The sequence below is a fragment of the Psychrobacter alimentarius genome, from assembly GCF_001606025.1.
GTDB lineage: Bacteria > Pseudomonadota > Gammaproteobacteria > Pseudomonadales > Moraxellaceae > Psychrobacter > Psychrobacter alimentarius.
This window is the reverse complement of the sequence record NZ_CP014945.1, coordinates 576713-692055: the sequence shown is the minus strand read 5'-3', so window position 1 is coordinate 692055 and position 115343 is coordinate 576713. Positions and strand designations below refer to the sequence as shown.

The window sequence follows — 115343 nt, the reverse complement described above, 5'->3', positions numbered from 1 at the left end:
CACGTTAGGCTGCGCCATAAAACGCTTAGCTTTTACTTTAGCGATAAAATGCTTGAGCATCTTTTGTGTCACTTCAAAGTCAGCAATCACACCGTCTTTTAGTGGGCGAATCGCCGTAATATTGGCAGGCGTACGACCCAGCATTTGCTTTGCATCGATACCAACAGCAGCAACGGTAGGGTTTTGAGTACGATTACTTCGTAACGCAACCACCGTAGGCTCGTCAAGTACGACGCCTTTATTAGGAATAAAAATGAGGGTGTTCGCAGTACCGAGGTCGATTGCGATATTATTTGATAAAAATCCAAACAGGTTCATGACTAATATATCCAGCGTCTTACGAATGAGGCGAATGAGATTGACTGAGGGGTTACTCGTCAGTGTTGAGCAGGTCGTCGATAGACGTTACTTGTTGCAAAATTTGAGCATCGCAGCAAGTCAAACCTAAGCAATAATGATGAAATGATAAAACTGAGCTAAATTATACCGATTTGGCTCAGAAAAAACACAGATATTTGCATCAGTAAGTCAGGATTTCGGTCTTAGACGCTAAAAGTTGTTACAAAGTTTGAATGAGCAGTCATTGCCATTCAACGTAATGAAACATCATTTAATTCAATAACTAACAAAGTTCTACAGGCAGATGATGGTTTTGCTTGATAGTAGGTGCATACTGTAACGTATTTCAGAATCGAATGGGTGAGCAATTGAGCAACAATCGTGAATTATATGGTCAACTTTGCGAATACTTATATTTTGGTTAATTGTGTCTTGGTTTATATTGTGCATCAATCAAGCGTCCTGCTCTGTAAACTTAGGTCAGATGCTTTATAATAAAGCACCTTTATCAAAGCTTTAGTTTAATACTGACCTATTGTCATACTCATATTTATATACTTTAAGGTTCATTGTCCTCAATGGTAACCTATTACCACACTTAACAAAACTGTCCTTAACTGGAGAAACCATGTCACCACAATCAACGTCACAGCAACCATCAACGTCTGACAGCGCAGTCAGCCGTGAAGAAATCTTAGAAATTGCTACCCTTGCCCGTTTGGGTGTCGATGAGAGTACTGCCAATAGCTATGCCGATGACATCACTAAGATATTAAAGATGATGCAGACCATTAGCAACGTTGATACGACAGACATCAAGCCATTGGCAAACATTCATGAAGCTTGTCAAGAATTGCGCGCTGATGTTGCCAACCACGATATCGACCGCGAACGCAATCAGTCGGTCGCACCTGCTGTTGAAGAAGGCTTATATCTTGTACCACAAGTGATTGAATAGACGATCACCTCTTTTTGGTCTTTTATCTTAATTTTATTTATGTTATTAACAATTTGACGGACGACAACTATGTCTGAGCTTCATTTATTAAGTACCGAGCAGCTGATCACTGGCTTGCAAGACAAAAAATTTAGCAGCCTCGAGCTGACTGATCACTATATCAAACGTATCGACGCCCTCGACAGCAAGATCAATAGCTTTATCACTCATACCTCTGAGACAGCACGCGCACAAGCAAAAGCAGCAGACGAGATGCGTGCACAAGGTGACAACCGCTTGTTATTAGGCGTACCAATGGCGCATAAAGACATCTTTTGTACGCAAGGCGTATTGACGACTTGTGGCTCTAAAATGCTACATAACTTTGTCTCACCTTATAATGCTACGATTGTCTCTAATATTGATAAGGCCGGTATGATTAGCTTAGGTAAGCTCAACATGGATGAGTTTGCGATGGGTTCAGACAATAGTAGCTCTTATTATGGCACGGTGCAAAATCCCTGGAACCTAGAGCGTGTTCCTGGTGGTTCGTCAGGTGGTAGTGCCGCAGCCATCGCCGCAGGCTTCGTTCCTGTTGCAACTGGTAGTGACACGGGTGGCTCTATCCGTCAGCCTGCTTCATTCTGTGGTTTAACCGGTATCAAACCCACTTATGGTCGTGTCTCGCGCTTTGGTATGATTGCTTATGCCTCAAGTCTTGACCAAGCTGGCAGCATGGGACGCAGCGCCAAAGACTGTGCCTATCTACTGCAACCCATGATCGGTCATGATCCACTTGATGGCACCTCCATTAAACATGACATTCCTGACTATATACAGGATATTGAAGATGCAGAAGCAGCCGCTGGCGACAAGCCTTTTGCGCATCTACGTATTGGCGTTGCCAAAGAGTATTTTGCTAATGGTTTAGATAGCGAAGTCGAGCAAGCAGTACGCGCCGCCCTAAAAAAATACGAAGAACTGGGTGCGACCATTGTAGAAGTAAACATCACCAACCCTGATATCACCCTGTCTACTTACTATATGCTAGCGCCGGCAGAAGCTTCTTCTAACTTATCGCGCTTCGATGGTGTACGCTTTGGTTATCGCTGTGAAAACCCAAAAGACTTGATCGATCTATACACACGCTCACGCTCTGAAGGGTTTGGCCCTGAGGTGCAACGCCGTATCTTGACAGGTACTTATGCCCTATCTGCCGGTTACTTCGACGCTTATTATACCAAGGCACAAAAAGTACGCCGCTTGATCGTTAAAGACTTCGACGATGCATTTGCCAACTGTGATGTGATTGCCAGTCCAACCGCACCAACGGCTGCCTACAAGCTTGCTGAAGACCTCGACCCTGCAACCATGTACTTAGGCGATGTGTATACCATCGCGGTGAATTTGGCCGGTTTGCCAGCACTGAGTCAGCCAGTGGGCTTGACGTCAGACGGCTTGCCTATTGGCTTGCAATTGATTGGCAAGCATTGGCACGAAAGTGAGCTGCTGTCTACGGCGCACCTATTCCAGCAACACACCGATTATCATTTACAACACTCTGCCATCGCGAAGGAGACGGTATAATGAGCACAGCAACTACTGATAACAATACCGTTCGTAAAGAGACTGTCCGCAAAGAACTGTTCGTCGATGGATACGAAGTGGTCATCGGCATCGAGATTCACTGCCAACTTAATACGGAAAGTAAAATATTTTCAAGCTCGCCCACAGATTTTGGGCATGAGCCAAACAGCCAAGCCAGTCTTGTCGATTTGGGTCTGCCTGGTGTATTGCCTGTTTTAAATGCTGGCGTGGTCGATCGCGCCTTAAAATTCGGTATTGGCGTCAATGCTGAATTGGGCTTGTACAACACATTTGATCGCAAAAACTACTTTTATCCTGACTTACCAAAAGGCTATCAAATTACTCAGATGGCCAACCCTATCGTAGGTAAAGGGTACATCGATGTGGTGGTCAATGAAGGGGAAAAGAACGAATATCCAAAACGCATGGGCATCACCCGTGCGCATTTAGAAGAAGATGCAGGTAAATCTGTACATGACGCCATCGATGGTATGACTGGTGTCGATTTGAACCGTGCAGGTACGCCGCTGATTGAGATTGTCTCTGAACCAGACATGCGCTCAGCCAATGAAGCCCTCGCTTATATCAAGGCCATCCATCAGCTGGTGACTTGGCTTGGTATATCCGATGCGATTATGGCAGAAGGCTCGTTCCGCTGTGACTGTAACGTTTCTGTGCGCAAACCAGGCGACGAGCTTGGTACGCGTACTGAGCTAAAAAACTTAAACTCTTTCCGCTTCATCGAACGCGCGATCAATCGTGAAATCGAGCGTCAAATTGACATCATCGAAGACGGTGGTCAAGTCATCCAAGCCACGATGTTATATGATCCAGATCGTGACGAGACGCGCACCATGCGTACCAAGGAAGATGCCAACGACTATCGCTACTTCCCTGATCCTGATCTGCTACCTGTCCGCATTGAGCAGCATACTGTTGATGAAATCAAAGCAGCTATGCCTGAATTACCGGTTGCTCGTCGCGCACGCTTTGAGGAAGCACTTGGTCTATCAGAATATGACGCTCGTATCCTAACCGGAAGCCGTCAGCTGGCCGATTACTTCGAAGATGTCGTCGCTGAAGTGGGACAACAAGATGCAAAGATGGCTGCCAACTGGGTCATGGGCGACTTACTGGGCGCGCTGAACAAAGATGATACGGATATCATTGACTCGCCTATCAGCGCCAAGCAATTGGCGGGTATGCTGGCGCGTATCAAAGACGACACTTTATCTGGTAAATTGGCAAAGAAAGTCTTTAGCGCTTTGTATGAGCGCGAAGGCGGCGATGCCGATGATGCAGCAGATAAAATCATCAAAGACAAAGGCCTCAAGCAAGAAACCGATACGGGCGCGATTAAAGCCATCGTGGAAGACGTCATCGCTAAAAATGCAGCCATGGTCGAAGAGTATCGCGGCGGTAAAGAAAAAGCCTTTAATGGTCTGGTTGGACAAGTGATGAAAGCCAGTCGCGGTAGCGCCAACCCGCAGCAAGTCAACCAAATCCTAAAAGAGCTGTTGGGCTAAGGTTGTCTACTCATTGGTGAGACTGACTGTGATAGGCAAAATGCGATGGTAGATGTTGGCTACTATAAATAGCCCTTGCAATATGCATAATTTTGCGTAAAATAGTCAGTCATTCGGGGCGTAGCGCAGTCTGGTAGCGCACTACACTGGGGGTGTAGTGGTCGCAGGTTCAAATCCTGCCGTTCCGACCAAACATAGATAAAGGGTAGACCGTCATTGACCGTCTGCCCTTTATTTTGGGCGTTTTTCAGGTTTTCACTGTTTTATAGGTATATGGCGTTCCATATAGAATGTTAGCAAAATAGAAAATGTGATCTTTGCAGACTTCAAACAATAAGTAGCGAAGTTAGGCCAGTCATTTTGAATAAACCACCTTGCCTAGTCGATATTAAGCAAGTGATTATCGTATCTCTTATCCAAGGCCTGTTTACACGATACTATCTAGATATTACTAGGAGAGAGTAGTAAAGACAAAAATAGACGAAAGCTTTTACAAGACATTGCAATCAGAAAAGCCGCATTTGGACACTATACTCAATGCTAAAGACCAGTGTCTGTATAAACTTATAAGTTACTATATTTTTTAAGGCAAAATCTTTTTTAAGAAATTGGTCGTTTATTAATGCTTGATTACGAATCCAAAAAATAGGCGTTTATCGTCTACCTTCTGTGTATTAATATATATCTTTCGTGACATCAGCCTAAAGAAGTAACTTCAAGACAGGTAATTAGATAGGTTTTTGGACACATGATGGTACGGGTATTCTATCCTTAGGCATATGCTTGAAGCTAAGCTTTGACAAACCAAGCATCACTCATCTTGCCTTTTATAGAATTAAAGCGTACGTATATGCCATTGCTATCTTTTGTGGCATACCAGTGGTCACCATCTTCCGTCTCTATTTCAAAAAATTTTTTGTTTACAATATTACCGACTGTATAAATCTGTCCTTCTATAAAAAAAATATTCCCATTTGTGCACATTAATTGATCCCCAGTATTTATCATACTCTTTCTCTATTTTTATAATAAAAAACAGCCAAATATGCGTATATTTTCGGACAAATACAACAGGAAAAGGTATTAATGGTATTAAATACGATATAAACGGTAATATTTTCATTTTTTAGTGAACAGTTGTTTTAAAAATTTAGTATTTTTGTTATATAATAATGAATGTCGAAAAAAATAAGAATCTAAATTGCCTAACTATTGTATATATTTGAAAAAGTTGCTTACTATATAAATGACGCAACCTTGGTATGGGTGGATGCATATATATACACATCTTACGTATGAATACCCCTTTTTTAAGAACAGTCCATTGCTACATACCATACCCTTAGCATTAATCTTCATGTAACCCGCCGAACCTCATTACGGCATAACATGGAGCTATACAAATGACCTACCCAAACCAGAACTCACAACAGCCACCTAACAACCAATCCCGCAAACCTAAAAGCTGGCAGCGTTTTCTACTTAAAGCAATGCTTGGTATTCTGTTACCCTACCTACTCTCACCGCCCGATATCAGCATTTATATTTATCATATTACTATTGCTCTTCCCTCGTAGCGAAATCACACGCATTGCCCTAGCTGATACTCACGCTCACTAGACTTTTAGTAGGTGAGCCGTTAGGGTAAATGCTTCACGACTATGGTGGTTTATCCTATGCCCGAAACTCTTATCAAGCCTGATCCTGCTCTTACAAATGATGCGCCTTGGAACGCATATCAGCGTCCTTTTGTCCGTGATTTGGCGTATGTGCTGGCATGTCCCAATGTCTTGACGCAATGGATAGACTTTACACCGCATCAAAACACGCATACAGTTGATGTGCATAGCGCCAGCTTTTGGCGAGCACAGTTTGAGGCATACCAGCAGCGTTTGGAAGAGCTGAACACGACCAATTCCTATCAAGACTTAACGCGCTATTTGTTAAAGAGACCCAGTCCGAGCCGCCTAGGGTTTCACTTTGAGGGGCTGTTATCATTTTGGTTAGAAGATGGGTTTGCGCGTCAGCTGCATCCGTATGAGATGCTCGCTAATAACGTGCAGTTATATAACGGTAAGCAAACCACGGGCGAGCTGGATTTGATCTTGTACAACCATGAGGAGAAGCTGGTTGAGCACTGGGAGCTTGCCATTAAGTTTTTTATGGGATCAGCGCCTTTTGCGCCTGAGAACTGGGTTGGGATTAACTCAAAGGATAACTTAGAGCGTAAGATGACACATATGCAGACCAAGCAGTTCCGTAGCGTGTGGGTCGATACCGAGGATCATGGACGACTCAGAATCGATAAGCGTTATGGCATTATCAAAGGGCGGTTCTTTTTACCCATCAATACCAGCAATTTTGGTGATCATGATTGGCCCACTTGGCTGCAACCTAGCTTCCCCATACATGAGTGGTGCGATAAGAATGATCTGACCAATCTTGCGACAATTGATACGACCACCCTACGACGTGCACACTATGTGGAATGGTTTAGTAAACGTGACTTTTATGATAATTATGATGCACGTCTATCACCGCTTAACCTGTCTGAAACGGACACCCTTAGAACCGGATTGTATTTTGAAGGTGATAGACCCATCGTTATTTATTTTGCATACCCTGAAAAACCCTACGATAAGCTTTAAAAAGCGTTAGCCCTTGTTGGTAAGCAAATTTCAACCAGAATTCATGCAACAATAAATACTTACTGGCTTAATAAGTCTCAATCACTTGCATCAACTCATACCTGAGCATATCGGCGCTGGGCATACGCTCTGCGTGAAAGCGAACGATAGCAATACCTGCACTAGCAAGCGCCTTGTCTTTTTTGTCATCAGCCTTTTGACGTGCTTTACTACTGTGCGTCCAGTCATCAAGCTCGATGGCCAGCAGCGTGGTCTGAGCATCCACATCAACAATCACATAATCGACACTTTGACGACAGATACGATTGAACCAAAAGCTACGCTCAGAGGTTTCATCGCTATTGGCTTCAATAATCCGTGATAGCTGCACTTGGACAAAGATATGATATTCGGGCAACGCATTTTTTAGCTTGTTAAAAAAGATAACCTCGGTGTCAGTCATAATAGGCATAGGCGCAAATGGCCAAATCTCTAACTCATCACCGCGTACAGGCTTTGGATCAGGCTCCACGCTTTGACGTCTTGATAACAGCTTTGGTAATGTAATCAGCCCCAAAAAGCCAACTGCCAATATTAAAAATATAACGCCAAATGACATGGTTTTACCTTATACAATATGAAAGTGACTGACGATCTACCATGACCTTGTGAAAGGCGTTTCGTAGTAAACCAGTCACAACTGGTCAGCCTTTATAGGCTGACCAGCGATACGGAGAAAAACAAAGAAATTAATGCTTATCCTAGCTAAGCTTACGCCAAGCAGCAAACACCAACGTAAAAAACACGACAGTAGCTGTCGTGTTCAGTCATAAAAAATAAAAGATAAGCGGCTATAAGAGTATGGTCAAAATACTGTCTGTTGCTTCAAACGATTCTATCGGCGTATAGATTAGCGCCAGTATAAAACCCAAGCTTCCGACGCATTCAGTTTAGGGTCACTATTGATTTTATCTTTTAGTGCCAACGCTGCGACTTTACCGCGCTCCGGCCCAACGATCACTCGAACACCGCGACTGGTAGTACTGGTTTTAACCTGATAACCTGCGGCTTGTAGTTTCTTTGCCAATTCATCCGCTTTGGCTTGATTGTTTGCCAAGGCGACTTGCACGCCAAAACTGCCTTTGGCATCGGTTTCTTTTACTTCTTTACGAGCCTCGGTAAGTTTCTGCTGAGCGTTACGTTTGGCTTCAGCGGACTTCTCAGCTGCTGCCGCTTCACGCTCTAAACGCTGTACTTGGCTACGCGATGGAATCGTTATGTTTTGACCCACTCTTAGTGAAGTCGATGGTGAAAGATCATTTGCCTGCGCCAATACTTCTACCGGCATATTGTATTGCCTTGCCAGCTTAATAAGCCCATCACCTCTTTTAACCTGATAATCAGAAGAAGATTTTGGTGGTTCATTCTTAGCGGCTTCTGCCTTAGCCGTTTCCGCAGCTTCTTTTTTCCTTTCGGCCAGTGCTTGGGCGTCAGCTTGCTTTTTTGCGTCGGCTTGTCGTTTGGCTTCAGCGTCTTTTTTCTCTCTTGCCGCTTTTTCAGCAGCGGCTTGTTCTTTCAAAGCAGCTTGTCTTTGAGCGTCCTGTTTTGCTTGAACAGCTTGTTGCTGATCGCGCGTGCTGGCGCTTGTAGCAGTCTCGTTTGATGTATTGGTACTGTTATCATCAGTGGACTGTGCTGATGCTGATTCAGACGACTCGCTTGAGTCACTCTCTTCTACCTTAGGCGTATTGCTAGCCACATATTGCTGGCTTTCAGCACGCGCCTTGGCCAATGCTTCAGCTTCAGCAGCTTCTTGTTCTGTTAAGAACTGCTGAGCACGCATTTCTTGCTCTGCAACGCGAGCCGCGCGTTCTTTTTGTTTTTGTGCCAAGATACGTTTTTCGGTCTCGATATCAGTCGTTAATGGCTGCGAAGACTCTTGTTCGCTACTTGGCTGATCTATCAGTGCTGAGGGTAGATGTGGTTTGTTACTGTCACTAATCTGTTGCGCCATGGCGTATAGCATCACGCTACCGCCAATAATCATCCCAATGCCCAATAAGGCTTGTCTCGAAAAATTCATCCGTTTACGTCTCTTAGTTGGTAATAAGGTTGATTGAGAGGCGCAGCTATCGTCTCAAAACTATAGGGTAGCTAGATTTAATTCGTAGTGCTTGCCCTCAATTCTATTCATCCGTTCTCAAGATTTCTGTAGACCTTGTCATACCAGTCTTTTAAACCTCTTTGATTATAAAGCATATTTTTCGTGCTGTCTGCAATCTTGCTGATACTAAGATTAACATTAATTAACGGATATTTTAACCAAGATTATGAAATTTTAAGCGCAGACAATGCCTCTCCAATGGTATGAAAAGAGCCGCATACGACAATCAGATCTTGTGGTTGGCTGGCATCCATCACCGCATCAGTTGCTGCTGATAACCGATTGAATTCATGTATTTGAGCGCCATCGACATAACTGGCCAAAATCCCTCGTAACTGCTCGGTACTGGCCGCACGTGGATAATCGATTTCGGCAATAAACCAATCACTGATTGGTAACCCAGATTCGATCAGGCACTGTACAACCTTGTCGATGTCTTTATCCCCTAACATTGAAAACAGGATTTTAATCGTTGCGGGTGTGTGATGGGTTTGACTATCTACCTTTTGCTGCGCCAGATGCTGCTGCCAAAGTGGTAACAGCTGTTTTAATAAAAACGTAACGCCATGCTCATTATGGGCCACATCAAACAACCAATGACGCGCTTTGACCTCACGATAATCGAAGCGACCTGCCAGTTTAACCGTTTGCAACGCTTGCTCAAGTGCAGCCATATCGACATTTAATGGACTTGCCAATACCGCTGACAAAGCATTGGCGGTGTTCATCAATGACAATGCTGGTCGAGGTAGCTGCATCGTAATAGCTGCATTACTATACTGCCATGTTTTTGAGTCAAGTTCGCGATAACTAAAATCTTGACCAACTTGATAACAAGTGGCCTCATGCTTATCAATGGCTTGCTGCACGCTAGCAGGCATCTGGTCACTGCCATAAATTAAAGCAATATCTTTACGTAGAATACCCGCTTTTTCTGCGCCGATATCTTCGATATTGTCACCCAACCAATCGACATGATCGATACCGATATTGGTAATCACCGCCATGTCAGGATCAATAATGTTGACCACGTCTAAACGTCCGCCCAGCCCCACTTCCAACACCCAAACATCACAATCTGCTTCAGCGAATATCAATAATGCTGCCAGCGTCGTCATCTCAAAAAACGACAAGGTCAAATCACACGCTAATCGTGCGGCTTCTACTTTGTTAAAGGCGTCAATCAATGTTTGATCGCTCGCCATCTCACCATTGATGCGCACACGCTCATTAAACACGCTCAGATGTGGTGAATGATACAATGCCGTTTTGTACCCTGCGGCTTGGCAAACTTGTGCGATAACAGCCGTGGTTGAGCCTTTACCATTGGTACCTGCCACAGTGAACACATAGGCATCATCTTTAGCGGATTGTACGACACCAAGCAACTCAGCGACTGGCAATACTCGTGACAAACCCATATCTATTGCAGAGACATGTATCTGCTGCATATAGTCCAACCATTCTGTTAGGCTAGATTGGTCGTTGAGATTGTGCGTCGAAGAAACTAAAGAATCAGACATGGACAAAACCTATATAAAGAATTTTGATAATTACTAAAAAAAGAAAAAATAGTATAACTGGCTTGGTAAAAACAAAAAATAGCATTTACCGTAATATGACGATAAATGCTATTCGTGAGTTCTATATATCTGGCAGATAGTAGCACAACGCTCAATCGTTATGCATATCGCCATGCGCTCATTTACTTATTGAGCATTGAGATTGGGTACATGACATAACTTCGCGAGCAAACGATAAATCGTATCAATCAATTGATGACGATGTACCACTTCATCAACCACACCATGTTCTAAAAGGAACTCTGCACGTTGGAATGGCTCTTCTAATGTCTCACGTACGGTTTGCTCAATCACGCGCTTACCAGCAAAGCCAATCATGGCTTTTGGCTCAGCCAAGTGAATATCACCTAGCATGGCTAAAGAGGCTGTCACCCCACCATAAACAGGGTTGGTCAATACCACAATATAAGGAATGCCAGCGATTCTGAGACGTTCAATGGCGGCAGCCGTTCGTGCCATTTGCATTAAAGACAATAGGCCTTCCTGCATACGAGCGCCACCAGAGGCCGCGAAGCAGATCAAAGGTACTTTGTCTTCAAGCGCTTTTTCGGCCGCTTGGACAAAACGGTCACCAACCACTGACCCCATCGAACCACCCATAAAACGAAAATCAAAGGCACAAGTGACAACATCAAGATTGCGCAATTTACCATACATCACAATCAGCGCTTCACTTTCACCTGTTTTTTCCTGTGCCTCGCTCATACGCGCAGGATATGGCTTGCTATCCACAAAGCTTAGCGGATCTTTGGCAGTAAACTCTTGCCCAAGCTCGCCATTAACTTGATCCAGTAACCAGTTTAGACGCTCACGAGCGCTCATCGGTAAATGATGATCGCAATGCGGGCACACATAACAGTTAAAAATAAGCGCCGTGTTGGTAATCATTGAGTGGCAGCTACTGCACTCTGTTGATGGCTCGGTCTCAACTGCGGTCAATGGTGCCGTCAGTTGTTGCTTAATCCCTGGTATCTCGCGATTAAACCATGATTGCCCAGCCGTATTGCTATTTTGAAGGCTTGGCGCATTATCGTTACTAGCATTGGGTTTTGTTATCGTATCAGTCATATTATTCGCCATTATCAAAGGCTTATCGACAAGTTGGCTCATTTACTTGTCCCTAAGAGTAGATTTAAGAGTTGCACATAGTCATAACATGAGCAGTTATAAAGCACACTTATATGCAACTGTAACAACTCATATGTGAGGTTAGTTTACACACGTAAACTAAGTTTAGCAAAGTCATTTCTTACTGTCTGTATAAACATTCTTACAAAGACCGTAATCATGGATTAGCGCAGTTATTTTTATCTTTAAAGTTTTTAATGCTCACATTCATATGGCATCAATATTGAGCATCTTAGTGGTGAAAATAACTGCTGCTGTTTCACTTGAATAATTGTATCTTATCTATTTGCTTAGGCTTCACTAAGCGCTCAAGCTATCAAGAGCAGCGCGTAGCTCATCCATTTTGGTCATGATTTTTTGCTGGGCATTGGCGACAGCCGTTGCATCATTACCATCTATATCAGCAAAATTCTGTACCAAGGCACTTCCGACGATGACGCCATCTGCATGAGCACCGATCGCTTTGGCTGACGCGGCATCACGAATACCAAAACCGACACATACTGGCAAATCTGTCTCTGCTTTGATTGCTTGAACTTGGGTGGCAACATCGTCTGTATTTAGCGTAGCTGAGCCAGTTACGCCTTTTAGGGAAACATAATAGATATAGCCGCCGCAATGGGTCAGTACTTGCTCACGGCGTTCAGGTAAAGTGGTGGGCGATAGTAAGAAAATCTCATTCATCGCATGCTCAGTCAAATGCAGGGTAAAGCTGCCTGCCTCTGCGGGCGGCAAATCTACCATCAAAATACCATCGACGCCTGACTGCTCACATAGCGCGACAAAATTATCGTAACCGATGATCTCCACAGGATTGAGATAACCCATCAAGATAATTGGAGTCTGAGTGTCTCGCTGACGGAACTCCGCGACCATTTTTAGGGCATCACGCGTACTCGTACCGGCTGCTAGCGCACGCTCACCTGCCAATGCAACCACGGGACCATCTGCCATTGGGTCAGAAAACGGTAAGCCAAGCTCAATCATATCTGCGCCATGCTTAACCAAGTCATGCAGCAAGTCTACAGTGACGGTAGGATTGGGATCACCTGCCATCACATAAGGAATCAGGGCTTTTTTATTTTGTGATTTTAAAGTGTCAAAAGTACTTTCGATTCGAGTCATAAAATTCTCTTAATTTGTATACGGTGGCTCAGCTGGCCCTTTATCAAACAATAAAGGGCGCTAAGCAATTTTTCTTATGAATGATAGTGGCATAGCCTGTTAAAATAATGGCTATTACAACTCAATCCCTTCCGCTTTCATCACTGAATGCAAGTCTTTGTCACCGCGACCTGACATATTGACGATAATGGTCTGGTCAGGCGTCATGGTTTTTGCAAGCTTCAAGGCATAAGCGACCGCATGGGCGGACTCAAGTGCAGGGATGATGCCTTCTTTGCGCGTGGACTCATGGAAGCCTTCTAGAGATTCTTTGTCAGTACAACCAACATACTCAACACGGTTCATGTCTTTTAGGAAGCTGTGCTCAGGACCCACACCTGGGTAATCAAGACCTGCTGAGATAGAATGCGTCTCTTGAATTTGACCATCATCATCTGCCATAAGATACGTACGGTTACCATGTAGCACACCGATACGACCTGCCGCCAATGGCGCAGAATGACGACCTGACTCGATACCGTCACCGGTCGCCTCAACGCCATACATTTTGACTTCAGGATCGTTTAAGAAATCAAAGAACAAACCAATAGCGTTCGAACCACCACCGACACACGCAACTAGTGCATCAGGTAGTTTGCCTGTTTTTTCTAAATGCTGAATACGCGCTTCTTTACCAATAATCGCTTGGAAATCACGCACTAGCAATGGATAAGGATGCGGACCTGCCACCGTACCAATAATATAATAGGTACTATCGACATTGGTGACCCAATCACGCATGGCTTCGTTCATGGCATCTTTGAGCGTACGAGAACCTGACGTGACTGGCACGACGGTCGCACCAAGCAAGCGCATACGATAGACGTTCATCTTTTGACGCTCGACGTCATCAGCGCCCATATAGACGATACACTCTAGTCCTAGGCGTGCCGCAATCGTGGCTGTTGCCACGCCATGTTGCCCTGCCCCTGTCTCAGCGATGATACGTTTTTTGCCACACATTTTGGCAAGCAATGCTTGTCCAATGGTATTATTCACTTTGTGCGCGCCAGTATGGTTCAAATCTTCACGTTTGAAATAAATTTGCGCACCGCCAATCTCATCGCTCAACCGCTTTGCGTGATACAACGGTGTTGGACGACCCACGTAATTCACCAAATCATTGTGATACTCTTCCCAGAATGCTGGATCTGCTTTGACTTTGGTATAAAGCGTCTCTAGCTCTTCTAGGGCAGCCATCAAGGTTTCAGAGACAAAGCGACCACCGTGTACACCAAAATGTCCGCGTGCATCGGGATACTGGTTAAAATCGGGCACGTTTTCAGGATTGGTAAAGGTATTGATGGCCGTTGCAGTGGTAGATAACTCTTTATTAGCGACATGACTCATGATAATTCCTACTGTAATAAGTGGTATTTTTTAGTATAAATATTAGAAAATGCGGTAAGTAGTAGATGCTTGAATAATGCAGAACTAACTACTCAGGTTCGAAGGTTCGCTAAGCGTCGCGTTTTGCCATCGGTCACGCTTGACCGCTTTCATAAAGGCACGCATTTTAGCAGCATCTTTTTTGCCTTTATCTTTCTCAATACCGCCACTGACATCGACCGCATAAATAGGCAAATCTAATGTCGCAGCGACATTTTCGGCATCCAGTCCACCCGCCAAGATAATCGGCAGAGAGCTGTCTTGCGGAATGAGATTCCAATCAAAGCGCTGGCCTGTCCCGCCATAAGCAGCGGGGTGATAAGCATCCAATAAAATACTACTGGCACCTGCTGCTGCAAATTTGTCAATCTGGGCGCGAACGCTATCGGGCGTATGCTGCTCAGCATTGATACGCAGCGCTTTAATCCAGCGCTTATTGATACTGCTTGCCAGCTGCTGGCACTGCTCAGGGGTTTCGTCGCCATGGAACTGAATGATATCAAAAGAGACCGTGTTTACTAATTCAATCAGCTCATCCTGATGCATATTGACCACCAATGCGACTACGCTCATAAACGCTGGCACAGAAGCGCTGAGCGTTTTTGCTTGCACAAGCGTAACAGCACGCGGGCTTGGCGGGTAAAACACCAAACCGACTGCATCAGCACCCAATTGCGCCGCAGTCTGAACATCACTAAGCTGGGTAAAACCGCAAAACTTAACGTGCATGATATGACCTTAAATAGAACTCTCAGAATACTGATTTACAATTGGCTCACGACCAATACGACTCGTTAACGCGCCAGATTAAGTATGATGATGATTTGTTAACCAAATGGCAAATCAATTGCATCCAAAAACTTATCCTAGCATACTTTTATTCCTAATTTTGTTTATGATTGACATAAGGTTATTTGAATGTCTCAGACAGCATCAAAAGCGGCAAGCAAGACCCATAATAATGACAAAAACACGAATGCAACCTCGCCTCATTACTTGATGTGGTTCCGTCGTGATCTAAGGCTCCATGACAATACGGCTTTGACAGCACTGTGTGAAAAAGCAGCCACAGACAACGCTCAAGTCAGTGCCGTGTTTTTTTTGACACCCAAACAGTGGCAAGCACACGATATGTCGCTTGTACAAGTCGATCATATTGCCCGCACCTTGCCGATACTGGCAAAAACGCTACAAGATCAACTGAATATCACCCTTATTGTTCATTCTGCTCCAAGCTTTGCTGACTGTATCGATACTTTGACAACCTTGTGTCAAAAAAATCATATCAGTTGCATCATGGCAAATCATGAATACGAAGGCAATGAGATTGACCGTGATGAGCAATTAACCAAACAGCTGGCAAAAGATGATATCGAGTTTGTGCGCTGGCACGACCAATGTATATTGCCACCGCAAAGCATCACCACTAACGATGACACCATGTATCAAGTATTTACGCCATTCTATAAAAAATGGCGTCATACCTTGGATGTGGACGAAATACAGTTACATGACGCACCAGCTATCAAAGACAATCATGATATTGATTTGCAACTATCAAAAACTAGTGTAAACACTATGAAAGAGATAGAGAGTCTTTGCAAAAACACAGTCGAGGATTATCAAAAGACCTTGCAAGACGCAGAAGCACTACAGCACATAGATAGCGAGGAGCAGCTTAAACACGCTCGCGACGCCTATCCTGCGGGTGAAAAAGCAGCCTGCCAGCAGCTAGAGCGTTTTATTGCTGAGGACATCAATGATTACGACGTGGGACGAGATGTACCTAGCCTGAATGCAACCAGTCAATTATCTGCTTACCTCACGATTGGTACTATTAGTCCACGACTGTGTTATCTACAAGCTCATAAAGCGCAAGAAAAACTGCATGGCAATGATGGCGATAATGAAGACATCAATCGCTGGATAAGTGAGTTGGCCTGGCGTGATTTTTATCGGCATGTATTGGTCGATAAGCCAGAGCTAATCCGTCATCAAGCTTACAAGGATGACACGGATAAACGTATTAACTGGTCTTACGGTGATGATGATTTTCAGGCATGGTGTACAGGTAAAACTGGCGTGCCCTTGGTCGATGCTGCCATGAAAAGTCTCAATACCACCGGCTTTATGCACAATCGCTTGCGAATGGTGACGGCTATGTTTTTGACCAAAGACTTATTGATTGATTGGCGATGGGGCGAGCGCTATTTTATGCAGCAACTTATAGATGGTGACTTTGCTTCCAACAATGGTGGCTGGCAATGGAGCGCTTCGACTGGCACGGATTCTGCGCCCTATTTCCGTATCATGAACCCATTTAGCCAAGGCAAGACTCATGATCCTGACGCAATATTTATCAAGACTTGGCTACCTGAACTCAAAGATATTCCTAATAGCACCCTGCATTCAGAAGAAAAACTCCGCAATTCGCTCAGTAAAGGAGGTAAATTTGCCAGCCTTGATTATCCTCTACCGATGGTTGAACACAAAAAAGCCCGCGAGCTTGCCATTGCTGAGTTTAAAAAATAATAACGTCGTTCAAACAAACCTTCAGTCATGTCAGTAAGCGGTTTAACCGTTTGCTGACGAGGCTACTGGTAATTGGCACGCCCCTGCACCTTGAGTCGTGACAGTCACGACTGCGCCTGTCATAGCAAACAGTTGCTGTAACTGTGTCTGCGCATTTTTTAGTGCCATATTCATCACATCACCGCGGCACGCACGCTCCAAAACCTCTTCTTTAGCCATGCTCTGTGCTTGGGCTAAAATTTTTGGATCGACTTGCATCATGCCAAACGCACCCGTTTGCCAATCATAAATCTCGATGTCATCCAAATAAACCGCAAATATCTCTGACGGTGGCAACGTGATATTGATTGTTGGCATCAGAGAAGCTGCGCTTGTCGCACTGTCTGTCTGCGCGCCTTCCTGATCGGCACTGGAAGGCTCAGGCTGCACTACCTGAACCATCTCAGGCGTCAATGCGCTCAAATCGATCCCTGCTTGTACTCGACCACGCGCGATAAACAGCCCTTTTTGCTCATCTTGCCACAGCTTCATCCAACTTCCTGGGCGCTTACTGGTAATGACGGTATCTACACTAAACGCGACCGTTTGTAAGCGATTGAGCTGCTGTATCTGAGTAACCACGCCCTCACGAGTGATGGTTTCTATCGGTTCTTCTTTTGTTATATTCTGAACACTATAAATCGCAAACACGATCGCGGCCAAACCAATCAGCAATACTATCCATGACATTGGAGCGATTGGTTTTTTTGCTGACGTATTAGGGGCACTATTATTGATAGAAGAGCGATTATCAGGCTTGTTCATATAATCTACCTTAGAATGTGGTGTTTATTTCTATCACATCGTGATAAGTAACAGTCTAAGCAATAAATGCTATGTTTGAGCAATAACTTCAAGTAACAGGTACAAATGCTTTACATAATTACTTATTAAGTACCTCCTTAGAATACGCGATAAATAGGTTTAGAGCTGATAAAAATCGAGTTATAGGCGCTTTATTAGCGTCTTTGAGCCACGTTCGCTTTGAAAAAATAAAAAGTCATTGCGTCTTAGACGAACTTTACCTAACATAGTCAGATTGCGTTGATAAAATGTCGGTATAGATTTATTTAACAGGTTTTGCCCTACAAATGATTTCTATAGCTGCTCAGTATATTGATACATCAATCAGAGTTCGCCACTCTTTCATTAGAGCGGTTTTGTTCATATGCTTTTCTTACAAGCATTTTAGTCGCTAAGACACATCCCAGATTATTACTAAGTGATGACGGTAAGCTTGCGGCGGCAACGAAACAGTTAGCCATACGCTCAACATCCTCTTATTTCTTATTTTTTATCGTTGATAAGGTTACGCTTTATTTATGAAAGCCAGTCAATTTTTATTTGCCACACTAAAAGAAACCCCAAGTGATGCCGATATCGCCTCAAGCCAATTGATGGTACGTGCCGGTCTTATTCGTAAGATTGCTTCTGGGTTATATATTTGGCTGCCCATGGGGCTGCGCGTCTTACAAAAAGTTGAACGTATTGTTCGTGAAGAGATGCAAAACGTGGGTGCGCAAGAAGTACTGATGCCGATGACTCAGCCTGCAGAGCTTTGGCAGATGACAGGGCGCTTCGATGATTACGGCCCTGAGCTATTACGGTTCAAAGATCGCCATGATCGTGACTTTGTACTGGGTCCTACTCATGAAGAAGTCATCACCAACCTTGCTCAAGGCGAGCTGCGCAGCTATAAACAACTGCCAATCAGTTTCTTTCAAATTCAGAGTAAATTCCGTGATGAGATTCGTCCACGTTTTGGCGTAATGCGCGCTCGCGAATTTACCATGAAAGACGCCTATTCATTCCACGTTGATCAAGCATCATTGGCACAAACCTATCACGACATGTATGAAGCTTACACACGCATCTTTACACGTCTGGGTTTAGATTTCCGTGCCGTACAAGCAGACACCGGTTCCATCGGTGGTTTTGCTTCTCATGAGTTCCACGTATTGGCTGATAGCGGTGAAGATGATATCGCTTTCTCAGACGCTTCTGACTACGCAGCCAATGTTGAGCTGGCTGAATCAGTAAGCACTGCTGAGCGTCAAGCGCCTAGCCGAGCACGTGAAGATGTCTTAACAGAGAACATGCCCACCTGTAAGATGGTCGCTGAGCATTTAGACATTCCTTTAGAGCAAACGGTCAAAACCTTGATCGTACACGGTCACACAGAAGACAACGAGCCACAACTGATTGCGATCGTCTTACGCGGTGATCATCAGCTCAATACCATCAAAGCGGAAAAAATCGAAGAGGCCAACGTGCCACTGACATTGGCTTCTGATGAAGAATTGAAGGCTGCTGGTCTGCACAAAGGATATATCGGTGTTGACTTAGATATGCCCGTATTCGTTGATCGCTCAGCTGCAGCTTTGTCAGACTTTGTGGCTGGTGCCAATGAAGAGAATAAGCACACCATTGGTCTGAACTGGGAACGCGATGCCAGTATTACTCGCATTGTTGATGTCCGCAATGTTCAAGAAGGTGATCCTTCTCCTGATGGAAAAGGTAGCCTAAGAATCAAACGCGGTATCGAAGTGGGTCATATCTTCCAATTAGGTGATAAGTACTCACAGGCGCTGAACTGTACGGTGTCAGGTGAAGATGGTAAGCCAGTGACGCTTATGATGGGTTGTTATGGTATCGGTGTTAGCCGTATCATTGCCGCTGCTATCGAGCAGAACAACGATGAAAACGGCATCATGTGGCCAACCACGCCAACCGTTAATGACTCTATCGCGCCTTTTGAAGTGGCTATCATCCCGATGAAGTCAAAAGAAGAAAACGTCATGCAAACGGCAACGGCACTTTATGAAGAGTTAAAAGCGCAAGGTGTCAATGTGCTACTTGATGACCGTAATGAGCGTCCAGGTGTTAAGTTTGCAGATCTAGAACTTATCGGTATTCCACATCGCATCGTTGTCTCTGATCGCAACCTTGCGGAAGATAAGTACGAATATGTCAATCGCCGTGAAACAGAGAAGCAAATGCTCAGCCGTGAAGAAGTGTTGGCAAAGGTAAGCGGTAAATAATTCTATTGCTAAAGCCTTTAACAAAAAAAAGCGCCTATCTCATCGAATGAGGTAGGCGCTTTTTTATTGGCGAGAACAATCTATTGAATGTTGTATCTTTTGGCAATTGTTTTACTACGTTTTTGAGTCTCAGTGGCGGTACAAACATTCGCCCCAATCTGAGCATACACTATAGTATTATTCATTGGACCATCATGTTCAAAGTGACACTTATCATCGCGTTTTTTTAGCCATGTGAGTTGTTCTGTATCCAACTGCTGCCGCTCCACTTTATTCAAACGACGATAAGCGCGATTATAGATTTTATTAAGGCGATTTTTCTCAACTATAATGGCATTGTTAGCGCAATCATAGGCCTTTTCCATATATATATCTTCACAGATGTATTCGTTTTCTACAAATGCCGCTTGTGCTGATATTGCGGTAGAAAGAAGCAAAGCGGCTGACCCCGCCACCATTAAAGCATTAGTCATCAGCTTCATGTCTGCATCCTGATCTTATATAGATAAAGTCTATTGATTATAAGACACACCAGCGAGATTATAAAATCTCTATTTATCTATTGACGAATAAGGCGACTCGGTTTCGGTAACAAACTGGCATCGCTGACACGGCACGGATTGATATCAATACCGCCTCGGCGTGTGTACCAAGCACGTACCATTAGCTCACTTGGCTCATAGTATTTGCTCAAATCAGCAAATATCTGCTCAACGCATTGCTCATGAAAGCCATTGTGCTGGCGGAAGCTCAATATATAGCGCAGCATATTTGCGTTACTGAAAGGCTTATCAGTCGTTATCGAAACAGCTAGCGTACCCCAGTCTGGCTGGTTGGTCACCGGACAATTACTACGCAGTAGGTTAGAGTAAAAAGTATAAGGCTGAGACTCATCTCTTTCTAACTGACTATCATCTGCCCGTGTTTGATCCTGCAACAATGACGCATCTGGATGCTCGCATAGTGTCACTTTTTCTGTGATATCTGACAAGGCATCTAAGGCATTATCAATGCATATACCCTCAGGCTTGGCAATCAATAAACTTGATAAGTCCTCTTCTAAGCCAAACAATTCAACTGTCACATCAGCTTGTACACAGGCTGATAAGTCTTTAGCAATCAGCGTCTCTACCTCTTGCCAGCTAGCAAATTCGGTAAAATTGATACTGTTCAAATACAGTTTGAGCGACTTTGACTCTACGATATATGGTGAGCTGGCAGGAATACTAAAACGCGCGATAGCAACCTGCGAGACACCTTGCGTATTGAGCCAAGACATCTCAAAAGCTTGCCACCAATCGACGCCGATCGTTAACTTGTCAGCATGCCAACCAATGGCATTGCGTCCCATCTCACGCGCGATGGGATAGAGTGTCTCTGGACTGTACTGCGTGGGATAATTGGTGGTTTGTTCCCCTAAAATACCGTGAATACTCATAAACTGCCTTGATTACTAGATAACATGAATTATATTAATGGGTCATTATTTTACCGCAATCGACCTATCTGTGCGCGCCTTTTAATAACCAAACCATACCAACTACCACAATCATTCACTTTCTAAATTAGGCAAAAACCATGCCACGTGCAGTGTTACAATTGCCTCTTTTTTCTTAATACTCCCTATGATAAAAAGATTCCCTTTGGGTTCAGCTTGGATGATTATTGCGGCATTCTTATTTGCCATGATGAGCATTTTGGTCAAAAATGCGTCTACTCACTTGCACATGAATGAATATGAGTTGGCCTTTTGGCGGTCATTATTGCCTGCTCTGGTCATTTTTGGCACGACCCTCGCGCGAAAAAAAACCCTTAAGACGCCATTTTTTTGGGGTCACATGCAGCGTAGCATGGCGGGCACAATGGCATTGTTATTGGCATTCTATGGCTTGGGTCATCTGCCTCTAGCAACATCTGTGACGCTGAACTATACCTCTGTCGTTTTTATTGCCTTGCTATCCATTTTTTGGCTAAAAGACAAGCCATCACTCAAAACGTGGGTCGCTCTGCTGATGGGGTTGGCGGGTATCTGTCTGATGCTAAAACCTGCCTTCGCCTCAGATAGATTATTAGAGACTTTAATTACCTTGAGTGGCGGTATTTTTACGGCTTTTGCGTTGCTGCAAGTGCGAGAACTATCCTTAATGGGAGAACCTGCGTGGCGAATTGTGTTTTACTTTTCGGCAGTAGCGACCATTGTCTCAGGCATAGCGGCAACGTGGTTTGGTTGGAGTCATCTAACAAGCGAGAGTTTACCTTATATCATTGGCATTGGTGTGGCAGGGTTGCTTGCGCAGCTGGCGATGACTCATGCCTATCACGTCGGGCAAAAATTCACGGTCGCGGCATTGTCGTATTTAACGGTCGTGTTTTCTGCGATTTATGGGGTCATTTTTGCAGGCGAACGCATTGGCTGGCTAGAGATTTTAGGCATTACAGCAGTCATTTTGGCAGGCATCGTCAGCAGTGTGCCTGAGCGAAAAGTAGCTAAACGCTAGCTTGCCGCTTACGATACGGATGAATCACTGGTGAGCCTTGATGACTCGTCAAAATCTCAATATCCACATGATACACTTTGCGTAAAATCTCGGATTGTAATACAGCTTTAGGCATACCTTGTGCTTGAATATCACCATCAGCTAATAATATGACTTCATCCGAAAATTGAGCAGCTAGGCTCAAATCATGCAATACCATAATACAAATCAACTGGTGCTGCTGCGTGTAATGCCTGACTTTGTCCAGCAAGTTAATTTGATGTGCCATGTCTAGAGCTGAGACGGGTTCATCCAGCAGTAAAATCTTGGGACGGCGAAGTAACGCTTGTGCAAACATCGCCAACTGTCGCTGTCCGCCGCTCAATGAGCGGATTGAGCGATGCGCCAAATGGGAAATATTCAACTCCGCCAATAACTCGACGGCTTCTCGTAACAACTCATCACTGATATGACGACTCAAGGCATCCATTCGTCCAAGTATTACTACTTCGAGAGTAGTAAGCTCGGCGTCAGTGTGACTGTCTTGCGGCATATATGCAATGGGTTTACGCCACGCGTTAAGCTGGGATTTGGTCTGTACACTGCCCTGATAGGCAACAGTGCCAGAGAATGCCAGCTCACCAAAAATCGCCTTAAGTAAACTGGACTTACCTGCTCCATTGGCTCCCAAAATGGTATAAATATTGCCCGCTTCAAACTGGGCATCAATATCCCTAGCAACGGTGAGCGCGCCATATTGGATCGTTAAACGGTCAAGCTTGAGCATAGCGGACTTCTTCTATCAAATTTTTAAAAACCAATTAAGCAAACAAACCGCTGAACCAATTCATGAGCTTAGTAAACCACGACACATTTTCAGACGTATTGGCAGCAGGATCAGCTTGGCTCGCAGCTGTCGATGATTCTGCATCGTTGTTGGCTTGGTTTTTAGCATTGCCATCACAAACACTTGCGCCACAGCCTAGCTGGATAAAAAATGTACCGTTAGGCTTGACTGGCAAGTATTTTTCATGAAAATCCATGTAGGTTTTTTCAGGGTCGACATCGGTAAAGGCTGTAGGGTACAAGGCTTTTGCCATAAATTGTGCTGCTGCCAAATCAGACAACGAGCGAGAAGCCGTGTGATAAATACCATATACGCGATTATTTTTTACCGCTGGTAGATTCTCCCAACCATTGCGGGTAGTAAAGCCTTTTAGGCGGCGCTGGGCTTCGTCGGCTGGAACATCAATCCCCATTGCCATCGTATTGGGCTGTTTCATGCCCACTTCGGTGCCTGAGATCATAATGACCTCAGGTTTACTCACCAAAACTTGTTCGGGGTTAATAGGTCCCCAATTTTCGACAAACGGTTTACTAATATTGTCACCGCCCACAATATCGGCAATCGCACCCCACATATTTTTGCCAAAGGTGAAGCTGTGCTCTTTTGGTCCTTTATCACCAAATTCGACGTAGATCTTAGGTTTGGCACTTTGAGCAGCATTCACCCGTTTTTGGATATCCGCGATACCATCAGCGTATTCTTGAGCTACTTGGTCGGCACGTTGCTCACTGCCTGCCAATTGCCCAAATATTTGAGTGCTTTTGACATGGTTTTTCACCGTTTGATCGTTGTAATCAACCACCACCACAGGGATATTTGCCGCTTCAAAACGCGGCATTTCGGCTTTTAGCGTATCGTATTGCTGCTTTGCCAATATCACTACATCAGGTTTCATCGCTAAGGTTTTTTCAAATGAAAACGTGCCCCTATCGATATTGCCAATATCGCCAATGCCCTGTAAATTAGGCAATTTTTGGTTGTATAAATTCCAGCTACCAGGATTAAATTTTTCCCAAAACTCTCTTGAAATACCGACCACTTGCTCAAAGTTTTCGGCCCCTGTGGCGGCAATATAGTCAGGATAATAAAACCCCAACACGACTCGCTTGGCAGGTACATCGACTTGTACGTCACGCCCTAACACATCGTTAATGGTTTTGACTTCTGCTTGGGCATTTAATGTTGTTAATATCAAACTTAACGCCAATGTTCCGCGAATCCAGTTTTTCACCGCTTACTCCAAATAATCCAAAATAGAAAAGGCACACCCACAAACGACGTGACAATCCCCACCGGAAACAACGCTCCTGGGATAATCACTTTTGATAACACTGATGAGAATGATAAAAAGGCCGCGCCAGCAAGCATGGTCGCGGGCAAAAAGTAACGTTGGTCTTCACCAACGAGCAGCCGTGCGACATGCGGCGCAACCAAACCAATAAAGCCAATTACTCCGACAAAGCTAATCGCAGTTGCCGTCATCATCGCCACCAAAATCAAGGTTTTGATGCGTAAATGAGTCAGATTAACACCAAGTGCTGACGCTCTCTCTTCACCCAGTCGCAGCGCTGTTAATTTCCAACTGTCGCGCATCAGTAGTAAGATACAAATACTACTTACGACAGCAACCACCGTCACATTTGTCCAAGTGGATTTGGTTAAACTACCAAATAGCCAAAACAAAATCTGCTGCGAGACTTCAGATGATGCGGTAAATTGTACCAATGACAGTAACGACTGAAAAATAAATAAGAGGGCGATACCCACTAAGATGAGCGTAGAAGCGGCAAACTGCTGCAATGATGCAAATAAAAACAGCACCGCAGAGGCGAGCATCGTCATCGAAAATGCCCCAATAGGCACCGCATATTGCAGTGGCAAGCCAAAACTACCAAACGCAATAACCAGTGACGCTCCAAACCCTGCTGCCGCTGCAAGTCCTAGTGTATAAGGGCTTGCCATTGGGTTGTTGAGTAGCGTCTGCATCTCAGCCCCGCCTGCACCAAGCGAAGCTCCCACAAGCAAAGCCATAAACGCAATTGGCAACCGCAGATCATAAACGATGGTATGTGAGGTATCATCCAAACTGCCTATCTGTAGTAAAGACTTAACGACGTCCGCCATCGGTAGCACCGAAGGTCCTGTCATCACATCGAGTACTAGACCCAACAAACACGCTGTCGCCAGTGCCAATAATACCACTCGGCGTTTTGACTCTATGCGACGTTGTTGTCGAATGATTTGTTCGCTGACGGATTGGGTCATCTTATATCTCAATTACCAAGGCAGACTTAAGCTACCTTTTGTCTTAAAAGATGAGAATTATAGTGCTAATGAGGAACATTCGCAATTAATAGTCTTATCTTTCCCCTTATTAAGCCTTTGAATTCACATAATAAGTGCCCTTTCATTTGAAGGGAGATTGATAACAAATTGGGATATAGGAAAGGAAGGGAGCCAAACAACTGAGTATCGGGCCGGGCGTTATTGCTAACGCCCTGCAATACTCATCTATTCTTCAGAAAAAAGTGGGTCACGATAAATGGAATAATGAAAAAAGCAACGCTGCCAGTACTCGGCAGCTTAGATGATAAGGTAAACTACAAACGAATCCGTGAACCGCTATCGAGCAGGCGATAAGCAATCACATAAAATATCACGCAAAATATAAAAATCGCGACCATTGAATACCAAACATTCACATCAGAGTAGCCTAAAATACCGTAACGAAATGCGTTGACCATATAAACGATAGGGTTCAAAAGCGATATGTTCTGCCAAAATGGTGAGAGGTTTTCCATTGAATAAAACACACCGCCCAAATACGTCAGTGGTGTTAATACAAAGCTTGGAATGATGGAGATATCATCAAACGAGCGGGCAAATACCGCATTAATAAAACCACCCAGTGAGAATAGAATGGAGGTGCCAAGGACAGTAAATATTGTCACAAATAAATGCTCAATACCCAAGTCTGTGAAGAATAGTGCCACTATCGAAACAATGACAGCAATGGCAAGTCCGCGGAAAATACCACCGCTAATATAGCCCATTAAAATAGCATGCTTCGAGACTGGCGACACCAAAAGCTCTTCAATACTGGCCGTAAATTTGGCGCTAAAAAAGCTTGAAACGACATTGGAGTAACTGTTGGTAATAATCGACATCATGATTAAACCAGGCACAATAAACTGCATGTAGGGCACGCCGCCCATCTCGCCCACACGTGAGCCAATCATCTTACCGAAGATAACAAAATACAGACTCATGGTGATGACTGGCGGCAATAACGTCTGTGGCCAGATGCGCAAAATTCTACGAATTTCTTTTAAACAAATCGTACGAAAAGCGACTCCTTTTTTGTGCCACGACATCGATTTATTATGATCTACAATTTCCTGACTCATAACCCCGCCTCCTTCATACTGTCTGTACTTTGAATGTTTTTATCCACTAAGCGCATGAATAACTCTTCTAATCGATTGGCTTTGTTACGCATACTGGCTACCGTGATGCCTTGCTCAGATAGCTGATCAAAAACACCATTGAGTGACTCCCCTTCTGTCAAAGTGACTTCAAGCGTCTGACTATCGGGTTGAGAGACATCTGTCACACCTGACAAAGCCAATTTCTGCACAAGTGGCGTACCTAAATCAAAGACAAACGTCTCAACTGATAGCTGTGCCAACAAGTCTTTCATTTCTGTATTGATACGAATCTCACCGTGATCTAAAATTGCAATGCGCTTACAAAGCTGCTCGGCTTCTTCGAGATAATGCGTGGTCAAAATAATGGTGGTGTTTTCTTCAATATTGATCTGCTGCATGAATTCCCACATAGAGCGGCGCAACTCAATATCGACCCCAGCCGTCGGTTCATCCAGAATCAACAGTTTAGGTTTATGAATGAGGGCACGTGCAATCATCAAACGGCGTTTCATACCACCAGATAACTCACGTGATTTACTATTGCGCTTATCCCATAACCCAAGAGCTGTTAGTAATCTTTTGGCTCGTGGTCTGGCTTCTTTTGCAGAAATACCAAAGTAACCGGCCTGCGTGATCAAGATATCTTCAACTTTTTCAAACATATTAAAATTAAATTCTTGCGGTACAACTCCAAGATATTGCTTGGCAACCGAAGGATTCTCTAATAAATCTGTCCCAAAAATATGTACGCTACCTGTCGTGGGTTTAAACAGTGAGCTGATAATACCAATCATGGTGGACTTACCGGCACCATTAGGACCGAGTAGTGCAAAAAACCCACCTTGTGGTACGGTCAAATCCACCCCTTTTAATGCCGAAAACCCATTATCATAAGTTTTGGATAAATCTTTTATCATCAGTGCTGGTGCATCAGACATGAGTACCTCTATATCTATTATGAATGTTTATAGCATATTAGGGCGTGTTGAACATGCGACCATATCACTTTGCAGTGACGGTCTATAAATATTCAACACGCCCTAATATCTAGATAGGACAATGTCATGAAGTGAGGTTATCAGACCCGAATTTCAACTGTCGCTCGTAAGAAGTAACAGATTGATATTACTTATCATCAAAAAAAGCGCCTACTTCATTTAATGAAATAGGCGCTTAACAGAGTATATTGCAAAAATTTAGCGTTGGCTTGAATCAGGATTAGCTTGCTGCTTCAACCATATAATCTACAGCATTTTGAACTTCTTCATCAGGAATATCAGCACCGCCTTTTGCAGGCATGGCATTGAAACCATTGATAGCATGCGTATATAGCGTATCTTTACCTTTTGAAATACGAGGTCCCCAAGCGCCAGCATCACCAAAAATAGGAGAGCCTAGTAGGCCTGCAGTATGACATGTATGGCAGACTGCATTGTATACAGCCTTACCATCACGAGGTCCATCCCCTGGTGCTGGCCCAGCCACACGAGCTGTCACATCACAAACTTCGTCATCTTCAAAACATACTTTGGCTACAGGTTGAATACGAGCAATCAAATTAGGGTATAGCGCGATCAGCTTTTGTACTTGTGGCGTGTCTTGAGGGATAGGCTCTTCTTCGGCAGCAGGTGCCGCAGCAGCGGTTTCTGCAGCAGCGGTTTCTGCAGCAGCTTCGCCATCCACTTGCGCAGCTTCATCAGTAGCAGCTTCGCCATCTGTAGTCACGGCCGCGGCTTTGGTGTCGTCCCCTAGCTTTTCAGGCAGGTTATCTACCACTTCCTGTCCCTCTGCTACGTCAGAAACGGTTACAGTAGAAGTGCCTGCAACGTCTTCAGCTTGGCTCACCGCGATACTAGCGATTCCTAGAATGGCAGCTGCCGATAACATAACTACTTTTCTCATTCGTCACGTTCTCTTATTACAGATACAGTGGCCTACACGACTCGGACATTCTGTCTGTCCTCCTTTGATGAGCAATCGTCATCAATAGCAAACAGCCATCCCGCGTGTCAACGCACTTGTAATCGGTGATTATAAATATGAATTCTCCCTGACATTATAAGGGAAAAGGCAGGTAAATTGCCATGCTTGTTTAATGACTATCCTGTTTTTTCTTAAAAAACATCAATCGCTGCCTTCACTCATTGGCTTTATGGCTTTTATTTGTTAGACTAAGCGGTCTTTATTTTTCGACACTTTATACGGCTTATAACACTCGTTTAAGTATTGTATTGTTCCATATCGTCATTATCATGCGCTCGTAGCTCAGTTGGATAGAGTATCGGTCTCCGAAGCCGAGGGTCGTGGGTTCGATTCCCGCCGAGCGCACCAATCACCGTATTTCATCATTCCCTAGCATTACCAAAAACCTCTAAAGCCCTTTACTATCAACAATTCAAGTCTTTCAATACTACTTGTCATTACCTAGTAGCACCTATAGAATGTTGTTAAATTTGTTGTTAAAAATTTTTAATATTTTTGGGTCTGGTATGAATAATAGAAAAGACTATCTATTGACTGACAATGGCGTGAAGTCCATCGCCAAGCAGTCAGCGCCTGATAAAATTGTCCGTCATAGTGATGGTAATAGCCTATCTCTGATACAACACCCCAACGGCTCATTATTTTGGCAAATGTCATATCGCTACCAATCGGACAAAGATATTAAGCCAAAGCAAAAAACCTATCAAATCGGTATTTATAAATCTTCAAAGCAATTCATTGATGCATCATTCAAACCGCTTGTGTCGCTAAAGCAAGCACGTATCGAGCGTGACAAAGCAAAAGCATTACTTGCTGATGGTATCGATCCCACCGCCCATAAAAGCATCGAGAAAAATAACTTTGAGCAAAAGGACTTATTTAAAGCCATTGCTAAAAGCTATATCGACGAAAAATCTAAGACCACAGTTAAGAACGTACAAAAGCTGCAAGGGTTTTTGGACAATCACATCTTAAAGCACTTAGGCGCATACCCTATTGGCGCTATTACCGCCCAAGATGTGATTAGAACAGGGCTGGCTATTCAAGCCGACTTCGAAAAACAAGGCAAACATACCTCAGAAACCGCGCATAAGTGCATGGGGCTAATTAGCTCTATCTTTGAGTATGCTATCAATACGCTAGGCTATGATATTACTAACATTGCCATTGGACGCAATAAGGCGCTCAGACCGCATAAAGCCGAACGCATGAAAGCAGTAGAACAGCACCAATTCCCCGATCTACTCCGCAACATTGACCAGTATGTTAATAACTACCCAAACGCCCACACACAGACCGTGGCAGGCTTGCAGCTGATGACGCTGTGCTTTGTACGCACTATAGAGCTCAGAAAATTTGAATGGTCAGAGATTGATTATCATAAAAATGTATGGCGTATTCCAAAAGATAAGATGAAGATGCGTCAGGATCACATTATTCCCCTATCACCACAAGCAATGGCTATTATCGAGCGTATGCGCCCACTGACTGAACACACGGGCTATGTTTTCTATAACTTTGAGTCAAACAAGCCCTATAGTGAAGCGTGGTTCAATCAGGCACTACAGCGCATGGGATATACAGGCGACCCCTACCCTAAGATGACAGGACACGGCTTTAGACAGCTTGCCAGCACGGGGCTGTATGAGTTGCAATTTTCTGAAAGTTTGATAGAGATACAACTAGCGCACCTTGAGCAATCCAGCGTAAGAAGACGCTATGACTTGTCAGAACACTTAGCCGAACGGCAAATGATGATGAACCGCTGGGCGAATTATTTAGATGACTTACGCGCTGGTAAGGCGATCAGCTTTGATTTATTGGCCCCTGATGAACTCGCTAAAGAAATGAATAGCAGAAATGAGCAAGCGACTGATATAGCACTACATGATAAAGATGTTTTGATAAAGAGCTTACAGGCTCAAGGCGTATCGCAAGAGGTACTAGCCAAACTCGCCGAGCAGCTTTAACAATACTACTTTATTTATTATCGTCAGCATTGGGCTGGCAAGCCGACATTGATAGCGTCAACCGTTGTCATAACTGATTGCAAGGCTAGGATTAATTACCCGAACGCTGTCCGTTACACACACCTTTAGGGCAGCAGCGCCTTGCACCTTTTTATATTTATCTAAGGGTGTGTTTGAAGGTGTGCATCATGAATTACTATGACTTAGCGCAAACGCTAGAGATATTTCAAAGCAAACTTCCTGAAAAACTCTTACCTTTCGGGATAAAACAACTTGCCGATTTATGTAGAAGAGGAAATATAACACCCGTTTTTTCCCATGATAAAGTTATAATAATGAAAGAAAACCCTAAAGATAAAGGAACTGGATTGACATACCTTATGTCAATAAGTGTTGATTTTAAAGGTTATCTTACCTCACCAAAATTAATTTATTTGTTTCCAAATAATAATCAATTATCGATCGCTACGAGTAGTGCATATATATACGAGATTATAAATAGCAACGAAAAAAATGATAAAGGCAGTTTAATCCATCTTCAAACTGCAAACCAAAATATAACAATTGATGATCTTTTGTTTCCTAATGAGCAGATACAAAGATATATAGAATTAGTATATAACTCCTCCTTAAGTACGCCTGAAGACTCTCGTATATCTGAGCTAGAAACCCAATTAAACAAGGCTAAAGCGCATATTGAAGATCTAAAAAAATCAGATATTAATTATGATGAGGCTATAGATAAAAAAGATATTAATTATGATGCTGGCAATGAGGAACTGAATCCTAAAACACTCGCAGCAGTTACTCGTTTATTAAATGTCTTATTGTATAAAGCGAGTTATGACATTTCCTCTCATTCAGGAACTACTAATACAAATATTGTAGAGTTTTCAAAAAAAATTAGAACGCCCATAACTAAAAACACAGTTAGTAAATGGATTAAAGAAGTCCAACAGCTAAGAATAAACGTTGAAAAGGAAACTAATTAAAAAAAACAGGGGCATATGACCGTCATATGCCCTTTTTTAATCTCATAGCTACATCTACTATTCATATCCAAGCATAAGCCATTACCGGCTATAACTAATCATGCTATGGAGTGATTTCTCATGACACTTATTGATCAATACCTAAGAATGGCAGACCTTGCCAACCAACCTGAGCGTAAAGCCAAGACTTATACTACCCGTTCAGGACAACAGCGCACCGTCACCGCCAAAACAGCCACACGTGGCATTACTGGCTTCTCTGCTAAGCATCTCTACCATCTAATCAATGAGGGCAAATTCCCCGCACCCGTAAAGATCGGACGGGCTAGTCTATGGCGCTTGTCTGAAATTAACAAATGGTTAGATTCTCATAGTGCGAAGTCAGACGACCAACCCAATAAGAATGTGGGTGTTTAATAATGATGCCTACAGAAACCTCAATAGTAAGAATTCAGCCAAAAAAGTTATGGGTAAGGAGGAGTAAGTGATCACTGAAGACAACAAAGCCCATGCTGGTAGCATAGGCTTGTCACAATACATTGCAGACTTTAGACTTGCTACATTTGCAGATGTAGTAGGTCATAACACATTAGAAAGTTTACTAAGCAATGGTGTATTAAACTCAGTCATTTATCTAGGTAGAGATATTACCATATTTACAGGTGCGCTGGCAGGTGAAAAGCAGATCCATACCGCTGGTACTATAGGACTACTAACAGTTAATAATCAAGCTGAGACTGTCACACTTGCCAGCATACCGCTTGAGGATAACGGACACGTTTTTATATCTGATACTGATATACCAAGCGCCTTCGTTATTGGCACAATGAGTGAAGATAGTAAGTGGATAATCATAGCTGACTTAGCTCAGGCAGTGCGATGTTATAACGCTTATCGAAAGCTGTGTATTGATGTGACGGTACTAACATGTCTTGTACCGAGTTTATTCAATCAGACGGTCAAACATTTTGCAGAGGTACAGCAAGTAACCATAATAACCACCTCAGATAAGAAAGCCAAAGTGATAACACCACTTAAAGGTGTGAATGTTGAAGCTATCATTTGTGAGCATACGCTTATTTATGACGCGCTTGAGTTTGACGCTGATTACGATGACTTGATAGCCGATGCTGAAGTTATCGACTTGCAAGCATTAGGCAAACCAAAGCCTAAACCGATTAGTCAAACGCTACCACCAGTTAAGACACTCACAAGCGACATGATGCCCAAACTGCTATGGGATTATGCTTCAAACAGTGCTGAGCGCCTGAGCGTACCGATTGAATATGTGCTCATGCCCTTGATGGTATCGTTAGGTAGCTTGATAGGCTCAAAATTGAGCATTTACCCTAAGATGTACGATAACTGGGAGGTAGTGCCTAACTTTTATGGTGCAATCATTGGCAACCCATCGAGTAAGAAATCACCGTCATTATCTGATGGCCTAAAGCCCTTATCGCATTTAGTCGCCCTTGCCAAAGAAAAATATGATGAAGATAAGCTCGAGCATGACACCCAAAAAGAGCTAAACAAACACATGACAAAGGCAGCTGAGAAGCAGCTCAGCGACCTTGCTAAGAAAATGGCAACCCAAACTGAAGATGACGCTGAAATAAATCAAGATGATCTAAAAGCAAAAGCTCAGGAATTAGCAGAAGCAAAACAGTCTGACGAGCTAATACCTGAGATTAAACGCTACGTTACTGATGACGGTACGATTGAGAGCATCGGAGAGCTTGAGAGCAAACACAAAAACGGTATGCTGGTTAAGCGTGATGAGCTGACAGGCTGGCTTGCCTCATTAGAGAATGAAAGCAACCAACAAGCGCGCTCATTCTATCTTGAGGGCTTTAACGGCTTAGGTAGCTTTCAAGTGGATAGAATAGGCAGAGGCTCAGTGTTTATCGACACTCACTGTTTATCGGTCATTGGTGGCATACAGCCTGACAAGCTCGAGTACTATTTATCTAAGACGATGAAAGGGCTGGGCAATGATGGGCTTATTCAACGCTTTCAGTTGATGGTCTATCCTGACCCACTACCTAATAGTAAAGAGCGTGACTTGCCACCTGACAAGCAAAGCCGTGACGCTATCTATAACTTGTTTGAAACTATCGACAGTATGCAACTAGGTGACTTTATGCGCTACGGTGCAAGCCCCATTGATGAATACCACAAGCGTCCTTACTACCGATTTAATGATGAGGCTTATCAAGAATTTATGAATTGGTATGATGCGCTTAAACTAAGAGCTAGTGAAGCTGAGCATAGCATTATAGCTGAGCACCTCATCAAGTATGCTAAAACAGTGCCGTCACTAGCGCTAGTCTTTCATTTAGCCGATTGTATCGAACACGGCACGTCTTTAGGTGCAGTCAACATGAACGCACTCAAGGCAGCGCTGGCATGGTGTGACGTATTAGAGAGCCACATGATGAGGATATATAGCACTGTCACTGATAGCGCTAATATTAAAGCCTCTTATTTAGCCGATAAAATAATGAAAATGGTCAGAAAGGGAACTGACAAAACCGACAAAACCGATTGGATCAGTCACGGCTTTACGGCTAGGCAACTAATCCGTAAAGGGTGGAAAGGTTTAAATGATACTGATGATGTATTGAACGCGCTTGAAATATTAGTCGAACATGACTGGTTAAACTGGCAGGAAATACCAAGTACAGCGCAAGGAGGCAGACCAACAGAGCGTTACTCCATCAACTCAAGATTAAGTGAGCTTTTATAGGTTTTGTCAGTTATGTCAGTGCAGTTATGGAGCGTTATTGAAAAATAGCGTCCTTTTTTATATTTGAAATAGGGTTTTGTCAGTTTTGTCAGTACAGTTACAGAGCTGATAGTAATAATTTATAGTTAAGCTTGGCGCTACAAGTCCGTCACAGCTTCAGATAATTCTTCCTGTTTTTCATCTTTTGCTTTGCTAATACCGCTGCCACTAGTAATCTGTAAGGTGGCACAGTTTAGAGAAGCAGTGGTTTAATCATCAGCTAAATTAATTAACAACTACACTTCAAGCATATAAAAATCTAAGACCATGTTAGTCATGATCTTAGATTGTCATTCAATTAGCTAAAATGTGTAGAGAAAGTATTGTAGTTATCAGCTTTCACGAATTTAGCTGGGTTTTCTAAATCTACACCATTGCTATCTTTGCTTAAAGCCTTGAAGTGTTCAATACCACAATCAATCTTGGCCTTTTCAGCTGCTCTCAAATCATCAGAAAAAATGCTTGATTTGGTTTCAACCACAAAGTATAGCTGCTCACCCATCTCATCATCTTTATCAATCAGTACAGCCCAGTCAGGGTTATAACTACCTAATGGCGTATCAATCTTAAACCAAGCAGGTAGTTTAGTATAAAGTTTAACTTCTGCTGATTGCTCAAGTTTCTCAGCAAACTCGAACTCAGTATTAGAATCACAAACGATGTAATCATAAACTGACTTGTGTGCTTCAACCATATTTTTTAGATAACCTGTTAGCTCTTCTTCTTGAAACAGTTCTTGAGCATAATAATTATCATCACCAATGCGCTGATATGAGATACCATCAACAATCGCTAAACGCATTTGTTTGCGAATGACTTCCGCACACTGCTGAATAAATAGTTGTGGGTTCTTCTTAAATGCTTCGAGCTTATCGCCCAAACCAAGTAGTATATAAATTATCGTTGAGCGTGTTAGATTCGTTTGAGACTCTAAATAAGTGACAATATCAGGGAGCTTAAAGTTCACCTCTAGCACACCTTGTTTGTCTTGAACCTTATTGCCCTCTAAATCTAAATCAGAGATCAGAAGTCCAGATTCAGCAATTTCAACTCTTCGTTTTTTCGACTCATACTTAACACTAGAGACAACAACAGATGCTCTAATCTCTTTGATACACTTCTCTACAAGCTCACTAACGCTAAAATTCACTCTATAGGTAGTTTTGTACTTGATACGATCCCAAAGGGCTTTAAAATCATCCCCTAGTACGACTTGCTTACCGTCTTTCTCCTTAAGCTTAGCAGTCTTCTTTTCCTCATGCTTCTTGATATTCAAACCTCTTGCAACTTTTGTTAAAGTAGCAAGAATAGCTTCAGTATGCTCTTTTGCATTTTCTGGTAGAACGACCGTATTATCAGCTAAATCGATTTTTAGAGAATCTTGAATTTTACCTTTGTTATTGATATAGCCATGACTTTCAAGATGCTGATAGATCTCTTCTGATTTTTTTGCACCGAGAAATTCTTTATCATTATGCCCATCGGATATTACGATATTGGCAAACTGATGTTTTTCTACCACACCAAACTTAATACCTTCTTCTTCTTCAATTTCTTTCTGGAACTTAGTTACAAACTGATCATAAGATTCGTTTACCATAACTGTTAGTGTATTTACTTCAAAACCGTAAGGGACTCGCTCACCCGACTGATCTACAGCTAGACGCAAACCACGACCAACTTCTTGGCGCTTTTTAGTTTCAGACTTGGTTTCGTTTAAAGTACATATTTGGAATACGTTTGGATTATCCCACCCTTCTTTTAGAGCAGAGTGACTAAAGATAAAGCGCAGTTTCTCATCCATTGAGAGTAACTTCTCTTTATCTTTCATAATGAGGTTATAAGCTGACTCATCAGCAATAGTTTTACCACCTTCACCTTTTGCTGAAAGCTTAGATTCTGCAAATAACGGATTTCCTAGAGCGTCTTTCTTTCTATCTTGCGCAAAGTAACCATTATGAACAGAGCTTGCCAACTCCTTTAGAGCTTGTTCATTGATAATTGACTTTCCAGAATCATCCTTATCCCATACTGAAGGATATAAAACACGATACTTTGGTCTTTTAAGCTGTTTTATAAACTCTTCTTCAAACCAACTGGCAAACTTACCTTGTACAGGCACACCATCTTTAGTGTACCCACGGTAATTGGCTACTTTATCAATAAAGAATAGACTAAGAACTTTAATTCCTTTTTGGCTAAGAACTTTAGAGTGATCCATTGGATCAACTCCAGTGGTAATTTTTCGATAAAACTTTAGTTCTTTTTCTAGATGCTCTTCTACTGTTTTTGATACTTGCAGTCGTTTGTAAGTGTCTTGATCAACTTCACCGATAGCCTGATTGAGTTCTATGATGTCATCACGACTAGTAAAATCAATATACTCACTGCCTTCCTCACAATAAATCTCATTGATCATGTAACCTTCGTAGAGGTCCCGTCCACCAGAGGCTTCGAATAAGTCAGTACCGGCTTTTACTGTAATAGATTTACGAGGCTGCAACTTACCTGTTTTGGTCTGAGCATCGATTTCAATTTTTGCAGTGATTGGTGACTTCTTGTTATCAACACTAAGAAGCTTGATATAGGCTTGATTATGGTTATCTTTAATTTCTAATGAAGCAACTTCAATTTGCTTTACCAATTTACGCTCAAAAGCATCCCTCGAATCCAGCTTATAGAGTTTATTAAAATCCTCATTCAAGGTAGCTGAGTAGCGAAATGTACATAACGGATTTAAGCTAGCAATCGCTTTTTTACGGTTGGCTGTAGAAGCTACTGACTGAGGTTCATCAATGATTACTATTGGATTGGTAGCCCGAATAAACTCAATTGGTTTCATGCCATTAAGTCGATCATCTGTACGGTGAATTAAGTTAGCAGTTGATTCTTTTTCAGGGTCGACAAATGACTTACTGAAAGCGTCAATATTGATTACCATAATCTGAATATAATCATTAGTAGCGAAATTCCTTACCTGATCTCGCTTTGATGAATCATATACGAAGTAATCATACTGGATATTTTTATATTCTTTTCTGAAATGTTCTTCTGTGATTTGCAAAGACTTATAGACACCTTCCTTAATGGCCACCGAAGGAACAACAATAATAAATTTAGTTAAGCCATAACGCTCATATAGCTCAAATACGCTACGCAGGTAAACGTAAGTCTTACCTGTGCCTGTTTCCATATCAATAGTAAAATCGAGACTAGGAAGTGCTTGTTTGGTTGTTTCTGTCTGCGGGAGCCCGTTCAACAGCTGAACATTGCGAGTATTCTCATACAGTTCTTCTGGTAGCAGACTGAGTGCATTAGCGACACCAATATCGTTATTCTTGGCAAATAAGCCTAACTGTTGGTTCGCTAAGGCCCTGCTCGCAACAGAGAAATTTGATTGAAAGGTTTCTTGGCCCTCAAACACACCCACAACAGCGCTAACCGCATCTTTTTGATGAGCAAGGTCAGGATTAAACTTTATTTTCATTTCAGACATGACTTATCCTTTAGATGCTTTTAACATCATCAATACCAGCTTGTTTTAAGATCTGAATGGCATTTGTTTTCACGTTGCTATCAGCAAAACCTGCATCTTTAAATACAACCTGAGTTGTTTCTGGATCTAACTCATCTTTTAACTTGGCAATGCCTTCAACTATTTCACTCGTGATTCCATCGTCTAAACACACAATCAATGCCCCAGCTCCAACAACAAAGACCTGCTTGCCATTAATAACTTCCGTTTCTACTGGGACTGTGAGCTCAATACCGTATTTAAGTAAGATCTCATAAAGAACGTCTTCGTTTGAGCGATCAGATTTGATAGACTCGGTTGCTTGTCTTAGAACACTTTCTAAATTATCAAAGTCTGCATCCCAAGGGCGAATATTGGTTTCGTCTAACTTAAATACTTTAAAGCCAATATCCAAATCAGAAAATGTTCTTCTTAGTCTTTCCTTAGCAACATCAGCGACGGTAATTAAATTTAGTTTTTGTGCAATTTTTCCATGAGGCTTGTTAGTATCAATTACTTCTGGCAATTGAATAGAAATTGTTTTCGCTTGTTGATTTAAAGCAAGTGAGCATGCAGTGCTACCTGAACCTGCAAAAAAATCAAGACAAATATCATCTTGGGTTATGCCTACTAACTCAGCTAAACGGCTAATTAACCTCATAGGCTTAGGTGTATCAAAAGGAGCTTCACCATTAAAAGCGTCTTTTATCTCTTTCGACGCTTCTCTAGTAGTTCCTACGTCTTTTCCAAACCAAATAGTCTCAGGTGTTCTACCATCTAAACTATCTAAATATATCTTCCTCGTAAATTTAGTCTCATCTTCATTGAAATAAATTTCACCAGAATCAATTTTACTTTTTAAAGTTTCTTTACTCCATCTCCAGCCATTTTCAGGAGGTGAAATTTCTTTTCCGCTAGGAGTAATTACAGGATATTTAAGGTTTGGACGATAGAGTGCATTTCTAACATCACCTTTTCTCCAATAGCCTCTCGGATCATCGTCAGGATTTGAATAATTTTTATTATCCTCATCTGTTCTTTCTAATGAGCATAACTCGAAATCTTCTGATTTTTGATAACATAGAATATGATTATGATGTACGGAAAATATACCCGAATAACCTTTTGGTTGTACACTATGCTGCCAAATTATATTCGCTAGAAAATTGTTCTCACCAAATATTTCATCACATAGTTTCCTTAAATTAACTACTTCGTTATCATCAATTGCTATAAAAATAGCACCATCGTTAGAGAGTAAGTTTCTTGCTAGTTTAAGGCGAGGATACATTAAGTCTAGCCACTTTGAATGGTATCTACCTGACTCGTCTCTGTTCGTTGAGAAGCTATTACCATCGGAATCAACTTGATTGGTTAATTTTAAATATGATTTAATTCCATCTGAAAAATCATCATCATATACAAATTCATTACCAGTATTATATGGAGGATCGATAAAAATCATCTTCACTTTTCTATGGTAAGATTTTTGCAGTAGCTTAAGCACTTCAAGGTTATCACCCTCAATAAATAAGTTTTCTGTCGTATCCCAGTTTATGCTTTCTTCCTTGCTAGGCCGTAGTGTGCCTGTTGAAGGTGTTTGAGCAATTTGACGTGCCTTATTCTTACCATTCCATGTGAAGTTGTACCGCTCCTCTGAGTCATCAACCTCTGCTCCTAGAACTGCTTTAAGAGCCTCAAAATCAATTTTATTTTCAGAAAAAACATCAGGAAAGATCTCTTTAAGCTGTTCAATGTTTTGCTGTGTAATATCTAAGCTTTTCGCTTCTGGGCTATCGCCAGTAATTTTTTCCATTTCGCTTCCTATATACTTTTAACATCGTCAACACCAGCTTGCTTTAAGATCTGGATAGCATTTGTTTTCACGTTGCTATCAGCAAAACCTGCGTCCTTAAATACAACCTGAGTTGTTTCTGGATCTAACTCATCTTTAAGCTTCGCAATACCTTCGACTACTTCACTTGTGATGCCATCGTCTAAACACACAATCAATGCCCCAGCTCCAACAACAAAGACTTGCTTTCCATTTACAAATTCAGTCTCTACTGGGACTGTGAGCTCAACACCGTATTTGAGAAGAATCTCGTAAAGTACATCTTCGTTTGAGCGATCTGCTTTTATGGATTCAGTTGCTTCCCTTAGAACACTTTCTAGATTGTCAAAGTCAGCATCCCAAGGACGGATGTTTGAATCACTTAATTTTAAACACTTAAAAGAGCAGCCTGCTTTTCTTAATCTAGCTCTAGTTACGTCAGTTATATTTTCATACCCCAATCTATATGCATTGCTATTTGAGTTAGACTTTTCAGGTAATTGAACCAAAATGAAGTTATAGTCGTTCAAATCATGAGCCGCATGTGCAGTAGTTCCAGATCCAGCAAAAAAATCCATAACAAGGTCACCACTTTTGCAGTGCATCTCTATCAGTTTTTTAACAAGATAAGTTGGTTTAGGAAAATCGAAAGGACTTTGCCCATCAAATAAAGCCTTGAGCTCATTTGTACCGTTCTGATAATTAACTTCTTTTTCATCAAATATAGACTTCGGTTTGGTTCCTTTCTTTTCGCCACTATGAGAATTGAGATAGTCTTTAGTAAATATATCCCAAACGCTCTCTCCATTTCTTTGTACTAATTTAGCTATGATTAAATGAATGTCTTTATTAAACTTAGTCTTCGACCACCTCCAAGTACCATCTTCACCTGTAGAAGGTTTTATGGGATAAATAGCTTGTCCGCCGTTATCTTCTAATGAGACACTACCATCTGTGGTTACGTAAATTGGATAGTAAAGTAAGGGTCTTTGTTCTCTTCTCCAAGAACCTCCCCTGAGTCTTAATCCGAGTAAGCGATATGCTCCTCCTTCATCCTTCAAATTATATTCACTGACCATATCGTCACTGAGAGATACACTAAACGATGAGATGACATCAATATCTTTTGCAAAGCAAAGTATATACTCATGTTGATTTGCAGAAAACTCATTTGACTGGCTGCCACGTGGATTGCTCTTTACAATGAAGTCACCACAAAAGTTATTCTCACCAAATATTTGATCACACAATGCCTTTAAGTTAAAAACTTCGTTACTATCAATAGAAATAAAAATTACACCATCATCACTAAGTAAGTTTCTAGCAAGTTTCAATCTTGGATACATCATATTAAGCCAGTCAGAATGATAACGTCCTGAAGTGTCAGAGTTTGTACTGAACTTATTGCCTTGATCATCAACTTGATTTGTCTGCTCAAGGTAGTTCTGTAGGTTATCTCTGAAATTATCTTTATATACAAAATCTTTACCTGTGTTATAAGGAGGGTCAATATAAATCATCTTCACTTTTTTATGATAAGATTTCTGTAGTAGCTTGAGCACCTCAAGGTTATCGCCTTCAATAAATAGGTTTTCTGTCGTGTCCCAGTTTACGCTTTCTTCTTTGCTAGGCCGTAGTGTACCTGTCGAAGGCGTTTGAGCGAGTTGACGAGCCTTAGTCTTACCATTCCATGTGAAGTTGTACCGCTCTTCTGAGTCATCAACCTCTGCTCCTAGAACTGCTTTAAGAGCCTCAAAATCAATTTTATTTTCAGAAAAAACATCAGGAAAGATCTCTTTAAGCTGTTCAATGTTTTGCTGTGTAATATCTAAGCTTTTCGCTTCTGGGCTATTGCCAGTAATTTTTTCCATTTCACTCATTTCTGTATATACCCTTTAGGCCTGTTTATTAGTCTATAGTTATACTGCCACTGTTCTAATAGAGATAACTAAGCTTGTATTCTTAGGTGACTCACCCTACTTCAACTCATTTCTAATAGCAGCAATTTCTTGTTTTATCTTTTGTGCCTCTACATTAAGACGTAACTTTATATTCATCTGCATTTCTTTTTTTAACTTATTTCTGATACTCGCTAGTTCTGCCTCCAACCCTTCTAATTTCTGAAGTAAAGCTGTTTTATCTTCGTTACTCTTCTCAGAAAAATCCGAGCTAGCTAACTTTGTATTTTGTTCAATATTTAGTTGCGCTTCAGGCTTACGATCACTTTGAGATATTGAAGAGTTCTTTGATTTGTATATCCCAGAAATCCTACTGGTCTTTAACCCTATTAGCATTGAGATAAGATCTTGATAGAGCTCAAAATAATTAAGACTTGAGACGTTCACCAAAGAGAAGTCATTAAGAAAATCGTTTTCGTTAGCACTTAGTTTTTCTGGATGCAACCAATCGCTGTTATAAATATGCTCAATGACCAGCTTGGTTTTATCAGCTTGGTTAATCCGCTTGTCAGCCAAGCTAATTGCTAAATTATCCTGCAGCTCAATCAATAAAACTACTGGATAAGGAATTAAGGTATGCAATAGCTTAGTTATATTTGTGAGTCTGTCTTTGTGCTTCTTACCAGCTTTTAGCACAACACGTATTACCGCTACTTCTAAGTATTCAACTGTATCAGTCACATACATAGAAATATTAACTGTGTCTGGCTTCAGGGTATTGCGCCATTCTATAGATTGAATAACATCCGTGACTAACTTTTTATCATGACTACTAAGCTCATTGTTATCTATGAGCATTTTTTTAGTGATGCGTGTACCGAGTAATGTAGACTCAGGAAGTTTTAAGTGGTCACATACCTTGTCTATCAACCTGCCACGAATTTGAGAATCATCTTTTTCTTCAGCAGCTCGAAAATCTACATATTCCATTACAAGACAACCATATAACTAATCACTTCAAAGTCATTCACGTTTTGAGTGCTAGATGCTGATAAGACTGTTCCGCCTCTATTAAACAAGCTCACAGCACCAATCTCTTCGCTTTTACCAGCAATATTCTCCACTGCTTTCGATAAAAGATTTTGATAATGTTTCATCTGTTTACCATTTTTAGTTCTGCTAGCAAACTCTTGATAAGCTGTACTGGACTGGCTAATCTCGGTTAGCTCTGACCCTAGCTTTTTACATAGATCAAGAATATTCTTGGACTGAGTAAAGGAAAGTAAAACCTCTTCTTCATCAGAGACATAAACAAGATAGTAAGGTGCGAGAGAATAGCTGTCTTCAACTTGCACTTTACCCTTGATATCTTTTAGACAGAAAATAACACCTGGTTCAACCTCATCCTGTAATCCTGCAAACTGGCTTGATTCTGATTCAAATGCTTCTTTAGATATAATCACAGGAGCGAACAAACCAATTGGAGTTTGCTCTAGCAAGCTAGTATTATCTTGCTCATTATTACTAATAAAGCCTGTTAAATCCATTCTGAAGTCATTGAGAGTGAGATCTGTGATTGATACCCCACCAGATATTTCCTCAAGGTCTACGACGGCATTTTGAAGCTGTTCAAGCTGCTTTCTGCGATACTCAAGGTCATTCATCCCTTTGTTTATTTTTGGGTCTTGCTCAATTATATTTTCTTCACCTGTTGCTGAGATATCAAGTAAGACCATTCGACCACTAACTCTAGCTTCAAGATTAATATACTCATCTAATTCCATGTTTGGCCAAAAGTTAACAAGCTGAATGACATCATTGGTTGAACCTAAACGATCAATACGACCAAAACGCTGAATGATGCGAACTGGATTCCAGTGAATATCATAGTTGATGAGATAATCACAGTCCTGAAGATTCTGACCTTCTGAAATACAATCAGTAGCAATTAAAATATCAATCTCTTCTTTAAACTCAGGGAATACTTTGTCACGTTCTTTCGATTTAGGTGAGAAGTGAGTAAGAAGACTGTTCAAGTCTGTTTTGAACTTCTTACCATCAGGTCCACGTAAAGTCGTTTCTGTACGTTGCCCTGTGATAATGGCTGAATGGAGACCTAGCTCTTGCTTGGCCCATGGAGAAATATTTTTATATAGGTACTCCGCTGTATCAGCAAATGCTGTAAAAATGATTACTTTTTTATTATTTCCGTTTATTGGGTTTTTACATTTATCAGAATAATTACTTTTTAGCATTAATAGCTTTGCATCTCGTGCTGCATCTATACTTTTAGATACACGTAGGATCTCTTGAAGAAAAACACTATCTGCTTCTAGATCTTGAGTGAACCTTATTAAATCCATATCTTGGATACGAACTTTTGTTTTATTACCTATTAGGTATGGCGCTAACTCCGGAGATTCAAACTCTAGATCATCGATTTCTTCAATTGATGGAGCTGCAAACTCTTCTGTTTCCTCACTCATCAGATTGGAGTCAAAATGCTCTATTTTTTCTAGCAACACATTCACTTGCGTCAATAATTTTTCTAGTGTTAATGTGAACGAGTGAATGGAGCTTTCCATACGCTTCAATAAGTTAATGCGGATAAGATGGATCAAGCTTTCTTCGCGATCAATCTGTTTAAATACACTTTTTCCGCCTTTAACTTCTTGATCATACCTTCTGGCGTATTCAGCTTTTTTATCGACTCTGACGTACTTTATTGGTGAGTAGAACGCTAATGAGAGCCTACGGATATTTTTATTTACTTCTTCTAAAGGTGGGAACTGATCCTTTAGGTCTATTGAAGCCTTAAGGTTGATTGGTAGCAGACGTGTAGGGAATTTCCCCATGTCTGAGGTGCCATAATACTTTTCAATATGTTTACGAGAACGAGCAATAGTATAAATATCAAGCAACTTAAAATAATCAAAGTTCATTGAATCAAGCAAATCTTTTGAAGTACGCTCATCAGGATCTTGTTCCGCCCATTTTGAAAACCTTGTTTGCGCTTGCCTTAATGTTCCTTCAATACTGCTAATACCATGATCTAGCAAAGCATGGTCATTTGCTTCAGTAATAAAGGCAACTTGGTTTTTCATATCATTCAAGCGGTTATTTACTGGTGTGGCAGAAAGCATCAGTACTTTCGTTTTTACGCCAGCTTGGATGATATCCTCAAGTAACCTTTGATAGCGATTACGCCCATCTTTTTTAGGATTATTATTTCTAAAGTTATGAGACTCATCAATTACGACTAGGTCATAATTACCCCAATTAATAGTTTCAAGGTTTATATCTCCTGAGAACCCAGTGGTACGACTCATGTCCGTATGGTTTAGCACATCATAATTAAAACGGTCACTTGCAAGTAGGTTACGCTTATCGTTCTGTGTATAGATCAACCAATTATCACGCAATTTTTTTGGACAGAGCACTAAGACCTTATCATTACGAAGCTCATAGTACTTAATTACAGCAAGTGCCTCGAATGTTTTACCTAAGCCTACACTATCAGCAATAATACATCCGTTGAAGTGTTCTAGCTTATTGATTGCACCTAACACGCCATCCTTTTGAAACTTATAGAGCTTATTCCAGACGATAGTATCTTTAAAACCTGTTTTTATTTTCAAGATCTTATCTTCTTGTAGCTCACCAATAAAGCCTTTAAAGATACTATACAAAGTAATAAAGTAAATAAATTGGGGTGTTTGGTCCGAAGTTAGCTTTGCTAATTCTGCTTGATAAAGCTCTTTAGCTTCTTTGACTTGTGCTTTACTACTCCAAACTCGATTAAAGAATGCAAGCAACTCTTTAGCTTGGTCAGCATTTGCAAGGGTTATCATATCAAAACCCTTAGATTCAGTTAGACCCAGACCTTGACCGTTAAATTGGGCCCCATTGATAGCAACTGATTCAAATATTGAATCTACATGTATGACATGTTGATGAACGGCACCAATCTGTTGAACCAGTCGAACTGAAACTTTTTTCTCTAACCAACTTGCAAACTCTTGAGCTACTGCCTTTTGTTTTAGCTGATTACGAAACTTGTTTTCTAAAGCCGTACCATTTAACGCACCAAATGGAGACTCATTATCTGATGAGCTTAAATAATCAAACCCTTTAGCTTGAGAGAAGAGCAGCCGAGCTGAATCAACTTTATCAAGTAATTCTTTCAAATATTCATATGCATATATAGAAAAAAGGCCTGTCATTACCGATAGCTTGTCATCATCTTGGATCGAACTAATAAGAGTGTCTGATACTTTTTCTACTACGTTATCTATTAGCATACTGATTAGATACCTTTATCTTTAAATTTCATTTCTTATATTAATTGCGTGTTTATGACACGTTTTAGCTGTTTTTCTATCATCTATTCGGGCAAACTGCCCTCTTTGATAGCCGCATACTTCTCAACAACGGCTTCTTTATGATCACTCAATATGCACTCTAAGCGGTGTAATAAGGTAAAAGGTAATATCACACGCCCAAACTGTGCCCATTTGGAATCACCGCGCAATAGGTCAGCAACTGTTCAGATGAAAGCCGCGGTTTGAGAGTAATTATGAGTGGTCATAGGAGCGTCTTATTGTTTGAGATGGGATAATAAAAATCGTAATCGAAATATAAAAATTAAAGCAAATGAATGTTTGGTAAGATGCTTGGAATTATATCAGTTCTTTGATAGGTGAGTTATAGGGATGTCAGGTAATGAGTATAGAAACTTATTATAGGTAATAGCTCGATTCGCTAATAGATAGGATATGGTTCTCGCTTCACTTTAAATTGTAATTATTGTGCTCGTTTTCGCTCGTTGTTGCGCGCCCTTTACCCCATTTTCGCGCGCAATAAAGGTTTTTTTATAATTTAATAGTCAATAGATACAATGACTTATATTGTTAACCCATTTTTAAAAGGTAAAAACGAGCGAAAATGAGCAATAATATGCGCGAAGCGAGCACATTTGCGCAATAGCGGATATATTCACTTATCATTTTTCAAAATTATATTAGGATTACTTTATGAAAAGAATTGGCTTCACCCTACCTTTAGTGGCCGCCCTCTTATTATCAGCTTGTGATAGTACCAACAATCAAACCGATAAGAGCCGTAACGATCAGGCGCCTGAAAAAAGCGACATTCAAACTAATAATAAGGTGAACACACCAGCTCTTGAAAAAATTGAAAACGCTTCTAAAGAACCAACTGAAACAGTTAGTAATGATAATCATAAAAAAGACATCATTAAATTTTTATATCGCGATGCTGTGCTTTCATTAAAAAATAACCCTAACGCTGAAGACTTAGATACCTTATTTGCTTACGCAGATAAAGACTTACAAAATGCTATTGCTCTTGTTAAAGCGGATTCCATGAATACTTATGATGGCTATGCTGATGAAATTTCAGACTGCAGTGAAGTTCGTTATATCTTGAACTTAAGCGTGGGGAACGGCTATTCAATAGATGAAGCGGCTGATGTAAAATATAAGGTGCTAGATAATGGTAATGTGCGCGCTAGTATCTTGCTTGACGGTGATGAAGATATTGCAGACAGTGATTTTAACAACTACAAGGACTTTTCATTGAAGTGTTCTGATGAAGGCTGTAAGATTACTGATATGCTTGATAGTTATGGAGACTCCGCATTGCAAGCAGTAGAATTAGCTTGCAGATAAAGAATAATAAGTTAGCGAAAATTCTCTACAGAAGACATCATGATAAATACATTTATATATCTAATGAACGCCTACTTCTATCAAAATTGGTGGGCGGAGTATTCTGATACTAAAGTGAATGACGCAGATGTAATCATTCACTTTGCAAGTAAGGAAAATTTAGAGACTTTGAACAGCTTAGTTCAAGATTTTGAATATATAATGGAGAACAATCTCGCAAAAACAACTTTTGAAGCTAACAGCTTTGACTTCAACCCTTTACTATATGGTTATTCTAGTGAGCAAGTATGGGTTGAGTCAGCTTATAAGATATTAATTGCTAAAATCAGATAACTCACTTTCATTAGCATAATTATTTTGTAAACAGCTAAGAGTAAGTTACCACGTTATAAGCCAAGAGTAACAACTACAAAATGTTGTTAAATCCGTTGTTAAAATAATTTAAAATATATTCGAATCCTTTTAAATTAAAGGGTTACAGGTCTATGATTGACTCCCGCCGAGCGCACCAATCACCGTATTTACCCCTTTCCTAGTATTACCCTAATGACTCACTTATACCCAAATCTATTTGTGTATTTTGCCGTGTGTCTATCATTCTAAAATTCCGCTAATATTAATCTATTTCATATCTTGCAAGTTGGCCGTCAGTTGTGCGCGGCTAGGTACACGGTGATAATTAATCACAGGCACGCTGCCAAGACGTCGCTGGCCTATGGCAACCTTCTTATCCATCGTAATCATCGCAACTTTCTGGTCTTGCTGGCTGAGCAATAAATGATTTGCCTTGCGAGTGACTCGATAATTAGGGAAATACTGTTTTAACAAAGCTGACGTCTTTTGTAGACCATCATTAGCAGTGGTTTTAGTCTGTTTTGATTGCCCGCTATAAGATGTCTCGCCTGCTTTGACGCCACGCGACTTTGCCAATAACCACAAGGCTGCGATCACAACGAACAATATGACAAGCCACCAAATTCCGTCTATCATGAGAAAAAATATCCATTATTAGCAAGGGTTGGCTCATGTTAGCAGAATTATCACCAGCGTTAATAGCAGAAGTACAAGATGCAGCCAAACTATTGGTATCAAAACAGCGCATTTGTATTTTAACTGGTGCTGGCATCTCAGCAGAAAGCGGCATTCCTACTTTTCGGGATAAGCAAACTGGCTTATGGGAAAACTATAAGGCAGAAGATTTAGCCACACCAGAGGCATTCTCTCGTGACCCAGCACTGGTCTGGTCATGGTATCAATGGCGCCGAAAATTGGTCGCGAATAAAAAACCCAATCCCGCACACAAGGCCTTAGCATATTGGCAACGACGCGCAAGAGCCAACCATCAGCAACTAACCCTCATCACTCAAAATGTGGATGATTTGCATGAGCAAGCTGGTAGTATCGTGACTCATCTGCATGGCAATCTGGCACTTAATCGTTGCAATCAATGCCAGACACCTTATAAAAGCACATCAGACAATTTACATAGTAGTGAAGTTTTACATAGCAGTGACGTTGATGCGATTGACGCTGAGGCATTGATCACTTGTTCGCACTGTGATGGTTATATCAGACCAGATATTGTTTGGTTTGGAGAATCGTTGCCAGTACAAGCATGGCAGACCGCAGAAGAGGCTGCTGCTGATTGTGAGATGTTTATCAGTATTGGTACATCCAGCCTCGTCTATCCTGCTGCTGGATTGTCACAGTTAGCCAAGCAAAATGGCGCTAAGGTTATCGAGATAAATCCAAACCCAACGCCGAACACCATCGTCGATATCATCATAAAAGAAAAAGCAGGGTTGATAATGCCCTTGCTAGTAAAGCAAATCACTGGCTCATAAGTAGAAAGGTATTTGTAGAAGATGACGCTAGATAAGTGATGGGCAGTTTAAAACAGTAGCACTAAAAAAGGCTTAACGGTTTATATCAGCCATTAAGCCTTTTTTATGTTTACTCAATTAAATGCGACTAAGTCAGAAATCAAACGAAGTTCATTGTAGAGCAAGATCAACTTTTGCTAAATAGACTTCTTTTAACTCGTCACTGATAAATGCTGACTTAAACGAGTTTTTTACCAAGGTCACAATATCATCTTCTGACAGTTCAATATTTTCGTGTAAGTTGATAAAATTTTGATTCATATAGCCTTTGAAATACGCTGGATCATCAGAGTTGACACTGACATTTAAGCCATAATCCAAAAGCTCTTTGATATTGTGCTCTTTATAAGTTTCGAAAACCTTGAGTTCAATGTTCGAATTCGGACAAACGGTGAGCGGCATTTGCTCGTCTTTTAGACGCTGCATTAACGCGGCACTTTTTATAGATTGCACACCATGATCAATTCTGTGAATACTCAATAAATCCAATGCTTCATAGATGTACGAAAAATCGGCTTCTTCGCCTGCATGAGCGACCAATTTAAAGCCTGCTTCTTTTGCCTTCTTGAACACGTCTTTAAATTTTGAAGGTGGATTGCCAAGCTCTGAAGAGTCCAGACCTACACCGATAATATCATCTTGATATTTGAGTGCCGCATCCAACGTTTCAAATGCGTCTTCTTGTGATAAGTGTCTTAAAAAACACATGATAATACAAGAAGTGATGCCATATTTGGCTTTGGCATCCTGTAGCGCTTCTTTAATGCCTGTAATGACTACATCAAAAGGAACGCCTCTGGCGGTATGCGTTTGTGGATCAAAAAATATCTCAGTATGGATGATATTGTTTTCGACACACTTCAAGATATATTCCCACGTTAGGTCATAAAAATCGTCTTTTGTGAGAAGGACATTAGCGCCCGCATAGTAGATATCTAAAAAGGTCTGTAGATTGGTAAAATTATAGGCGTTGCGTACATCTTCTATATCTTTATAAGGAATGTCTACTTGGTTCTTTTTGGACAACCTAAACATCAGCTCAGGCTCTAGAGAACCTTCTATATGTAAATGCAGCTCAGCTTTTGGTAGTTTCTTTATTAAATCAATCATAGTGTTCCAGTACTGGTTTTGTATTAAAGCCTATTGATAGAAAAATTAGATACGCGCAATTTGCATATCCACTTTCTCTATCAATAGAAGCGCTATTATATTTGAATTTGCCTCAAAACCCTATAAACTAAAATCAACCATACCAATCTATATATCTCATCAATGAGAGAATGGACGAAGGTGACAGACAGTACCGTCACCTTTAACACCAATTACTTCAAAAACACCACTGTGTTGGACAACTCATTGCCTGATGGATTGTCTTCTAATTGATAATACTGACGAAGCACCTGCCCCACCTCATCTAGCAATTCGGCCACGCTCTCTTCTGTTTTTTTGTTGGCAATACCTGATACTGCCTTTTCGCACATCGCATGCCAAACGGTGGGACTGACGTGAGCACTGATACCGCGATCCGCCACGATTTCTAACTGGTGCTCGCAAATATTGACATAGACCAAAACACCTGTGTTTTCTTCGGTATCCCAAACCCGATACTCACTGAATAAATCAATCGCTCGTTCACGACAATTTATATAATACGCATCTTGAATGGGTAGGTGATTTTCTACAATTAGAAAAACCTCACCACGATGCCCTTGTTCAGCGCTTTCTACTCTTTTTGTCAGACGTGCTCTTGCGTCCGCTGTCAGCCACTTACTATGTAATAAAGGGACAAACAATACCTGACGCCACCAGCGAGCCAAACTGGAAGTTGAAGCGTTGCTTTCTACCATTGTATTATTTCCTCAAATACGTCATTACTGACGGTTGTTTAGTGAATCAATTACCAAGAACCGCCAGCACCGCCGCCGCCAAAGCCACCGCCACCACCGCCGAAGCCGCCGCCACCGAAACCACCACCGCCAAAGCCGCCACCACTGCCACCGCCCATACCAGGTAGGAAAATTATGCCGCCGCCTCTACGCCCCCCTTTACCACCGCCGCCTTTACCACCACCGCCTCGCGAAATCAAAAACATCCATATAAATATCGCCATGATTAACGTCATGAAAAAGCCGCCACCTAGCGCTAACGAGCCTGCAAAAAAGCCACCTGCGGTCAAGATAGAGCCAAACACACGACCCAATATTTTGGTAATAAAGCTACCAAATATCATCGCCATGATAAATAGGAAAATCGGTGCTGGTACCTCATCTGAGCTTTGTTGTGTGCTTCGTTCAGCGGCTTGGGCGTCAGCACGAGCTAATACTTCAGGATCAGCAGTCAGGCGAGTTTTGAGTGCATCTATACCTGCCAAAATACCGCCGCCATAGTTGTTTTGCTTAAACAACGGGGTGATGTCTTCACGAATGATACGATTGACGGCCGCATCCGGTAGCACACCCTCTAATCCATAACCTGTTAAAACATACATATCACGGTCATTAACAGCCACGACCATCAATAAACCATCGTCTATATCTTTATCACCCAATTGCCATTTTTCGGCTACTTGAAGCGCATAATCAAAAATGGGTGTGCCGTTGGTAGTAGGTACAATGACCACAGCAGCCTGAGCCAAACCTTGCTGGTAGATACCGCGAAGCTGCGCTTCTAGGCGCTGTTTTTCTTGTGGGTTTAGGATATTGGCCTGATCGACGACTGGCTCGTTTAGTATTAGCTTATCTGAATCGATACTGGGTGCACTTGATGTTACATCCGGTCGACTGGCGCTTGATGTAGATACCTCACTGTCAGTCGCATCATTGTTACTTGCATTAGGGTTAATGGCATCATTACCCAGCACTGCATCGTTAATGGCCTCATTGGACTCACCTGCCTTGGCAATAGCAACCAAATCCTCGACACTACGATCTTGCATCGTTGAGGGGTTATCGGTAGCGGCCACACTGGTTCCAACATCGGCATTAGGCGCAGCATAAAGTACTGACGCACCAGTCATGCTGAGTGTAAACAATAATGTTGATAAGATTGCTTTTGAATTATTCATCTAATCTATACCACCTCAAGTGACATCTATACTAAATTAATAGGCATCCACGTCCATCAACACCTTTAAAACACATTTGACCTGTCATCAAACAAATAGAGCGGCAACGACCGCTCTACTGTTGTATTGCTTTGGTTGACCCTAATCCTACTCTGCTGTCGCAGCATCGTCACCACTAAAATCGACACTTGGCGCGGTTGAAATCGCCTCTTCGTTAGCGACACTAAAGTTTGGCTTAGGTTGCATGCCAAAGACTTTTGCGGTCACGTTGGTTGGGAATTGGCGAACCGTTGTATTGTAGCCCTGTACTTCTTGAATATAGCGATTGCGTGCGACGGCGATACGGTTTTCGGTGCCCTCTAGCTGGGCTTGTAAATCTTGAAACAAAGCATCTGATTTTAGTTCAGGATAACGCTCAGATACAGCCATCAAACGCGATAATGCTCCTGTCATCTGCTCTTGCGCAGCAGCATAACGCTCCATTGCTTCTGGATCGTTGAGTACTTCAGGCGTTACGGTAATACCGCCAGCCCGTGAGCGAGCTTCTGCCACTTGCGTGAACACCTCTTGCTCTTGTGTCGCATATTGCTGTACAACTTTTACCAAGTTTGGTACCAAATCAGAGCGACGCTGATATTGGTTAACCACTTCTGACCATGACGCTGTTACTTGCTCGTCTTGCGCTTGAAGATTGTTATACCCACAGCCGCTCAAACCGACAGTAGAAGTCGTCAATAATGCTGCTAACAATACTGGTTTCATAATAGATTTACGCGTCATCGTTGTTTCTCCTAATAATCATAAATAACAAATAGCTGGTAACACGTTTTCTAATAGTTCTTTCATTTTTTTAATGCCAGTCTAGTGACCATATATATACTCTATATGTCATAGGCTTGCACTTTCTTGTAGACAAACTATCGATAGGTAGATACAACCTGAACAATATGTGTCAATTGTACCTGTAAGTCTCACTGCCTATCGAATATCACATTAATAATGGCGTTATCGTAATGGTTTTACAATTGACCGTTACCAAAACACAACCCCAATTGTAAGCTGTTATGGCTTTTATATAACTTTTTTTACAAGTCAAGTATCAGAAACCGTTATATGAGGATATACAGTCACTAATCGGCAAAGCTAAGCACACTGACGCTTCCCATATTTTATGACCAAATTCACCTCACTAAATTCAAATATATCTATCTTTCCATAAAGAAAATTCTAGTAATTAGGATAAAAATATGGCAAATTGCAGTTACGTAGCCGTACGGTTTGAATACATTTGGTAGTGGACTTATATTTTGATACGTATTAGAGAGTTGGTAATTGAGGTATAAAATCCTTATTGAGCCATGAAATATCTTTTAGTACGTTCAATACGCCCTATCAGTAATGTATCCAGCTGACACGGCTCATAGCAAATTGAACACCCTCATGATGATGAGTGTTCAATTATATAAACGCCTATTTTATCCGCTGCTCTACTTATCACGAATCTTATTCATCACGTCATAATAAGATACGAGAGTAATTAATGTAGCAAAAGCGTTTTACATGCAGCTGGTACTAATATTACGAATGATAAGTGCTATGCAAATAGGTATTGTTGCTAGCAAGCCAAGTGGATAAATACGGACAACTACAGTCCATTCTTATTGGCTAAACACGTATGAGACTTAACTATATATAAGTCAATGTAGCTAATTTAACTGCTTAACTTAAATAAGTAAGTTAACCAGTTAGCTTACTCCTAGAGCATACAGAGCCACTTTGAGACAGTACTAGGGATATAAATATGGAAGGTTTAGTTAACTTAGTAAACGGAATTATCTGGAGCCCCGCGCTGATCTATCTGTGTTTAGGCGCAGGCTTGTTTTATTCCATTATGACGCGCTTCGTACAAGTACGTCTATTCGGTGAAATGATCAAGCTACTATTTACTGGTAAATCCAGTGCAGATGGTATTTCTTCATTCCAAGCACTAGCCGTAGCATTAGCTGGGCGTGTGGGTATGGGTAACATCGCTGGGGTAGCAGCTGCTATCGGCTTCGGTGGTCCAGGTGCAGTATTTTGGATGTGGGTTGTTGCCTTCTTAGGGGCATCTACTGCTTATGTTGAATCAACACTCGCACAGATTTATAAAGAAAGAGACGTCATCACTGGCGAATATCGCGGTGGTCCAGCTTACTACTTTGAGCGTGCCCTTGGTCAAAAATGGTACGGCATCCTCTTCGCAATCGCTTCTATCTTAGCTTGTGGTATGTTCTTACCTGGTGTACAGGCAAACGGTGTTCTCAGTGCTTTCACGCAACTTATGGGTGAAGGTACTGTCATGAACGTGGCAGGCCTAGAAGTCGGCTCTATGCGTTTGGTGGGCTTAGCCATCATCTTAGTCGTACTAGGTATCATCATCTTCGGTGGTATCAAACGTATTGCAACCTTCACTGAATTTGCTGTTCCATTTATGGCAGTCGGTTATATTGCCTTAGCTTTAATCATCATGTTCAGTAACTTCAGCTTGATTCCAGATGTATTTGGTTTGATCATCAGCGATGCATTCACGGCACAAGCAGGTTTTGGTGCTGCAATCGGTTGGGGTGTCAAACGTGGTATTTACTCTAACGAAGCAGGTCAAGGTACTGGTCCTCATGCAGCAGCCGCTGCTGAAGTAAAGCATCCATCACAACAGGGTTTAGTACAAGCATTCTCAGTATATGTTGATACACTACTGGTTTGTTCTGCAACTGCATTCATGATTTTGTCTACTGGCATGTACAACATTCAAGGTACATTACCAGATGGTCAATTCATCGTACAGAACGTTGCAGCTACTACTGAAATTAACGCCCCTGCCTTTACGCAAATGGCAATGGAATCAGTATACGGTACTACTGGTAATGTCTTTATTGCAGTTGCTGTATTCTTCTTTGCCTTTACGACAATTTTGGCTTACTACTACATCGCTGAAGTCAACGTGGCTTACTTGACACGCTTTCTTGGGCGCGGTGCCAATAAGACAGGTTTATTCTTAGTTAAAATCTTAATCATGGTGATGGTGGCTTACGGTGCCCTAAACTCAGCTGGTTACATCTGGGCGATTGGTGATATCGGTGTCGGCCTCATGGCTTGGTTAAACATTGTGGGTATTTTGGTCATCTTCTTTGTGGCTCGTCCAACCCTAACCATGCTGAAAGACTACGAAGCACAACTTAAAGCTGGGGTTGACGAATATACCTTTGACCCAGCCAAGTTCGGTATCAAAAACGCACCTTACTGGGAAGAGCGTCATCTAAAACAGCAACAAAGAATGGCAGCTGATCCACTACGTAAAGACATTCGATAGTCGTCTTTATCATAGTTATCAGTTAAATAGTATACAAAAAGGCCCGAGACGATTGTCTCGGGCTTTTTTATATAATTAAAATTCATGAGTCATGTTTGTCTTAAGTAGAGTTAGGTGAAGTATATTAAAACATGACTCTCTATCCATCTATCTTCTTTTCATAGATTACTCTTTTATAAATAGTTAGTACCTGAGCACAAAAAAGCCTAGCTCAGTGGCTAGGCTTCTTTACTACGGAAATATCTTATAAAAAAGGCTTCCAACAGTAGCTTATTCAGGCATTAATACTGCATCGATAGTATGTACAACACCATTGGTTGCCATGATATCAGTACCTGTGATGTTTGCTGTACCACCAGTTGCATCAGTAATCACGTTAGCATCGCTGATAGAAATCGTTGCACCATTAGCAGTTTCGATGTCTGTACCGTAAGGGATATCAGCTGCTTTTACTTCCATCGGTACTACGTGGTAAGGCAATACTTTTTTCAGTAGTTCGGTGTTAGCCAATAACTCTTCTTTAGTCACACCTAACTTCTCTAGTACTGGCGCAAAAGCGTCGTCAGTTGGTGCAAATACAGTGTATTTGGTATCTTCCATTAGCATAGTATCAAGACCAGCGGCTTTAAGCGCTGCTGTCAAGATGGTTAAATTTTCATTACCAGCTGCTACTTCAGCGATGGTCTGTGTTGCCATGCCATCCGTTTCTGCCATTGGATCAGCCATCGGCTCTGCTTCAGCTTCTGGCGCCGTTCCTACCGCTGGCTCTGCTACTACTTCTTCAGTAGTCGTATCAGCTTCTACAGGATCAGTAGCGGCTTCTTTATCATTACAAGCGGCCAGTGACATAGCGGCTGTAACAACTGCGATCGATAATAAATTCTTCTTTAACATAGGTATTTCCTTATAAATAAATAATGGGTTAAATCGTTTGTTAAACAAACCATTCTGCTCAATATGTGCATATAACAGCAGATGACTTATGGACTTGTGCATAGCAAGTAAAACCTGTCACACAGTTCGAGGACATCGATACTGTTATTCCAATGACTATGATTCTAACTGATTCATTTTAAATTGCTGCATACTTAGGTAGCGAGACTGTATCAATCACGTGTACAAAACAAGGAATTATTTGAATAATAGCTAATATAATAGTAAAGGAGCTATTTCCTAGATGACTCATTCGCCTTCTCGCCTTGTTACAACAGAGCATACGGTTACACATATAAGAGGAATCGGTCATCAGATTTTCTTTTCTATAGACTTGAGTCAAAAAAAGCGTTAAGTCCGATAAAGATGTTAAAAACTTCACGCCTATGGTCTGAAGTTTTATTAGAGTGAATCAATAGTAGTAACTATTTAGGAGAGCTTTTTAAGAGAACTTTAGATGATATCTAAAACGACACCTATCTTCTGATTAAATAGTTAGTAAATTTATGAGTGATGAAAGCTAGTATTGATACCAGCTTCATCTTATAGAAAGGACATATAACGTACATTAAGCGATGCTTGTTCAGACACTACTTATTTGTGCCCTACTTATCATTTAGGCATTAATACTCTGTCAATCACGTGAATCACACCGTTGTTGGCAGGGATGTCCGTCTTAACAATATTGGTCGTACGACCCATCTCATCCATCAGCTTACCTTGATTGGTCACCATCAACGTGTCTTTGCTCAATGTCATGACGTTACCTGGCTTCACGTCTTTCTTATACATTGCCATATCGCCACTGATTACATGGTAGCCCAAGATTTTGGTCAATAATGGTTTGTTTGCGAATAACTGTGCTTTGGTCATACCTGTTTCTTTTAACGCTTGCATAAAGGCTTCATTGGTCGGCGCGAACACTGTGTAATGAGCGTTTGGATTGGCTAGAGCACCTGTTAGACCAGCGGCCTGAATGGCTTCTACTAGTACTGAAAAATCAGGATTACTTTGAGCAACTTGTACGACGTTCATTTTTGCCATAGATTGGCTGTGCATTGGCGGTTTCATATCAGCGCTTTTGTTTGGCATCATGTTGTTACAAGCGCTTAGGCCTGCAATTGAGAGTGCCAAAGTACCAAGAGTAGCGATTTTAGTAAGTTTCATAACATTTTCCTTAATGATTCAATTATTTGTTAACCACAAAATTATTGTCTTACAGATCAGATCTTCTTTTCGTAATGCTAACCACTAAGCAAACATTCATGATAAATATTAACATTAAGTCAATGAAATCATGCACATTTACTAGTAAGTATTGCTTACGAAAAACAAATCCTTCTGAAATTAAATTAACATATAAAAAATATTTATAAACTCGAATTTACGCTACTTTTTGTAGTTGTGGTGTAAGTTGCGTCTGTCTTTCATAAGAGAGCGTTTGCTTTGATTTACAAGAGCTACACGTTATGTAATCTTTAATCGAAATGAGAGTCATTTTCACGCTTTTTCTTTATAAGATTGCCTGTGGTACTGCCTCTTGTTACCAATACTTTTTTTACTTTTTATACTGCCAAACAGGAATAAGTACTGTTCCGCTTACCATATGATTTTCATGCTAAAATAATACGGATTTGCCCAATATTTTTATAAAAATTGCATTCTGTTTGTTATTCCTTCCTTTTATAACATTGACGATATAAGCAGCGCTCCTATGACTCAAATGACGACTCAAACGATGACCCCGCAACATTCTTCTGAAACAGAGACCACTTCTAGCTCGTCACACTCTACGGATGGTTTTATTCTAACGCCGCCTGCTGTGTTTCCTTATAAAGCGCAACAACTGACTGTACGTGACCGTATCACTACGCAAATGGCATCAAGGATTTTGATGTTGGACGGGGCAATGGGTACGCACATTCAGAACTATAAGCTGGAAGAATCTGATTATCGTGGTGAGCGCTTTGCAGATATCAGTCAAGATGTGAGAGGCAATAACGATTTATTGGTGCTCACGCAGCCACATATGATCAAAGAGATTCATATGGATCATTTGGCAGCGGGCGCAGACATTATCGAGACCAATAGCTTCAACGGTACGCGTCTGTCAATGGCTGACTATGACATGGAATACTTGGTGCCCGAGCTGAATAAAGCAGCAGCCAAGCTTGCGCGCGCGGCAGCCGATGAATTCACTGCTAAAACGCCTGAAAAGCCACGTTTTGTCGCTGGGGTCATTGGCCCCACGTCACGGACGTGTTCACTCTCGCCTGATGTCAATGATCCTGCGTTTCGCAATATTACCTTTGATGAATTGGTGCTCAATTATCGTGAAGCCACATTGGCATTGATGGAAGGCGGTGTCGATCTGATCTTGATTGAGACGATCTTTGATACGCTAAATGCCAAAGCCGCAATATTTGCGGTGACAGGCGTGTTTGAAGATATTGGTTTTGAATTACCGATTATGATTTCAGGGACGATTACTGATGCTTCAGGCCGGACACTATCTGGTCAAACAGCGGAAGCGTTTTATAACTCGATTCGCCATGCCAAGCCTTTATCCGTTGGCTTTAACTGTGCGCTTGGTGCGGATGCACTTCGTCCGCATATTCAGACCCTATCAAATATTGCCAATACCTATGTGTCTGCGCATCCAAACGCGGGGCTGCCCAATGAGTTTGGAGAATATGACGAGACGGCCGAAGAAACGGCTGCCCTACTCGAAGGCTTTGCCAAAGCGGGTATTCTAAATATCGTGGGCGGCTGCTGTGGTACAACACCTGAGCACATCCGCCAAATCGCCAAGATGGTGGCAAACTATGCGCCGCGTGTTATTCCTGAAATACCGCCCGCCTGCCGCTTATCTGGACTTGAACCTTTTACCATCACGCCTGAGAGTTTGTTTGTCAACGTCGGTGAGCGTACCAACGTCACAGGCTCTAAAAAGTTCTTGCGCTTGATTAAAACCGAAGCCTATACCGAGGCACTCGATGTCGCGCGCGATCAGGTCGAGGGCGGTGCGCAAATCGTCGATATCAATATGGACGAAGGCATGCTGGACTCCAAGCAAGCGATGATACATTTTGTCAACTTGGTGTCTGGTGAGCCTGATATCAGCCGCGTACCATTGATGATTGACTCGTCGAAATGGGACATCATTGAAGAAGGGCTAAAACGTACGCAGGGCAAATCTGTCGTCAACTCCATTTCTTTAAAAGAAGGTCATGCTGAGTTCGTCGAGCGTGCCAAGTTATGTATGCGTTATGGCGCTGCCGTCATCGTAATGGCCTTCGATGAAGACGGTCAGGCCGATACGTACGAGCGTAAAATTCAGATTTGCCAGCGCAGCTACGATGTTTTGGTCAACGAAGTGGGCTTCCCGTCCGAAGACATTATCTTTGACCCAAATATCTTTGCGGTCGCAACGGGTATTCCTGAGCACAACAACTACGGCGCGGATTTCATCAATGCCACACGCTGGATCACTGAAAACCTACCAAATGCGATGGTATCAGGCGGTGTCTCAAACGTTTCATTCAGTTTCCGTGGTAACCCGATTCGTGAAGCAATCAACTCTGTGTTTTTGTTCCATGCCATCAAGAACGGTCTAACGATGGGTATCGTCAACCCTTCCATGCTTGAATTGTACGACGACATCCCCCTTGAGGCGCGTAATGCCATCGAAGATGTGATGCTCAACCGCAATCAAGGCGAAACGGGACAAGATGCCACCGAGCGACTCATGAGCGCCGCTGAAAACTATCAAGACGGCGGTAAGAAAAAAGACAGCACCGTCGATATGAGCTGGCGTGAAGGAACCGTAGAAGAGCGTATTGCTCATGCGCTGGTTAAAGGCATCACGACCTTTATTGAAGCCGATACCAAAGAAGCGTGGGAGAAATATCCCAAACCGCTAGAGGTCATCGAAGGGCCATTGATGGATGGTATGAACATCGTCGGTGACTTATTTGGTGCTGGTAAAATGTTCTTACCGCAGGTCGTTAAATCTGCTCGCGTGATGAAACAGTCCGTCGCGTGGCTTAACCCGTACATCGAAGCGGAAAAGGTCGAAGGTGAAGTTAAAGGTAAAATCCTCATGGCAACCGTTAAAGGTGACGTCCATGATATCGGCAAAAACATCGTCGGTGTGGTACTCGGCTGTAACGGCTATGACATCGTCGATCTGGGCGTGATGGTGCCTTGCGAAACCATACTTGATACTGCTATTAAAGAGAAAGTAGACATCATCGGTCTGTCTGGTTTGATTACTCCAAGCCTTGATGAAATGGTTTATGTCGCCAAGCAAATGCAAGAGCGCGGCATGAATCTCCCCTTGATGATTGGCGGTGCCACTACATCAAAAGCGCATACAGCGGTCAAAGTCGAGCCGCAATATCAAAACGATGGCGTCATCTATGTGGCGGATGCCTCTCGCTCCGTGGGCGTGGTCACCAAGCTCCTCTCAAAAGAACACCGCCAAGCGCTGATCGATGAGACGCGCGAAGAGTATGTCAAAGTGCGTGAGCGTCTCGCCAAACGTCAACCAAAAGCCGCTAAGATTACGTATGCGGAGTCGGTCAAGATTGGCTTTAAGTATGACTGGGAAAACTACGTCCCGCCTGTACCCAATAAGTTGGGACAAGTGATATTTGACGATTACCCCATCAATAACCTACTTCCTTATATTGACTGGACGCCTTTCTTTATCTCTTGGGGTCTAACGGGCAAGTATCCCAAAATCTTGCAAGATGATGTGGTTGGTGAAGCGGCGCGCGATTTGTTTGGTAATGCCGAAGACTTACTACACAAAATGATTGCGGAAAAGTCAATCGTAGCTAAAGGCGTGTTTAAACTCATGCCTGCGCGCCGTACTGGCGCGGATACCATCACTGTCTATGACAATGACCCGCAACAAAATGGTCAGCCGACCCATCAGTTTGAGCATTTACGTCAGCAAAGTGACAAAGCCAGTGGTAAGGCAAACCTAAGCTTGGCCGACTATATCTCACCGTCTGATGCTTACACGGATTATTTGGGCGGCTTTACCGTCTCCATCGTTGGCACAGAAGCATTGGCGGAAAAGTACAAAGCAGCGGGCGATGACTATAATGCCATTATGGTACAAGCACTGTCTGATCGTCTTGCTGAAGCCTTTGCCGAGCATCTGCATGAGCTGATTCGTAAAGACTATTGGGGCTATCAGCCGACTGAGTCGCTCACTAATGATGAGATGATTAAAGAAAAATACGTCGGTATCCGTCCTGCACCCGGCTACCCTGCTTGCCCTGAGCATACTGAAAAAGGTAAATTGTTTGATTGGCTTGGCACAGTAGAGGCAATTGGTACGACCTTAACCGAAAGCTATGCAATGTGGCCTGCGTCCTCCGTCAGCGGTTTCTATTACTCACACCCTGATAGTGAGTACTTCAACGTTGGTAAAATCAGTCGCGATCAATTAGAGAGCTATGCTGAGCGTAAAGACTGGGATATAAAAACGGCGGAGAAATGGTTAAATCCGAATTTATAGATTTTAAAAAAACTGCTATATAAATTGAAATGCGCTACTAGTACAATTTTACTTGCTTACTGTGCCTACGCCGACAGAGGCTGCGTAAAATTTATCCTAGTAGCGTTACAACGCCTTTGAAGCGTATCAACGATAGACATTTTATCGTTATTTTTTGGCTTACTCATTTATGATGGGTAAGCCTTTTTTATTAACTTATTTTCTATCTGTCATCAGCAAACTTATCGCTGCACGTATCACAAAATACTTTTATCATTTACTGCCAATAACCGTGCTAAATTATTGCCTACTTCATTTTTTCTTATTTTGAGACAGGCTATGAATCAGATTGCATTACTCTCTAATTGGATTGGCAAAACATTTGCAATCTGGGCATTGGTCAGTGCCGTATTGGGATTTGTTTTTCCTGAATTTTTTGCTTCATTGGCGTTTTTGATTGTGCCAATTCTTGGCATCATTATGTTTGGTATGGGCATGACGCTTAGAACGGAAGACTTCCTAGAGATTGTCAAACGTCCCAAACCTGTATTAGTAGGACTATTAGCACAGTTTACGCTCATGCCTCTGATTGCTTATTTGTTGACTATGATTTTTAATCTCGACCCTTTAATCGCGGTCGGTGTCATCTTGGTAGGCTGTTGCCCTGGCGGTACGTCTAGTAATGTAATTACGTTTTTGGCCAAAGGGGATGTGGCACTGAGCGTAGCGATTACCTCTATCTCTACTCTACTTGCACCCTTCTTAACGCCTATTTTATTAAACGTGTTTGCCGGTCAGCTGATCGATATCGACTTGGCAAGTATGATGGTGACCATTACCAAGATCGTCATCTTGCCTATCTTATTGGGTGTCGTCTTTCACAAGTTTTTGGGTAGCAAGATCGCGTTCGTCACTGAGGTATTGCCGATGGTGTCGGTACTGGGTATCTCTATTATCATCGCAGCCGTGGTCGCGGTGTCTAAAGCGACTATCTTAGATAGCGGTGCCATCGTCTTTATCGTGGTTGCTCTACACAATATGTTGGGATATACCTTGGGCTATGTGATCGCGCGCTTGTCTGGATTTACGGAGAGACAGCGCCGCGCCATCATGGTGGAAGTGGGCATGCAAAACTCTGGTCTGGGCGCTGCCCTTGCCGCGACTTATTTCAATCCTGTCGCTGCCTTACCGAGTGCGATCTTTAGTGTGTGGCATAACTTTAGTGGTGCTTTGGTTGCGAATATTTTTGCTAAGAGAGATGCTAGGTAGTGTCTTTAATGGTTTTGGGTTAGTCGAGTCCAGAGCTTTAAAATTAGTTGTACACAAGAGCCGAAACAATCGGCTCTTAGAAAAACAAAGTTACGTTCTGTTGATGTAATATATATGGGTATCACTACTGTGCTGTGTACTAGTTACAAAAAGGGTAAAACGAGGAGCAATGATAATCAATACAAGCATGGACACAATGAATAAAAAATCGTACATCTTAAAATAGATCACGATACCTATAAATGTGGTGATAAAAACAACTGTCAGTATATCTGCATAATGAATGGTTTCTTTTCGATGCAACCAAGCACCTTTGTCTATCTTTTCAAAATGATCTGTCAATATGGACTCTATCATTACACCAACACTATACAATATGTATATGTTCTCACTAAAATTAGTTGACTGGTACAAAGAAAACTTAGAACCATCTTTCATCTTTATAATAATTTTTACAACTTCAATTTTGGCTCTGTAATTAGTAGTTTTATAACATTTGAATTTTCTTATATCCAATACTGGTATATTGTGAATTTTATTGTCTATTTTTAATTCAACTTGTTTTCCTTTTAATTTGATATTGCCTTGTCGCAACCAGTTAACACCTCTAAAAATCATACTCGGATTTATTAATAGGGCGACTGATAATATAGCAACAACAAACACAGCAATTACTATAAATATTTCATATCCTTCAACAGCATGCATTAAATAACTTGCAACAGGTATACTAAAAACCATTAGAAAAGCTGCTATTATTTGAGTGAATCTAAGCAGTCCCAATCGAACACAAGTGAATTCTTTCTCTACTACCCAATTGTCTTCAAACTGTTGACTATGATGAGCGCTACTAAAGATCTGTATTTTATTTTTAGCATATTTTGCATAGTTTTTCACAGGCCGTTTTTTGTTCTTACTTCGTTTAACTACATCTTTTTTCATTATAAATATTAAACTTTAGTTTGCATTATTAACCATTCTAGCATCGAAATAAACAATTATTCTACTTTATCTCATGTATTTATTAAATCTTTGCCAATACCTATCACAACAATAAATTACCTGCTCCCAATCTTTCTCTCGCTTCTTGCGTCAAATAAAGGGGCGCTAACAAATGGAGTAGCATTCAAAATATATCTTTTTTTACTTGTAAAATAAAACGTTAAATAAAGCTTCAACACTCTCGTAACGAATAAACTGTCCCTTATTAATAGTGCGAATATTAGGCCGTTTAGCTTTTATGCCATCCGCATTTGCTTTAGTATGTTTTGCGACCTTAACATTTTCTAGTCCAGTTAACGGCTTTCCAGCCTCAGCACCAAAAAAATAAAAATAGCACAGCTCCAACGTATGCTCATCAAATACTATCCAGATCACACAACCCGAAGGTTTGCTCGCCAATCGAATATTGACCTTCTGACTTGATGTTGTTCCACCTAGTTTTGAAGTTTTTAGTTGAATATGACGAATAACATTACTATTTTCGAGGACAACGTCGCAGCCTGCATTATCGACTTCAGGTTTCATGACTTCCAATTGGCAATCATCTTTTAGCCAAGATAGCTTTAACATCTCACCAATAAATAAGTGTTCAATAAGCTTTTCTCGAAAGCTTGAGTGCTCAAAATGCTTACTCATAATTTACCTTAATGTTTTGGACTACCTCAATCTGATTTACCTTTCGTCCGACGACACCGCTCCGAACAGTAAATCACCTGCTCCCAGTCCTTTTCCCACTTTTTGCGCCACGTAAATGGGCGCTGGCAGACGGGGCAGGTTTTTTGCGGTAAGTTTACTTTTTTATGTGCCATTGTTTGCTCCCATCTACTTTTGACTATTTGCGTTACGGTGAAATCTTACTTTTGATGCTCGACACCCTCATACTTCTTAATTCGACGGCATTGGTCTGAGCAGTAGACCATGCTCTCCCAGTTTTTATCCAGCTTTTTAGTCCAACTAAACTCACGCTCACAGACGGGGCAGAGTTTTTTTCGAACATTCTTTTTTTTGTGCGCCATAGCTTTCTCATTGGTTTGTTTACGACATCAGTCATGTGTCACTATAGCCTACTACGTATCATTGCTATTAGTCACAGTTACTAGTCATAATCGTCAAATATTTTATTTAGGCGATTGAGACTGTTGACGATCAGCTTACCAGATTGATCAGTACTGCTATCAATCGCTAGCTTCTCATCCATGCGCATCATCAGTGGTGCCAGCGCTTGCTTGAGCGCATTTGCCATCAGTGTGGTCTGCTCATGGATATCAGGCGCATTGCTCTCTACAGCTTTGCTGTCACCATTCTTAATCAGGCTTTCGGCTAAGCTACGAGACAAACTATCCGCCATATTGTGTGCCAGTTGCTCCACGGCATCGACCAGCTGCACCATCAGCTGTTTTTGCATCTCTTGGTTTTGTTTGAGATACTCGCCTTCTGCTTTATGATCGTGCTTATAAAGCTGTGTCAGCTGAGTCATGCTTTTTTCAAAGCCATTATCAATGCTGTCGCTGACGACTTTGGCATTATTAATAAAGCTATCAACGAGGATTTTTTGGGCTTCGAGTTGTGCCTCTATCTGCACTTGCTGTCCTGCTTCTCGTAAACGGGCGATTTGTTCAGGGTCATTTTGGCTTAAGTATTTATCAAACTGACTGCTAATCGTATTGAAGCCATTTGCTAAGTCCACCAACTGCGCGACGATGCGCGCGCCAGTATCGCCATCTTCGCCGCCCATGGCTTTATTGCGTAAGAAGTCGGTTTTGATTTGCGCCCAGCGTTCTGATTCTTCTTGTGTTAAAGTGCTGCGCATCTCACCAAGCTTAAGCAGATTGCTCTCAGCGCCTTGGGTCAATAGCTGCGACTCGCCTAGATAGTGGTCGTCTATCAGCTGGTTTAGCTCATTCTCATTCATGATTGCCGAGAGCTTCTCAGTCATCTTGTTCATATTACGATAACTGCCTTGCAGCTTAAATATCGGCTCAACACGATATTTATCATCTTGCGAGGCGGAGGCAATATAAGCTTGGTTGACGTCCAAAATGACTTCTTGCACCCGAAACATATGACGCAAGATAGCGATAATCTCATTAATCTCTGAGCTGCTATACGGATAGGTCAGATCACTGCTTTGTACCTGTAGCAAATTGGCATTGTCCGCCCGCGCCATTTTAATCAGACGATGGACGTCTGCCAAATCACGATTGGCAAGCGGTGCTAATACTGCGTTAGATGTCAAGGCGTTTTCGATATAACTGAGCGCAAAGATCTCTTCCATACCGCTCATGATATCGCCTAAATTGTAGATATCGGCACGGTTGGCGAGCATGTCAGGGACTTTAAAGGCTTCACCGCTTTCGGTATATGGATTACCCGCCATGACCACGCAGAACTTTTTGCCGCGCATGTCATAGGTTTTGGTTTTGCCTTGCCAGACGCCATCGATACGGCGTGTACCATCGCCCAATGAGATAAATTTTTGCAAAAACTCTGCATGGGTATGTTGAATGTCATCAAGATACAGCATGACATTATTGCCCATCTCAAAAGCCAAGTTGATTTTATTTAGCTCTTCTCTTGCCGTGGCATTGGGCGCTTTTTCGGGGTCTAACGAGGTGACATCATGTCCAAGCGACGGACAGTTAATCTTCATAAATATCAGGCCGAGACGATTGGCCACGTACTCCATCAAGGTCGTCTTACCATACCCAGGTGGCGATATCATCATGAGAATGCCCATCAAGTCGGTCCGCTTGTCATCACCGACCGTGCCCATTTGCTTGGCAAGGTTATCGCCGATAAGCGGCAAATAGCTCTCATTAATCAGGCGGTTACGCACAAATGAGGACAATGGACGCGGCATAAACTCGTCCAGTCGTAAGGATTCTTTTGCGTCATGCAAGATTTCTGAACGCATGGCAAGGTAACGCTTATACGCCGGAATCACTTGGGTATCATGATGGTGCAAGCGATTTACAAAATCATCGACCGCAAAGCGTAACGTCTGCTGATGAATACGTGTATGCTCGCCCAGCAGATTGTTTACTTGTACCTCAAGCGATACTTTACCAGTGCTGCGCTCAAAGCTTTGTACTTGATTGAGCGGATTGTTCAAACTGGTGAGCGGTGGCGATGAGGAAAAAGATAAATTGGATGGTACACCAGTTGTCCCTTTGCTACTGCTTTTATCAAAGCTGACACCAGAATCCATAAGGCGCTGTACTAACGCTTCACGCTGTGTATCGCTTAATTGTGTCAGTAAGATTGCAATGGCTTCAGGCACATAATGGCGACCACTCTCTAATTGCTGTTTGCGTAAAGCGCTTTTTGCGTCCCTCTCAGCGCGCTGATCTTCACTGAGCGGATTGTTGTCACTTTCTGTCTCATCTGTTTGCCCATCGACTGCGTCGTTGTCGTGGTAGGTTTTATCCAGTAACGCATAAAACCAAGTTGCCAGCAGCTCGTAGGCAGACTTGGGCTGAAAACCAAGTTTACTAATGGCGGATTGTAATTGTTCAAAGCTGGCGCTATGTTGTAAGTTGCCTGAAGCGTTATTCAATGTTTTGGTTAATTGCTCACACAACTGCTCGGCCTGTTGACTGGTTTGCCAGTTGAAGGGTTTATGTAGACCCACTTCTGACGCCGCTGCTTGTCCCATCACGCTCACTAAATACTCACAAGCCAGCTGAACATGGCTTTGCTGAAAGATACTCGCATCATTGCCCTGCTTCGCTTCTAACGCCGACTGATTGTCTTGATAAGCAGTGACAAAACCTCGCATGATGTGAGTCATGTCTTCAACCAGCAGTGCTTTGGCTGTATCGCTACCTAAGGTACGGCGCAGCTGCTCAGCCGTAACCGCCCTATCCGTCCAGTTACGCGCATGCGTCAGCACCGATTCAGAGAGCCAAGCATCATAACCGAACTGACGCAGCGCTTCTAAGCCCAGCGCTTGCACTATATTTAATTGCCAATAGAACAGTTGTGCCAATGCTCGCACTTGCGGCGTATAAATCAATAAACCCGCTTCTCGCAGCGTTGGCAATATTTGCATCAGCAGCAGCGTGGCATCATGGTCATGGATGCCTTTGTCATAACCGAGTTGGTAACGCGGGGTGGCATAGGATTTGACCAATTTAGCCAGCGCGCTATCGTTATCAATATGACCGTCAATATTGAGCGTATTTGCCGTTTCATCATACGCGCGATATAGCCGTGCTTCAGTCAGATTGTATTGGCTATTTTTGGCACTCTCGATAATGCTATACGCCAGATATTCAGCGCGGTATACCTTGTCGGACTCAGAAGCAATATTCATCTCCCAATATGGACGCAAGGCATTTAGCTCAGCGTTGTCGAGCACCTCATAATAATCTGTACCCGTGAGATGCAAATTGAGCACGCGCTTGCCATCTGACTGCTGGCGACTGAGCAAGGTTAAATCTAACGGTTGGGTATTGACCGAAAAGCGGTGTTTGCCCAGCTTGATAATTTGACCGCCATCTTCAAACAAATCCGACTTGTCTTTTAGACTCTTATAGCTCTCGATTTGAATGGCTTTTAAACGCGCATCAATGTCATCCGCTTTGACGCTAAAGCCCATGGATTGTAGCTCTTTTGCCATATGACGTACTTTTTGTACCAACCCATCTGAGGCAAAGTAAGTATTGAGCGCGTCCTCTTCTGTAAATCCTGTCACGCCTGTACTTTGTGTGCGCTTTTTGATGCTCTCAAGCATCCGCAGCGCGCCGTCACCTAGGTTTTGAGCTTTACGGTTGCGCGCATCGAGCAATTGCTGCTTATGATTTTCAAAGGTTTCATAAATCTCTTCGCGCTTACTGATGATATCTGCTAAAAACTGATCGCCATTACTGGTCTCTGGGTCAGCAAACTGGCTTTCTAACTCCTCTAGCTGTACGAGCAACTTCGCCATTTGTTCATCTGATTTTTCAGGTGTATTGGCAATGGATAAGGCATTGGCAATCGATTGACCAAACAGCTTGAATTGCGCACCAAATTGCGCGACCGCTTCTGCCGAACCCAAGTTTTTGCGTTTATGATTGAGCTTGGCTTTGCTCTGGTTGAGGCTGGCATAAATGGTCGATATGTCATCGATAATTTGTGTGCGTACCGTGGCATCCGCAACGTCCAATGTACCAAGCAGCTCGGTCAGTAAGTCAAGCCCTTGCGCCGTTTCATCGATTTTATCTAAGACGGGCTTTAGCTCGGCATTGGTTTCCGCCGTATTCAAGCGTTCGCTGACATCTGTCAACACAGCTTCGTAGCTAGACAGAGCGTCTTCACCGCTTAAAAATAGTACGGTCTTTTCGGCAATCTCGCTTTCTGCTGCTTCTAGCTGCGCCTGTAATGCTGCTAATTTATCACTGTCTAAATAGCGCAATTCTTCTAGGCTAACCAAGCGGCCTTTTTGTCGTCTGAGCGCTGAGAGTTGATCGACATAGTCGCTGGCAGACTCAAACGTCGTGACCCGTATCTGCCGCAAAATCTCATTTTGCTGAGATTCGGCATCGGCAAGCGCGGTTTGGGTTTGCTTTTGGATACTTTGGACTTTGGCAAACTCATCAATAACCAGCTCAGCGGTCGCTGTCACTTCTTTAATACTACTGGCGACGTCTTTGAGCTCAGGCTCAGACAGCCAATAATAGCTATCAAACAGTCGACTGGTATTGTCCGCAAGCTCTTCGTAGAGCTTTTGCGACACGCTTTGATTGTCAATGAGACGAGTAATACTATAGAGATCAGAGATGCCGCGTACCAGTTCTTTGTTGCCGATTTTGCCATAAAAACTGGTGCTTTCAGGCAACTCACTGATGTACTCAGGTGAGGCGTAAGGGGTATGCCATATCTGCATCGGGTGAATGCGCGATGGCTCACTTTGGGCGCTAAACAACACCAAACGCCCACTGTCTGCCAATGCCATACCATTACAATAAATCGGGTTGGCCAACTGTTTTTTGATGAGGTTATAAGGGAACAACCCAGTGACACCTAGATCTCTGTCATAGAACAAGAACAAAACATCTTCACCATTTGGTGCGACAATCCTACGTTTAAATTTTAAATCTTTGGCACCCGCACTATTGGTATCAAACAACTTATACTCGCCTGTCTGCAGATAATAGCCGCCAGGAAAAATAATGCCGTGATCTTCGGGCAGTTGGACGCATGATTGACCAATGGCATCCAAACGCAGCACGGCTTCAGTCAAGGTGTTATAAACAAAATAACGATAACTGTCCTCACGGTACGGCAATATCTTGAGCAGTATCAGACTACCGACTTTGGCATACGCAATCTCGGCATCGGTGAGCGATTGGGTGCGATCATTGACAGGCTCGCTATAGATGCCTTGTCCTGACTGCGTGTTATTCTCAATCTTAATTGTTAAATCGCCATTCACGGTTTCTACAAATATCGTGTCCAAGATATTCATATGTGGGTACTTGCCATTGATCATCTGATCACGCGTGGTTTGTATCCAATCAAAATCATACGCAGGCGGAAGCTCAATGTCGCGCTCGCCTCTATTGTCGACATAAGCAACTTGGGCAGACTCTGGCGTGCCTTGGCTAAAATCCAGCGCAAAGCGAAAGACGCGTATGTCGGTGATACGCTCACCAATCTGAAACGCCAATAGCAGCTTGCTGTCTTTGACGATCAGCTGAATCAGGCGCGTTTGCTTGTAATATCGATACAGCTCATTGAAATCTTGAACAAAAGCATCTTGATCTAAAAAGGTGTTTTTTAAATCGACTTCTTCAAGTCGATATTCTGGATCGTTGCTATTGGCAGTGCTCTCTTTAGGGCTATTTTCTACGTCGTTACTTTTTACGTCGCTCTTTTCTAAATCTTGGTTTTCTACATTGCTATTGTTTAAACTGCCCTTATCATCGCCCTCACTACCCATGTTTTCGGTAGGCTCTATCAATCGATATAGCGACAACACGTCTTTGATGTTGCTCGCTCGCTTTAGCCCCATAAAGACATTGTAGCCAAACAGCAAATAATCACCGACTTGCACCATGTCTTGCGCCACACAGTTGTATTCGGTACGGATGCGCGTGCGTGCAATGACTTGCATCTGCGTACTGCCAAATTCCGTCAGACGCGCTTGATTCAACTTGGCCGTTTGCTGCTCTAGGCGACTGCCTTGCTCCGTTAGACGTTTTTTGATTAGCTCATAGGCATTGCCTGATGCCACTGCCTGATCGGTTTGTTCAGCTTGATTGTCGGTGGTTTTGCTAGCCGAATCGGTTGGTTTTTGCGTATCCGCCATCGTTGCTCGTCCGTGTTTATTTTTAGCAATAAAGAAAATAAGATAAAATTTGAAAAAGAGCTAATCTAAAAAGACAGTCATAACAGCGAGTTTTTTTAGATTAGCCAATTTATTAATCTTGCGATGACCATAGTCGATTCATTTTGAAACCGTTACTCTCTCACTGAGTTGGTTGCTTCTAGTATCAATTTTTCGCAGCCTCTGTTTAGCAGTAAGCAAGGAAAATTTATACCAGAAGCATATAGCTATTCACATATCGATCTTATTTCAAACCGACCGTATCGATCATACTATTAATAAGTTGCCTAACGCACTTTGCCATCTAAGCGGCAACGTGCTTATTTATGTAGCTAGCCTACATCAAGAGTGTTATGAGGCGACTGGAATGAATTTTTTGCAGCCTCTGCATTAGCAGCACGCGAAGAAAATTTATACCAGTCGCGCCGCGTTTAAGCAGGTTTGTCATCGTTTGACTGGTTGGCTTTCATAACTTGATTGGCCATCATGGTATTGATCAGACCGCTTAACGTATCTGACTTACCTGCTAAGCCATCAATGGCTTTACCAATCGACAATGACTTGGCAAAGTTATCAAAGAAGTGCGCTTCGCCGCCCACAATATCGATTTTGGCTTTTTGAAGTGCCACAGCTAAGACTTCTGCGTTTTCTTTGGCAATCTCTTTACCAGCCTCAATGGATGCAATCGCTTCTTGCAGCGCTGTCTCAAGACCCATACGGAACTCTTCGTGTTCGCGTGCCTCTTTGCTCATGCTGCCCATGGCATTGAATTTTTCGACCAAACCATCTGCTTCGGCTTGGAAATGTGCGCGAGTGACTTCGGCTTTTGCCAGACCAACGTCGCGTTCGGCTTTGGCATTTGACTCACCGCGCGCGGCGATAACTTCAGCATTTGCCATACCGATATCACGCTCTGCCTTGGCATTGGATTCGCCGTGAGCTGCAATGACTTCGGCATCAGCCATGCCTTTTTCACGCTGTGATTGTGCCTCAGCTTGACCCGTTGCTTTGATAATATTGGCTTTGGCAATGCCTTCTTTTTCTAGAGAAGCCGCTTTGGCTTCTTGAATGGCGGCTTCAGCAAAACCATGAGCAGACTCTTCTGCTTTGATACCTTCTGCCATTCTGATTTTTGCTTCTGCATCTTTAGCAGACGCTTCTAAATTGGCATTGGCAAGCGTGGTGATCTCAACGGCTTTATGCTTGGCAGAGAGCTCCTCTGCTTCCGCTTTTTTCACCTGACGCACTTTGAGTTCTTCAGCATCTGCTTCGGCTGCCAGTACGCGAGTTTGTTTAGAGCGCTCCGCTTCACTGACTTCACGCACTTCTTTGATGCGTTCTTCTTCTTGCGCCACGGTTTTGTCCACCGCGATACGCTCACGAATGACGTTGGCGATTTCTTTTTTCTCAAGCTCAATCGCACGCTCGGCTTCGATACGTTGCAAGTCAACTTCACGCTCACGCGAGACGATTTCTAAATCACGAGCACGCGTGACTTTCTCTTCTTCAATGACCACCGCACGTAGGCGATTTTGCTCAGCGACTTCAATTTCACGCTGTTGGTTTTCACGCTGAATCGCTAAATCTTGCTCGACCATAATAATGGCGGTTTCAGATTTTTTGCGCTCTTCTTCTTCAATTTTGCGTGTCTCAGCGGTTTCACGAGCAATCACTGATGAGATTTCACGCTTCTGTTTGGCTTCGGCATCGGCTTGCTGGCGCTCCAGCTCCAGCATGGCTTCAACGGTTTCGACATTTTTCTTTTTAACGGCCAGCTCTTCATCCCGCTCAAGCTCATTGGTGATGACGTTTTGAAAGGCGGTCAGCTGCGTGATCTTTTTTATACCTTCCGCATCTAAGATATTGCTTGAGTCCAACGAGACTTTTGGCGTCTGTTCTAAATAGTCAATTGCCACATCTTCTAGAACATAACCGTTTAGATCGTTACCAATCTCTTGAACAATACTGTCGCGGAACTGACTACGGTTTTCGAACAGTTTGACAAAATCAATTTGCTTACCTACTGTCTTTAGGGCTTCTGAAAACTTGGCATTGAACAGCTCATTGACTGCAACCTTATCAGAGGCTCTATCTACACCAACAGATTTGGCAACTTTGAGCACGTCTTCTTCGGTTTCATTGACACGCAGATAAAACGCTACCGTGATGTCCGCGCGCATATTATCAGCACAAATCAAACCTTCTTTGCCACGTCTGTCCACTTCTAGGGTGATCAGCGATATTTTCATCAGCTCTTTTTTGTTGATGACGGGCCAGACAAAGCCGCCATCAAAGCGTACGCCGATTTTATTCACGCCGTTGATGATTAACGCAGTACCCTGCTCAACCTTGATATAAAACGCTTTGAGCATGAGTAGCGTTGCCATGATAAAAACAAACGCCAGTATCACGACGACACCGACGATGATGAGTATGTCCATATTCATTCCTTTAATGAAAACATTCCAAGCAAATGTAAAACTGTTGATACCCTGCCTAAAGACAGATTACGGGTCTTATATCTTTTATAAGTATGTATTACGAGATTACTGTCCATTCTCTATTGATTGCTAACTGCTGTCACTCGATAAGTGTTGGTGTTATCCAGATACTCTACCAACATCACTTTATCGCCTTTTTTGAGTAGATTGTCATCGACATCCGCACGTATCTTGAGTATCAAACCTGCCCCGCCGTCATTGAGCGCGGCTTCGCCATGTTTGCTCGTTACTGTCAATGTCCGCACTATCGCGATTTTACCTACATGACTAGAGGCATTGCGTTTAGGGATATTGGCGATGTTTTTACGTATGGGTGAGATGATGAGGCCGGTTAGCCACATGGAGACGACTAAGACAAAAATCAGAGCGCCTGTACCAAATACATAATACAAAAGCCCTGAGTCAAAATGTTGATGCAAAAAACTGGTGTATAGATAACTGAGTAGCCAACCGATCAAGCTGATCAACGAAAGTATGATAATGAAAGGCACGCCATAAAGACCGAACTTGAGCATGATGCCTGTAAAAAACCCTGTTGAGGTTAGGTTGGAGGCATCTGCACCTGATTCGCCAGTGTCTACGGTGTCCATATCCGCCATACCAAGTAAAGACACCAACCAATACAAAGTCACGAACATCACAAGTCCTGTAAACACAACCGTGGGGTACAAACTGATTTTAGTGATAAAGACTAAAAAAGACTCGTGCATCGTTGCTCCTTCGTTTGATTCCCTAACTCTATAAAAAATCGCCTTCCTAGGCTAGGTTTTGACAAATTTAATATACGACCAAGAACCTGTTAAAATTTAGGCTATAGAATCAACTTATGTTTCTTTATCTTCAATTATATATACATTCCATTACATAATACATAGATTTTGCCATTAACGACCCCAAACGGGTGAACGCAATATACCGCCAGCTTGACTGCTGATCGCATAGCTTGTGCGACCAGACAAGGAATGAATGACCAAGCTGCCACCGCTTTGCCCGTCTACTTGCCCGCCTAAATTTGAGTTGCGCGTTGGATAGACAGCATATTGCCCAGAAGGTGACAGGCGCGCTGGCTCATCAAATCCTGTCTCTGCCAAATCAAGCACTTGACCTGTGGCAAGCGTCATGACCGCAGCCTTGCGACCATTCAGATATGCCATGCGCTGGCCATCTGCGCTTAGTTGCGGACTGGCAGCATAACCTCCTGTCGGTATCAGTGTTGCATTACCAGTGGCAAAGGTATAACGATAAATGCTCGGCCTGCCCGCACGGATTTTGTCGCTAGTATAAACAAAGCTTTTACCATCAGCAGCGTAGCTTGGCTGAACCTCAGTACTGGGCAAGGTGGTGAGCTGTTTGGTACTGCCATCGCTCAAACGCCACTCATAAATATCGGCGTTGCCGCCAACGGTTGAGCTATAAAGCAATTTTTGTCCATCCGGTGAAAACGACGCTGATAGATTGCTGCCTTCACTATCCACGACCAATTGTTTATTGTTGCTTTTACGCTCATAAATATAAATCTTGGGATGCTGACGCGGTGCTTGTTTGCTATAAGCAAGATATTGACCATCCGCTGACCATGCAGGCGCATAGATATAGCCAGTTAATTGATCCATCAGTTGCCGATCGCTGCCATCAGGACGGATGGTATAAAGGGTGGATATCTTGGCAGCGCCTACGCCTTGCTCTTCCACATAAGCAATATGTCCTTGACGGTCGATGGCAGGCATCGCCGCTGTAAGTGGGTTACTAGCAGTATTGATCGTGGTATTAGAAACGCTCATGTTCGGTAGCGTCTGACAACCCGTTATGATGCTGAGCGTACCTATCGCGATCGAGATGCTGATAAGAGTTTTAGCCGGTTGTGACACAAAGCGTTTCAACATAAGATAAAGTCCAATAGAGCTTTAATGAGTGCATAATAAGCGTTTTTAGAGACCAACTTTATCTCTAGTGTAGCGCACATTGCGCTTTGATTTTACACAAAAAAATGCCCCACTTAACATAGTAGTGAGGCATCATGACAATCAAATCTGATTTTGAAAAACAGCGCACTTAGTTCAATAAGCTGTGCCGACATAAGCCATACCGACACAAGTTGTATTGACTGAGCATTATCAAATGAACTCTGTTAAATGAGCTGTATTGAATAAGTTACTTAGCGACGGCTTTGAAATAAGCAACTTGGCTGTCATTTTTGATGGTTAAGATAGGCGTATTATTCACATTCTTATTGAGACTGTATTTGCCTTGTACAGTGGCCAATGTCGCGGTGTCAAAACTCGCTTGTGGCTCAGGACACGCCATCATGGTACTGATACCATTAGTAATCTGTACATTGCCATTTACCACACTGTACTGCGCGCCCATATTGTTGCAGGTATTTTTAAATGTCACACGCTCGCTACCATTGTCTTCAAAGAAGCTCAATGTTAGCGGTTTCGCTGGATTGATAAACAGCTGACTGACTTTTTCACCATTCATACGTTTGGCATCAACAAGTTGCCAGTTATACGCTTGTAGCGCCTCAGAAGTAATCGACTGAGTAACGGGCGCTGTTACGCTCGGAGTCGTTTGACAGCCAGCAGCAAGTGTACCAACAGCAAGCGTCGCTGCCATCATTATTTTAGTCATGTTTTTCATATAAACTCCTATATAGGTTACTAAGCATAATTAGTATAAAAAGCATTTGCATAAAAAACATTCTCATAAAAAACAGATATGCCCTTTATCCTAACCATGAGCTTTATTATCATTGGTTTATTGTTTTATTCATGTATCTAAACAATTGAGCTATTATGCATAGTTGCTACTCAATTGTCTTTATAGATTGAGTGCGTCATTGCCTTAGTATTTGTTCTTCTTTATAGTCTTTTTGCTACTAGGCATTGCTAGACATGCCATTAGCTGCTAACACTTTCGTATTATTCGTTAAACCTTTAATTAGAGCTGGCAGCTTTTTGTTGTTGCAGCGCCGCATAGCCTGTCAACCGTTTGCGTTCACTCTCATCAAACAATTGCTGTTCAATCTGCTCAATTTGAGTTTGCGCATTGTCTGAATTTTGGCTCAACAGTAGCTGTTTTTGGGTTTGATATTGAGTAAAACGTTGATCGAAGCTTGCATCTTCTTGATCCACTTGCGCTAACCGTGCAGCGGCTGGTGCGCCTACCAACTCACGACGCATTTTATACAGCTCCTCTGCCGTCGCGCCTTTTGCTTTCATCTGTTCTGTCCGAGTGATTAAGGCACTGATATTGGCTTGCTGCTCAATATTGGTTTTGGTGACATTGTCTGGCATACGGCTGATATAGTCCTGCCTTGCCACTTCTTTTTGGGCATCAGATAGCTGCTCGTTTTGATTGATTCGAATCATCTCAACACTATAGTTGTCATATACTTCTTCTGCGCCAAAAAATGCGCGGATGGTTGGCTTATCAAAATGCTGTTGACGAAGCTTTGCCACGTCTTGCTTGCGCTGCGCCACTATATTTAAATCCAGCTCACCACTTTGCGTCGCTTGCAGTTGTAGATTGCCATAGCGCTTCTCTATCTCTGGCAATGCTTTGAGATACGCCACATATTGATCGAATATACTAATGGCTTGACTGGCAGCAGGCTCTGGTGTGTGATTGCGAATATACCCTTTTACGCGCTCATGAATCACACTTTCGTCTTCTTCCCCGAACGCGGATAAAAAGTAATCGAACAGACGCCGTAAGCCCTCGGTCACAACCAGCTGTTTATTCTCGTCAATGATGATTTCACCATCGACCGTCGTGCCTTGCAACGAGCGCGGTAGGTTCTCTAGCCCCGTGATAAATGGCGTATTGCCCTGAGTAGGGCTGGTAGTCGTACCTTGGTCAGAACTGACTAGATTCGATTCGCTATCGGTAATTGGACTGCCTGTTGTGGTGGAAGCCAATTGGGTAGAAGCAACGCTGCTACTGTTTGGTTTAAACCATAAAATAACCGCCACGGTTAAGAGGATGACCACGGCAATCATCACGATAGTTAAAAAAGGCGAGCGGCCATTATTTGACATAGCAAAGGTATCTTAGTAGCAAAAATAAGTTGATCTAGCGATTGGTCACTTTGATAAACAAAAACAGCATCAATGTAATTAAAGCCTAATTGATGCTATTTCTGTCTATCATTCTAAATAATTCTTATAGACTGGCGTTTTTCAGACGATTCACTTGAGTGCGATAGATAGATTTTGGTTCAGACTCACCCCATGCGGTCAGACCCAGCACTTGGTCGGCTGAATCTAAGTGATTCATTTTATAATTGTCACGAATCACATAACCAAGCCTACTTGAGCAAGCAGATACCAATCCATCGTTAGACTCGCCTGCAAATGGTACGCCCGTTGCGGCTAACAAATAATCGCTTGGGTCAACGGCACTGGTTAGCTGCCCAACACCACTGAATGAATAATAGCTGATACCACCTATTTTGGTGCTACTAGGTTGTCCACAGTATGAGGTTGGCATCGCTGCTGGGAATTTTGCGTTGAAGGTGGCAGCCCCACTCGTGGATAAAGCAACCAGTGCCTTCCAGCCATCTTGCTGTTGTATTTGCTTGTAACTTATGCCAGAACCGATATCCGTAAAGCCACCAATTAAATTGAATACGCCTGATACCAATTGCGTGGTGACGTTTGATGGCTCTCCAGTAGTGTTGTTTGGTTCAAGCGTTTTTTTGACAAAATCTGCGGTTTTTGAGCCTTGCTCTGGGCTTGAGACAGCCGTCACTGAGGCGACGTATTTTGGGGCAACGCCAGCGACATAGCGAATATCGATACCGCCCTGACTGTGCCCAAATAAATTGACTTTGGGTTTGCCTGAGATGGCAGTGATGGTTTTGACTTGTTGCAGCAATTGCTCGCCGCGAATTTCACTATTATTGACGGCTGACGTTTTGGTGGTATATACCTCTGAGCCGCCTTTTATCAACTCACCAGGAATTCCATTAAAGTAATCGATGACCCCAAATAGCGTCGTAAAACCACCAAGACCGTGAGCCATGACGATGGGATATTGCGTCTTGGTATAGCTGGATGTGAAATATTGGCTATCAACCAACTTGCAACCGTTGGCATTGGCACAATTATAGTACTGACCTGCTGCTTGGGCAGAATTGGTCTGTACGATTATCATAAAGATACCCGCACCAATCGTACCAAGTGTGGGCAAAAAAAGGCTTGGCATGACTGTCGAAGGTAAGTAATTTTTGAGTCTCATAACAACATCCTTGTTATCGTTAAGGTGAGGCTGTTTTCAGTCCTTTTATTCTTGCATCCTGCAAAAAAGTACTGAAAACCTTTGCTAATCCATTTAGCAACCAAAATTACATTACGACTATATTTAGCAACATTCAATGAGTTTTTTTGAATTTAGGCCGTATTTTAGTGACTTTGTAGTCATCTCCATAGAGTCAGGAATGCGGCGACTTGTCAGGCAAATAACAACTTAATCAACGAATAGATGGTCAATGCGCGCAAAACAGCACTAACCACATTTATGCTATAATGCACCATACCAATCTCATAACTATAAGTAAGACGATGATGACTAAAAAATCCCTTATTCAATCCGCTGATGCCATAGAAAAAATGCGTGTGGCCGGTAAACTTGCCAGTGATGTCCTTGTGATGCTTGATGAGCATGTCAAGGTTGGCGTTAGTACCGAAGCACTTAACCAAATCGCTCATGATTATATCGTTAATGTGCAAAAGGCCATTCCTGCGCCGCTCAATTATAATGGCTTTCCAAAATCGATTTGTACTTCTGTCAACCATGTGGTCTGTCATGGCATTCCTGCCGAAAACAAACTGCTCAAAGATGGCGATATCATCAATATCGATGTGACCGTCATCAAAGACGGTTATTATGGCGATACCTCAAAAATGTGGATCGTTGGCAACGGCTCTATCATGGCGCAGCGCATTTGCAAAGTGGCACAAGACGCCTTATATGCTGGCATGAGTGTCGTCAAAAACGGTGCGCGCTTAGGCGATGTTGGTGCTGCCATTCAAGAAGTGGTCGAGCCTGAACGCTTCAGTATCGTTCGCGAATTCTGCGGACATGGTATCAGCAATGAGTTTCACCATGAGCCCCAAGTCATGCACTATGGCAAAAAAGGCACGGGTTTTGAGCTAAAAACGGGTATGACCTTCACCATTGAGCCAATGATCAACCAAGGCACTTGGCAGACGAAAATCTTGCCCGATGAATGGACAGCGATCACTAAAGATCGTAAGTTGTCTGCTCAATGGGAGCACACGATGGTTGTGACCGACAATGGCTGTGAGGTATTTACCACGCGACCTGAAGAAGATTTGAGCTTTTTGACCCAGTAATATAAAAAAGATCGCCTAGGCGGTCTTTTTTTTGGCGCATAATTAGGGCATATTGAGTAAGGTGTTGTTAAAGCTTATCTTTATACTTTTGCGCATATGATTTGTGTGGCATCTGTTTTACGATGCCTAATCGCTCTTTGTTTTTAATGACATGCTTTTAACGACTTAATTTTAACGATTTATTTTCAACCTCTTAATTGGATACCTCTCATGCTGAATTGTGATGTTGCTACTATTGATCTAACGCCCTTGCCTTTGCTATTGAATAATACAGCGGCCAACACATCACTATTGGCAGACACGCATGACACCGAACAGCTGCTTATCGATATTCCAAAATGGTTAAGCCAAATCAATGACGATATCAGCCGTGCTCTTGAGCGTGGTGTCAATATTCGTCAGTTGGTAGCGGCACGTGCTTGCGCGATTGATCGCCTGCTTACTGCGCTCTTTACTTGGTTTGAGCTTGATAAGACGGATTTGGCACTGTTTGCCACAGGCGGCTACGGTCGCGGTGAGCTGTCGCTGTATTCAGATATCGATATTTTGCTGCTTTATCCAGATGAGATGAGCGCAGATACCAACCAAAAAATAGATCGCTTAGTAGCGCTACTGTGGGATATCGGGTTAGAGCCTGCTCTCTCTGTGCGTAGCGTCAATGATGCTTTAGAAGCCGCGCTTGATCATACCATTGCTAGCGCTCAGCTAGAGGCTCGGTTATTGATTGGGAATGAGGCATTGCAACAGACGCCCATTCAGATTGTCAACAAACAGTGGTCGCCGCGTGACTTTTATGATGTCAAAGTTGCTGAGGCAAGAGAGCGTTATTTACAGCACAATGCCACAGAATACAACCTTGAGCCAAATATCAAAACAGCGCCAGGCGGCTTACGCGACATCCATCTGGTCGGCTGGGTGACCAAACGTTATTTTCGCGTCAGTAAGCTTTATGACTTGGTGCAACAGAACTTTTTGACAGAAAAAGAGTTTGATGAGTTGAGCTTTGCAGAAGGTTATTTATGGCAAATACGTCATTATCTGCATGTCTTGACAGGTCGTAATGAAAATAAGCTACTGTTTGATTATCAGCGCGAGATTGCTCAGTTGATGGGTTATGAGACTCAACCAGATGATGAGCCAAACGCGGCGGTTGAGCGTTTTATGCGAGATTATTATCGCTGCGCTATGAAAATATCGACATTGTCTGAGATGTTGACCAACCATTATTATGAGACAATCATAGAATCGCATCTACCAGATGCCGAGCGACCAAAAAAGCAGCCTATTAACGCGCACTTTAATCAAATTGGCGACCAGATCGCCATGTCACATCATAGGGTTTTTGCTCAGCATCCTGAAGCGATTTTGGAGATGTTTTTATTGATGGGTCAGCACGGTATCAAAAACGTGCGTACTCATACCTTACGTGCGCTCAAAATCGCCGCGCGCGGTATCGATCAGGTGTACCGCGACAACCCTGTGCATCAGGCGTTATTTTTGGCCAATCTAAAAGAGCAGAACTATCTGTTTCATCGTTTGCGTACCATGAATCGCTGTGGCGTTTTGGGCAGTTATATTCCGGCTTTTGCTCAAGTGACGGGTCTGATGCAATATGATCTGTTTCATCGTTACACGGTGGATGCGCACACGCTATTTTTGATTCGGATTTTACACCGCTTCACCGACCCGCGCTTTTATGAAGACTTTCCCTTGGTCAGCTCAATATTCCAGCGAATCGAGCGCAAAGAAATTTTGGTATTGGCAGCGATGTTCCACGACATTGCCAAAGGTCGCGGTGGCAATCACAGTGAGCTGGGTGAAACGGAGTCTATTGAGTTTTGCTTGGCGCACGGTATGAGTTTGGCAGATGCCAACTTAGTCGGTTGGCTGACTCGTTATCATTTATTAATGTCGATGACCGCCCAGAAAAAAGACATCTCGGACCCTGAAGTGGTCACTATTTTTGCAAATTTGGTTGGCAATGTCACCCATCTCAATCATCTCTACGTGCTGACCGTTGCCGATATGAATGCGACCAACCCACAGTTATGGAACAGCTGGCGGGCAACCCTTATGAAGCAGCTATATTCTCAGACTCGGCGCATTTTGCGGGCTGATATAGATGCGCCGACCAACCGTCAAGACATGATTAGTGCTACGCGTAAGCAAACCTTAGAGATGCTGGACAATGTCAAAAATCAGCACATGAATCGCGACGAAGTACTGCGACTATGGGACGATTTGGGTGATGAGTACTTTTTGCGAGAGATTGCCGAAGATATTTTATGGCATACCGAAGCTATCTTGAACCACCCGCCTATTGGTCTTGCCTCCAATGCAGATAGCCCGCCTTTGGTCGTATTACGCGAGCATCGAGAGCTGGCACTTGATGCGGTGCAGGTCTTCGTTTATACGCAAGATCAGATGAATCTATTTGCCGTCACGATGGCCGTATTCGATCAGATGAATCTGGATGTATTGGATGCTCGTATCATTACCGCCACGCGTGACTTTGCCTTAGATTCGTATGTACTCCTTGATCCTAGCGGCACGCTGTTGGTTGATGAAGACAGTCAGCAAGAGCTAAAACAACGCCTGATCGATGCCTTTAAAGATCCTACTGTGCTTAAGCTGACGAACAAGCGCATGCCTCGTCAGCTCAAACACTTTGAAGTGACAACGGTAATTAATTTTGAATTTAACGAAGCATCAGATCAACACATCATGAGCTTAGAGACGCTGGATCAGCCCGGATTGTTGGCACGAGTGGGACAGGTGTTTTTACAACAAAAAATCGAGGTACATGCCGCCCGTATTACTACATTGGGCGAGCGTGCAGAGGATATGTTTTATATCAGTGACCAAAATGATGAGCCCTTATCTACTGACAGGCTCGATGCCTTAAAGTCAGCACTAATCGCAAGTCTAAGTACACAAAAAGACACTGTGACTTGATACGCTAAATCAATACCTCTATGAATTGATATGTTGATTGATAGAGGTATTTGATTGATAAAGGTATTGCTGAATAACCAGACTTGTCGATAAAGGAAATGTTCGACAGTCACAAAGGTGACTTGAGAAAAGGGAAATAATCTTAAATCATGCTTTTATATATCATTTCGCTGGCATGATCATCCAGCTCATCATCAGCAAGATCTGGCGGCAATATATTTGCATCTAACTGCTGCTGAGTCAGTAGTAGTCGCCCAGTATCAACTTCTTTTTGTAGTAAGCGATGTAAACTGGTCAGATGAAACTGCCCCTCAAAATAATCGTATAACTGCTTTAAAGAAATTGGCGCATTGGCATGTACATCTGGAAACAAACTGTCTTTTGCTAAGATGACCATTTCATTGAATGCTTCTTCACTCACCATTTCATCTTTGTCGATTTTACGCTGTAGTTTATTGGCCGTTCGCCCTTTAGCCATCAACATAAAAACGAAAATAACGGTTTGTAAGACAAACAAAGCAATGTATTGCCACAAAGGCAGCACTATATCGAGTAAATTACTGATTAACATCAGTACCATAGCAACAACCACATAACCAACCAATTGCCATAGTAACCACATCATCAAACTGTTTTCGCTGTACCAAACCATTTTTCTTTCTTTACGAGTCAGCAACTGCTGTCGAGCCTGCCACCAATACTGTTCTCGCTGTTTCAATAATTCATACAATCGAGTATGATGCTGATGACTACCTACATTATCATGATTGATATGTTCAGCGTCTATATCTTCAGTTTTCGAAACACTAGGCATATCAAATTATCCTTATAATATTTTATCATGAAGACTGATAGCGTTTTTTGTACTTATAGCCGTTAGTCATTGATAATTTTTATTTAACGGTTTTGAATACCACTACATTTTTGAGTGTTCGATGAGCGATAATTATTCGTCATCCAGCAAACAGTCTTACCATGAAAAAAAGAAAAAATAAGAGAATTGCCACACTGCTAGAATGTAACTTTTCTTTATAACTTTATTATTAATTGTCTATTATAGTTATCCTAATTATGAATCACAACTTGACCCACCTACATCCTTATCCCTTCGCGAAGATGGCAAAACTGCTTGCAGATAGCGCGCCAGCCCTTACCTACAGTGAAATCAAGCTGGGAATTGGCGAGCCCAAACATGAGCCACCTGCCTTTGTGCTGGACGTACTACGAGAAAACTTGGACAAAATAAGTCATTATCCAACCACTAACGGTCTGTTTGAGCTGCGTCAAACCATTGCTCACTGGCTCGAAAAGCGATTTTTCTTAACGCATGTGGATCCTGATACGCAAATATTGCCAGTGATGGGTACGCGTGAAGCAATCTTTAGTATTGTGCAAGCAGTGGTTGACCACACTGCAGGTGACGCAGCCAATCCTGCACTACCCCCCTCTCATCAACCACCTACCATCGTGATGCCAAATCCTTTTTATCAAATTTATGAAGGTGCAGCGATACTTGCGCAAGCAACGCCCTACTTTGTGCCTTGCACACGTGATAATGACTTTAAAGGCGATTATCATGCAGTGCCAAGAGACATTTGGGCACGGACGCAACTCTTGTTTGTCTGTAGTCCCAATAATCCGACCGGCTCAATCATGACGATGGAAGACTGGGAATATCTCATTCGCTTGTCTGATCAGTATGGTTTTGTCATTGCAAGCGATGAGTGTTATAGCGAATTGTATTTTGATAAAGCGCCGATTGGTTTGTTGCAAGCATGCGCGGCCCTTGGTCGTCATGATTTTAAAAACTGTATTGTGTTCCACTCTTTATCTAAACGCTCAAACTTGCCTGGTCTACGCTCAGGGTTTGTGGCAGGCGATGCCAAGATTTTGCAGGCGTATTTACAATATCGCACCTATCAAGGCTGCGCGATGCCGATACCGCATCAGCTCGCCTCTATCGCAGCTTGGCAAGACGAGAAGCATGTGGCGCATAACCGCCAGTTGTATCAAGAAAAATTTGCACTGTGGATGTCTGAGCTTGGTGAGCTGCTAGAACTGCGTATGCCTGAGGCAGGGTTTTATTTTTGGATAAAAGCGCCTGAGCAGTTCGAAGGGGATGACGAGGTATTTGTAAAAGCGTTATATGAGCAAGCCAATATCCATGCCTTAGCAGGCAGATACTTATCTCGCGAAATCGATGGTCACAATCCAGGAAAAGGTTATGTACGGATTGCTTTGGTCGCTAGTGTCGATGAGAGTCGTGAAGCGATTGGTCGCATTCGTCAGCTGCTTGGCGCATAATCGAGAATAATAGATATCCTAATAATGCTATCGTAAATACTCTCACCGATATGCCATCAAGGATGATGCCATGCCCCATCTTGATTTTACTCAGCCACCTTTTGATGTCTTAAGTTTGGCTGAACGACAAAGCATTAGAAAGCACACCCAAATTCGCTACCTTGCCAAAGGCGAAAGCCTACCTGTCGAAGAATTAACGTATCTGTATGTGGTCATCAAAGGACAGATAGAGCAATTACTTGATGGTGAGTTTGTCGCCTCCTACTTGGGCAGTAACCATGCTGATGATTATAACAACAACGACTGGTTCGACAGTCGGCGCTTGCCTGAATCTGTCGTAACACCCCGCCTGCAAGATGGCGAAGCAAATCATACTACGATTGAAGCGGCACAAACCTATCAGTATCGAGCCTCTGAGGATACCTTGCTGCTGCAAGTTACTGGCGAAGCAATCGATAAAATTAGCGCCCAAAATCATTTGGTACGTCAGTTATTATCAGACAAGCTGCCTGAACGCTTAAAAGCCTTACAGCAGCGACGCCAGAATAAGACTTTTGCCCTCTCTCACAATAACAACCAACAAGAAGTACAGCAGATCATGTTGCAACCTGTGACGGATGTGACTCTGTTACCCGTCCACATCGTCGAGGCTCATAGCAGCTTATTCGAGGCGGCCCGGATCATGACAACAGCAGGACTCAAACACGTATTGGTGCGACCCATCAATCATTCAAATCATGACGTCTCTTTGTCACACGGTCCCAATCATTTACTGGGCATTTTAACGGACACGGATATTTGCCGCGCGGTGAGTGAGCAGCAAGATTCTAATACAACGCCATGCCAGCGTTATGCCAATTTTAACTTGCGCACCATCAACGCAGGCGATGAGATTGGCGATGCCCTACTGACCATGACACGCTACCGTATCCATAGACTGCCGGTCCTTGATACCAACCGTGAGGTGATAGGCATACTCGGACAAAGCGATATGCTCGCTCATATCAGCCACCATTCACAACTGATTAGTATTCAAATTGAACAAGCAGAAGACTTATCAAGCTTACATAACGCTGTTGAGCTGATCGGTCGCTATATTCGTGCTCAGCATCAAAACGGCGTCAAAATCGGCAATATCAGCCGCATGGTACAGACGCTAAACGCGCAAGTATTTACCAAACTTTGGCAATTAATCGTGCCTGATGATGTCATCGCAAATACCTGTCTTATTGTCATGGGTTCAGAAGGTCGCGGTGAGCAAATCATGCGTACCGATCAAGACAACGCGCTTATCATACGCGATGGCTACATGCATCCTGATTTGGCTCAGTTTGCCGCTACCTTTAATACACATTTGGCCAGTCTCGGCTATCCACTATGTGATGGCAATATCATGATGACCAATCCGATGTGGCGACAACCGCTTAAGTCGTTTAACACACAGATTGGCTCATGGTTGAAAAATACTGATCCCATGCATGGCATCTATCTGTCCGCCATACTCGATGGTGAATACGTCTGCGGTGACGAATCCCTCCTCACTCAGGTACGGCAAAATTTACAAGTTGCGCATCGCCAGTCAGACCCTATGTTTGTACGTCAGTTCGCCCGCGCCGCCTTACAGTTTGGTGATGTCAATCAGTGGTGGCAAAAATTTGTACCATTACTAGCAGGCAAATCAGCCTCATCAGACATCGACCTAAAAAAGGCTGGTATCTTTCCATTGGTTCATGGCATACGTACGCTCGCCTTAGAAAACGATATTTTAGACGTTCCAAGCACCAAAAACCGCCTCAAAGCGCTGGTGCAAGTACACGCTTTGAATCAAGAACGCGCCGACACTTTGTTAGAAGCGTTAGAGTTTTTTATGGCGCAGCGCTTATCTGTTGCGCTCTCAACCGATGATAGACAGGCGCGTCAAGTGAACCCAATGACGCTAACCGCGCTTGAGCGTGACTTACTAAAAGAGTGTTTGGCTGTGGTTAAAAGCTTCAAAAACCAACTACGTCAGCACTATCAATTAGAGATATCATGACTACAGAATTATCATAAAGGGGTGCGTGACGGATATGAATTGGCTAAAGCAGTTATCTGGCACTTGGCAAAAAAACCAGCTACAACGTCCAGAGTTGGTATCTATGTTTGACAAACCTCATGCCAAACAGTGGGTCGCCATTGACTGTGAAATGACGGGATTGAACCCAAAAAAGCATCACTTGTTATCTGTCGCCGCCATTCATATCAATGACAATACGATTGATACTGGTAACGGTATGCACCTGGTATGTAGACCGCCTGTGATGCCAGACCGAGATACGATTGTGATTCATGGCTTGCGCACTGCTGATGTTGAGCATGGGATGGGCTATGATGAGATGCTGGCGCTTCTACTACCATTCATAGACAATCGACCGATTGTTGGACTCTGTACGCAGCTAGACATCGGGTTTTTAAACCCTATGGTCAAACGCTATATGGGTACGACATTACCGAATCAAATCATTGATGTGCGTCAGTTATACAGTCGGCGTATGGGCGACCGTACACAAGGTATTCCCCATCAGTCACAGCGTCTAACCAATATTTTGGCGCATTATGGAATTCCTGAAATGGGCGCACACGATGCTTATAACGATGCCATCATGACAGCGATGGCGTTTTTGCACCTACGCTCACAGTTATAATATACCCTAAAAGAAACACTCAAACCTTGCCCTACATCTACGCGAAAACGATAACTCATGTTACCATAGGCTGTTTTTTCACCTAACGATAGATGCTCATGTTACTTAACTCTCAACGCTGCCGCACCCCTCATCATAATGCCAATACTGATACCAACCTCGATTATAATACTGATAACAAACCAAAGTTTTTTAACAAACGTTTGAGTCCGTTTTTGCAAGCAGGCAAACGCTTGTCTTTACTTGCGCTTTTAGCCACTGCAACGCCAGTATTTGCACAAGCAGCGCTACCTGAGGCCATACAAGCGGCTTTGGCACGTGCAGATTTGTCCGCTTCTGATATGAGCATTGTCATCGTGCCAGTCGGTGATAAAAACACCAGTCATCTGCCGTCTCCCATTCAGGTCGTCGATAGTGTAAGCGCGACAGGCGCAGAAGCTGCTATTACTCCTGACAGTCCAAAAAGCACTCAAAATCCTATTGATAAGGGTAAGACGAGTATCCAAAAATCAACTGAGTATCACAGTGCTCTGACGACTATTGAGAAACGCACAATTAAGAAGTATGAACAAAAAATACATGCTTATACCGATGACCCCTACATTTATCAAAGCCTAGAGAGTATTCCTACCCCATTATCCGATAGCTATTCCTCTCATAGTCATCTCTTAAACAGCAATCAAACAACTCCCAATGATGACAGTCATGATTCAAAAAATAATCGGAATAAAACAGCGACATCGTCTATCAACATCTCGTTTTCTCCTTTATTGAGTTATCAACCTGATATCGCCCGTACCCCTGCCAGCACTATGAAACTTGTGCCTAGCTTTATCGCTTTGGATACGCTTGGTGCTGATTTTGTTTGGCACACGCGTGTTTATCATACGGGTGTGATTGTCAATGATCGGTTATATGGCGACTTGATTATTCAAGGAAGTGGCGATCCAAAAATGACTCATGAGCGTTTGCAACAGTTATTGTATCAAGTGCAGGCAGCAGGCATTCGCCATATCGATGGTGACATGATTGTCGATAGTGCCATTTTTCATAATGTGACCAAAGACCCAGCCGCCTTTGATAATGATCCACTGCGACCTTATAATGCCAGCCCTGATGGTTTTTTGGTCAACTTCAGCACCATCGGTATCAAGAGCTATCCGGCAGACAATGGCAAAGCGGCTTTGGTGTATACGCCGCAATTAGCAAACTATCAAATGCCAAGCACCATAGACACACGCTCAGCGGCTTGTGGTCAAGCGCGCTACAGCCTTGCGCCGCAGTGGCAACCCAATCGATTGGCACTCAATGCTTCTTTGCCAAACAGCTGCCAAGAACACGCCTTTTATATTGCTTATCCCGATGCCAAAGAGTTTGCGGCACGTGTCATTGCGGCAAAATGGCAGGCACTGGGCAATACGCTGAGTGGCGACGTCATCTCACAAGAAACGCCTTATGATGCAAGCAAAAAATCAACACCCGCAAAGGGACTAGCCGCGTGGCCGATATCGCCGCTACCTATTGTAAGCTACGCGTCACTAAATCTGGCCCAGCAAATTTATGACATCAACCATTTTTCAAATAATGTCATGGCTGAACAAGTGGCACTATCGATAGGCGCCTATCATCATGACAATAGTGCTAAAGTAGCTACAAATAAAACGGATATTCGTAAAAATGTGAATGAGCAAGGAACAATCAGTAGTTCTCTTGACGACAAAAGTGACCGTTTGAAAAACAAAACTGTGAAAAATAGCAGCTTACATAACACCAGTTTATATCAATTTGGCAACCCAACGACGGACTATTCGACCGCGTTACAGACGATCAATCAATGGTGGCAGAGTAATCTAGACACACCCCCACCGTATTTAACCAACGGTTCAGGACTCTGCCGCGAGTGTACGATTACTGCCGCTAATTTAAGCGAATTACTGGCGTATGCATATAATCGTCCAAACTTCGATAGTTATATCAACTCTTTAGGCGTGGCTGGCGTGAGTGGCACCATCGTGGCGCATAGTGATAGATTGCCTGATTCGAAAGCTATTGGACGTGCTTGGATAAAAACAGGCACATTAAACAACGTGACATCGATGGCAGGATACGTCAAAGGCTTATCAGGACAGGATTATGTCATTGTAGGACTGATCAACAGCGAGCAAGCACTAAATGCCTATAATGCTCGAACTGTATTGGATGTGGCACTTGACTGGACGGCACAGCATTAATCTAAACAGCAAAGGTGCTAATTTTAAAAAGTGTCAGCAAAGTTGTCAGACAGTCTCTAAAACCGTCTTTGCGCATTTTTATTTTACCATTAGTGCCTCGCTATTTTATTGACTCACTATATTACTTATATTTTCTTGTTTTTACCTTGATAAAGGTCAGCTTATGTCACGCAAGACTCCCACGCTCAACAAATCCACCTCGCATTTAGGTCACAATGGATCGCTCAACACTCCTCAATTGGCACGACCTAAACTGGCTCGATATATTGGGTTTTTCGCGATTGGTTATGTGCTTGCCAGCGCCGTATTTATGATGATCCAAACCAAGGTGGCGCTAAACTCACCGTTGGTCACAGTAATCTCTATCATTGTTGGCGCTTATATTGCGGTGCACAAGTTTACTAAGCAGCAACAACGCGCCTTGGATAGAAGTGAGAGTAATCGCTTAGTATTTGGCGGTATTGCAGTCGTTTGGGTACTGACAGTGATTTACTTCTTGGGAATTTGGTTTTGGTTGTTTGACGCGGTGAGCCGCGAAGTATTGTTTGAGATGACCACACAACAGCCCTTACCGCTGCTGTCCTCACTGATGCTGATATTGGTAATGACATTGGTCAGCGCTCGCATCAGTATTTGGGTAATGAATCGTTTGCTTGATCCCAAACGTAAGACCATATGAGTTTAATAAAGCGCGACTTGAACCTTATAAAACCACAATGACTGACTACAAATTTTTTCCTTTCGAGGCTTAGAATTCGTTAGGCTAACAGTATCAATTGGTGAGCTTCATCAGTTACTTTCTTTTATGAATCGATGCTTAGCAGCACACGGTTTTATTCTTACCATAGGAGCGCGCTTAATGGACATGCTTTTTTTTGACAATATAGACAAGCTTGGGCGCATCGTACTGACGACCACCATGATTTACGTCTTAATCGTGCTAGTGACGAAAGTTTCAGGAAAACGCTCTACCTCTCAGCTCAATAATTTTGATTGGGTTGTGACCGTCATGATTGGCTCATTAGGTGCCAGTACCATTTTGCTCAAAAACATTCCTTTTATTGAAGGGGCCTCTTCTATTTTGGTGCTCTATCTATTGCAGTTTTTGGTCACCAAATATGCCTCTATCTCACCGCAATTTAGCAGTTTTATTTTGTCCGAGCCGCGCATTGTTTTTTACCAAGGGCAGTTTTTACCAGATGCTATGCGTGATGAACGATTGACCCGGCAGGAGATAGAATGTGCAATGCGCTCTGATGGAATAAATAGCTTCGATGAAGTTGAAGCCATTGTATTTGAATCGGATGCAAAGCTTACCATTATTCCAAAGCCAAGCCTGAGTGACCCTCACCACCAAAAGACAGAACAGACTGTCTCAGAAACGATTTCACCTTTGATGTAATAATAGATCAAAAAAGAAAATGTATTGGCCGCAACCAATTGTAAAAAACCTTGTGATATTTATTTAATTATTGACGTGGTATGGACTATGAAAGTAAGAATTTTGAGCGTCGGCAACAAAATGCCTAACTGGGTGCAAACAGGTTTTGATGAATACCATAAACGTATTCAACCCATGCTCAGTACAGACATCATCGAAATCGCGGCCGCCAAGCGAGCAAAAACCCCCTCAGATGCCAATTTAGCACAGTATCGTGAACAAGAGGGTCAAGCCATTTTGGCAGCTCATAATGCCACTGGGCGCGAACAATTATGGGTATTGGACGTCAAAGGTAAAATGCTTTCGACAGAAGGCTTGGCGGATAAACTATCAGATGCGATGCAACAAGGGGATGATATTGCTTTGGTCATTGGCGGCGCAGATGGTGTCTCACCTGAAGTACTGGCAAAAGCCGATGTAAAATGGTCGTTATCTGCGCTGACATTGCCACATCCTCTCGTACGAGTTGTCTTGATGGAGCAGTTGTATCGAGCGATGAGTATCAATAACAACCATCCTTATCATCGCGGTAATTAGGCAAAGTCCAGTTCGCGATAAATTATCTGAAAATAACCATGACAAAACAGATTGAAAAACTGACGTGCGCCCTAATAACTGGAACATGAAATATCCAAAACGCGCAATACCTAACGCCTCTCATCCCACTTCACAACCTGGCGACCATCATGGTCACACGTTGCAGTCCATCACGTCTGCCGATGCTTGGGAAGACACGTCTGCTATAATCTCTAAGGCAGCTAACTTGGCTAAACTGCCAGCCTTGTTTATCTCGCATGGCGCACCCACGCTTGCGATTGAACAATCTGCTACAACCAGTGCATTGGCACGTATCGGGCAAAACTTACCCAAGCCACGTGCCATCGTTATTATGTCCGCACATTGGCAGTCAGCCAAGCTTGAGATAAGTAGCAACCCTCAACCGAAAACGTGGCATGATTTTTCAGGCTTTGCGCCTGAGCTATATGAGCTACAGTATCCTGCTGCTGGTCAGCCAGCGCTTGCTGAATCGCTCGCGCATCAGCTTACTGCGCGCGGTATTAGGTGCAGCATCAATCCGATGCGTGCTTGTGACCATGGTGTTTGGGCCCCGCTTATCCATATGTATCCACAAGCAGACATACCAATCGTACAGATATCTTTACCACAGCATTATGACAGCATTGCTTGCTATCAGCTGGGCGCACAGCTTGCACGTCTGCGCGAAGAGCAGATACTTATTATCGGTTCAGGGAGCATCACGCACAACTTGCAAGCCCTGCGTTGGCAAGCGGACAGTATTGATAAGGCGGCAAAAGACTTTAAAGATTGGCTATTACAGCACATTAAGACAGACATTCCTACTGCGCTAGATTGGCAACAGTACCCCAATTATAAGCATGTTCACCCAAGTGATGAGCATTTGCTACCACTGTTCTTTGCTTTAGGTGCGGGTCAACGTGTCTCTGTCGTGCATCAAAGTATGGCACATCATAGTTTGGGGATGGATATTTATCGCTTCGATTAATTAATAGCTATTTAATCAAAGCGTACAAATCTACTTCTTAAAGGCAGGTTTGGTAAATAAACCAGCACGTTCCATCTCACCTGCCAGACTCAATAGTGTCGCTTCATCATTCATACTTCCAATGAGCTGCATACCAATTGGCAAACCTTTTTTACTCATACCGACGGGCACTGACATGGCTGGCAATCCTGTGACGTTACCCAGCAAGGTAAAGCCCATTTTGCTCAGTACTGGTTGACTCAGCTTTTCAATCATCCCTGAGCGAAAGGCATGTTTTCCCACATTTATACCCTTGTTGAGCCAGCCTGCACTACGCATCATCATCTCATCCATACGACTTGGTGGCAGCACGCCATGTTTGACAGCAGGCGTGGGTACTGTCGGGGATAAAATCATGTCATAAGTGTCCAATAACAGGCCCGTTTGATACTGACTGTGGTGCCAACCGTGCTTGGCATGAACCAAATCAGCTGCTGATAGCGAACGTCCTAGCAGCGCCATATTGTAGGTTTGCGGCTCTAGGTTTTTGATATGAGCAGCCCCAAATTCCCGCTCGATATTATCAATCGTAAAGGCAGTATGCGCACAGACCACGACGATAAAGTCATGCCAAAACTGCTCTATATTGATCTTTGGCTCACAAGGTATTACCTTATGACCCATAGACTCTAGTTGCTTGGCCGTTTTCTCAAGTACGGCGAGCACTTCTTTGTCCACCACTGTATTGACAATCAATGGCTGCTGTTGCAAAGCGATTTTTAATGGCCTTGGCGCATGCATTGCTGCCTGCAAAAACGTCCCATCTGGCGGGGCAATCACGTAAGGTGCACCGATCTCTGCGCCATTCGTAGCGTCGAGCATCGCGGCGCTGTCACGTACCGAACGTGTAATCACGTGATCAGCAACTGCGCCTTCCCAACCTTCACCATATCTCGGTCCCATTGGATTACGCCCACGACTGGGTTTGAGTCCAAACACACCGCACCAAGCAGCTGGAAAACGTATCGAACCACCACCGTCACCAGCGCCCGCCATCGGTACAATGCCGCTTGCGACTGCTGCTGCACTGCCGCCCGACGATCCACCTGCGCTATAGCCTTTCTTGAAAGGGTTATGAGTAGCGCCATGCGCTTTTGGCTCAGTCGTGATAATCAAACCAAACTCAGGCGTATTGGTCTTACCAAAGGTGTTAACGCCCGTGGCTTTCATCCGTTTGACGATTTCGCTGTCGTTTTCTGAGAGGATATTGACGCTGCGACTGCCCATCGTAATCGGTTCATCCGCGAAGCTAAATGACAAATCTTTTAGCAGATAAGGCACGCCTGTAAACACGCCTTTTGGCAATCCTGCTTGCGCGGAATTGTAAGCGCGCTCATCAAAACGGTGAACAATGGCATTCAGCTTAGGATTGAGTTTATTGGCCTGATAAACGGCCGCATCCAGCAACTCCTTTGCACTGACTTCACCTGAGTTGACCAATGCCGCTAAGGCTAATCCATCATACTGAGTGTATTCTTTAAACATAACTGACCGTCCTTGGAGAGTAATTAAAATGAGATTGACTAAAATTGTTGCCTACTTATCTTATAAACCACTGTCAGTTTAGTATAAAAAATGGCTCCTTATAATCGATAAACAAACTGATTGGTCATTTGGGGATTGGATCAAGCTCATAGTTTTGTAAATAAACCCAGTTTTGATAAATCAAAGCATGACTGATCATAGAAATTCGTTTTGGATTCTCCATTTGTGAAAATATGATTAAGCTCATTTCATAAAAAAACGAGCCACTTTTGTGACTCGTCTTTTTGCTATAGTGAGTTTTAGTATAAAATTGATACCTGTTCCGCGTTGCAATATAAAGGTTCTGTTTTATTTGGAATCGACTGTATCTACTGAAACCTAAACGCTACATCAGCAGTTCACGCTTACCGCTTTTACCCATTGAGCTGACCAATCCGGCCTCCTCCATAGAGTCCACAATACGCGCTGCACGGTTATAGCCAATGCTAAATTTACGCTGGATACTCGAAGCAGAGACTTTACGCGTTTCCATAATAAAGGCCACCGCATCGTTATACAGTCCATCATCTTCGCCAGAAGCATTGTTTGCACTACCACCACCATTACCACCTGGGCTAGATAATTCAAAGTTGCCAGCCATGTTGTCAATATAATCCGGTGCGCCGCGCTCACGCCACGCATCACAGACACGGTTGACCTCTTCGTCGCTGACATAAGCGCCGTGTACACGGTCAGGTTCAATTTGGCCAGGGCCTAGGAAGAGCATATCACCATTGCCTAACATGTCCTCAGCGCCGCCACTGTCCAAAATCGTCCGTGAGTCGACCTTTGAGTTGACACGTAGGGCAGCACGTACGGGAATATTAGCTTTGATCAAACCAGTAATCACATCTACCGATGGGCGCTGAGTGGCAAGCATCAAATGAATACCCGCTGCTCGGGATTTCTGCGCTAAGCGTGTAATCAATTCTTCTGCCTGCTTACCGACCTGCATAATCATGTCAGCAAACTCATCTGCGACAATGACAATCATAGGCAAGGTTTTAAGCTTTGGTGCTTGACTGATGCTGACACTGTCATTGGGCCGCCACAAAGGATCAAGCATAGGATTGCCCGCTTTTTCCGCCGCGATGACTTTTTTATTAAACTCATTGAGCTTACGAACCTTGAGCAGACTCATCAACTGGTAACGGCGCTCCATCTCCGCCACGCACCATGAGAGACTACTGGCCGCCTCGGTCATATCAGTGACGACTGGTGTCAGTAGATGCGGGATATCATTGTAGTTAGCAAGCTCTAACTGCTTTGGATCAATCAAGATAAGACGCAGCTCATTGGGTGTGTATTTGAGTAGCATTGACAACAACATGGAGTTGACCAATACCGATTTACCAGAACCAGTCGTACCTGCAACCAACATGTGCGGTGCACGGGCAAGATCGGTAATAATTGGATTGCCGCCGATGTCTTTACCCATCGCCATACTGATTTGCGCTTTGGGATCTTTGAACTTCTCGGTATTGAGTAGCTCAATCAAACGCACCATTTCACGCTGTTTGTTAGGTACTTCGATACCAATATAAGGCTTGCCAGGAATCACCTCAACCACACGCAAAGACGCCATCGATAATGAACGCGCCAAGTCACGTGAAATACCCGTAACCTTGCTGGCTTTAATACCAGGAGCCAGCTCAACTTCAAAGCGTGTCACTACTGGGCCTGGGATAGCATTAACTACCGACGCTTTTACGTTAAACTCTTGCAACTTGATCTCTAACAGCTCAGAGAGCTGCTCAAGCTCAGCTATGGTATAGCTAGGCTTACGATCTGGATCTGGCTTATCAAGAATAGACATCTCTGGAATAGGCGTAAGGCTGCTGCGATATTGTGCCGTCTGCATCGAGCGTGACTTTCGACTAAAGGCATCATCATCGCTAATATGCGGCATGATTGATGTATCAGTGTCTTCATCTTCTGGCATCATATCAGTGATATGGTTGCTGCTATCCCCTTCTGGTACGGCAAAACTCATCGTCGGTTTGACTGGCTGCGTGTTTTTCGCAGCATTAGCAACATCAATAGTGTCTACCGTTGGCGCTGCTGTTGGATTGGTAGGCGGTGTATTGGTTGGTGTCATATCTATCGCTTCTGACACCGCGGCTACGCTGTCTAATGCTGGCGAAGCAACTGCTAATGCCGCCACCTCGGTTGACGTATCACTGTTTGATAACTCAGCCTGACTGCTAGACAGAGGCTCATTGGGCTGGACGGTTTGCGTTTCCATAGCAGGTTCTAAAACATCAGCATGCTCTGCTAGCCATGCATCTGCTAATGTATCAACAGCTATTGTAGTGTCTTCTGATGTTGATAATACAGCGTCAGTACTGGCTGTTTCGTTATACAGTTGCTCCTTGACAGAAGGCTGAATGATCTTTGTTTTGGGTCTCGCAGTGATTGGTTCTACAGACGGCTCTGCCTCTATTGTAGAGGTAGATGCTGGCGTAGATTCCGCTATCACTTCTAAATCTGTTGGCTCGTTTTTGACGAATTCATTTTTTAACGATTCACTTTTTATAGGCTCAGAGCTCATATCATCAGAAGTCAGAGCAGCAGTATCAGAATGACTCATGCTATTGGCACTATAGGCCATCTGCTCACTCGCCAACAAATCATCGACCGTATTGGCATCATTCCATGCAAAGCTTGGTTCAACTTTACGGACAGGCGCTATGACAGGATTTGATGATGAATGTGTTTGATTATCTATACTCTCAGTCGTACCGTTTTTTAGTGGTTCAGTCTCTAAAGAATCAGGTTTTTCATGACCAGATAAGGCAGTCTGGGTTGCTGTTGTGGCTTGTGTCGCTGCGGCCATAGAGGCTCTGACACTATCAGAAAGCCCAGACTTCACCAAAAAGTCTGACAAGACGTTGCTAAACCGACCGCTTTTATCGGTAGCCTGCTCAGAAGATTGCAAGGCCAAGGGCAACTGCTCATAAGCTGGCGCTTCTTGATCTGGATTCGCCCCTGTGGTGACTTTGCCCTTCGTGTTTAATACTTCTCTGTTTTGAGTGACTGCTACGGTATCTTGTGTGTTTTCTTTTTTTACACCTGAACCAAACCAAGACAGGGCGGTGATTTTCTGATAAATCGTCATCCAATGAATGTTAAAGGCAAAGGTCGCGGTGAGAACGACAAACACCATCAAGAAAACCACACTCCCCCACTGCGTTAAGAGCTGTGCTAAACGCACCTGCAACTCAAGACCAATGATGCCACCCGCCACTCCTTCAAGTGCTGTCGCGGTAGGATTGGTGAATTGTTGCACTAAAGCTACGAGCTGGGCAAACAAGGCACTGGCACTTAATAATAAGAAGACATAAGCGACCAAACGCATCAGCCAAAACGTAGGCTTATTGTCCCACCAAATAAGGATAGACTCATAAATCAAAAATGCCAGCAGCCACCATGCACCAAAACCAAAGAAGCTGTAGAGCAAGTCGGACAACCACGCACCTGTCTCACCGCCCATATTATTGATTGTGGTCATATCACTACTGATGTGTGACCAACTCGGATCGTTACCCGTATACGTCATCAAAATGACGAACAGATAAACGGCCAGTATTAACCCAAGGAGGGTAAATATTCCTTTTTTCAAATACTCAATAAGCGGTGCTGATATCACGTAAGATCTGCCTTGTTATTAATACTAAATGGTCGCCGCATGACTAAGCCTAATCATGCTGACATAAAGTGCTGACATAAATATACCTAGCAACAGGGTTAAGAGCCATTATTGATTCCGACAATGGTGAATAACGATGGTCTTTTTACTCTAACTGTACTTGGCATAACTTCTTATAATAACAAATAGATAGGTATGGTGGCGACAGTCTTCTAAAGAAAGCAGGCAAGAAAGTCAGTCAATCTGCGATTTATGCATAAAACCGTACAATTAGTACAAACAGCTGATAGGATAACGCTAACAATTTTGCGTAAACTCTATAAAATAACCATTATTTATTAAGGCCAAACGTCAAGGCAAACATGCTTTGATTATAGTGATGCCTGTGTTTGTTTTAGCAAACTTGCACTTTTGGGTCTATGCCCTTATGTTATTATCACATTGCAATTAAACAAACCAAAACAGTCTCATTTTTTGAAATTTTTTATAACATTTATCATTCTTATTTTTAATTCGTATATTTAGCAAGGAACAAACTCATGGCAACTGATAATACTGCTCCACGTCACGAAAAGCTTATTATTCTAGGATCAGGCCCTGCTGGCTATTCTGCTGCAGTCTATGCCGCACGTGCCAACCTCAAACCTGTGATGGTCACAGGCTTGGAAGTGGGTGGACAATTAACCACCACTACAGAAGTCGATAACTGGCCAGGGGATGCTCATGATTTAACAGGTCCTGCGTTGATGGATCGTATGAAAGCCCACGCTGAGCGCTTTGGTACTGAGTTGGTCTATGATCATGTCAACGAAGTAAACTTAAACGTACGTCCTTTTCAGTTGGTCGGTAATAACGGCACTTATACTTGTGATGCTCTAATTATCTCAACAGGCGCGTCTGCTCAATACTTGGGCATAGAGTCAGAAACCAAGTTTAGAGGTTTGGGTGTATCGGCTTGTGCCACTTGTGATGGTTTTTTCTATAAAGATCAAAAAGTCGCTGTGATTGGCGGTGGTAACACTGCTGTAGAAGAGGCTTTATACCTGTCTAATATCGCGTCTGAAGTGACGCTCGTGCATCGCCGTGATAGCTTACGTTCTGAAAAAATTCTACAAGACAAATTATTTGAAAAAGCCAAAAATGGCAATATCAAAATCGAGTGGAATCATCAAGTCAAAGAAGTCGTTGGCGACGACATGGGCGTGAATGGTGTCATCATTGAGTCTATGATTGATGGCAGCACCAAACAGCTAGATACCATGGGTATGTTTGTGGCGATTGGTCATAAGCCTAATACAGATTTGTTTAAAGATCAGCTCGATATGAAAGACGGCTATCTTATAGTCAAAAGTGGCCTAAATGGTAACGCCACGCAAACCAGTATTGAAGGCGTGTTTGCTGCTGGCGATGTTGCAGACCATGTGTATCGTCAAGCCATTACTTCTGCGGGCACAGGCTGTATGGCAGCGCTGGATGCTGAGAAGTACCTGGACGCTATTGGTGAAACGATGGCAACTGACCACACCTACGCATCAACATTGACCGCTGATCAAGAATCCTAAATGGGCAATATCACTCTACCAAACGATCAAAACATCACGCCTGAGACCTTAAAAAGTCTTGGGCGTTATGACTTCCCTGATCCTACCTCTATCGATCCTGAAGGGATTGGTCTCGTTGCCATGGGTGGCGATCTGGCATCTGACACGCTGATTTCTGCTTACGCGCAGGGACTGTTTCCTTGGTTTAATGAAGACGAGCCCATCGCTTGGTGGTGTCCTGAACCAAGATGTGTGGTGGTGCCCTCCGACTACCAACCAAGCAAGTCTTTACGCAAACAAGCAAGACGCGAACGTTGGCAGTTGACCTTGAATCAGGCATTTGATGATGTCATCCGTGCCTGTAGCTTACCGCGTAGTGATGGGCTTCCTGAAGGTGAGCACACTTGGATCCATGAAGAGATGATCGAGGCCTATACCAATCTTCATGCGCAAGGTTTTGCCCATAGCATTGAGGTATGGAATGATCAAGGACAGCTTATAGGTGGACTTTATGGCTTAAAGCTTGGCGGCATATATTTTGGCGAGTCCATGTTCCATTATGTATCCAACGCCTCCAAGCTGGCTTTTTGGGGATTAATGCGGCTATGCGAACAAAGTCAGGTCGCTCTTGTTGACTGTCAGTTACCGAATGATCATCTGATGAGTTTGGGTGCCACTACCGTACCTCGAGCTGAGTTTCTTACTCAGTTAGATACTTTAATAAGGGCCGGCTCGGTCAAATGGCAAAAAGACGCTTATATACCACTACCCGTCTCATTACTTGATACACCAACCCCTTGGCAGCGTAAATTGAGTTAATTGTTCCTACTGTCTTATTCCCACTCATAGCTTCCAACGAGAGTATTATGTCCCCTGACAATTCCTTTTTATTGATTGGTGCTCTAGCAACAAAAGCCAATACAACTAAAGATACTGTGCGCCACTATGATCAACTAGGCTTACTAAAATCTCGCAAACGTCAAGCAGGCTCACGTCTATATACTGAGTTCCATCCAGAATGCGTGGAACGTATTGAACTGATCAAAAGCGCACAGGCTATTGGTTTTACCCTGACTGAAATCAAAGACAGTCTTAATGATTATTACGACGGTCAGCTCGATATCGATCTGCAGCTGATGCTTACTCAGCAAAAATTGGCACAAGTACGAAAGCAACAAGCCAACATCAGTGTGATGGTAGAATTGCTCAGCGAGCGTGTCGAGGTACTAGAGTATATGAAAGCAGATCATGGCTCCAAAATTGACGTTGAAACGTGCAAAAAAAAATACATGAACAATGAGCAAAATCATACTGATTCATTGACCAACTCTTCTTCTAATTTTGAGTAACGCATTGGCACGTACCTACTCGCTACTTCTACGTATACACTCGTTGCATGATCAACGCATCGATAGCCGCTTTATCTTTTAGTTGATAGTAGCCTTTACGCCTATGAATCACTACAAACTGTTGCTGCTCATACAAAGCGATCGCTGGAATATTATCCGCCCGTACTTCGAGCAAAAGGTTTTCTACTTGTCTATGGAGCAGTTCACTATTTAACTTGTCAAACAGTTGTGACGCAATGCCTTGGCGTTGATAGTTAGGATGGGTGCCAATACGCAATATCTCAGCTTGCTCAAAAATAACTTGGTATAAGCAATAGCTCATGACTGTTTGATCGAGGGCAGTACTTGACTGTTTATCATAAACAATCAGTATTGCGGTACTGTCTTGCTCAAGCAAAGTAATCAGTGTCTGATACGTCCATGCATCATGCGGCTGAACCACTGCTTCTATATCAGCTACTGCTTGAATGGTCTGCTGATAGTCGACTGCATGTACTGATACATTCTCTATGACAACCACAGTTTCTCCTTTTATTTTGATAATGTTTAGTCTACTACAGACGCTATGTAGAATAGGCATTGTTCATGTAGACAGATATTATTTCTATAGTCAATCCACTATAAAATATATACAGTGCTGCTAACGTCATATTTTCTTGCTTGCTGTGCCTTCGCAGACAGAGGCGAAAAAAATATATCGTTGGCAGTCCAGCATCATTGTTGTAACTTTTTTATTTAAGATTAGCTATATTATGAAATCACTTTTTCATATCCAAAAAAAAGCCACCCTCAAATAGAGGGTGGCTTTCTTATAACTAACTCAAGTTCTCATTACTGAGACTGATGGATTAGTTCAATACGTTAGCAACAACACCAGCGCCTACAGTACGGCCACCTTCACGAATTGCGAAGCGAAGACCTTTGTCCATAGCGATTGGGTGGATAAGCTCTACGCCCATTTCAACGTTATCACCAGGCATAACCATTTCAGTACCGTCTTGTAATTGGATTGCGCCAGTTACGTCAGTGGTACGGAAGTAGAACTGTGGACGATAGCCGTTTAGGAATGGTGTGTGACGACCACCCTCTTCTTTTGACAGTACGTATACTTCTGCGTCAAACTTGGTGTGAGGCGTGATTGAACCTGGCTTAGCTAGTACTTGGCCACGTTGTACGTCTTCACGCTTAGTACCACGTAGTAGTACGCCACAGTTTTCGCCTGCACGACCTTCGTCAAGCAGTTTACGGAACATCTCTACACCAGTACAGGTGGTTTTTTGAGTGTCACGGATACCAACGATTTCGATCTCGTCACCAACTTTTACGATACCAGACTCAACACGACCAGTTACTACGGTACCACGGCCTGAGATTGAGAATACGTCTTCGATTGGCATTAGGAATGCTTTATCGATGTCACGCTCTGGCTCTGGGATGTAGGTGTCTAGTACGCCTAATAGTTCTACTACTGCTGGCTCACCATACTTGTCTTCTGAACCTTTTAGGGCTTCAGTGGCTGATCCTTTGATGATTGGGGTGTCATCACCTGGGAAGTCATAGTCGTTCAATAATTCACGAACTTCCATTTCTACTAGTTCTAGTAGTTCTTCGTCATCTACCATGTCACATTTGTTCATGAATACGATGATGTATGGTACGCCAACCTGACGTGATAGCAAGATGTGCTCACGTGTTTGTGGCATTGGGCCGTCAGTTGCTGATACTACTAAGATTGCACCGTCCATCTGGGCAGCACCAGTGATCATGTTTTTAACATAATCGGCGTGACCTGGGCAATCAACGTGAGCGTAGTGACGTGCTTCAGTGTCATATTCTACGTGTGAGGTGTTGATGGTGATACCACGTGCTTTTTCTTCAGGGGCTGAGTCAATAGACGCGTAGTCTTTGGCTTCGCCGCCAGAAGTTTTTGCAGCTACTGTTGCGATTGCAGCAGTTAGGGTTGTTTTACCATGGTCAACGTGTCCGATGGTACCGACGTTGACGTGTGGCTTGTTACGTTCAAACTTGGCCTTTGCCATGGGTAATTCCTCTTTTTTTAGTGAATGATCAATAAAAAGCTGTTTAGTGGCTCATAATAGAATCAAATCATCATAAACCTAGCTATCAACCGCACGAACCACTGCTAAAACAATGCTTCGAACCAATCTTTTGTATCGGTTATTATACGCTGACTTATCTTAAATAGTCATACATCTCATAATCGAAAACAATTTTGCTGTATTATAGACAAAGATCTAAATTGTTTGTAACACCAATCATCGTTATTCTATCTTGATATGCAGAACAGCTATATTAGCTGGCTGACATCATCAAACAATCTGTAAAATCCGTCAACATATGGAAAAGCAATCCAATTCCAATAATATTGAAAGGCTTGCGGAAAAAAAGCAAAACAATATAGACGAGCATTGCATAATAAGTATGTAACGGATGAAAATTAATGCTGCATCTATTGGCTTGAAAAATTGGATTCGCTACTAAGTGGTCTACATCCACTAACATTGTCGCGAGTAAAATCAAGTATGCCTTTTTCCACTCTTTTTTAAAGAATATAACTGCGATAAAAAGCGGAAAGCCAAAATGCAAAAAATAATGTATAAACGTCTGCATGCTTGTTTATTTGTTCCCACCTTATCGATATCAAATCATTCAGATCAATAAGTTGTTAATATGCTGACAGCACTAAAAGGCAACACCTCAGTGTCACCTTTGAATCATTACCTATCGCACTAACTTTATATATTTCAATATTTTATAATTTCAACGTCGATGCAAGGCTATATTAATAGCATGGCGAGCACAAAAGATGTAAATAATAAATGGAGCTCATATCGAGAATTGAACTCGAGACCTCTCCCTTACCAAGGGAGTGCTCTACCGCTGAGCTATATGAGCAAATTTTAGTCAACCAACAAGTTGCACTAAAAAAAATATCACGACACAGTACTAAAGAACTGGCTGTCGTGATGAATTATTTATAACTTTTGCGATGGTGTATATATGGAGCGGGTGGCGGGAATCGAACCCGCGTCATTAGCTTGGAAGGCTAAGGTGTTACCATTATACCACACCCGCAATTGCTCTTGTTCAAATAGACTCTAATCGAGAGTCTCTAGTATATAGAGCATGCTTGGCGCTATGACAAACTTTAAAATATGGTGGTGGGGGAAGGATTCGAACCTTCGAAGCTTTCGCGACAGATTTACAGTCTGTTGGGTTTGACCGCTCCCCAACCCCACCTTAGGTTGCTTTGAACAAAGATGACTTCAATTAAGGCAAATTCATAAAAAGCTACTTTAAGAGAGATGGTGCCGACTGCCGGGATCGAACTGGCGACCTACTGATTACAAGTCAGTTGCTCTACCAACTGAGCTAAGTCGGCTTGTTCTCTTAAAGTGGTGGCTATTCTATCAAATATTTTGAAAGACGCAAGTACTTTTTCATATTTTTTATCATTATTTTCATAATAATTTTTAAGTTATTGATTATAATAATTTTTTCAAAAATAAAAGTACGCATCTTTATTCTACTGATGGCTTTATACCGTTTTTTATATGGCATCGTTAACGAATACGCAAACCATTACAGGCCATTTCTACGGCTTTTATCAAGGCCAACGCTTTTTTATTGGTTTCCTCCCACTCTGCTTCTGGCACTGAATCAGCGACCACCCCTGCTCCTGCCTGAATATGAATCTCACCACGGCGCATTACTGCGGTACGAATAGCGATAGCCGTGTCCATGTTGCCATGCCAACCAAGATACCCTACTGACCCGCCAAACACTGTTCGACGCACTGGCTCTAGCTCATCGATAATTTGCATGGCGCGAATTTTGGGTGCGCCCGATAGCGTTCCTGCAGGAAAAGTGGCACAGAATACGTCCAGTGCGTCTTTATCCGGTGATATGGTGCCCTCGACATTGGATGCAATGTGCATCACTTGTGAATAACGCTCAATAAACATTTTCTCAGTCACTTTGACGCTGCCATACTCGCAGACACGGCCAATGTCATTACGACCCAAATCAATGAGCATTAAATGCTCAGCGATTTCTTTCTCGTCAGTCAGCAGCTCTTGCTCAAGTGCCAAATCTTCTGCATCATCTTTACCCCGTTTGCGCGTACCCGCCAGCGGCCTGACAGTCACTTTGCCATTTTCGATACGCGATAGTATCTCAGGTGATGCACCAATGATGTCAAAGCGCTTATGATCGTCAAGCGTATAACCATGTACCAAAAACAGATAAGGAGAGGGGTTTAAAAACCGCAGAGCACGATACACTGCCAATGAGTCACCCAGATAATCAGCAGTGAGACGCTGCGCTGGAACGACTTGCATCACGTCACCTGCTGAGATGTAGTCCTTTATTTTATTGACATCGCTACAATACTTCTCTGCCCCTGTCTGCGATGTAAACACCGGTGTCGGCATAATTGGTGCACTCAGATTTGGCATTTCTGCCAATTTGTCTTCAATTTTTTCGAGCTCACGGATAGCAGTGCCATATCCATCTTCCGTATGACAGTCAGCGTAGACAATGATAGACAAGGTGTTTTCTAGAGTATCAAAAACGATCACACTCATTGATAGCATCAGCCACATGTCTGGCATCGACATGGGGTTTGGGGCATCAGACAGACCCACTGACGGCTCGATGACACGTACCATGTCATAACCAAAGTAACCAACCAACCCCCCACTAAAACTTGGTAAGGTCGGTATGTCATCTTCGGTTGGCATTTTATACTCTGCCATGAGCTTTCGGATATAATCGAAAGGATCATCTACCGGCTCTACATCGATATGGTCATTTTTTTTGATGGTCATATTGCCATCTGCGTATTGCAAAATCAGCTCACTACCTAGACCAATCATTGAGTATCGTGCCCAGCGCTCACCACCGACAACAGATTCAAATAAATATGCAGAACCATTCAAGTCGCGCACTTTAGAAAACACAGACACTGGCGTTTGTGCATCCATCAAACGTTTTTTTACCAGTGGTGCATGGCTAAAGCCACGGTCTTTAAACGCTTGATATTCTTTAAAGGTCATCATAGTAACGCTCTCTTAACAACATATTGGCAAAAGATAAGAACAATAAACACAATAGTAAAATGACAAACAAAATATAGCGTCAGCACTCTACTGAATGCTGACGCTATAAAAAATGGATCGTTATAAAAACTCACAGTAACTGATAATAATGGCTTTGTTACGACTGGATTATTAATACCTATGCCATAAATAGCTATGTCGCTGATGCTTATCTAACCTGCGGCTGCGCAATTATGACGAAGCCCACTGGCATTATCGCTGCTTAAACCGACTGATCAGTTACCGATTGAGTGATTGCTTGTATGTTTTAACTTCCCTTACTCTTACTAAGAATCGTATAAGGTACAAGCAAAGGGCTATCACTAGGCACCAGCGCCACCCATGTTAAACAGCCATAGGGCCACCCCAATGATAATCAAGGCGATAAATACCCATATAAACCAGCCGCCGCTTGGTTTTTTCTCCACTTGTTCTGTGGTCGCGGGATTATCGACTGCTTGATCCATTGCGTTATTACCCGTGGTACCAAGATCATGTCCTTGACCCAAATTGGCTGTACCTGAAAACTGCGCTGTAGCTGCTTGCTTGGCACGTAAAACTTCAGGATCTGCCTCTTCTTGTAGCTCCGTTTTGGTCGTCTTATCATGCTCAGGCTGAACGACCGGCTCTTCATGGATAGCTTGTTCTTTATGTACAGCTGGCTGCTCGGCCTCCACTAACGGCTCATGCTCAGTCGTTGGGGTTGGCGACGTTTCTAAAGTGTTGGCAGACTCGTGTGTCGCGGCTGTCGATGACGCATCTGATATGGTTGCATCACTATTGCTCGGTGTTGGCACCACCTCATCTTTAACAGGCAACATCTCTTCGATATTTGTTTTTTTCACGACGGTCTCCTGAGCGGCTGGCGCTTCAATGATTGGCTCTTCGACAACAGGCTCTTTAGCTACTGGCTTTTCAGCGATTGATTCGTCAGTGACTGGCGTTTCAACCACTGGCTCTTGAGTCACTGGTGCTTGAGTAATAGTCTCTTCGGCGATTGGCTCAGCCGCTACTACTGGTTCTTTAGTATTAGTATCAGTATCAATAATAGTCGCTGCGTCATCTGCCATCACTGGCGTCAATGCATCCGTTGATGTGTCCATCTCTGCATCGGCAACAGAGGTGTTGACCTGAAAATTAAAACTGGCAAAGCCAATCGTGTCATTTGCTTGTAAAAGGCTCGACATATTCCCTTCAATACGCTCATTATTGATAAACGTACCGTTTGATGAGTCTAAATCTTTCACATATAACTGACCATCCAAAACGCTTAGCACGGCATGATTGCGTGATACTTGCTTACTACCGAGCACGACATCATTGTCGCTACCACGACCAACAGACAAGCTTTCACTCACTGTCACCGTCAAATCCCCAAGCGCTTCTGTTAAAGCATTTAGCGCCCACGTGTTTGTTTTGCTTGTATCAAGCTCATCATGTATAGGGTTCGTCATGTCATCACTCCTTGTTTTTCTGTTGAATTCCAAAATATTCTGAATAATTACTACCAATTTTCTAAAGATTTACAATTATTTCGATATCAGTCATTTTCTATAAATTGACTGTGCACGCTATTTGGGAATAAAGCGAGGTTTTATCACCCCATTCAGCTGGCTATAGGGAATACTTAGTGTAGGCATACCAGAGGCGTAAGGTCCAATAGCGTAAGGTTGATATAGGATATCGATACCTTTATCCGTCAAAGTCACATTATCACTTAATGTAAATGGCCAGTTTTTCTCATAGCTGCTCACATCATTATCAAACGTTTTTACCCACGTTTTATAAGCATTATAAGCAAGGGTTTTGAAGCGGGATTTTTTTCCGGTGACCAGCATATCATCCAGCTTGATTTGTTTTTTGGTGCTGGGATCAAATATTAAATATTCGCTATAAGACATGCCATGAGCGCCACCAGTATACGAGTACGATTCTATTTCAAACAGCTCAGCATCACCCACATGACCCAAATAGTTGGGTGTTACCATCAGCTCATACGCCCATTGTCTGTCTTCTGGCATATCTACAAATTGTGAGTTTGCAAAATCATTGATAGCCGCTTGTACTTCTGCTGGACTACTTTTTGTTTTGATAGGCGCTGATTCGGTCGGCTTACTATTTACCACCAAGTTATTGATGCGAGCATTGGTAATATCGTTGATCCAAGGATGATTGGTTTTGAGATACTTGACTTCAATTTTTGGGCAGTTCTCACGCTCAGTACACATCTCTTGTATTTTTTCGGGCAACTGGTACTCAAGATACGTGGTACTGCTAATGACATTGGTCGCATTTGCAGACACGCTTATGGCACCTACAACCAAGCCAGCTGCCAATGTTTTCATCAAACATAAACGGCTTAGTCTCATTGATAAGCATGCAGGTGATACGGATGAATGAGTATTCAATTGATTCGTAGTGTCCATATATCCTCATTTGGAAATCTAAGTTGTTACCGAATATTTTAGCGTAACAATTGCGATGTATTGTAGGAACACTGTTGGAGTTTTTGGAACGTTGCTACTTATTTATACATCCATCGGCATATCTGTCACACAATTTGTAGCCAATAAAAAAGACACGGCCAGCGTGTCTTAATAGATAAATCATACGATAAAACCACGAGTATTAATGCTCACGCGTACTGCTAAATGTAATTTCGGGATAACGATCTTGCATCAATTGCAAATTAACGCGTGATGGCGCAAGGTAGGTGAGATAACCGCCACCATCTATTGATAATTGGTCATGGGCTTTTTTCTTAAACTTCGCAAGCGCAACTTCGTCATCACAATGAATCCAGCGTACAGTTGCAATCGATACTGGCTCAAACACGCATTGCACCTTGTACTCTTCTTTGAGACGATGCGCGACCACCTCAAACTGTAGCACCCCTACCGCACCTAAAACTAAATCATTATTAATCTGCGGCATAAATACCTGTGTGGCACCTTCTTCGCTTAACTGCTGTAGACCTTTTTGCAATGCTTTTGATTTGAGTGGGTCTTTTAGTACCACACGGCGAAACAGTTCAGGCGCAAAATGCGGAATACCCGTAAAGTTTAGCTCTTCGCCTTCGGTGAAGCTGTCACCGATAGAGATGGTGCCATGATTATGCAACCCAATAATATCACCCGGATACGCTTCTTCTAGTGCTTCGCGGTCACCTGCAAGGAAAGTCAAGGCATCGGCAATGCGCACGTCTTTACCCAAACGCACATGCTTGAGTTTCATACCTTTTTCGTACTTACCTGAGCAAACACGTAAGAACGCGATACGGTCGCGGTGACGCGGGTCCATGTTGGCCTGAATCTTAAAGACAAAACCACTAAAATCTGTCTCTGTAGCACTCACTTCACGCTCGTTGGTAGGGTGGGCTTTGGGCGGCGGTGCGTACTTGACTAGCGTATCAAGCACCATATTGACCCCAAAGTTACCCAGTGCTGTGCCAAACAAGACAGGTGTCATCTCGCCCGCCAAAAATGCCTCAACACTGAACTCTTCTAGTGCCATCTGTACCAGCTCAAGCGATTCTTCAAAGGCATCAAACATCAGGCTACCCAAACGCTCACGGACGTCAGGATAATCATAACCTTCACGGGTCTCAGCGACGGTCATCTTACCGCCGTTACCTTTTTGATAAAAGTATGTCTTATTTTCGGTTAAATGATACACACCCACAAAATCTTGTCCCATACCGATAGGCCAAGTCACTGGAATACATTTGATTTTTAGTACTGCTTCAATCTCACTCAGTAGCTCAAGCGGCTCACGAATCTGACGATCGAGCTTGTTCACAAATGAGATGATGGGCGTGTCGCGCATACGGCAGACTTCCATCAATTTGATGGTACGTTCCTCAACACCTTTTGCCCCATCGACCATCATCAGCGCGCTGTCTACGGCGGTCAAGGTACGATAAGTATCTTCACTAAAGTCGGCGTGACCTGGGGTATCTAGTAAGTTGACGATATGATCTTGATAAGGGAACTGCATGACGGATGTGGTGATTGAGATACCACGCTCTTGCTCCATACTCATCCAATCTGAGGTCGCATGACGATCCGTCTTGCGGCCTTTGACTTCACCTACAACCTGAATGGCCTGTCCCCATAGCAATAGCTTTTCGGTCATGGTGGTTTTACCGGCATCGGGATGCGAGATGATGGCAAAGGTACGGCGTTTGGCAACTTCTTTACTTAACTTTTTTGGTTCTACGCTCATAGTATTCGGCTTCAATAGTGATGTCATTTAGAAGACAATCTAAATAAATAGGATAAATAATGGACGTATTGTAGCGGATTTAGCGTCAGGGTGCAGAATTAGCGCACAAAAAAAACACCCTCTAATTTTTAAATAGAGAGTGTTATTGGCTTTTTGGGATCAATAATAACGCTGAATTTGTGTCGCTAAGAAGTCCCCTGCGACTTCATTGACGATTGTACAATCTACCAAACCGCGCAGACTGTTGGTATTGGGTTCTGTCGTACCCTTGGCAATATAATCTGCCTCATAAGTGCCCTTACTACTATTACTACCGTCAGTATATTCGACGCCATTGTACTGATAAGAAGGCTGATTTTGATATTCAAAGAACGTCACTTGCGCCGCTTTGTGCTTGTTACTGACGCCAACACCAAACTGAGAGGTTCTATAATCTCTGTTGTCATTGAAGCGATCTTCAGCGCCCTCAATCCATTTATCAATCGATGCGTATCCAGTCTTGTTCTTTTCGTTAAAGACTAAAAACGAGAGATCACTCTTGACCACTGGAATATAACACACTGAACCGGCTGGGAATGCGACATTAGCTGGAATACGAGGATAATTGTTTAAGTCCGTCAAAATTCCTCGACTGTTTTCTCTGTTCGTGCCAGCGCTATAGCTGGTGGCTTGTAGACTAGATAAATTTAACGTTTTATAGGTCGTTTCATAAGTGACTTTATTATTACTATTTTTCTCATAAATGGGGCGTTTGACCGTGCGATTATCGACTTCAATATTTTTATTTTCAAGCTGCCCTTCAAAGTTATCAGCCAGCACGGTTTTGTCTAAAGTATTCAAACTTTGATTGATATAATTATTGACGATATTTTTTGTCTTTATTTCATGTTCGCCGCTGCGGTACATCTCATCGATACGAGCAATTGCACTGGCATTGGCTTGACTGTCATAGCTATTGGCAAATTTAGTCAGTGTGATCTGGTTGCTACTACCGTCAGAATTATAAGTACCATCGTCTTCTCCGCAGCCGACAAGTATCACAGCGGCCAAAGAAAAAATACTCGGTACAACAATCAATTTGTTCATCAACTAATGTCCTTGTGCTTGATAGAGCTCTTATTATCCGCTCTAATGATTTTAGTATAAGTCTCTGTATTATTAGTTTATATTGATACAGTCTCAGTTTATACCTAAAACTTTGTCGATGCGTCACCTTATAATCTTTTTACTTAACATTTCACTTACAAAGACAGGGTATATATTTACGACTGCTTTATACAAATAACTTAGTGGTTTGTTATGCTAAGTCCGATGTTAAAAACGCTATATCAAAAATCTTATACTAATAAGTATCACTTAACCACAAAAACCTAAAATAAAGGATGAATTATGAAAACGTTATACTCTACTAAAGCAACCGTTACTGGCGGCCGTGCCGGTTCAGTCAGCCTGAGTGACAATGATCTTACTATCAATATGGTACCACCAGGCTCTGGAAAATCAGGCAATAACCCAGAACAGCTTTTTGCGATGGGCTACAGCGCTTGTTTCGATAGTGCATTAGGTGCTGTTAAACAAATGGAAAAAGCCAAGTTTGATTCAACCACTTCAATAGAAGTGGATTTGCTTCAAGGCGAAGGTCATGACTATAAACTAGCTGCTAAAATTCATGTGGTTGGTGAGAACACAGAATTGTCAGCAGATGAATTCCAACAATTGGTCGAAAAAGCGCATCAAGTTTGCCCATATTCAAAAGCAACTCGTGGCAATATCGATGTAGAAGTCACGTCAGAAGTAAAATAATATATCAGAAGCTTTATTACCGATAATAAAAGAACTCAGCTTGTCTGGGTTCTTTTTTTATGTTGGGTATGGCATTGGAAGTTTACCCATAAGAACATCTCTTAACTTTTCAGCAGTTCGGCACGCGCTGATTTTATCGTTATAATAAGGGTATATTTTATCCAATAGCTGATAAGTGACTTTTATGACCGATAATACAACCGACATCACCACAGACAGTGATCATAATTCCCACCAAGCCATCAATCCTGAAACCTTACCAAACTTTGCTACCATGCCCAACGTCGCGACGATGAGCACCGATCACGTCGACAAAAACCAGCCGCCTTTTATCTTGGTGGATGGCTCTTACTATCTGTTTCGCACATATCACGCCTTGCCTAAAACCATGCAAAACTCACAAGGGCTGATAACCAATGCCATCCGTGGTACGCTCAATGCGCTATTGAAGCTGATGCGTCGTTATCATCCGACCCATATGGCCGTGTGCTTTGATACCAAGTCTCCTACCTTTCGCCATCATATGTCTGCCGACTATAAAGCAGGACGTCCACCGATCGATATTGAGCTGGTCGAGCAGATTCCTTATATTCACCGCTTGGTCACCGCCTTAGGTATTCCGCTATTGCGTATTGAAGGCGCAGAAGCCGACGATATCATTGGTACACTGGCTCACCGTGCGGTTGAACAAGGTCATCATGTGGTTATCTCAACTGGTGATAAAGATATGATGCAGCTGGTCAATGACTGCGTGATATTGGAAGACAGCTTTACAGGTAAGATAACAGACACCCAAGCAGTGATTGATAAGTTCGGCATTAACCCAAATCAGATGATCGACTTTTTGACCTTAATGGGCGATACCTCTGATGGTATCAAAGGCGTGCCGGGTATCGGTAAAAAAACGGCCAAAGACCTGCTCGTTGAGTATGGCACCATCGACAACATGCTAAAACACATTGGTTTTATCAAAGGTCGCGGTGCAAAGGGCTTAATTGATCATGCCGATGAGATTCCATTCAATGCCAAGCTTGCCACCATCGTCACAGACTTGGAGATTGGCCAAGATTGGAATGATTTAAAAATCAATACTGACCCTTGTGCGCACATAGACGAACTACGCGATCTATATAGTGAGCTTGAGTTTAGAAATGAGCTGGCCTCGCTCGATCATCCAAATCATCCAGCCAATGGCTCACAAAGTGTCGCTGACAGCCAAGCCGAGGCTGAATCACAAGCACAGGTAGCAAAGTACTTACAGTCGTCAAAAATCACGGATACCAAAGACAGTAAAAGTCACGACAAAGCATGGCACACGGTTTTAGATGAGCCAGCTTTTGACAGTCTAGTTGAATTATTAGCATCCGTGCCGCATTTTGTCATTGATACTGAGACCACCAGCGTGCATTGGCGCGAGGCGCAAATCGTCGGTCTATCGTTTGCCGTAAAAGCTCATGAAGCCTACTATATACCGCTTACCCACAGCTTAGAGGGCGATGAGCTAACAGCCAAACAGCTTGATCGCGACATGGTATTGACGCGCTTAAAGCCTATTTTAGAAAACCCAAACATTGGCAAAATTGGTCAGCATCTAAAGTACGATGCGCATATTCTCGCTCACTATGACATTGACCTTGTTGGCGCGCTCCATGAGCACCCTAACAACTGGGCAATGGATACCATGCTTGCCAGCTATGTGATCAATGCGGCGGTCACTCGTCACGGTATGGACGACTTGGCACGCCATTATCTACAAACCCAAACCATCAGCTATGAAGACGTTGCGGGCAAAGGCGCCAAACAAGTCACCTTCGATCAGGTCGCTATTGATATCGCCAGTGATTATGCCTGTGAAGATGCGGACATTACTTATCAGTTGTTTGATGTATTCAGTTTAGAGATGGCAAATGACAGCAATAACGCCAAATTGCTCCACGAGCTAGAGATTCCAACAGCACAGATACTTTGCCAAATGGAAGCGCACGGCATTCTTATCAAACGACCATTCTTAAACGAGCTATCAAAACGCTTTGACGAAGAAATCATCGCATTAGAAAAACGCGCTTATGAAGTGGCTGGAGAAGAATTTAACCTCGGCTCCCCTAAGCAGCTTGGTGAAGTATTGTTTGAAAAGCTGGGTGTTGCTGGTGGTAAAAAAACCAAGTCTGGTCAATACTCGACGGGTGAAGCCGTGTTATCCAAGATTGACCATCCATTGGTCGAAATCGTTCTTGAGTATCGTGGTCTCTCTAAGCTAAAGAGCACGTATACCGATGCACTTGATAATGTTGCAGAT

The 115343-nt window shown here is 42.9% G+C and carries 86 protein-coding genes and 6 tRNA genes (2 of these 92 running past the window's edge); 35 read left to right on the top strand and 57 right to left on the bottom strand.

Annotated features, from left to right (window positions below; translation table 11 throughout):
- Positions 1–327 carry the 5' end (the start) of a rod shape-determining protein gene (locus A3K91_RS02865; RefSeq protein ID WP_062843932.1) on the bottom strand. The gene continues 711 nt to the left of window position 1, outside the view, so 327 of the gene's 1038 nt are visible here — the first part of the coding sequence; it begins with the start codon at positions 325–327; its stop codon lies beyond the left edge, outside the window.
- A gap of 640 nt (positions 328–967) precedes the next feature.
- Between A3K91_RS02865 and gatC the strand changes: the two genes are divergently transcribed.
- The 4 genes from gatC (at position 968) to A3K91_RS02845 (ending at position 4580) form a co-directional block, all read left to right on the top strand.
- Complete coding sequence (gene gatC / locus A3K91_RS02860; protein ID WP_062843931.1) at positions 968–1297, top strand: Asp-tRNA(Asn)/Glu-tRNA(Gln) amidotransferase subunit GatC; 330 nt, start codon at positions 968–970, stop codon at positions 1295–1297.
- A gap of 69 nt (positions 1298–1366) precedes the next feature.
- Positions 1367–2863, top strand: coding sequence for an Asp-tRNA(Asn)/Glu-tRNA(Gln) amidotransferase subunit GatA (gene gatA, locus A3K91_RS02855; RefSeq protein ID WP_062843930.1), 1497 nt, complete (start codon positions 1367–1369; stop codon positions 2861–2863).
- Positions 2863–4389 (top strand): Asp-tRNA(Asn)/Glu-tRNA(Gln) amidotransferase subunit GatB, encoded by a 1527-nt coding sequence (gene gatB, locus A3K91_RS02850; protein WP_062843929.1) that lies wholly within the window; start codon positions 2863–2865, stop codon positions 4387–4389. The genes gatA and gatB overlap by 1 nt, the downstream gene beginning before the upstream one ends.
- Positions 4390–4503: 114 nt before the next feature.
- Positions 4504–4580, top strand: a tRNA-Pro gene (locus tag A3K91_RS02845).
- Positions 4581–5178: 598 nt separating this feature from the next.
- Here A3K91_RS02845 and A3K91_RS02840 read toward each other — a convergent pair.
- Positions 5179–5397 carry a hypothetical protein gene (locus A3K91_RS02840; protein ID WP_062843928.1) on the bottom strand — a complete coding sequence of 73 codons (219 nt, stop codon included), beginning with the start codon at positions 5395–5397 and terminating at the stop codon, positions 5179–5181.
- A gap of 395 nt (positions 5398–5792) precedes the next feature.
- Between A3K91_RS02840 and A3K91_RS14055 the strand changes: the two genes are divergently transcribed.
- Both A3K91_RS14055 and A3K91_RS02835 read left to right on the top strand, forming a co-directional pair.
- Positions 5793–5966 (top strand): hypothetical protein, encoded by a 174-nt coding sequence (locus A3K91_RS14055; protein ID WP_157769647.1) that lies wholly within the window; start codon positions 5793–5795, stop codon positions 5964–5966.
- Between the two features lie 99 nt (positions 5967–6065).
- A complete protein-coding gene (locus A3K91_RS02835) occupies positions 6066–7037 on the top strand; it encodes a DUF1853 family protein (protein ID WP_062845830.1) in 972 nt (323 codons plus the stop codon).
- A 67-nt stretch (positions 7038–7104) separates the two neighbouring features.
- Here the strand turns inward: A3K91_RS02835 and A3K91_RS02830 are convergent, their stop codons facing one another.
- The 7 genes from A3K91_RS02830 to A3K91_RS02800 all read right to left on the bottom strand — a co-directional run bounded on the left by A3K91_RS02830 (position 7105) and on the right by A3K91_RS02800 (position 15173).
- On the bottom strand, positions 7105–7635 hold the full coding sequence (locus tag A3K91_RS02830) for a DUF2726 domain-containing protein (protein ID WP_062843927.1): 531 nt from the start codon (positions 7633–7635) through the stop codon (positions 7105–7107).
- 291 nt (positions 7636–7926) lie between these two features.
- On the bottom strand, positions 7927–9099 hold the full coding sequence (locus A3K91_RS02825) for a LysM peptidoglycan-binding domain-containing protein (protein WP_062843926.1): 1173 nt from the start codon (positions 9097–9099) through the stop codon (positions 7927–7929).
- Between the two features lie 245 nt (positions 9100–9344).
- The gene (locus A3K91_RS02820; protein WP_062843925.1) at positions 9345–10703 is read right to left on the bottom strand and encodes a bifunctional folylpolyglutamate synthase/dihydrofolate synthase; all 1359 of its coding nucleotides are present in this window, start codon (positions 10701–10703) and stop codon (positions 9345–9347) included.
- Positions 10704–10889: 186 nt separating this feature from the next.
- A complete protein-coding gene (gene accD / locus A3K91_RS02815; protein ID WP_208855367.1) occupies positions 10890–11843 on the bottom strand; it encodes an acetyl-CoA carboxylase, carboxyltransferase subunit beta in 954 nt (317 codons plus the stop codon).
- Between the two features lie 348 nt (positions 11844–12191).
- Positions 12192–13016, bottom strand: a complete 825-nt coding sequence (gene trpA / locus A3K91_RS02810; RefSeq protein ID WP_062843924.1) for a tryptophan synthase subunit alpha — start codon at positions 13014–13016, stop codon at positions 12192–12194.
- Positions 13017–13130: 114 nt separating this feature from the next.
- Positions 13131–14333: a tryptophan synthase subunit beta gene (gene trpB / locus A3K91_RS02805; protein WP_228139936.1), complete on the bottom strand. Its 1203-nt coding sequence runs from the start codon at positions 14331–14333 to the stop codon at positions 13131–13133.
- A 156-nt stretch (positions 14334–14489) separates the two neighbouring features.
- A complete protein-coding gene (locus A3K91_RS02800; protein ID WP_062843923.1) occupies positions 14490–15173 on the bottom strand; it encodes a phosphoribosylanthranilate isomerase in 684 nt (227 codons plus the stop codon).
- A 189-nt stretch (positions 15174–15362) separates the two neighbouring features.
- Between A3K91_RS02800 and A3K91_RS02795 the strand changes: the two genes are divergently transcribed.
- Positions 15363–16976 carry a cryptochrome/photolyase family protein gene (locus A3K91_RS02795; protein WP_062843922.1) on the top strand — a complete coding sequence of 538 codons (1614 nt, stop codon included), beginning with the start codon at positions 15363–15365 and terminating at the stop codon, positions 16974–16976.
- A 42-nt stretch (positions 16977–17018) separates the two neighbouring features.
- On the opposite strand, the gene A3K91_RS02790 is transcribed toward A3K91_RS02795, so the two are convergent.
- Complete coding sequence (locus A3K91_RS02790; protein ID WP_062843921.1) at positions 17019–17780, bottom strand: DUF4230 domain-containing protein; 762 nt, start codon at positions 17778–17780, stop codon at positions 17019–17021.
- 557 nt (positions 17781–18337) lie between these two features.
- On the opposite strand from A3K91_RS02790, the gene A3K91_RS02785 reads away from it, so the two are divergent.
- Positions 18338–20056 carry a proline--tRNA ligase gene (locus tag A3K91_RS02785; protein ID WP_062843920.1) on the top strand — a complete coding sequence of 573 codons (1719 nt, stop codon included), beginning with the start codon at positions 18338–18340 and terminating at the stop codon, positions 20054–20056.
- Positions 20057–20136: 80 nt separating this feature from the next.
- Here the strand turns inward: A3K91_RS02785 and A3K91_RS02780 are convergent, their stop codons facing one another.
- Together A3K91_RS02780 and queF are read right to left on the bottom strand one after the other, a co-directional pair.
- On the bottom strand, positions 20137–20538 hold the full coding sequence (locus A3K91_RS02780) for a lysozyme inhibitor LprI family protein (protein ID WP_062843919.1): 402 nt from the start codon (positions 20536–20538) through the stop codon (positions 20137–20139).
- Between the two features lie 77 nt (positions 20539–20615).
- On the bottom strand, positions 20616–21494 hold the full coding sequence (gene queF / locus A3K91_RS02775) for an NADPH-dependent 7-cyano-7-deazaguanine reductase QueF (protein WP_062843918.1): 879 nt from the start codon (positions 21492–21494) through the stop codon (positions 20616–20618).
- A 205-nt stretch (positions 21495–21699) separates the two neighbouring features.
- Here queF and A3K91_RS02770 point away from each other — a divergent pair, with 205 nt between their 5' ends.
- The gene (locus tag A3K91_RS02770) at positions 21700–22554 is read left to right on the top strand and encodes a DMT family transporter (protein WP_167541796.1); all 855 of its coding nucleotides are present in this window, start codon (positions 21700–21702) and stop codon (positions 22552–22554) included.
- Here A3K91_RS02770 and A3K91_RS02765 read toward each other — a convergent pair.
- The 6 genes from A3K91_RS02765 to A3K91_RS02740 all read right to left on the bottom strand — a co-directional run bounded on the left by A3K91_RS02765 (position 22544) and on the right by A3K91_RS02740 (position 28710).
- A complete protein-coding gene (locus A3K91_RS02765; protein ID WP_062843916.1) occupies positions 22544–23320 on the bottom strand; it encodes an ABC transporter ATP-binding protein in 777 nt (258 codons plus the stop codon). The genes A3K91_RS02770 and A3K91_RS02765 overlap by 11 nt on opposite strands.
- A gap of 34 nt (positions 23321–23354) precedes the next feature.
- A complete protein-coding gene (locus A3K91_RS02760) occupies positions 23355–24611 on the bottom strand; it encodes an ABC transporter substrate-binding protein (protein ID WP_062843915.1) in 1257 nt (418 codons plus the stop codon).
- Positions 24608–25645 carry a FecCD family ABC transporter permease gene (locus A3K91_RS02755; RefSeq protein ID WP_062843914.1) on the bottom strand — a complete coding sequence of 346 codons (1038 nt, stop codon included), beginning with the start codon at positions 25643–25645 and terminating at the stop codon, positions 24608–24610. Before A3K91_RS02755 ends, A3K91_RS02760 begins: the two co-directional genes overlap by 4 nt.
- 335 nt (positions 25646–25980) lie before the next feature.
- The gene (locus A3K91_RS02750) at positions 25981–26754 is read right to left on the bottom strand and encodes an ABC transporter permease (RefSeq protein ID WP_062845827.1); all 774 of its coding nucleotides are present in this window, start codon (positions 26752–26754) and stop codon (positions 25981–25983) included.
- A 29-nt stretch (positions 26755–26783) separates the two neighbouring features.
- Positions 26784–27746 carry an ABC transporter ATP-binding protein gene (locus A3K91_RS02745; RefSeq protein WP_062843913.1) on the bottom strand — a complete coding sequence of 321 codons (963 nt, stop codon included), beginning with the start codon at positions 27744–27746 and terminating at the stop codon, positions 26784–26786.
- A gap of 280 nt (positions 27747–28026) precedes the next feature.
- Entirely contained in the window at positions 28027–28710 is a 684-nt protein-coding gene (locus A3K91_RS02740) for a c-type cytochrome (protein ID WP_062843912.1), read from the bottom strand.
- Positions 28711–29062: 352 nt separating this feature from the next.
- Here A3K91_RS02740 and A3K91_RS02735 point away from each other — a divergent pair.
- The 5 genes from A3K91_RS02735 (at position 29063) to A3K91_RS02715 (ending at position 34499) form a co-directional block, all read left to right on the top strand.
- Positions 29063–29139, top strand: a tRNA-Arg gene (locus tag A3K91_RS02735).
- A gap of 158 nt (positions 29140–29297) precedes the next feature.
- Positions 29298–30761: a tyrosine-type recombinase/integrase gene (locus A3K91_RS02730; protein WP_167541795.1), complete on the top strand. Its 1464-nt coding sequence runs from the start codon at positions 29298–29300 to the stop codon at positions 30759–30761.
- Positions 30762–30949: 188 nt separating this feature from the next.
- The gene (locus A3K91_RS02725; protein ID WP_062843910.1) at positions 30950–31753 is read left to right on the top strand and encodes a hypothetical protein; all 804 of its coding nucleotides are present in this window, start codon (positions 30950–30952) and stop codon (positions 31751–31753) included.
- Positions 31754–31873: 120 nt separating this feature from the next.
- Positions 31874–32170: a helix-turn-helix transcriptional regulator gene (locus A3K91_RS02720; protein WP_062843909.1), complete on the top strand. Its 297-nt coding sequence runs from the start codon at positions 31874–31876 to the stop codon at positions 32168–32170.
- Positions 32171–32237: 67 nt separating this feature from the next.
- The gene (locus A3K91_RS02715; RefSeq protein ID WP_062843908.1) at positions 32238–34499 is read left to right on the top strand and encodes a YfjI family protein; all 2262 of its coding nucleotides are present in this window, start codon (positions 32238–32240) and stop codon (positions 34497–34499) included.
- Between the two features lie 337 nt (positions 34500–34836).
- Here the strand turns inward: A3K91_RS02715 and A3K91_RS02710 are convergent, their stop codons facing one another.
- The 6 genes from A3K91_RS02710 to A3K91_RS14180 all read right to left on the bottom strand — a co-directional run bounded on the left by A3K91_RS02710 (position 34837) and on the right by A3K91_RS14180 (position 46315).
- The gene (locus A3K91_RS02710; RefSeq protein ID WP_062843907.1) at positions 34837–38034 is read right to left on the bottom strand and encodes a type III restriction-modification system endonuclease; all 3198 of its coding nucleotides are present in this window, start codon (positions 38032–38034) and stop codon (positions 34837–34839) included.
- Positions 38035–38044: 10 nt separating this feature from the next.
- Positions 38045–39868, bottom strand: a complete 1824-nt coding sequence (locus tag A3K91_RS02705; protein WP_062843906.1) for a site-specific DNA-methyltransferase — start codon at positions 39866–39868, stop codon at positions 38045–38047.
- An 8-nt stretch (positions 39869–39876) separates the two neighbouring features.
- Positions 39877–41757: a site-specific DNA-methyltransferase gene (locus A3K91_RS02700; protein ID WP_208855353.1), complete on the bottom strand. Its 1881-nt coding sequence runs from the start codon at positions 41755–41757 to the stop codon at positions 39877–39879.
- A 105-nt stretch (positions 41758–41862) separates the two neighbouring features.
- Positions 41863–42774 carry a DUF4391 domain-containing protein gene (locus A3K91_RS02695; RefSeq protein ID WP_062843904.1) on the bottom strand — a complete coding sequence of 304 codons (912 nt, stop codon included), beginning with the start codon at positions 42772–42774 and terminating at the stop codon, positions 41863–41865.
- Positions 42774–46085: a helicase-related protein gene (locus tag A3K91_RS02690; RefSeq protein WP_062843903.1), complete on the bottom strand. Its 3312-nt coding sequence runs from the start codon at positions 46083–46085 to the stop codon at positions 42774–42776. The genes A3K91_RS02695 and A3K91_RS02690 overlap by 1 nt, the downstream gene beginning before the upstream one ends.
- Before the next feature lie 83 nt (positions 46086–46168).
- Positions 46169–46315: a type I restriction-modification system subunit M N-terminal domain-containing protein gene (locus tag A3K91_RS14180; RefSeq protein WP_416231964.1), complete on the bottom strand. Its 147-nt coding sequence runs from the start codon at positions 46313–46315 to the stop codon at positions 46169–46171.
- Between the two features lie 502 nt (positions 46316–46817).
- Here A3K91_RS14180 and A3K91_RS02685 point away from each other — a divergent pair.
- A complete protein-coding gene (locus A3K91_RS02685) occupies positions 46818–47474 on the top strand; it encodes a hypothetical protein (protein WP_062843902.1) in 657 nt (218 codons plus the stop codon).
- A gap of 39 nt (positions 47475–47513) precedes the next feature.
- Positions 47514–47807, top strand: a complete 294-nt coding sequence (locus A3K91_RS02680) for a contact-dependent growth inhibition system immunity protein (protein ID WP_062843901.1) — start codon at positions 47514–47516, stop codon at positions 47805–47807.
- A gap of 288 nt (positions 47808–48095) precedes the next feature.
- Here A3K91_RS02680 and A3K91_RS02675 read toward each other — a convergent pair whose 3' ends face one another.
- Complete coding sequence (locus tag A3K91_RS02675; protein ID WP_062843900.1) at positions 48096–48464, bottom strand: hypothetical protein; 369 nt, start codon at positions 48462–48464, stop codon at positions 48096–48098.
- Positions 48465–48499: 35 nt separating this feature from the next.
- Here A3K91_RS02675 and A3K91_RS02670 point away from each other — a divergent pair, with 35 nt between their 5' ends.
- The gene (locus tag A3K91_RS02670; protein WP_062843899.1) at positions 48500–49318 is read left to right on the top strand and encodes an SIR2 family NAD-dependent protein deacylase; all 819 of its coding nucleotides are present in this window, start codon (positions 48500–48502) and stop codon (positions 49316–49318) included.
- A 150-nt stretch (positions 49319–49468) separates the two neighbouring features.
- On the opposite strand, the gene A3K91_RS02665 is transcribed toward A3K91_RS02670, so the two are convergent.
- The 4 genes from A3K91_RS02665 to A3K91_RS02650 all read right to left on the bottom strand — a co-directional run bounded on the left by A3K91_RS02665 (position 49469) and on the right by A3K91_RS02650 (position 53201).
- Entirely contained in the window at positions 49469–50467 is a 999-nt protein-coding gene (locus A3K91_RS02665; protein WP_062843898.1) for an adenosine deaminase, read from the bottom strand.
- Between the two features lie 212 nt (positions 50468–50679).
- Positions 50680–51204, bottom strand: a complete 525-nt coding sequence (locus A3K91_RS02660; RefSeq protein ID WP_062843897.1) for a TPM domain-containing protein — start codon at positions 51202–51204, stop codon at positions 50680–50682.
- Between the two features lie 50 nt (positions 51205–51254).
- Positions 51255–52421, bottom strand: coding sequence for a TPM domain-containing protein (locus A3K91_RS02655; protein ID WP_062843896.1), 1167 nt, complete (start codon positions 52419–52421; stop codon positions 51255–51257).
- Between the two features lie 147 nt (positions 52422–52568).
- The gene (locus A3K91_RS02650; protein ID WP_062843895.1) at positions 52569–53201 is read right to left on the bottom strand and encodes a LemA family protein; all 633 of its coding nucleotides are present in this window, start codon (positions 53199–53201) and stop codon (positions 52569–52571) included.
- A 1021-nt stretch (positions 53202–54222) separates the two neighbouring features.
- On the opposite strand from A3K91_RS02650, the gene A3K91_RS02645 reads away from it, so the two are divergent.
- The gene (locus A3K91_RS02645) at positions 54223–55770 is read left to right on the top strand and encodes an alanine/glycine:cation symporter family protein (RefSeq protein WP_062843894.1); all 1548 of its coding nucleotides are present in this window, start codon (positions 54223–54225) and stop codon (positions 55768–55770) included.
- A gap of 270 nt (positions 55771–56040) precedes the next feature.
- Here the strand turns inward: A3K91_RS02645 and A3K91_RS02640 are convergent, their stop codons facing one another.
- Both A3K91_RS02640 and A3K91_RS02635 read right to left on the bottom strand, forming a co-directional pair.
- The gene (locus tag A3K91_RS02640) at positions 56041–56664 is read right to left on the bottom strand and encodes a fasciclin domain-containing protein (RefSeq protein ID WP_062843893.1); all 624 of its coding nucleotides are present in this window, start codon (positions 56662–56664) and stop codon (positions 56041–56043) included.
- 651 nt (positions 56665–57315) lie between these two features.
- Positions 57316–57870: a fasciclin domain-containing protein gene (locus A3K91_RS02635; RefSeq protein ID WP_062843892.1), complete on the bottom strand. Its 555-nt coding sequence runs from the start codon at positions 57868–57870 to the stop codon at positions 57316–57318.
- 571 nt (positions 57871–58441) lie between these two features.
- Here A3K91_RS02635 and metH point away from each other — a divergent pair.
- Positions 58442–62236, top strand: a complete 3795-nt coding sequence (metH, locus tag A3K91_RS02630; RefSeq protein WP_062845826.1) for a methionine synthase — start codon at positions 58442–58444, stop codon at positions 62234–62236.
- A gap of 318 nt (positions 62237–62554) precedes the next feature.
- Positions 62555–63484, top strand: a complete 930-nt coding sequence (locus A3K91_RS02625; RefSeq protein ID WP_062843891.1) for a bile acid:sodium symporter family protein — start codon at positions 62555–62557, stop codon at positions 63482–63484.
- 90 nt (positions 63485–63574) lie between these two features.
- Here A3K91_RS02625 and A3K91_RS02620 read toward each other — a convergent pair whose 3' ends face one another.
- From A3K91_RS02620 to A3K91_RS02580, 11 genes are all read right to left on the bottom strand, one after another.
- Positions 63575–64426 carry a hypothetical protein gene (locus tag A3K91_RS02620; protein ID WP_062843890.1) on the bottom strand — a complete coding sequence of 284 codons (852 nt, stop codon included), beginning with the start codon at positions 64424–64426 and terminating at the stop codon, positions 63575–63577.
- A gap of 201 nt (positions 64427–64627) precedes the next feature.
- Positions 64628–65122 (bottom strand): hypothetical protein, encoded by a 495-nt coding sequence (locus tag A3K91_RS02615; protein WP_062843889.1) that lies wholly within the window; start codon positions 65120–65122, stop codon positions 64628–64630.
- Positions 65123–65148: 26 nt separating this feature from the next.
- Entirely contained in the window at positions 65149–65295 is a 147-nt protein-coding gene (locus A3K91_RS13910; protein ID WP_084387234.1) for a DUF2256 domain-containing protein, read from the bottom strand.
- A gap of 45 nt (positions 65296–65340) precedes the next feature.
- Positions 65341–65502, bottom strand: a complete 162-nt coding sequence (locus tag A3K91_RS13905; RefSeq protein ID WP_075106903.1) for a DUF2256 domain-containing protein — start codon at positions 65500–65502, stop codon at positions 65341–65343.
- Positions 65503–65582: 80 nt separating this feature from the next.
- Positions 65583–71780 carry a DNA repair ATPase gene (locus A3K91_RS02610; protein ID WP_062843888.1) on the bottom strand — a complete coding sequence of 2066 codons (6198 nt, stop codon included), beginning with the start codon at positions 71778–71780 and terminating at the stop codon, positions 65583–65585.
- Between the two features lie 449 nt (positions 71781–72229).
- Positions 72230–74239: a flotillin family protein gene (locus tag A3K91_RS02605; RefSeq protein WP_099046688.1), complete on the bottom strand. Its 2010-nt coding sequence runs from the start codon at positions 74237–74239 to the stop codon at positions 72230–72232.
- 119 nt (positions 74240–74358) lie between these two features.
- Positions 74359–75009 (bottom strand): OB-fold-containig protein, encoded by a 651-nt coding sequence (locus A3K91_RS02600; RefSeq protein WP_062843886.1) that lies wholly within the window; start codon positions 75007–75009, stop codon positions 74359–74361.
- Positions 75010–75183: 174 nt separating this feature from the next.
- Positions 75184–76182 (bottom strand): PD40 domain-containing protein, encoded by a 999-nt coding sequence (locus A3K91_RS02595; protein WP_062843885.1) that lies wholly within the window; start codon positions 76180–76182, stop codon positions 75184–75186.
- A gap of 268 nt (positions 76183–76450) precedes the next feature.
- Positions 76451–76939, bottom strand: a complete 489-nt coding sequence (locus tag A3K91_RS02590; protein WP_062843884.1) for an META domain-containing protein — start codon at positions 76937–76939, stop codon at positions 76451–76453.
- Positions 76940–77235: 296 nt separating this feature from the next.
- The gene (locus A3K91_RS02585) at positions 77236–78339 is read right to left on the bottom strand and encodes a lipase secretion chaperone (protein ID WP_062843883.1); all 1104 of its coding nucleotides are present in this window, start codon (positions 78337–78339) and stop codon (positions 77236–77238) included.
- A 124-nt stretch (positions 78340–78463) separates the two neighbouring features.
- Entirely contained in the window at positions 78464–79540 is a 1077-nt protein-coding gene (locus A3K91_RS02580) for an esterase/lipase family protein (RefSeq protein ID WP_062843882.1), read from the bottom strand.
- Between the two features lie 326 nt (positions 79541–79866).
- On the opposite strand from A3K91_RS02580, the gene map reads away from it, so the two are divergent.
- Together map and glnD are read left to right on the top strand one after the other, a co-directional pair.
- Positions 79867–80658 (top strand): type I methionyl aminopeptidase, encoded by a 792-nt coding sequence (map, locus tag A3K91_RS02575; protein WP_416231965.1) that lies wholly within the window; start codon positions 79867–79869, stop codon positions 80656–80658.
- A gap of 210 nt (positions 80659–80868) precedes the next feature.
- Positions 80869–83613, top strand: a complete 2745-nt coding sequence (glnD, locus tag A3K91_RS02570; protein ID WP_062843880.1) for a [protein-PII] uridylyltransferase — start codon at positions 80869–80871, stop codon at positions 83611–83613.
- A 142-nt stretch (positions 83614–83755) separates the two neighbouring features.
- Here glnD and A3K91_RS02565 read toward each other — a convergent pair whose 3' ends face one another.
- On the bottom strand, positions 83756–84427 hold the full coding sequence (locus A3K91_RS02565; protein WP_062843879.1) for a hypothetical protein: 672 nt from the start codon (positions 84425–84427) through the stop codon (positions 83756–83758).
- A 257-nt stretch (positions 84428–84684) separates the two neighbouring features.
- On the opposite strand from A3K91_RS02565, the gene dapC reads away from it, so the two are divergent.
- The 8 genes from dapC (at position 84685) to A3K91_RS02525 (ending at position 93798) form a co-directional block, all read left to right on the top strand.
- A complete protein-coding gene (gene dapC / locus A3K91_RS02560) occupies positions 84685–85917 on the top strand; it encodes a succinyldiaminopimelate transaminase (RefSeq protein WP_062843878.1) in 1233 nt (410 codons plus the stop codon).
- Positions 85918–85987: 70 nt separating this feature from the next.
- Positions 85988–87952, top strand: a complete 1965-nt coding sequence (locus tag A3K91_RS02555) for a DUF294 nucleotidyltransferase-like domain-containing protein (protein WP_062843877.1) — start codon at positions 85988–85990, stop codon at positions 87950–87952.
- A 34-nt stretch (positions 87953–87986) separates the two neighbouring features.
- Positions 87987–88601, top strand: a complete 615-nt coding sequence (locus A3K91_RS02550; RefSeq protein WP_062843876.1) for a 3'-5' exonuclease — start codon at positions 87987–87989, stop codon at positions 88599–88601.
- A gap of 98 nt (positions 88602–88699) precedes the next feature.
- Positions 88700–90832, top strand: coding sequence for a D-alanyl-D-alanine carboxypeptidase/D-alanyl-D-alanine endopeptidase (gene dacB / locus A3K91_RS02545; RefSeq protein ID WP_228139892.1), 2133 nt, complete (start codon positions 88700–88702; stop codon positions 90830–90832).
- 163 nt (positions 90833–90995) lie between these two features.
- Positions 90996–91511, top strand: a complete 516-nt coding sequence (locus A3K91_RS02540) for an ABZJ_00895 family protein (RefSeq protein ID WP_062843875.1) — start codon at positions 90996–90998, stop codon at positions 91509–91511.
- Between the two features lie 180 nt (positions 91512–91691).
- Positions 91692–92234: a DUF421 domain-containing protein gene (locus tag A3K91_RS02535; RefSeq protein WP_062843874.1), complete on the top strand. Its 543-nt coding sequence runs from the start codon at positions 91692–91694 to the stop codon at positions 92232–92234.
- A gap of 87 nt (positions 92235–92321) precedes the next feature.
- Positions 92322–92810, top strand: a complete 489-nt coding sequence (gene rlmH, locus A3K91_RS02530; RefSeq protein ID WP_062845825.1) for a 23S rRNA (pseudouridine(1915)-N(3))-methyltransferase RlmH — start codon at positions 92322–92324, stop codon at positions 92808–92810.
- A gap of 85 nt (positions 92811–92895) precedes the next feature.
- Positions 92896–93798: a DODA-type extradiol aromatic ring-opening family dioxygenase gene (locus tag A3K91_RS02525; RefSeq protein ID WP_084387233.1), complete on the top strand. Its 903-nt coding sequence runs from the start codon at positions 92896–92898 to the stop codon at positions 93796–93798.
- Between the two features lie 30 nt (positions 93799–93828).
- On the opposite strand, the gene A3K91_RS02520 is transcribed toward A3K91_RS02525, so the two are convergent.
- Together A3K91_RS02520 and A3K91_RS02515 are read right to left on the bottom strand one after the other, a co-directional pair.
- Complete coding sequence (locus A3K91_RS02520) at positions 93829–95322, bottom strand: amidase (RefSeq protein WP_062843873.1); 1494 nt, start codon at positions 95320–95322, stop codon at positions 93829–93831.
- A gap of 385 nt (positions 95323–95707) precedes the next feature.
- Positions 95708–99010 (bottom strand): DNA translocase FtsK, encoded by a 3303-nt coding sequence (locus A3K91_RS02515; RefSeq protein ID WP_062843872.1) that lies wholly within the window; start codon positions 99008–99010, stop codon positions 95708–95710.
- Positions 99011–99549: 539 nt separating this feature from the next.
- Here A3K91_RS02515 and trxB point away from each other — a divergent pair.
- Genes trxB through A3K91_RS02500 form a run of 3 tightly spaced genes read left to right on the top strand, consistent with a single transcriptional unit; the run spans position 99550 to position 101900 of the window.
- Complete coding sequence (gene trxB / locus A3K91_RS02510; RefSeq protein WP_062843871.1) at positions 99550–100572, top strand: thioredoxin-disulfide reductase; 1023 nt, start codon at positions 99550–99552, stop codon at positions 100570–100572.
- The gene (gene aat / locus A3K91_RS02505; protein WP_062843870.1) at positions 100573–101370 is read left to right on the top strand and encodes a leucyl/phenylalanyl-tRNA--protein transferase; all 798 of its coding nucleotides are present in this window, start codon (positions 100573–100575) and stop codon (positions 101368–101370) included.
- A 47-nt stretch (positions 101371–101417) separates the two neighbouring features.
- Positions 101418–101900, top strand: a complete 483-nt coding sequence (locus A3K91_RS02500) for a MerR family transcriptional regulator (protein ID WP_062843869.1) — start codon at positions 101418–101420, stop codon at positions 101898–101900.
- Between the two features lie 28 nt (positions 101901–101928).
- Here A3K91_RS02500 and rimI read toward each other — a convergent pair whose 3' ends face one another.
- From rimI to A3K91_RS02440, 12 genes are all read right to left on the bottom strand, one after another.
- Complete coding sequence (gene rimI, locus A3K91_RS02495) at positions 101929–102420, bottom strand: ribosomal protein S18-alanine N-acetyltransferase (RefSeq protein WP_062843868.1); 492 nt, start codon at positions 102418–102420, stop codon at positions 101929–101931.
- A 328-nt stretch (positions 102421–102748) separates the two neighbouring features.
- Entirely contained in the window at positions 102749–103939 is a 1191-nt protein-coding gene (gene tuf / locus A3K91_RS02490) for an elongation factor Tu (RefSeq protein ID WP_062843867.1), read from the bottom strand.
- A 274-nt stretch (positions 103940–104213) separates the two neighbouring features.
- The gene (locus tag A3K91_RS14175) at positions 104214–104531 is read right to left on the bottom strand and encodes a DUF6122 family protein (RefSeq protein ID WP_062843866.1); all 318 of its coding nucleotides are present in this window, start codon (positions 104529–104531) and stop codon (positions 104214–104216) included.
- A 210-nt stretch (positions 104532–104741) separates the two neighbouring features.
- Positions 104742–104816: transfer RNA gene (locus tag A3K91_RS02480), tRNA-Thr, on the bottom strand.
- A gap of 106 nt (positions 104817–104922) precedes the next feature.
- Positions 104923–104996, bottom strand: a tRNA-Gly gene (locus A3K91_RS02475).
- 81 nt (positions 104997–105077) lie between these two features.
- Positions 105078–105161: transfer RNA gene (locus tag A3K91_RS02470), tRNA-Tyr, on the bottom strand.
- Positions 105162–105227: 66 nt separating this feature from the next.
- Positions 105228–105303: transfer RNA gene (locus tag A3K91_RS02465), tRNA-Thr, on the bottom strand.
- Positions 105304–105484: 181 nt separating this feature from the next.
- On the bottom strand, positions 105485–106981 hold the full coding sequence (trpE, locus tag A3K91_RS02460) for an anthranilate synthase component I (RefSeq protein ID WP_062843865.1): 1497 nt from the start codon (positions 106979–106981) through the stop codon (positions 105485–105487).
- Between the two features lie 362 nt (positions 106982–107343).
- Entirely contained in the window at positions 107344–108474 is a 1131-nt protein-coding gene (locus A3K91_RS02455) for an FHA domain-containing protein (RefSeq protein WP_062843864.1), read from the bottom strand.
- Between the two features lie 117 nt (positions 108475–108591).
- Positions 108592–109446, bottom strand: a complete 855-nt coding sequence (locus A3K91_RS02450) for an RsiV family protein (protein WP_062843863.1) — start codon at positions 109444–109446, stop codon at positions 108592–108594.
- A gap of 202 nt (positions 109447–109648) precedes the next feature.
- Positions 109649–111244, bottom strand: a complete 1596-nt coding sequence (locus A3K91_RS02445) for a peptide chain release factor 3 (protein WP_062843862.1) — start codon at positions 111242–111244, stop codon at positions 109649–109651.
- A gap of 159 nt (positions 111245–111403) precedes the next feature.
- Entirely contained in the window at positions 111404–112330 is a 927-nt protein-coding gene (locus tag A3K91_RS02440; RefSeq protein WP_062843861.1) for a hypothetical protein, read from the bottom strand.
- 303 nt (positions 112331–112633) lie between these two features.
- On the opposite strand from A3K91_RS02440, the gene A3K91_RS02435 reads away from it, so the two are divergent.
- Entirely contained in the window at positions 112634–113047 is a 414-nt protein-coding gene (locus A3K91_RS02435) for an organic hydroperoxide resistance protein (RefSeq protein WP_062843860.1), read from the top strand.
- Positions 113048–113231: 184 nt separating this feature from the next.
- Positions 113232–115343 carry the 5' portion of a DNA polymerase I gene (gene polA / locus A3K91_RS02430; protein WP_062843859.1) on the top strand. It continues 867 nt past the right edge of the window, so 2112 of the gene's 2979 nt are visible here — the first part of the coding sequence; the start codon lies at positions 113232–113234; the stop codon falls past the right edge of the window.

Coding starts and splice junctions, on each gene's coding strand:
- A3K91_RS02665 (WP_062843898.1), bottom strand. CDS start 50,467: ATGATTGATTTAATAAAGAAACTACCAAAAGCTGAGCTGCATTTACAT.
- A3K91_RS02455 (WP_062843864.1), bottom strand. CDS start 108,474: ATGACGAACCCTATACATGATGAGCTTGATACAAGCAAAACAAACACG.
- A3K91_RS02725 (WP_062843910.1), top strand. CDS start 30,950: ATGAATTACTATGACTTAGCGCAAACGCTAGAGATATTTCAAAGCAAA.
- A3K91_RS02700 (WP_208855353.1), bottom strand. CDS start 41,757: ATGGAAAAAATTACTGGCAATAGCCCAGAAGCGAAAAGCTTAGATATT.
- A3K91_RS02520 (WP_062843873.1), bottom strand. CDS start 95,322: ATGTTTAAAGAATACACTCAGTATGATGGATTAGCCTTAGCGGCATTG.
- A3K91_RS02740 (WP_062843912.1), bottom strand. CDS start 28,710: ATGAGAAAAGTAGTTATGTTATCGGCAGCTGCCATTCTAGGAATCGCT.
- accD (WP_208855367.1), bottom strand. CDS start 11,843: ATGGCGAATAATATGACTGATACGATAACAAAACCCAATGCTAGTAAC.
- A3K91_RS02525 (WP_084387233.1), top strand. CDS start 92,896: ATGAAATATCCAAAACGCGCAATACCTAACGCCTCTCATCCCACTTCA.
- A3K91_RS02655 (WP_062843896.1), bottom strand. CDS start 52,421: ATGAATAATTCAAAAGCAATCTTATCAACATTATTGTTTACACTCAGC.
- A3K91_RS02550 (WP_062843876.1), top strand. CDS start 87,987: ATGAATTGGCTAAAGCAGTTATCTGGCACTTGGCAAAAAAACCAGCTA.
- metH (WP_062845826.1), top strand. CDS start 58,442: ATGACCCCGCAACATTCTTCTGAAACAGAGACCACTTCTAGCTCGTCA.
- A3K91_RS02670 (WP_062843899.1), top strand. CDS start 48,500: ATGTTAGCAGAATTATCACCAGCGTTAATAGCAGAAGTACAAGATGCA.
- trpE (WP_062843865.1), bottom strand. CDS start 106,981: ATGATGACCTTTAAAGAATATCAAGCGTTTAAAGACCGTGGCTTTAGC.
- A3K91_RS02780 (WP_062843919.1), bottom strand. CDS start 20,538: ATGAAGCTGATGACTAATGCTTTAATGGTGGCGGGGTCAGCCGCTTTG.
- A3K91_RS02680 (WP_062843901.1), top strand. CDS start 47,514: ATGATAAATACATTTATATATCTAATGAACGCCTACTTCTATCAAAAT.
- A3K91_RS02500 (WP_062843869.1), top strand. CDS start 101,418: ATGTCCCCTGACAATTCCTTTTTATTGATTGGTGCTCTAGCAACAAAA.
- A3K91_RS02590 (WP_062843884.1), bottom strand. CDS start 76,939: ATGAAAAACATGACTAAAATAATGATGGCAGCGACGCTTGCTGTTGGT.
- trxB (WP_062843871.1), top strand. CDS start 99,550: ATGGCAACTGATAATACTGCTCCACGTCACGAAAAGCTTATTATTCTA.
- A3K91_RS02825 (WP_062843926.1), bottom strand. CDS start 9,099: ATGAATTTTTCGAGACAAGCCTTATTGGGCATTGGGATGATTATTGGC.
- trpA (WP_062843924.1), bottom strand. CDS start 13,016: ATGACTCGAATCGAAAGTACTTTTGACACTTTAAAATCACAAAATAAA.
- gatA (WP_062843930.1), top strand. CDS start 1,367: ATGTCTGAGCTTCATTTATTAAGTACCGAGCAGCTGATCACTGGCTTG.
- A3K91_RS02620 (WP_062843890.1), bottom strand. CDS start 64,426: ATGAAAAAAGATGTAGTTAAACGAAGTAAGAACAAAAAACGGCCTGTG.
- gatB (WP_062843929.1), top strand. CDS start 2,863: ATGAGCACAGCAACTACTGATAACAATACCGTTCGTAAAGAGACTGTC.
- A3K91_RS02765 (WP_062843916.1), bottom strand. CDS start 23,320: ATGCTCAAGCTTGACCGTTTAACGATCCAATATGGCGCGCTCACCGTT.
- A3K91_RS02695 (WP_062843904.1), bottom strand. CDS start 42,774: ATGGAATATGTAGATTTTCGAGCTGCTGAAGAAAAAGATGATTCTCAA.
- A3K91_RS02535 (WP_062843874.1), top strand. CDS start 91,692: ATGGACATGCTTTTTTTTGACAATATAGACAAGCTTGGGCGCATCGTA.
- A3K91_RS02785 (WP_062843920.1), top strand. CDS start 18,338: ATGAAAGCCAGTCAATTTTTATTTGCCACACTAAAAGAAACCCCAAGT.
- A3K91_RS02835 (WP_062845830.1), top strand. CDS start 6,066: ATGCCCGAAACTCTTATCAAGCCTGATCCTGCTCTTACAAATGATGCG.
- A3K91_RS02720 (WP_062843909.1), top strand. CDS start 31,874: ATGACACTTATTGATCAATACCTAAGAATGGCAGACCTTGCCAACCAA.
- A3K91_RS02750 (WP_062845827.1), bottom strand. CDS start 26,754: ATGTCGTGGCACAAAAAAGGAGTCGCTTTTCGTACGATTTGTTTAAAA.
- A3K91_RS13905 (WP_075106903.1), bottom strand. CDS start 65,502: ATGGCGCACAAAAAAAAGAATGTTCGAAAAAAACTCTGCCCCGTCTGT.
- A3K91_RS02640 (WP_062843893.1), bottom strand. CDS start 56,664: ATGTTAAAGAAGAATTTATTATCGATCGCAGTTGTTACAGCCGCTATG.
- A3K91_RS02435 (WP_062843860.1), top strand. CDS start 112,634: ATGAAAACGTTATACTCTACTAAAGCAACCGTTACTGGCGGCCGTGCC.
- A3K91_RS02840 (WP_062843928.1), bottom strand. CDS start 5,397: ATGATAAATACTGGGGATCAATTAATGTGCACAAATGGGAATATTTTT.
- dacB (WP_228139892.1), top strand. CDS start 88,700: ATGTTACTTAACTCTCAACGCTGCCGCACCCCTCATCATAATGCCAAT.
- tuf (WP_062843867.1), bottom strand. CDS start 103,939: ATGGCAAAGGCCAAGTTTGAACGTAACAAGCCACACGTCAACGTCGGT.
- rlmH (WP_062845825.1), top strand. CDS start 92,322: ATGAAAGTAAGAATTTTGAGCGTCGGCAACAAAATGCCTAACTGGGTG.
- A3K91_RS02445 (WP_062843862.1), bottom strand. CDS start 111,244: ATGAGCGTAGAACCAAAAAAGTTAAGTAAAGAAGTTGCCAAACGCCGT.
- A3K91_RS02745 (WP_062843913.1), bottom strand. CDS start 27,746: ATGTCTGATGCACCAGCACTGATGATAAAAGATTTATCCAAAACTTAT.
- A3K91_RS14175 (WP_062843866.1), bottom strand. CDS start 104,531: ATGCAGACGTTTATACATTATTTTTTGCATTTTGGCTTTCCGCTTTTT.
- A3K91_RS02820 (WP_062843925.1), bottom strand. CDS start 10,703: ATGTCTGATTCTTTAGTTTCTTCGACGCACAATCTCAACGACCAATCT.
- aat (WP_062843870.1), top strand. CDS start 100,573: ATGGGCAATATCACTCTACCAAACGATCAAAACATCACGCCTGAGACC.
- A3K91_RS02730 (WP_167541795.1), top strand. CDS start 29,298: ATGAATAATAGAAAAGACTATCTATTGACTGACAATGGCGTGAAGTCC.
- A3K91_RS02650 (WP_062843895.1), bottom strand. CDS start 53,201: ATGACGCGTAAATCTATTATGAAACCAGTATTGTTAGCAGCATTATTG.
- A3K91_RS02830 (WP_062843927.1), bottom strand. CDS start 7,635: ATGTCATTTGGCGTTATATTTTTAATATTGGCAGTTGGCTTTTTGGGG.
- A3K91_RS02595 (WP_062843885.1), bottom strand. CDS start 76,182: ATGTTGAAACGCTTTGTGTCACAACCGGCTAAAACTCTTATCAGCATC.
- A3K91_RS02705 (WP_062843906.1), bottom strand. CDS start 39,868: ATGGAAAAAATTACTGGCGATAGCCCAGAAGCGAAAAGCTTAGATATT.
- A3K91_RS02660 (WP_062843897.1), bottom strand. CDS start 51,204: ATGGTAGAAAGCAACGCTTCAACTTCCAGTTTGGCTCGCTGGTGGCGT.
- A3K91_RS02585 (WP_062843883.1), bottom strand. CDS start 78,339: ATGTCAAATAATGGCCGCTCGCCTTTTTTAACTATCGTGATGATTGCC.
- A3K91_RS02710 (WP_062843907.1), bottom strand. CDS start 38,034: ATGTCTGAAATGAAAATAAAGTTTAATCCTGACCTTGCTCATCAAAAA.
- A3K91_RS02635 (WP_062843892.1), bottom strand. CDS start 57,870: ATGAAACTTACTAAAATCGCTACTCTTGGTACTTTGGCACTCTCAATT.
- A3K91_RS02615 (WP_062843889.1), bottom strand. CDS start 65,122: ATGAGTAAGCATTTTGAGCACTCAAGCTTTCGAGAAAAGCTTATTGAA.
- A3K91_RS02755 (WP_062843914.1), bottom strand. CDS start 25,645: ATGACCCAATCCGTCAGCGAACAAATCATTCGACAACAACGTCGCATA.
- A3K91_RS02605 (WP_099046688.1), bottom strand. CDS start 74,239: ATGGACATACTCATCATCGTCGGTGTCGTCGTGATACTGGCGTTTGTT.
- glnD (WP_062843880.1), top strand. CDS start 80,869: ATGCTGAATTGTGATGTTGCTACTATTGATCTAACGCCCTTGCCTTTG.
- A3K91_RS02800 (WP_062843923.1), bottom strand. CDS start 15,173: ATGCACGTTAAGTTTTGCGGTTTTACCCAGCTTAGTGATGTTCAGACT.
- queF (WP_062843918.1), bottom strand. CDS start 21,494: ATGAGTATTCACGGTATTTTAGGGGAACAAACCACCAATTATCCCACG.
- A3K91_RS02440 (WP_062843861.1), bottom strand. CDS start 112,330: ATGAACAAATTGATTGTTGTACCGAGTATTTTTTCTTTGGCCGCTGTG.
- A3K91_RS02685 (WP_062843902.1), top strand. CDS start 46,818: ATGAAAAGAATTGGCTTCACCCTACCTTTAGTGGCCGCCCTCTTATTA.
- A3K91_RS02600 (WP_062843886.1), bottom strand. CDS start 75,009: ATGCACGAGTCTTTTTTAGTCTTTATCACTAAAATCAGTTTGTACCCC.
- A3K91_RS02610 (WP_062843888.1), bottom strand. CDS start 71,780: ATGGCGGATACGCAAAAACCAACCGATTCGGCTAGCAAAACCACCGAC.
- A3K91_RS02790 (WP_062843921.1), bottom strand. CDS start 17,780: ATGAACAAGCCTGATAATCGCTCTTCTATCAATAATAGTGCCCCTAAT.
- dapC (WP_062843878.1), top strand. CDS start 84,685: ATGAATCACAACTTGACCCACCTACATCCTTATCCCTTCGCGAAGATG.
- A3K91_RS02565 (WP_062843879.1), bottom strand. CDS start 84,427: ATGCCTAGTGTTTCGAAAACTGAAGATATAGACGCTGAACATATCAAT.
- A3K91_RS02675 (WP_062843900.1), bottom strand. CDS start 48,464: ATGATAGACGGAATTTGGTGGCTTGTCATATTGTTCGTTGTGATCGCA.
- gatC (WP_062843931.1), top strand. CDS start 968: ATGTCACCACAATCAACGTCACAGCAACCATCAACGTCTGACAGCGCA.
- A3K91_RS02555 (WP_062843877.1), top strand. CDS start 85,988: ATGCCCCATCTTGATTTTACTCAGCCACCTTTTGATGTCTTAAGTTTG.
- A3K91_RS02450 (WP_062843863.1), bottom strand. CDS start 109,446: ATGGACACTACGAATCAATTGAATACTCATTCATCCGTATCACCTGCA.
- A3K91_RS02540 (WP_062843875.1), top strand. CDS start 90,996: ATGTCACGCAAGACTCCCACGCTCAACAAATCCACCTCGCATTTAGGT.
- A3K91_RS02625 (WP_062843891.1), top strand. CDS start 62,555: ATGAATCAGATTGCATTACTCTCTAATTGGATTGGCAAAACATTTGCA.
- A3K91_RS02690 (WP_062843903.1), bottom strand. CDS start 46,085: ATGCTAATAGATAACGTAGTAGAAAAAGTATCAGACACTCTTATTAGT.
- A3K91_RS14055 (WP_157769647.1), top strand. CDS start 5,793: ATGACCTACCCAAACCAGAACTCACAACAGCCACCTAACAACCAATCC.
- A3K91_RS02795 (WP_062843922.1), top strand. CDS start 15,363: ATGTCTCAGACAGCATCAAAAGCGGCAAGCAAGACCCATAATAATGAC.
- map (WP_416231965.1), top strand. CDS start 79,867: ATGACTAAAAAATCCCTTATTCAATCCGCTGATGCCATAGAAAAAATG.
- A3K91_RS02580 (WP_062843882.1), bottom strand. CDS start 79,540: ATGAGACTCAAAAATTACTTACCTTCGACAGTCATGCCAAGCCTTTTT.
- A3K91_RS13910 (WP_084387234.1), bottom strand. CDS start 65,295: ATGGCACATAAAAAAGTAAACTTACCGCAAAAAACCTGCCCCGTCTGC.
- A3K91_RS02645 (WP_062843894.1), top strand. CDS start 54,223: ATGGAAGGTTTAGTTAACTTAGTAAACGGAATTATCTGGAGCCCCGCG.